Source organism: Streptomyces sp. GS7 (genome assembly GCF_009834125.1).
GTDB lineage: Bacteria > Actinomycetota > Actinomycetes > Streptomycetales > Streptomycetaceae > Streptomyces.
This window is the reverse complement of record NZ_CP047146.1, coordinates 4919174-5032929: the sequence shown is the minus strand read 5'-3', so window position 1 is coordinate 5032929 and position 113756 is coordinate 4919174. Positions and strand designations below refer to the sequence as shown.

101 protein-coding genes, 6 pseudogenes and 1 riboswitch (1 of these 108 cut by a window edge) are annotated in these 113756 nt (G+C 69.8%); of the genes and pseudogenes, 59 read left to right on the top strand and 48 right to left on the bottom strand.

Going from position 1 to position 113756, the window contains the following annotated elements; translation table 11 throughout:
• Positions 1-255: the 3' portion of an ATP-binding cassette domain-containing protein gene (locus GR130_RS22295; protein WP_159506328.1), read on the top strand. The gene continues 1593 nt to the left of window position 1, outside the view; the window shows 255 of its 1848 coding nt (coding positions 1594-1848); its start codon lies beyond the left edge, outside the window; the stop codon is at positions 253-255.
• A gap of 141 nt (positions 256-396) precedes the next feature.
• Here the strand turns inward: GR130_RS22295 and GR130_RS41640 are convergent.
• Positions 397-984, bottom strand: a pseudogene (locus tag GR130_RS41640) (transposase); the annotation flags it as partial.
• Between the two features lie 182 nt (positions 985-1166).
• Between GR130_RS41640 and GR130_RS22285 the strand changes: the two are divergent.
• The 3 genes from GR130_RS22285 (at position 1167) to GR130_RS40845 (ending at position 2719) form a co-directional block, all read left to right on the top strand.
• The gene (locus tag GR130_RS22285; RefSeq protein WP_201304967.1) at positions 1167-1478 is read left to right on the top strand and encodes a hypothetical protein; all 312 of its coding nucleotides are present in this window, start codon (positions 1167-1169) and stop codon (positions 1476-1478) included.
• A gap of 94 nt (positions 1479-1572) precedes the next feature.
• Positions 1573-1782: a hypothetical protein gene (locus GR130_RS22280; protein ID WP_159506326.1), complete on the top strand. Its 210-nt coding sequence runs from the start codon at positions 1573-1575 to the stop codon at positions 1780-1782.
• Positions 1783-2560: 778 nt separating this feature from the next.
• Positions 2561-2719 carry a hypothetical protein gene (locus tag GR130_RS40845; RefSeq protein WP_236573364.1) on the top strand — a complete coding sequence of 53 codons (159 nt, stop codon included), beginning with the start codon at positions 2561-2563 and terminating at the stop codon, positions 2717-2719.
• Between the two features lie 551 nt (positions 2720-3270).
• Here the strand turns inward: GR130_RS40845 and GR130_RS22270 are convergent.
• A complete protein-coding gene (locus tag GR130_RS22270) occupies positions 3271-4158 on the bottom strand; it encodes a COG4705 family protein (RefSeq protein WP_159506325.1) in 888 nt (295 codons plus the stop codon).
• Positions 4159-4752: 594 nt separating this feature from the next.
• Here GR130_RS22270 and GR130_RS22265 point away from each other — a divergent pair.
• Positions 4753-5040, top strand: coding sequence for a hypothetical protein (locus GR130_RS22265; RefSeq protein ID WP_201304966.1), 288 nt, complete (start codon positions 4753-4755; stop codon positions 5038-5040).
• 192 nt (positions 5041-5232) lie between these two features.
• Positions 5233-6041 (top strand): IS5 family transposase gene (locus GR130_RS22260; protein ID WP_443043644.1). Its coding sequence is split into 2 segments (ribosomal slippage): positions 5233-5581 and positions 5581-6041, totalling 810 coding nucleotides; the frame shifts between segments, so codons are not numbered across the junction.
• A gap of 327 nt (positions 6042-6368) precedes the next feature.
• Here the strand turns inward: GR130_RS22260 and GR130_RS22255 are convergent.
• Positions 6369-6803, bottom strand: coding sequence for a hypothetical protein (locus GR130_RS22255; protein ID WP_236573362.1), 435 nt, complete (start codon positions 6801-6803; stop codon positions 6369-6371).
• A 262-nt stretch (positions 6804-7065) separates the two neighbouring features.
• Here GR130_RS22255 and GR130_RS22250 point away from each other — a divergent pair, with 262 nt between their 5' ends.
• Together GR130_RS22250 and GR130_RS22245 are read left to right on the top strand one after the other, a co-directional pair.
• The gene (locus GR130_RS22250) at positions 7066-7662 is read left to right on the top strand and encodes a TetR/AcrR family transcriptional regulator (protein ID WP_159506323.1); all 597 of its coding nucleotides are present in this window, start codon (positions 7066-7068) and stop codon (positions 7660-7662) included.
• Positions 7663-7797: 135 nt separating this feature from the next.
• Positions 7798-9021, top strand: a complete 1224-nt coding sequence (locus tag GR130_RS22245) for an MFS transporter (RefSeq protein ID WP_159506322.1) — start codon at positions 7798-7800, stop codon at positions 9019-9021.
• A gap of 537 nt (positions 9022-9558) precedes the next feature.
• Here GR130_RS22245 and GR130_RS22240 read toward each other — a convergent pair.
• Positions 9559-10779 (bottom strand): metal-dependent hydrolase family protein, encoded by a 1221-nt coding sequence (locus GR130_RS22240; RefSeq protein WP_159506321.1) that lies wholly within the window; start codon positions 10777-10779, stop codon positions 9559-9561.
• A gap of 67 nt (positions 10780-10846) precedes the next feature.
• Here GR130_RS22240 and GR130_RS22235 point away from each other — a divergent pair, with 67 nt between their 5' ends.
• From GR130_RS22235 to GR130_RS22220, 4 genes and pseudogenes are all read left to right on the top strand, one after another.
• Entirely contained in the window at positions 10847-11467 is a 621-nt protein-coding gene (locus tag GR130_RS22235) for a TetR/AcrR family transcriptional regulator (RefSeq protein WP_159506320.1), read from the top strand.
• A gap of 899 nt (positions 11468-12366) precedes the next feature.
• Positions 12367-12681 (top strand): annotated as a pseudogene (locus tag GR130_RS22230) (transposase); the annotation flags it as partial.
• 178 nt (positions 12682-12859) lie between these two features.
• Entirely contained in the window at positions 12860-13636 is a 777-nt protein-coding gene (locus GR130_RS22225; RefSeq protein ID WP_159510142.1) for a MerR family transcriptional regulator, read from the top strand.
• A gap of 3 nt (positions 13637-13639) precedes the next feature.
• A complete protein-coding gene (locus tag GR130_RS22220) occupies positions 13640-14860 on the top strand; it encodes a glycosyltransferase (protein WP_159506319.1) in 1221 nt (406 codons plus the stop codon).
• 214 nt (positions 14861-15074) lie between these two features.
• On the opposite strand, the gene GR130_RS22215 is transcribed toward GR130_RS22220, so the two are convergent.
• On the bottom strand, positions 15075-15368 hold the full coding sequence (locus tag GR130_RS22215; RefSeq protein ID WP_201304965.1) for a hypothetical protein: 294 nt from the start codon (positions 15366-15368) through the stop codon (positions 15075-15077).
• A gap of 646 nt (positions 15369-16014) precedes the next feature.
• Between GR130_RS22215 and GR130_RS22210 the strand changes: the two genes are divergently transcribed.
• Positions 16015-17091, top strand: coding sequence for an oxygenase MpaB family protein (locus tag GR130_RS22210; protein ID WP_236573359.1), 1077 nt, complete (start codon positions 16015-16017; stop codon positions 17089-17091).
• Positions 17092-17363: 272 nt separating this feature from the next.
• On the opposite strand, the gene GR130_RS22205 is transcribed toward GR130_RS22210, so the two are convergent.
• Positions 17364-17807, bottom strand: coding sequence for an integrase core domain-containing protein (locus GR130_RS22205; RefSeq protein WP_159506318.1), 444 nt, complete (start codon positions 17805-17807; stop codon positions 17364-17366).
• A 314-nt stretch (positions 17808-18121) separates the two neighbouring features.
• Here GR130_RS22205 and GR130_RS22195 point away from each other — a divergent pair, with 314 nt between their 5' ends.
• Both GR130_RS22195 and GR130_RS22190 read left to right on the top strand, forming a co-directional pair.
• Positions 18122-18772, top strand: a complete 651-nt coding sequence (locus tag GR130_RS22195) for a hypothetical protein (RefSeq protein WP_159506317.1) — start codon at positions 18122-18124, stop codon at positions 18770-18772.
• Positions 18773-20393: 1621 nt separating this feature from the next.
• Positions 20394-21323 carry a cytochrome P450 gene (locus GR130_RS22190; protein WP_236573351.1) on the top strand — a complete coding sequence of 310 codons (930 nt, stop codon included), beginning with the start codon at positions 20394-20396 and terminating at the stop codon, positions 21321-21323.
• Between the two features lie 139 nt (positions 21324-21462).
• On the opposite strand, the gene GR130_RS22185 is transcribed toward GR130_RS22190, so the two are convergent.
• Together GR130_RS22185 and GR130_RS22180 are read right to left on the bottom strand one after the other, a co-directional pair.
• Positions 21463-22494: an amidohydrolase family protein gene (locus tag GR130_RS22185; RefSeq protein ID WP_159506315.1), complete on the bottom strand. Its 1032-nt coding sequence runs from the start codon at positions 22492-22494 to the stop codon at positions 21463-21465.
• 150 nt (positions 22495-22644) lie between these two features.
• Positions 22645-23361, bottom strand: a complete 717-nt coding sequence (locus GR130_RS22180; RefSeq protein ID WP_159506314.1) for an SDR family NAD(P)-dependent oxidoreductase — start codon at positions 23359-23361, stop codon at positions 22645-22647.
• Between the two features lie 185 nt (positions 23362-23546).
• On the opposite strand from GR130_RS22180, the gene GR130_RS22175 reads away from it, so the two are divergent.
• A complete protein-coding gene (locus GR130_RS22175) occupies positions 23547-24578 on the top strand; it encodes an Lrp/AsnC family transcriptional regulator (protein ID WP_159506313.1) in 1032 nt (343 codons plus the stop codon).
• Here the strand turns inward: GR130_RS22175 and GR130_RS42005 are convergent.
• Together GR130_RS42005 and GR130_RS22165 are read right to left on the bottom strand one after the other, a co-directional pair.
• Positions 24510-24734 carry a winged helix-turn-helix domain-containing protein gene (locus GR130_RS42005; protein WP_159510140.1) on the bottom strand — a complete coding sequence of 75 codons (225 nt, stop codon included), beginning with the start codon at positions 24732-24734 and terminating at the stop codon, positions 24510-24512. The genes GR130_RS22175 and GR130_RS42005 overlap by 69 nt on opposite strands.
• Positions 24735-25156: 422 nt before the next feature.
• A pseudogene (locus GR130_RS22165) lies at positions 25157-26281 on the bottom strand (hypothetical protein); the annotation flags it as partial.
• A 660-nt stretch (positions 26282-26941) separates the two neighbouring features.
• Between GR130_RS22165 and GR130_RS22160 the strand changes: the two are divergent.
• Positions 26942-28219: pseudogene (locus tag GR130_RS22160) on the top strand (glycoside hydrolase family 27 protein); the annotation flags it as partial.
• 250 nt (positions 28220-28469) lie between these two features.
• On the opposite strand, the gene GR130_RS22155 reads toward GR130_RS22160, so the two are convergent.
• Entirely contained in the window at positions 28470-28709 is a 240-nt protein-coding gene (locus GR130_RS22155; protein WP_443043643.1) for a hypothetical protein, read from the bottom strand.
• Between the two features lie 144 nt (positions 28710-28853).
• On the opposite strand from GR130_RS22155, the gene GR130_RS22150 reads away from it, so the two are divergent.
• The gene (locus GR130_RS22150) at positions 28854-29051 is read left to right on the top strand and encodes a recombinase family protein (RefSeq protein ID WP_159510139.1); all 198 of its coding nucleotides are present in this window, start codon (positions 28854-28856) and stop codon (positions 29049-29051) included.
• Between the two features lie 288 nt (positions 29052-29339).
• The gene (locus GR130_RS22145; RefSeq protein ID WP_159506311.1) at positions 29340-29780 is read left to right on the top strand and encodes a VOC family protein; all 441 of its coding nucleotides are present in this window, start codon (positions 29340-29342) and stop codon (positions 29778-29780) included.
• Positions 29781-30103: 323 nt separating this feature from the next.
• Here the strand turns inward: GR130_RS22145 and GR130_RS22140 are convergent.
• A pseudogene (locus GR130_RS22140) lies at positions 30104-30549 on the bottom strand (protein kinase domain-containing protein); the annotation flags it as partial.
• Positions 30550-30727: 178 nt separating this feature from the next.
• Between GR130_RS22140 and GR130_RS22135 the strand changes: the two are divergent.
• On the top strand, positions 30728-30982 hold the full coding sequence (locus tag GR130_RS22135; RefSeq protein WP_159506310.1) for a hypothetical protein: 255 nt from the start codon (positions 30728-30730) through the stop codon (positions 30980-30982).
• 309 nt (positions 30983-31291) lie between these two features.
• On the opposite strand, the gene GR130_RS22130 is transcribed toward GR130_RS22135, so the two are convergent.
• Both GR130_RS22130 and GR130_RS22125 read right to left on the bottom strand, forming a co-directional pair.
• Positions 31292-31936 (bottom strand): dihydrofolate reductase family protein, encoded by a 645-nt coding sequence (locus GR130_RS22130; protein WP_159506309.1) that lies wholly within the window; start codon positions 31934-31936, stop codon positions 31292-31294.
• A gap of 249 nt (positions 31937-32185) precedes the next feature.
• Positions 32186-32614 (bottom strand): hypothetical protein, encoded by a 429-nt coding sequence (locus GR130_RS22125; protein WP_328707597.1) that lies wholly within the window; start codon positions 32612-32614, stop codon positions 32186-32188.
• A 37-nt stretch (positions 32615-32651) separates the two neighbouring features.
• On the opposite strand from GR130_RS22125, the gene GR130_RS22120 reads away from it, so the two are divergent.
• Positions 32652-32873 carry an FCD domain-containing protein gene (locus GR130_RS22120; protein ID WP_268977932.1) on the top strand — a complete coding sequence of 74 codons (222 nt, stop codon included), beginning with the start codon at positions 32652-32654 and terminating at the stop codon, positions 32871-32873.
• A 208-nt stretch (positions 32874-33081) separates the two neighbouring features.
• Positions 33082-33969, top strand: a complete 888-nt coding sequence (locus tag GR130_RS22115; RefSeq protein WP_159506308.1) for a DUF4190 domain-containing protein — start codon at positions 33082-33084, stop codon at positions 33967-33969.
• 137 nt (positions 33970-34106) lie between these two features.
• Here GR130_RS22115 and GR130_RS41390 read toward each other — a convergent pair whose 3' ends face one another.
• Complete coding sequence (locus GR130_RS41390; RefSeq protein ID WP_268977931.1) at positions 34107-34241, bottom strand: hypothetical protein; 135 nt, start codon at positions 34239-34241, stop codon at positions 34107-34109.
• Positions 34242-34429: 188 nt separating this feature from the next.
• Here GR130_RS41390 and GR130_RS22110 point away from each other — a divergent pair, with 188 nt between their 5' ends.
• The 3 genes from GR130_RS22110 to GR130_RS22100 all read left to right on the top strand — a co-directional run bounded on the left by GR130_RS22110 (position 34430) and on the right by GR130_RS22100 (position 36138).
• Positions 34430-34975, top strand: coding sequence for a helix-turn-helix domain-containing protein (locus GR130_RS22110; RefSeq protein WP_159506307.1), 546 nt, complete (start codon positions 34430-34432; stop codon positions 34973-34975).
• Between the two features lie 162 nt (positions 34976-35137).
• A complete protein-coding gene (locus GR130_RS22105; RefSeq protein ID WP_159506306.1) occupies positions 35138-35671 on the top strand; it encodes a hypothetical protein in 534 nt (177 codons plus the stop codon).
• A complete protein-coding gene (locus GR130_RS22100; protein ID WP_159506305.1) occupies positions 35668-36138 on the top strand; it encodes a GNAT family N-acetyltransferase in 471 nt (156 codons plus the stop codon). The genes GR130_RS22105 and GR130_RS22100 overlap by 4 nt, the downstream gene beginning before the upstream one ends.
• 260 nt (positions 36139-36398) lie before the next feature.
• Here GR130_RS22100 and GR130_RS22095 read toward each other — a convergent pair whose 3' ends face one another.
• Positions 36399-36977, bottom strand: coding sequence for a TetR/AcrR family transcriptional regulator (locus tag GR130_RS22095; RefSeq protein ID WP_159506304.1), 579 nt, complete (start codon positions 36975-36977; stop codon positions 36399-36401).
• 91 nt (positions 36978-37068) lie between these two features.
• Between GR130_RS22095 and GR130_RS22090 the strand changes: the two genes are divergently transcribed.
• Together GR130_RS22090 and GR130_RS22085 are read left to right on the top strand one after the other, a co-directional pair.
• On the top strand, positions 37069-37515 hold the full coding sequence (locus GR130_RS22090) for a DUF1772 domain-containing protein (RefSeq protein ID WP_159506303.1): 447 nt from the start codon (positions 37069-37071) through the stop codon (positions 37513-37515).
• Positions 37516-37708: 193 nt separating this feature from the next.
• Positions 37709-38095, top strand: coding sequence for a VOC family protein (locus GR130_RS22085; protein WP_159506302.1), 387 nt, complete (start codon positions 37709-37711; stop codon positions 38093-38095).
• A gap of 183 nt (positions 38096-38278) precedes the next feature.
• On the opposite strand, the gene GR130_RS39965 is transcribed toward GR130_RS22085, so the two are convergent.
• The 7 genes from GR130_RS39965 to GR130_RS22050 all read right to left on the bottom strand — a co-directional run bounded on the left by GR130_RS39965 (position 38279) and on the right by GR130_RS22050 (position 46005).
• Positions 38279-38731 (bottom strand): hypothetical protein, encoded by a 453-nt coding sequence (locus GR130_RS39965; protein ID WP_201304964.1) that lies wholly within the window; start codon positions 38729-38731, stop codon positions 38279-38281.
• 248 nt (positions 38732-38979) lie between these two features.
• Entirely contained in the window at positions 38980-39405 is a 426-nt protein-coding gene (locus GR130_RS22075) for a pyridoxamine 5'-phosphate oxidase family protein (protein WP_159506301.1), read from the bottom strand.
• Between the two features lie 105 nt (positions 39406-39510).
• Positions 39511-40386, bottom strand: coding sequence for a geranyl diphosphate 2-C-methyltransferase (locus GR130_RS22070; RefSeq protein WP_159506300.1), 876 nt, complete (start codon positions 40384-40386; stop codon positions 39511-39513).
• A gap of 33 nt (positions 40387-40419) precedes the next feature.
• Positions 40420-41478 (bottom strand): family 2 encapsulin nanocompartment cargo protein terpene cyclase, encoded by a 1059-nt coding sequence (locus GR130_RS22065; RefSeq protein WP_159506299.1) that lies wholly within the window; start codon positions 41476-41478, stop codon positions 40420-40422.
• Positions 41479-41497: 19 nt separating this feature from the next.
• Positions 41498-42937 carry a family 2B encapsulin nanocompartment shell protein gene (locus GR130_RS22060; protein WP_159506298.1) on the bottom strand — a complete coding sequence of 480 codons (1440 nt, stop codon included), beginning with the start codon at positions 42935-42937 and terminating at the stop codon, positions 41498-41500.
• Positions 42938-43284: 347 nt separating this feature from the next.
• Positions 43285-44274 carry a class I SAM-dependent methyltransferase gene (locus tag GR130_RS22055; protein ID WP_236573349.1) on the bottom strand — a complete coding sequence of 330 codons (990 nt, stop codon included), beginning with the start codon at positions 44272-44274 and terminating at the stop codon, positions 43285-43287.
• Between the two features lie 111 nt (positions 44275-44385).
• Positions 44386-46005 carry an amidohydrolase gene (locus tag GR130_RS22050; protein WP_159506297.1) on the bottom strand — a complete coding sequence of 540 codons (1620 nt, stop codon included), beginning with the start codon at positions 46003-46005 and terminating at the stop codon, positions 44386-44388.
• 194 nt (positions 46006-46199) lie between these two features.
• Between GR130_RS22050 and GR130_RS22045 the strand changes: the two genes are divergently transcribed.
• Positions 46200-47159 carry an Lrp/AsnC family transcriptional regulator gene (locus GR130_RS22045; RefSeq protein WP_159506296.1) on the top strand — a complete coding sequence of 320 codons (960 nt, stop codon included), beginning with the start codon at positions 46200-46202 and terminating at the stop codon, positions 47157-47159.
• 165 nt (positions 47160-47324) lie between these two features.
• Here the strand turns inward: GR130_RS22045 and GR130_RS22040 are convergent, their stop codons facing one another.
• The 6 genes from GR130_RS22040 to GR130_RS22015 form a co-directional block, all read right to left on the bottom strand.
• A complete protein-coding gene (locus GR130_RS22040) occupies positions 47325-47855 on the bottom strand; it encodes a universal stress protein (RefSeq protein ID WP_159506295.1) in 531 nt (176 codons plus the stop codon).
• Between the two features lie 284 nt (positions 47856-48139).
• Positions 48140-49267: a substrate-binding domain-containing protein gene (locus tag GR130_RS22035; RefSeq protein ID WP_159510134.1), complete on the bottom strand. Its 1128-nt coding sequence runs from the start codon at positions 49265-49267 to the stop codon at positions 48140-48142.
• A gap of 62 nt (positions 49268-49329) precedes the next feature.
• Positions 49330-50370: an ABC transporter permease gene (locus GR130_RS22030; RefSeq protein WP_159506294.1), complete on the bottom strand. Its 1041-nt coding sequence runs from the start codon at positions 50368-50370 to the stop codon at positions 49330-49332.
• Positions 50367-51905 carry a sugar ABC transporter ATP-binding protein gene (locus GR130_RS22025; protein WP_159506293.1) on the bottom strand — a complete coding sequence of 513 codons (1539 nt, stop codon included), beginning with the start codon at positions 51903-51905 and terminating at the stop codon, positions 50367-50369. Before GR130_RS22025 ends, GR130_RS22030 begins: the two co-directional genes overlap by 4 nt.
• 170 nt (positions 51906-52075) lie before the next feature.
• Positions 52076-54907, bottom strand: a complete 2832-nt coding sequence (locus tag GR130_RS22020; protein WP_159506292.1) for a SpoIIE family protein phosphatase — start codon at positions 54905-54907, stop codon at positions 52076-52078.
• A gap of 259 nt (positions 54908-55166) precedes the next feature.
• Complete coding sequence (locus GR130_RS22015; protein ID WP_159506291.1) at positions 55167-56135, bottom strand: cyclase family protein; 969 nt, start codon at positions 56133-56135, stop codon at positions 55167-55169.
• Between the two features lie 500 nt (positions 56136-56635).
• Between GR130_RS22015 and GR130_RS22010 the strand changes: the two genes are divergently transcribed.
• Complete coding sequence (locus tag GR130_RS22010) at positions 56636-58270, top strand: APC family permease (RefSeq protein ID WP_159506290.1); 1635 nt, start codon at positions 56636-56638, stop codon at positions 58268-58270.
• A 336-nt stretch (positions 58271-58606) separates the two neighbouring features.
• Here the strand turns inward: GR130_RS22010 and GR130_RS22005 are convergent, their stop codons facing one another.
• Together GR130_RS22005 and GR130_RS22000 are read right to left on the bottom strand one after the other, a co-directional pair.
• A complete protein-coding gene (locus GR130_RS22005; protein ID WP_159510133.1) occupies positions 58607-60793 on the bottom strand; it encodes an FUSC family protein in 2187 nt (728 codons plus the stop codon).
• Between the two features lie 524 nt (positions 60794-61317).
• Positions 61318-62277: a helix-turn-helix transcriptional regulator gene (locus GR130_RS22000; protein ID WP_159506289.1), complete on the bottom strand. Its 960-nt coding sequence runs from the start codon at positions 62275-62277 to the stop codon at positions 61318-61320.
• Positions 62278-62369: 92 nt separating this feature from the next.
• Here GR130_RS22000 and GR130_RS21995 point away from each other — a divergent pair, with 92 nt between their 5' ends.
• Genes GR130_RS21995 through GR130_RS21985 form a run of 3 tightly spaced genes read left to right on the top strand, consistent with a single transcriptional unit; the run spans position 62370 to position 64686 of the window.
• Complete coding sequence (locus GR130_RS21995; RefSeq protein ID WP_159506288.1) at positions 62370-63083, top strand: NADPH-dependent F420 reductase; 714 nt, start codon at positions 62370-62372, stop codon at positions 63081-63083.
• 2 nt (positions 63084-63085) lie between these two features.
• On the top strand, positions 63086-63481 hold the full coding sequence (locus tag GR130_RS21990) for a VOC family protein (protein WP_159506287.1): 396 nt from the start codon (positions 63086-63088) through the stop codon (positions 63479-63481).
• Between the two features lie 14 nt (positions 63482-63495).
• Complete coding sequence (locus GR130_RS21985; protein WP_159506286.1) at positions 63496-64686, top strand: winged helix DNA-binding domain-containing protein; 1191 nt, start codon at positions 63496-63498, stop codon at positions 64684-64686.
• Between the two features lie 166 nt (positions 64687-64852).
• Here the strand turns inward: GR130_RS21985 and argG are convergent, their stop codons facing one another.
• Positions 64853-66298: an argininosuccinate synthase gene (argG, locus tag GR130_RS21980; protein ID WP_159506285.1), complete on the bottom strand. Its 1446-nt coding sequence runs from the start codon at positions 66296-66298 to the stop codon at positions 64853-64855.
• A 211-nt stretch (positions 66299-66509) separates the two neighbouring features.
• Between argG and GR130_RS42000 the strand changes: the two are divergent.
• Positions 66510-66719, top strand: a pseudogene (locus tag GR130_RS42000) (short-chain fatty acyl-CoA regulator family protein); the annotation flags it as partial.
• A 69-nt stretch (positions 66720-66788) separates the two neighbouring features.
• On the opposite strand, the gene GR130_RS21970 reads toward GR130_RS42000, so the two are convergent.
• The gene (locus GR130_RS21970) at positions 66789-67163 is read right to left on the bottom strand and encodes an ArsR/SmtB family transcription factor (protein ID WP_159506284.1); all 375 of its coding nucleotides are present in this window, start codon (positions 67161-67163) and stop codon (positions 66789-66791) included.
• 83 nt (positions 67164-67246) lie between these two features.
• Positions 67247-67456, top strand: a riboswitch (cobalamin riboswitch).
• A gap of 31 nt (positions 67457-67487) precedes the next feature.
• On the opposite strand from GR130_RS21970, the gene GR130_RS21965 reads away from it, so the two are divergent.
• Positions 67488-68615 carry a HoxN/HupN/NixA family nickel/cobalt transporter gene (locus GR130_RS21965; protein WP_159506283.1) on the top strand — a complete coding sequence of 376 codons (1128 nt, stop codon included), beginning with the start codon at positions 67488-67490 and terminating at the stop codon, positions 68613-68615.
• A 417-nt stretch (positions 68616-69032) separates the two neighbouring features.
• On the opposite strand, the gene GR130_RS21960 is transcribed toward GR130_RS21965, so the two are convergent.
• Positions 69033-69794, bottom strand: a complete 762-nt coding sequence (locus tag GR130_RS21960) for an SDR family oxidoreductase (RefSeq protein WP_159506282.1) — start codon at positions 69792-69794, stop codon at positions 69033-69035.
• 150 nt (positions 69795-69944) lie between these two features.
• Between GR130_RS21960 and GR130_RS21955 the strand changes: the two genes are divergently transcribed.
• Positions 69945-70811, top strand: a complete 867-nt coding sequence (locus GR130_RS21955) for a helix-turn-helix transcriptional regulator (protein ID WP_236573345.1) — start codon at positions 69945-69947, stop codon at positions 70809-70811.
• Between the two features lie 169 nt (positions 70812-70980).
• Here GR130_RS21955 and GR130_RS21950 read toward each other — a convergent pair whose 3' ends face one another.
• Together GR130_RS21950 and GR130_RS21945 are read right to left on the bottom strand one after the other, a co-directional pair.
• Entirely contained in the window at positions 70981-72222 is a 1242-nt protein-coding gene (locus tag GR130_RS21950) for an FAD-dependent oxidoreductase (protein WP_159506281.1), read from the bottom strand.
• Between the two features lie 499 nt (positions 72223-72721).
• Positions 72722-73132 (bottom strand): Fur family transcriptional regulator, encoded by a 411-nt coding sequence (locus tag GR130_RS21945; RefSeq protein WP_159506280.1) that lies wholly within the window; start codon positions 73130-73132, stop codon positions 72722-72724.
• A 579-nt stretch (positions 73133-73711) separates the two neighbouring features.
• On the opposite strand from GR130_RS21945, the gene katG reads away from it, so the two are divergent.
• From katG to GR130_RS21930, 3 genes are all read left to right on the top strand, one after another.
• Positions 73712-75928, top strand: coding sequence for a catalase/peroxidase HPI (gene katG / locus GR130_RS21940; protein ID WP_159506279.1), 2217 nt, complete (start codon positions 73712-73714; stop codon positions 75926-75928).
• 72 nt (positions 75929-76000) lie between these two features.
• Positions 76001-77350, top strand: coding sequence for a cytochrome P450 (locus GR130_RS21935; RefSeq protein WP_159506278.1), 1350 nt, complete (start codon positions 76001-76003; stop codon positions 77348-77350).
• 177 nt (positions 77351-77527) lie between these two features.
• A complete protein-coding gene (locus GR130_RS21930) occupies positions 77528-78505 on the top strand; it encodes a phosphatase domain-containing putative toxin (RefSeq protein WP_159506277.1) in 978 nt (325 codons plus the stop codon).
• A gap of 31 nt (positions 78506-78536) precedes the next feature.
• Here GR130_RS21930 and GR130_RS21925 read toward each other — a convergent pair whose 3' ends face one another.
• Complete coding sequence (locus tag GR130_RS21925) at positions 78537-80336, bottom strand: coagulation factor 5/8 type domain-containing protein (RefSeq protein ID WP_159506276.1); 1800 nt, start codon at positions 80334-80336, stop codon at positions 78537-78539.
• A gap of 357 nt (positions 80337-80693) precedes the next feature.
• Between GR130_RS21925 and GR130_RS21920 the strand changes: the two genes are divergently transcribed.
• From GR130_RS21920 to GR130_RS21910, 3 genes are read left to right on the top strand one after another with little or no spacing between them, the layout of a single operon-like run.
• Complete coding sequence (locus GR130_RS21920; RefSeq protein ID WP_159506275.1) at positions 80694-81278, top strand: DUF6230 family protein; 585 nt, start codon at positions 80694-80696, stop codon at positions 81276-81278.
• Complete coding sequence (locus tag GR130_RS21915; RefSeq protein ID WP_159506274.1) at positions 81278-81637, top strand: DUF6114 domain-containing protein; 360 nt, start codon at positions 81278-81280, stop codon at positions 81635-81637. The genes GR130_RS21920 and GR130_RS21915 overlap by 1 nt, the downstream gene beginning before the upstream one ends.
• Positions 81634-82107, top strand: coding sequence for a hypothetical protein (locus GR130_RS21910; RefSeq protein WP_159506273.1), 474 nt, complete (start codon positions 81634-81636; stop codon positions 82105-82107). The genes GR130_RS21915 and GR130_RS21910 overlap by 4 nt, the downstream gene beginning before the upstream one ends.
• An 87-nt stretch (positions 82108-82194) precedes the next feature.
• Here GR130_RS21910 and uppS read toward each other — a convergent pair whose 3' ends face one another.
• Positions 82195-83010, bottom strand: coding sequence for a polyprenyl diphosphate synthase (uppS, locus tag GR130_RS21905; protein ID WP_236573343.1), 816 nt, complete (start codon positions 83008-83010; stop codon positions 82195-82197).
• 138 nt (positions 83011-83148) lie between these two features.
• On the opposite strand from uppS, the gene GR130_RS21900 reads away from it, so the two are divergent.
• Entirely contained in the window at positions 83149-83700 is a 552-nt protein-coding gene (locus GR130_RS21900; protein ID WP_159506272.1) for a hypothetical protein, read from the top strand.
• Positions 83701-83882: 182 nt separating this feature from the next.
• Here GR130_RS21900 and GR130_RS21895 read toward each other — a convergent pair whose 3' ends face one another.
• Positions 83883-84521: a TetR/AcrR family transcriptional regulator gene (locus GR130_RS21895; protein ID WP_159506271.1), complete on the bottom strand. Its 639-nt coding sequence runs from the start codon at positions 84519-84521 to the stop codon at positions 83883-83885.
• Positions 84522-84903: 382 nt separating this feature from the next.
• Between GR130_RS21895 and GR130_RS21890 the strand changes: the two genes are divergently transcribed.
• Positions 84904-85881, top strand: coding sequence for a helix-turn-helix domain-containing protein (locus tag GR130_RS21890; protein ID WP_159506270.1), 978 nt, complete (start codon positions 84904-84906; stop codon positions 85879-85881).
• 124 nt (positions 85882-86005) lie between these two features.
• On the opposite strand, the gene GR130_RS21885 is transcribed toward GR130_RS21890, so the two are convergent.
• Positions 86006-86347, bottom strand: coding sequence for an SH3 domain-containing protein (locus GR130_RS21885; RefSeq protein ID WP_159506269.1), 342 nt, complete (start codon positions 86345-86347; stop codon positions 86006-86008).
• 559 nt (positions 86348-86906) lie between these two features.
• Between GR130_RS21885 and GR130_RS21880 the strand changes: the two genes are divergently transcribed.
• From GR130_RS21880 to GR130_RS21855, 6 genes are all read left to right on the top strand, one after another.
• Positions 86907-87896: a phospholipase D-like domain-containing protein gene (locus GR130_RS21880; protein ID WP_236573340.1), complete on the top strand. Its 990-nt coding sequence runs from the start codon at positions 86907-86909 to the stop codon at positions 87894-87896.
• 319 nt (positions 87897-88215) lie between these two features.
• On the top strand, positions 88216-88482 hold the full coding sequence (locus tag GR130_RS21875; protein WP_159510129.1) for a hypothetical protein: 267 nt from the start codon (positions 88216-88218) through the stop codon (positions 88480-88482).
• A 7-nt stretch (positions 88483-88489) separates the two neighbouring features.
• Positions 88490-89680 (top strand): glutathionylspermidine synthase family protein, encoded by a 1191-nt coding sequence (locus GR130_RS21870; RefSeq protein ID WP_159506268.1) that lies wholly within the window; start codon positions 88490-88492, stop codon positions 89678-89680.
• 358 nt (positions 89681-90038) lie between these two features.
• The gene (locus GR130_RS21865; RefSeq protein ID WP_159506267.1) at positions 90039-90218 is read left to right on the top strand and encodes a CopG family transcriptional regulator; all 180 of its coding nucleotides are present in this window, start codon (positions 90039-90041) and stop codon (positions 90216-90218) included.
• Position 90219: 1 nt separating this feature from the next.
• A complete protein-coding gene (locus tag GR130_RS21860) occupies positions 90220-90564 on the top strand; it encodes a VOC family protein (protein WP_159506266.1) in 345 nt (114 codons plus the stop codon).
• A 21-nt stretch (positions 90565-90585) separates the two neighbouring features.
• Positions 90586-91443 carry a class I SAM-dependent methyltransferase gene (locus GR130_RS21855; protein ID WP_159506265.1) on the top strand — a complete coding sequence of 286 codons (858 nt, stop codon included), beginning with the start codon at positions 90586-90588 and terminating at the stop codon, positions 91441-91443.
• Between the two features lie 111 nt (positions 91444-91554).
• On the opposite strand, the gene GR130_RS21850 is transcribed toward GR130_RS21855, so the two are convergent.
• Positions 91555-92166, bottom strand: coding sequence for a methyltransferase family protein (locus GR130_RS21850; protein WP_159506264.1), 612 nt, complete (start codon positions 92164-92166; stop codon positions 91555-91557).
• Between the two features lie 279 nt (positions 92167-92445).
• Here GR130_RS21850 and GR130_RS21845 point away from each other — a divergent pair, with 279 nt between their 5' ends.
• Positions 92446-93492 carry an alpha/beta hydrolase gene (locus GR130_RS21845; protein WP_236573337.1) on the top strand — a complete coding sequence of 349 codons (1047 nt, stop codon included), beginning with the start codon at positions 92446-92448 and terminating at the stop codon, positions 93490-93492.
• Positions 93493-93729: 237 nt separating this feature from the next.
• On the opposite strand, the gene GR130_RS21840 is transcribed toward GR130_RS21845, so the two are convergent.
• The 3 genes from GR130_RS21840 to GR130_RS21830 form a co-directional block, all read right to left on the bottom strand.
• On the bottom strand, positions 93730-94413 hold the full coding sequence (locus GR130_RS21840) for a VC0807 family protein (RefSeq protein WP_236573335.1): 684 nt from the start codon (positions 94411-94413) through the stop codon (positions 93730-93732).
• A gap of 26 nt (positions 94414-94439) precedes the next feature.
• Positions 94440-95084: a TetR/AcrR family transcriptional regulator gene (locus GR130_RS21835; protein ID WP_159506262.1), complete on the bottom strand. Its 645-nt coding sequence runs from the start codon at positions 95082-95084 to the stop codon at positions 94440-94442.
• Positions 95085-95229: 145 nt separating this feature from the next.
• Positions 95230-96063, bottom strand: coding sequence for an SDR family NAD(P)-dependent oxidoreductase (locus tag GR130_RS21830; protein WP_159506261.1), 834 nt, complete (start codon positions 96061-96063; stop codon positions 95230-95232).
• Positions 96064-96108: 45 nt separating this feature from the next.
• On the opposite strand from GR130_RS21830, the gene GR130_RS21825 reads away from it, so the two are divergent.
• Entirely contained in the window at positions 96109-96717 is a 609-nt protein-coding gene (locus tag GR130_RS21825; protein WP_159506260.1) for a TetR/AcrR family transcriptional regulator, read from the top strand.
• A gap of 280 nt (positions 96718-96997) precedes the next feature.
• Here the strand turns inward: GR130_RS21825 and GR130_RS21820 are convergent, their stop codons facing one another.
• Entirely contained in the window at positions 96998-97429 is a 432-nt protein-coding gene (locus GR130_RS21820; RefSeq protein ID WP_159506259.1) for a nuclear transport factor 2 family protein, read from the bottom strand.
• A gap of 122 nt (positions 97430-97551) precedes the next feature.
• On the opposite strand from GR130_RS21820, the gene GR130_RS21815 reads away from it, so the two are divergent.
• The 7 genes from GR130_RS21815 (at position 97552) to GR130_RS21780 (ending at position 106744) form a co-directional block, all read left to right on the top strand.
• On the top strand, positions 97552-98121 hold the full coding sequence (locus tag GR130_RS21815) for a PadR family transcriptional regulator (protein ID WP_159506258.1): 570 nt from the start codon (positions 97552-97554) through the stop codon (positions 98119-98121).
• Positions 98108-98929: an SGNH/GDSL hydrolase family protein gene (locus tag GR130_RS21810; protein ID WP_159506257.1), complete on the top strand. Its 822-nt coding sequence runs from the start codon at positions 98108-98110 to the stop codon at positions 98927-98929. Before GR130_RS21815 ends, GR130_RS21810 begins: the two co-directional genes overlap by 14 nt.
• A 430-nt stretch (positions 98930-99359) precedes the next feature.
• Positions 99360-100745: a (2,3-dihydroxybenzoyl)adenylate synthase gene (locus GR130_RS21805; RefSeq protein WP_236573334.1), complete on the top strand. Its 1386-nt coding sequence runs from the start codon at positions 99360-99362 to the stop codon at positions 100743-100745.
• Positions 100746-101560: 815 nt separating this feature from the next.
• Positions 101561-101701 carry a hypothetical protein gene (locus tag GR130_RS39960; protein ID WP_201305279.1) on the top strand — a complete coding sequence of 47 codons (141 nt, stop codon included), beginning with the start codon at positions 101561-101563 and terminating at the stop codon, positions 101699-101701.
• Positions 101702-101964: 263 nt separating this feature from the next.
• Positions 101965-102534 carry a cysteine hydrolase family protein gene (locus tag GR130_RS21790; protein ID WP_159506256.1) on the top strand — a complete coding sequence of 190 codons (570 nt, stop codon included), beginning with the start codon at positions 101965-101967 and terminating at the stop codon, positions 102532-102534.
• A gap of 224 nt (positions 102535-102758) precedes the next feature.
• A complete protein-coding gene (locus tag GR130_RS21785; RefSeq protein ID WP_159506255.1) occupies positions 102759-103682 on the top strand; it encodes an LLM class F420-dependent oxidoreductase in 924 nt (307 codons plus the stop codon).
• A gap of 386 nt (positions 103683-104068) precedes the next feature.
• Positions 104069-106744, top strand: coding sequence for a glycosyl hydrolase (locus tag GR130_RS21780; protein WP_159506254.1), 2676 nt, complete (start codon positions 104069-104071; stop codon positions 106742-106744).
• Between the two features lie 76 nt (positions 106745-106820).
• Here the strand turns inward: GR130_RS21780 and GR130_RS21775 are convergent, their stop codons facing one another.
• Together GR130_RS21775 and GR130_RS21770 are read right to left on the bottom strand one after the other, a co-directional pair.
• A complete protein-coding gene (locus GR130_RS21775) occupies positions 106821-106967 on the bottom strand; it encodes a hypothetical protein (RefSeq protein ID WP_159506253.1) in 147 nt (48 codons plus the stop codon).
• An 834-nt stretch (positions 106968-107801) separates the two neighbouring features.
• Positions 107802-109136 carry an alpha/beta fold hydrolase gene (locus tag GR130_RS21770; protein WP_159506252.1) on the bottom strand — a complete coding sequence of 445 codons (1335 nt, stop codon included), beginning with the start codon at positions 109134-109136 and terminating at the stop codon, positions 107802-107804.
• A 67-nt stretch (positions 109137-109203) separates the two neighbouring features.
• Between GR130_RS21770 and GR130_RS21765 the strand changes: the two genes are divergently transcribed.
• The gene (locus GR130_RS21765) at positions 109204-109836 is read left to right on the top strand and encodes a TetR/AcrR family transcriptional regulator (RefSeq protein ID WP_159510126.1); all 633 of its coding nucleotides are present in this window, start codon (positions 109204-109206) and stop codon (positions 109834-109836) included.
• 528 nt (positions 109837-110364) lie between these two features.
• On the opposite strand, the gene helR is transcribed toward GR130_RS21765, so the two are convergent.
• Positions 110365-112515 (bottom strand): RNA polymerase recycling motor ATPase HelR, encoded by a 2151-nt coding sequence (helR, locus tag GR130_RS21760; RefSeq protein WP_159506251.1) that lies wholly within the window; start codon positions 112513-112515, stop codon positions 110365-110367.
• Positions 112516-113756: the final 1241 nt, after the last annotated feature.

The following is a 113756-nucleotide window of genomic DNA, read 5'->3' as shown; positions in this document are numbered from 1 at the left end:
CCGGGCCTGGCCCAGATGTCCTGGCTAGCCCCCTCCCGCTGGGCCGTCGCGGCGCAGGCCGCCACCATCAACCTCTCCCACATCGGCCCACCGGCGGTCGCCAAGCACCCGCACCTCACGGACTCACTGTGGACACACACTGCGGCCCAATGGGGTCGGGACGTGGGCGTGTTGGCCGGCCTCGCCGTGATCGGTGTCCTCGTCGTCACCCTGCTGCTGCGCCGCCACGAACCAGCGGTCATGCGCCGGCGCTGACGGATCGAACTCCCGTCGTTCACGTCGCAGCCGAGGGGCCTGGCAGCCGAGGGGCCTGCGGGAGCGTCACCCCACACGCTCCCCGCCACTCACCTGCGGACGAGCCCTCTGCGGGGACGTCCCGTTCGGATGTGTGTTAGTTCATGGATTGTGGCAGGTTGTGGTTGTTTCACCGGTTGCTCGTTTGGCGAGGTCGGAGATCGCTGAGAGGCGGGTCATGCTCTCGGAGTGTTCGGGTTTGGTTTCGTAGTCGCGGGCCAGGCGGCGGTGCATCATGAGCCGGCCGAAGCTTCGCTCCACCACCCAGCGTCGTGGTAGCGCTGAGAAGCCTTTGACTTGTGTGTTTCGCTGTACGAGATCGACGTCGATGCCGAGTTGGGCGCCATGTTCGATGGCCTGGGTCTTGTAGCCGGTATCGACCATGCCTGGTGACGGTGGGGTGGCTGGCGGCGAGTTGAGTGAGGAGTTGCTTGCCTGCCTGGTTGTCGGAGACGCTGGCCGCGGTGACCATGACCAGCAGTAACAGGCCGAGGGTGTCTGTGACGCTGCGTTTGCGGCCACGATTTTCTTGTCGGCGTCGGTACCTTGGGTGCTGGTGGGCACACTGGGAGCGGTTTTCACGCTCTGGGCGTCGATGACACAGGCGGTTGGTTCTGCGGTGCGTCCTTCCTGTTCTCGGACGAGCTGGCGCAGGTGGGCGCCGAGCTTCTCGATGGTCCCATCGGCGGAGCCATGAGGGCTGATCACGGTGATGCGCCAGCTCGATGAGGCCGGACACCTCGAAGGGGCACGAAGCCCCTTTTCGGACTGTGCCGACGCGCGCCCGGCGAGCGGCGGTAGTCGGCCTTGGCGAGCTGAGGGTTGCCCACCAGAACTCTCCGCCAAGTTCGACGTCAGCGGTGGCTGACAGCATGGCGATCACGAGCCGAATCATCTCGTTCAACAGCGCCGACAAGGCCGACGTCGTGGCCGTTCTCGGGGCCGCCGGGAACCTCAGGATGGACGACGGTTTCACCCATGACATCCAGGTCCTCATCGAGAAGCTGGACGCCGAGCATGAATCGTGGGAGTACGGCACGAAGGCGGGCGGACCGGACGCGGTATCCGCCCGATCCTGCCCACCCTGCCCGGTCCCCCCACGCGCCCCCGCGAGAATTCAGCACCGCAGCCTGCGCCACGTCGATACACGCACCATGCCCACCAGCGATTTCATCGCCATTTGATCGGCCATGGTTAGCGTCAGCACCGTCCGGGGGTTCCCGCTGCAGTGCACCACGCATTGCGACCCACCACTACTGAGGAAGGACGCTCAACATCATGAGCAACACGTCCCGTATTGAGACCCGTGAGATAGCCGACGACGACCTCGACAGCGTCGCGGGTGGTCTCTCCGTCAGTGGCTCCGTGGACGGCCTGACCGCCACGTTCGCTCCGGGCCCCAATGGCATCCCTGTCCTGACCGGCGGCTCCGTGAAGTCCGTCAGCCTCACGGTCTCCGACATCCCCCTGGGCCCGATCCACGGCTGAGGTACAGCTTGTAGCACGGTGCTCATCCACCGGGCCCCGGAACCACCCCCGGCCGTCGTGGGGTAATTCAGGGTCCTGTGTGACGTCGGCCTTCAAGACCTGGTTGTGGTCGTGGAGGCCGACATTGCCGTGTGCGGCGGCTGACGATGTCTGTGCGGCGAAGGGGAGCCTGGCGATCCCGGACCGGACGAGCAGGGACGGTCGCTCGCCGACCGACGAGGAGTTCGTGGACTTGTCCCCGCCGCGGGGCGAGCCGCAGCGGTCCCACAGCCCGTTGTCGCGGACCGCTGGAAGCGGATGACGTCTGAACCGTGCCACGGACGCGGCGGACACCATGGACATGGCGTCCATGCTGATCGCCGTGTGCCGAGGCGGTACCGGCGTCCGGGGACGAGCCACAGAAGCTGTTCACCGATGCGTGCCCTTGCGGGCTGCTGCGGGCCCGGCTGTGCGGCGATGCAGACGCCTTGGACAGTTATCTGCCGCCCTGCATTGCGGAGTTGGCGCGCCGGGTCGCCGACGCGCTCGAAGTGCCACAGCCTGTCACCGTGTGACGCCGTCCGAGGACCCGCTTACCCCGAAGAGGCCGAGTTCCGTGAACGCCTCCAGGCCCAGCCCCACCCACCCGAACGCCGGAGGCACTCCCCGTGGGTCACCTCGCGACCGTTCGCGCGCAGGAATACGGGCACGTGCTCGACCAACTCCTCAGTGGCGCTGCCCGGTTGACATGCTGCGGCGCCTGGAGCGCGGCAGCGTGGCCCCCCACGCAACTGCGGCCATGCATATGGTCCGGTTCGCCGCCGTCATCCTGTGGCCCACCGTCCCGAACACCCCGCCGCCCGACTTCCGAGACGACACCGAGCGCATGCTCCAGCTCGCCGCCAACTGGCGCGAGGTGGCTCTGGAACCCGGCGACTTCGCTCCCGGGTCGCCGTAAAGCCACGATGAGCGAGACGAAGATGATGTACGCCCTTCTCAAACGCCAAGACACACCGGTCGCTGAGTTCCACGCTGCACGAAGGTTCTGCCGTACACGGGGCCGTCGGTGTGCGAGCACGAGGAATTCTCGCTCCTCTTTGCCGGTAGTGCTGGCCGCGCTGAGTTGCTCGGCCCATGTGGCCGGGATCGGCCTGAGGGGCCCAGGTTGGGGTTGAGGCTGGCGCGGGCGAGGAAGCCCAGTCCCGGGCTGGGTGCGCTCAGCGCTGCGGGGTCGGTGGTGGTCTGGTCGCGGGTAGACGTCGCCGGCGCGTGTGGCCTTTTCCTCTCCTGGGGGATCTGCCAGTGGGGTGTCTCGGGGCCTGGGGCAGCACGGTGGCGCCCCGCACACGCATGGCGTCACAGTCGATGAGGAAGCACTCGGGCTGAGGGGCTGTGCCGAAGAGCACGTTCTTGGGGGAGAGGTCTCCGGCCGTGATGCCGATGCGGTGCAGCCGGGTGAGGGGGCCGCCAAGTCGGCCAGGATATCGGGCCGGTCGCGTTCGCTGATCGTCAGGCCGAACCCTGCGACGTAGGCGTCGTCGTTGAGCAGGGGATGGCGGTCTTGCCTTCCTGGACGTGGGCGTAGGCCATCAGGCCGAACAGGATCGCGAGCAGCACGGCGGATGAACCGGCAGTGCCGAGGTCCAAGCCGCCCTTGGTGACGGGCTTGGTGAGGAAGTCGCCGGCAGTGGCGCCGAGCGGGCGGGTGAGGACGAAGGCGATCCAGAACAGCAGCACGTTCGGAACGGCGGGCATCTTCATCAGTACGACGAGGACCGCGAGCGCGCCGGTCACGAGAAGGGCACCGCCGGCGTAGCCGAGGCCGGAGCTATCGGACAGGAAGTCGCCCATGGAGGTGCCGAGGGTGTTGGAGACGAGGATCGCCGACCAGAACAGGGCCTCGCCGCGGAAGGTGACGATGTCCCGGATCTGGAACGTCATCCCGGACAGTTTCCACACCAGGAAGATCGCCAGGAGGATCGAGATCAGGATCGCTGCGCCGGCGGGATAGCCAAGGCCAAGACCCTGCGGACCCCACCCGAGCGAAGTGGAGCCGTTCGAAAGGAACTTGGCGCTGGCATCGCGGTTCATGAAGTCGGAGATCGTGGTGCCGGCCATGCTGGTCGACAGGATCACGGTCCAGTAGAAAAACGGGTTGTAGCTGGAGGAGCGGAGCTGGACGACCAGCGTCACCACGAAGATCAGAAACAGGGCCATCGTGGTGAGGAAGTAGCCGAGCCCGAGTGTCTGGGCGAACAGGTCGCCGGCCGTCTCACCCAGGGTCGTCGCGGCGATTTTCATGATCCAGAAGGTCAGAGTGACCTCGGGTAGCTTCTTCATCACCGACTTCGTCGTGCTGGCGACACCAAGATCGGTGAGGAGTTCCGTTTTCTCCAAGGTGGGGGGCTCCTGTTCAGAGACACGGCAGGGCGCTCATCCCCGAGGCAAGCGCGCCCTGTTGAGCCGGTACGGCTGCAGTATGCAACCGTGAACTCCGACTCTGGCGACCGCAACGTAAAACTTCCTGAACGGCTGCCTGAGCCCCGATCCCCGTCCGCGAAAACCTCGGCCGCGATGCGTTTTCCCCGATGAAAACGTCAGTGATCGCGGATAGTGGCCATGAGTTCCGCCATCAGGTGCGAGCTGCTCCAGCCCTGATCGGCGGTGGACTATGAGATTCGTCACGGAAGGGCCAGAGGAGGCTTCCTCGGTGCGGTCGATGAGCGTGTGAGCCCTGTCGCGGATGCGGTCGAGGCCGGAGTCGAGCGAATCTGGCGCGGACGTCGTGAACGCGCCTTCGGCCCACCTGTGCCTGGCCCGGGACTGCGAGGCCAGCCCGGCTCGACCGGAGACCATGATCCGATGGGTGATGATCGGCATCATTGTCCGGCGTCTCACCCGCGGCCGTCGGGCAACGCGCCCCGCTCCACGGCCGCTGACCACGGCCACCACTTGACGTGCCAATCCGTCCAATTCTGATGGGACGCCGTCATGAGCGCGGGCATTCACCTGGAATCCGGTCTGACGAAGAACACCTGGAGCGACGCCGACTTCGACACGATGGGATGGCACGACGTCGCCATCCACGGACTGTGCGTGCAGCCGGGCGCCTCCGACGGCTCGCTGCCGCGACTGCTGCTGGACATCGACTACGTCGTTCGTCGGGTGCATCCGGTCGCGCCGCGGAAGCACTTCAACTTCTGGATCGCCCCTCCACGCTCGTGTTCGAGGATGTCTGGGACATCGAGGGCGACCTCGGCTTCAAGACGATGGCCCTGAGTCTCGAAATCGACCACCTCCGGTGCTTGATCCCGGAGGACAGCCGCGGTCGCCCGCAGTGGCACATCGAAGGCTACTTCTTCGATCTCACGTTCCGGGCCACCGGATTCCACCAGTACCTTACTGATCATTTCAGAATGAGTTTGTGTTGGGGGCTTGGCAGTTGGGGTGAGAGACGGCAGTGTTCTGCGGGTGTCGGTCGATCTTGTGCCTGATGACCTGTGGGGACGTGTCGTGCCGTTGCTTCCTCCTCGGCCTCCGCGGCGCCGGCGGTATCCGGGCCGGTTGCCGGCGGATGATCGTGCTGCCCTGCGAGGCGTCGTGTACGTGCTGTGCAAGGGCGTGAGCTGGGTGGATGTGCCTGCGGAGAGGGTCGGTTGCAGCGGGGTGACTGCTTGGCGGCGGCTTCGGGACTGGGCCAAGGCTGGTGTCTGGCCTCGTCTGCACGAGGTCCTTCTGTCGGAGTTGCGGGCGGCCGGTCTGCTGGACATGGAGGACGCGGCAGTGGACGGCTCGCACGTCAGGGCTCTCAAAGGGGGGCTCGCACTGGACTTTCGCCAGTCGACCGCGCGCGTCCGGGCAGCAAGCACCATCTGATCACCGACCGGCACGGAACACCGTTGGCGATCTCACTGACCGGCGGAAACCGTCATGACGTCACCCGGCTGATGCCACTGCTGGACGCGATACCCCGCATGTGCGGAGTCCGGGGTCGTCCGCGTCACCGGCCAGGCCGGCCGTTCGCCGACCACGGCTACGACTACGACAAGTACCGCCGCCTTCTCCGGGCCCGCGGCATCACACCGAAGATCGCCCGCAAAGGCACACCCCACGGCTCCGGCCCGGGCAAGACCCGCTGGGCCGTCGAGCGCACCTTCGCCCGGCTCCACCAGTTCAAACGCCCGCGGATCCGCTACGAGATACGCACCGACCTCCACCTCCGCCTGCTCCAACTCGCCTGCAGCGTCATCTGCTTGAGGAGACTCCGGACCTCATTCTGAAATGATCAGTAAGGCGCGCGGCGTAGTAGGCGGCGATACGTGCGATCTCTTCGGGCTCGGCGTCCTGGAGCCTGTGCTGGTCCTCTACGCACTGCTGGCGCTGCACTGTCAGCTCTTCCAGGCGTTGCTGGTCGCCGGAGCTGCCGGCTGTACCAGGCCAGGACAGCACCCACGACCTGGTGCGCCTTCGCGGACCCGACGCGGTCTCACCGCCCGCGGCCGACTCCGACGAGGATCGGGGATCGGGGATCGGAGTGTCAAGGCTTGCTCGTACAACCAAGGAAGGGCCGTCCCGGTGAATCCGGTGGGCTTCCGGACGCTGCCAGGTCAGGGCCAGGGGAGGAGGAGCAGCTTGGAGATGTTGTTGTTGCTGCCCGACTCGGAACCGCTCGCGGAGTTGAGGGTGTTGGTGGAGCCGGCCGCGTTGTGGGGGTTGCCGCTGCTCACCGGGTTTCCATGGTTGAGGAAATTGTTGCTGTTCATGGTGTTGCCGCTCTTGACCGGCCCGCCGATGCACGGATGAGGCGACTTGATCTTGGGCGACTTGTAATAGAAGTCGGGCAGGTGGTTGTTGCACAGCACGCCGGAAAGCATTGCCGTGAGGGAGCCGAGATTGCCACCTGTCGCGGCGTTAAGGAGGGATCCTTCCGGGTCGGCCGGTGGGGTCTGGGCCTGCGTGATTCCGGTGCCGAACAGCACCAGACCGCATGCCCCGGCGAGGGTTCCCGCTTGCACCAGTCCCGCCTGCACTAGTCTTTTCACGACGCTCCTTGACTGATCGGCCTGTTGATCGAGACGTATCTTTCTGCGGCCGTCCGCGCAGACTGCCGACAACCCGCAGGAAGCCAACGCTCGCGGGCCATATTCAGTCGCTTGGCCCAACCGCCCGCGTCGATGGGCAGGACCGGCCGGGGACGAAGACCGCCGAGTTCTGGAGACGGAAGACCGCATCTCCGCCCTCGCAGCCGTCGAGGGCCGGGGGCTCGTATTGCATCGAACGTTCCAAAACGGTTACGGTGCATCCATGGCCCGACCGCGGATGTTCGACGAGGAGCGGGCCCTGGACGCGGCGATGCGCGCCTTCTGGGCGAACGGCTACGAGGCCACTTCGACCCAGGATCTGTGCGAGGCCACGGGCCTGGGCCGCAGCAGCATCTACAACACGTTCAGCAGCAAGCATGATCTGTTCAAGCGTGCGCTGGCCCGCTATATCGACATGATGACCTCTGCCCAAATCGCTGTCCTGGAGGATGCGGAGCGGCCGGCGGTGGAGCGCATCCGCGCGATGTTCGCCATGGTCATCGACGGTGAGTTCGAGGCGCGGCGCGACGGTCGCAGCGTCGGCTGCCTGACCGTGAATACCACGGTGGAGCTCGCCCGGCGGGATGGGGAGGCGGCCGCCATCTTGGAGCGCGACCTCGTGCGCCGACTCGACTCCTGGCGCGCGGTGCTGGCGAGCGGGCAGCGCGACGGAAGCATCACCGCCGCACGGGACGCGGGTGAACTCGCCCGCTTCGTCAACGCCGTCATCGGCGGCATGCGGATCTCCGCCCAAGGCGGTGCGGACCGCGCCGTGCTGGAGTCCATCGCGGCAACGGCGGTGGACGCGCTGACCTCTTGAGGTCGAACCGTTGAGCCCCGCCTGATCGACGCTGCCGTACGGCAGGGTGCGCCGCCTTCGTATGGGCAAGTTTTGCACTGATCGATCTAAAACAATTCCGGCAACCCCGACCACATCTCACCCCGGAGTACCTGTATGCCTCGTGCTGTCTACGTCCTGGCCATGGGCATCTTCGCCATGGTGACCAGCGAATTCGTCGTCGCCGGGCTGATGCCCCAGATGGCGCAAGGGCTGAACGCCACCATCCCGCAGATCGGCTACCTTATCACCGCCTTCGCCGTCGCCATGGCAGCGGGCGGGCCGTTCCTGACCGTGGCGGTGATGAGGATGCGTCAGAAGCAGGCTCTGATCCTGTTGTTCGCGATCTTCCTGGCGGGCAATCTCCTTGCCGCCACCGCCACCACGTACGGGGTGATGCTGGTGGCCCGGATCGTCACCGGCATCGCCTCGCAGGCGTTCTTCGGCGTCGCCATCTCCCTGTGCGCCCAGCTGACCCGTCCGGAGGTGCGCGGCCGCGCGGTGGCGGTGGCGCTGAACGGGCTCATGCTGGGCACACTGCTCGGCCTGCCGCTGTCCACCGTGATCGGTGAACGGCTGGGCTGGCGGGCCGCGTTCTGGACTGTCGCCATCCTGACGGTCATCGCCGCACTGTGCACTGCGGCCGGCGTGCCCCAACTGGAGCGAGCCACCGCCGACGGCGGCGGCTTCCGCCAAGAATTGGACGTCTTCAAGAAGCCGAGGCTGTGGGTGACCCTCTCCACCAGCACCTGCGTCATCGGCGCAACCTTCTCCGCCTTCAGCTACCTCAACCCGATCCTCACCCGGATCACCGGGTTCGCCGGCGGCACGGTTCCCCTGCTGCTGATCGGCTACGGCGCCGCCACCGTGGTCGGCAACACCATCGTCGGACGGCTCGCCGACCGGCACACCGTCAGCGTGCTGCTGTGCGGGCTCGCGCTGAACCTGGCCTTCCTCGTCGGATTCGCGCTGCTGGCCCACCTCAGCCTTCCGGCCGTGGTGTGCATGCTGGGCATCGGCCTGGTCGGCGTGACGATGAACCCCGCGCTGGTCACCCGCGTTCAGCGCACCGGCAACGCCCGTCCGCTCGTCAACACCGTCCACTCCTCCTTCATCACCCTGGGCATCATCATCGCCACGTCGTTCGGAGGCGTGGGCATCGACGCCTTCGGCCTGCGCGCGCCGCTGTGGATCGGCGCGGGCCTGGCCGTCCTGGGACTCGGCACGCTGCTGCCCGAACTCAGCAAGCGGCGTACGAAGAAGGCCGAACCGGCATCCGCCCCGGCGCCCGCGCCGACCGTCACCGTCGGATCAGGAAACGCACAGGGACGTACGGAATAGTCCTGCACACGGGAACCGGCCGCCGGAAGCGGAAGCGGAAGCGGAAGCGGACGGCGGACCGGGCCCGGCTGGCGACGCGCTGCCACCTCGATGCCGTCCGCATCCGCCACGGCCATACGGCCGACAAGGCCGCTTCCCAAGACGCCTTGGAAAAAGTTACGGGCCACTGTCTCGCCGCACGGCCAGCCGGTGAGCGGCTGGGGCCGGGGCCGGCATGTAGGTGTCGGGGCTGGGCTCGTAGCCCTTTTCGCAGGGGTCGCAGTGGCCCTGGGCGCGCAGCGGGAGACAGAAGTAGTACCGGCGCTGCCGTGCGAGGCTGCCTGGGAGGGGGCACAAGAGGGTGTCCGTCCCGTCCTGGTGCCCCGCCACCACGTCCCTGGCCGCCCAATGGACCGGGGAGCAACCGATGAACGTCCTCAGCCCGGAGTCCCGCGACGGTCAGCGTGCCGCCCGCTACGAGGACCAGGCCGACCGGGAGACGGACGCCCGGTCCGGAACCGACTGCTCAGGCCCACCGGCCGGTGCGCGGAAGCCTTCTCAGAGGACGGCTCCGGCTTTGACCACGTGCCGCAGGTGCCGGTCGGGACGGGTGAGGACGGCCAGGTCCGCCAGCGGGTCGCCGTCCACGACGAGCAGGTCGGCGTGCGCGCCTGGTGCGAGGGTGCCGATCTCGCCCTCCATCCGCAGCAGGCGGGCCGCCGTGCTCGTGGCGGAACGGATCACATCCGCAGCGGGCTGGACCTCGGCGCGCAGGGTGAACTCCTCCAACTGGGCCGAGTGCAGCGGCCCGAGCAGGTCACTGCCGTAGACCAGGTTGACGCCCGCACGATGGGCCTTCTCCAGGGCGGCCAGCCCGTGGTCGCGGACCTGGGTGAGCTTGCGGTAGGACGACTCCGGCAGGCCGGACTGCCGGCTGAGCTTCGCCGTCTGCTCGTAGGCGACCAGGGTGGGCACCAGGAAGGCGTCCCGCTCCAGCAGCAGGTTGATGGTCGTGTCGTCGATCAGGTTGCCGTGTTCGACGCAGCGCACGCCGGCCCGCAGGGCCCGATCGATGGCGCGCGGGTGGTAGGCGTGCGCGGTGACGTACCGGTTGTGGTTCTCCGCCTCCTCCACGGCGGCGCGTATCTCCTCCTCGCTGTACTGGACGGCGGCGATCTCGTCGTGCGGTGAGGCCACGCCGCCGGAGAGCAGCACCTTCAGATGGGCGGCGCCCTTGCGGAACTCGTCCCGGGCCGCCGCGCGGACGGCGTCGACGCCGTCCGCGATCCGGGCGAAGTGGGGGCGGCTCTCGCAGCAGGGCACCGAGTCGTCACCGAGCGGGCGCAGGTCGCCGTGGCCGCCGGTCTGGGAGAGCGCCTTTCCGCCGTGGACGAGCCGCGGGCCGAGCGCCAGCCCTTCGGCCAGGGCCCGGGCCATGCCGTGGTCGGCGCCGCCGACGTCGCGGACGGTGGTGAAGCCGCGGCGCAGCATCCGTTCGGCTTCCGCGAGAGCCCGGACGGTCAGGTATCCGGGGGTCCAGGAGGCGATGGCGGAGAGGTCGAGGGAGGTGACCATCAGGTGGACGTGGGCGTCGATCAGGCCGGGCAGCACGGTGGCGCCGGCCGCGTTGAGCACCCGTACGTCCTGTGCGGTGCCGGGCGGGCGGCCGGTGCCGGTGGCGGCGATCCGGCCGTCGGCGACCTCGATCCAGGCCGGGTCGGTTCGGTTACCGGTCTCGGGGTGGAGCAGGTGGGCGTCGGTGATCAGCAGTCGGCTCATGGCGGTGGTCCTCTCACAACCTCGTTTCAATACGACCCATATTAAATACAGCATGTATCGTGATGGCGTGAATCCCTCCCCGGTCGACCCCTCCGCGCCCCGGCCCCCGCGGCGCCGCGTCCACACCAGAGCCCGCATCCTGTCGGCGGCGGGCGAGTTGTTCCTGTCCGCGGGATATGCGCGGACGAGCATCGAGGACATCTGCACCGCCGCCGGCTACACCCGCGGGGCCTTCTACTCGAACTTCGCCACCAAGGAGGACCTGCTGCTGGCGCTCTTCGACGAACAGGCGGCCGAGCGGATGACCGAGCTGGAGCACCTGGCGGCCGCGGCCGAGCAGTTGGGGCCCGAGGAGCGGGCGCGGCGGCTGGTCGAGGCCCTGCTGCGGGTCGAGGCCGCCGAAACCGGGTGGATTCTGCTCTTCCTGGAGTTCCGCCTGTTGGCCGCCCGTACATCCGAACTCGCCGAGCGGGTCGCCGTGCACGACCGCGCGGTGACGGCGGCGCTGGCGGCCCTGCTGGAGCGGGTCCTGCCGGAACTGGTACCGCCCGGGGCCTCCGCCGAGCAGGCCGCCGAGGTCATCCTGGCCGCCCGCGAGGGCCTGCTGGCCCGCACCGCCGCGGGCGGCCCGACCTCCGAGCAGTTGCTGAACGCGACCACGGCGGTGCTGGCCGGGCTGCTGGGCTGACGCGGCGAAAGGCGCGGCCCCGTCACGTACGGACGCCGCCCGTCCACCCGATCCGGAACCCGGTTCGATCAGGCAACCCGCCCGACCGGTGAGCGGAAGGCTTCTGGGGCCTGTCCGATGGGTCAGGGTCGGACAGGCCCGGTCAGGAGGCGCCTGACGTGGTCTGTGGCGGTTGAGAAGTGAGCTTCGGGGCTTGTGCTGGTGGTTGCGGGCGGTCGGTGTGGCGTGAGTGCTGTGTGCTGCCGGTGGGTTTGTTCGAGTTTCCGGGGAGTGCTGCGCGCCGCCGAGGTGAACTCCCCGCCTTGCCGAACTCGGGGTCGCTCCAGAGGACCGGGACGGATACGAGGAAGTCGGGCTTGGCGGCGCTGGGACCGTAGCGGACGCGCGCGAGCCGTCGCTGACAGCGGAAGGGCAGCCGGCCGCCGGCAATCCGCAGGAATCCATTCGGGCTCGTGTCGAGCAACGCTACGCCCGCGTGGCTCAGTTCCCTCAGATCGGCAATGTGACACCCGGTGCGCATCGCACCGCCGCGTGCCGTGATGTCGTCGGCCAGCGCCTGGGCAATACGGATGCTGCCGCCCTGCGGTATCGGCCATCCCGTACCGTGTGCGAGGTGTCCCAGCAGCAGGACGACCTGACCGGAGGCAAGGCCGGGGAGCCTCGCTACAGCATGCGCGGCAACGCCCGTCAACAGCGACCGTTCCCGCTCAGTGCGGAACAGCCCAGGGCCAGTGGGCTGCCCAGGGCGAGAACCCCGGGTGCCAGCAGAAGGGAAGTGGCGCAGCCGCGGCGGACGCCGTGCCGCCCAGAGAGGATCAAGCCGACAACGTCGGTGCTGTGCCGGAGCAGTGGCCCCATCAATGCCTGCCACCGTGCACCGGCCGGGGCCGAGATGCTGCCTCTACCCTCCCGAGATCCGCATCGCCATCGTGCTCGACATTTTCTCTCCGCACTTGACCACGCAGAAGGACACCGCGGTCGGCGACCGGGCCGCGGCCGGCAACGTCGAGTTCGCCTACACGCCGACCACCAGCTCCTGGCTCAACCGCATCGAGGCCCAGTTCACCGCCCTGCGTTACTCCACACTCGACGGCACCGCCCGTGCCAGCCACAAAGAGCAGAGCAGTATGACCCGCCGCTACCTCGTCCGGCGGAACAACCACGCCGCCGACGAACGCCTTTGCGGGGTCGTGAACAGGGCCAACGTTGCCTGATGCGGCACTACAGTAGTACTCCAGTCGCGGCCTGCCGCGCGTCGCCGGGGCCCGCTCACCCATTCGCCGTGCCCAGGGCTCCTCGCGGTTCTGACCCGGTCCCGGCTTGACCCTCTCCTCACGTCAGGCTTCAGCATGGAGGCGATCGGGAGGGAGATCGGGCATGGCTGAGCAGGGCATGAGCTACTCCGTGGGACAGGTCGCCGGATTCGCCGGGGTAACCGTGCGCACGCTGCACTACTACGACCGGGCGGGGTTGCTGTCACCAAGCGAGCGCAGCACGGCCGGGTACCGGCTCTACAACGACGCCGACCTGGCCAGACTTCAGCAGATCCTCTTCTACCGGGAGCTCGGCTTCCCGCTCGAGGAGATCCCCGGCATCCTGGCGGATCCGCGGGCAAGTGCGCTCGACCGCCTCAGCGAGCGCCACGGGCAGCTCAAGGAGCAGATCACGAAGCTGCAGAAGCTGGTCGAGGTAGCCGAGCGGGCCATCGAGGTGGAGCGGACCGGGGTCCGGCTGACCCCCGAGGAGCGGTTCGACATCTTCGGCGCGGTCGATTGGGACCTCAGCTATGCGACCGACGCCCAGCTCAAGTGGGGTGACAGCGCGGGGCATCGGGAGTCGATGGCCCGGGCGGCCAAGCACACCAAGGAGGACTGGCGGCGGCTGATGGCCGAGTTGGCGGCCTGGCGGCGGGAGCTGATCGCCGCATTCGAGGACGGCCAACCGACCGACGGCGAGCGGGCGATGGACCTGGCCGAGCAGCACCGGGCCCATGTCGAGCGGTGGTTCACCCCGTGCCCGCCGGATGCGCACCGCAGGATCGCGGACCATTACCTGGCCGATCCCCGGGCCTTCGCGATGCTCGTCCCGCCGTCCGAGCAACTGCCCGGCCTGGCGCACTTCCTGCACGGCGCGGTCCACGCCAACGCCGAGCGCACGGTGGAGGGCTGAGGGATGCGCATTCTGATCACCGCGGCGGGTTCCCACGGCGACGTGGCGCCGTACACCGGGCTCGGCGTACGGCTGTCAGGGACAGGGCACGAGGTCGCGCTGGCGACGCACAGGAGTTATGCCTCAATGGTGGAGCAGTGCGGACTGGAGTACCGGCCGCTCCCGGGGGATCCGCGGGCGGACGGGGCGGCGGCGCAAGGGAAGGGCGGGCTGATCCGCAAGGCGAAGGCGTTCGTCGGGGAGCTGGGGCGAGGGATCACCGAGGTGGCCGATCCGCAGGTGGATGTGTTGCTGCTCTCCACCACGACCGCGCCGCTGGGCTGGCATGTGGCGGAGGCCGTGGGGGCGGCGAGCGTCGGGGTGTATCTGCAACCGGTGGAGCCCACCGGGGAGTTCGCGCCGGTGGTCGGGGGCGCCCGCTCGCTCGGCCGGTGGGGGAACCGGGCGGCGGGGCGGGTCGCGCTCGGGGTGGTGGATCGGATCCACCGCGACGCCGTACGGGAGTTGCGGAGGCGGCTCGGTCTGCCACCGCTTTCCGGCCAAGCGATGCGCCGCAGGCTGGAACGGGAGCAGTGGCCCGTGCTCCACGGGTTCAGCGCCGCGGTGGTGGGGCGCCCAGTGGACTGGCGGCCAGGGCTGGAGGTGGTGGGCAACTGGTGGCCCGCCGGGCCGGAAGCTCTTCCCAGGGAGGTGGAGGAATTCCTGGCGGCCGGTACTGCGCCGGTGTTCATCGGCTTCGGGAGCATGGGCTCCGGACAGGGTGAGCGGCTGAGCCGGATCGCGGTGGAGGCGCTGCGGTCGGCGGGGCTGCGGGGCGTGCTCCAGAGCGGATGGGCCGGGTTGGCCGCCGACTCGGACGACGTGCTGACGGTGGGGTCGATCGGGCATGCCGCGCTGTTCCCGAGGATGGCGGCCGTCGTCCACCACGCGGGTGCCGGGACGGCGGCGGCGGGGCTCCGGGCCGGAGTGCCGTCCGTTCCTGTGCCTGTGACGGCGGATCAGCCGTTCTGGGCCGGGCGGCTGGCGGCGATCGGGGTGGCGGTCGAGCCGATCCCGTTCGGCGAGCTCACCGCGGAGCGGCTCGCCGGGGCGATCCGGCAGGCCGTCGCACAGCCGTCCTACCGCAAGCGGGCAGCGGCGTCCGCTCGGCGGATGGCGAAGGAGGACGGCGCGGGGAGCGTGGTGAAACTGGTGGCCGACCTGGCGCGGCGCGCGGGCTCCTGAGTCATTCCGGCCGTCCCGCTGGAGGGCGCCGACGTGATCAAATCATGGCTGGACGATGTCAGCCTGCAGGGAGCCCGCTTGCGCGACGCCCCGAAAGGCTGCTGTGGCGGGGACGCCTCTGTTTTATGCGGACTTGCGCGGTGCTCGTCGAGCGGGAGTCTCGACCGGGTGGTCGTTGCCGGTGCCGGACATCGGAACAGGGCCTCGGCTCAGATCACCCGCCTGCGGTAGGAGGTGCCGAAGACGGTGTTGCACTCTTGGTGACTGTGGTGGTGCGGAGCTGCCTTGTGGTTGGCATGTTGTAGACGAGCCGCCAGTCGGTCACCTGCGACATGTCCTGGGTCTTGGCGCCGGGCGAGCTGCCGTCGGCCACCATGAGCGTGGCGTTCGGGAACGTCATGTGGACCTCGTCCGCGGCCGCGGCGAGGAGTTGCTGCAGGGACAGTTGGTCCGCCGCCTTCATCCCGTGGCTGACCGACACGGAGGCCGGCGTGGCAGCCTGTGCCACACCGGTTCCCGCTACGCCGGTCACCGCGAGTCCACACGCGACGCCGACGGCCGCGACACCGTTCCTGAGCACACCGCCATGCCAGCCGCCGGGCCAGGCATGACACCACAGGAGTCGGCGGCCGTCTCCACCAGCAGCAGGCCCGCCCCGACTCGACCTCCCCGGGCCATGTACCCACGGCGGGCGCACGCCCTGCGCACGCATCAACGACCTCGACACGCAGCATGCCGGCCTCGGAATCGAGGGCCGGAAGCCGCGACTCTGCACCCGCCCGTCGGCCATGGCGGGGCCGCGAGTTCCGGGGCGTGCGCCCTGATGCGCGCGGGCGTACCCCCTGATACCTCGATTGAGGGATCGTCGGTCAGTTCGTCCGTGGGAAAGATTGCGGCCGGAGATCTTGCCCAGAACTGCTCTGCCCTCTGGTGAGGCCCCAAAGCGCGGTTTTTGTACGGCTGTGCGTGAGCCGTGCACCCCGGGCCCTGCGGTGGTCGGAGCCGGCTGGCGTCGAGATCGAGCTACGCCTGTCTGAGGCGTATTCCCTTGACCACGATGAACGGAGCTTTACACGGTGGCTTTGACGGTTGAAACGGTCGCGACGGAGTTGGAAGCAGCGAACAAGGCAGGTGACCCACTTGCCGATGCCTTGGTGTCCGACCTGATCGACAACAAGGAGGTCGATGGCATCAACGGTTTGTTCCGCACGATCGGGACGCTGAAGCCGGGCCAGGACAACTCGCACCTGCCGCAGCGGTTGCGCGAGTTCCTGGACACGGCCGCGGCCGAGCCGCCAGGCTGGAGCCAGCAAGACGTCAAGGCCGCTGAGGGTTTCTTTGCCCATCACCACGGCGAGGCGTCCATGCTCCAGGGCACCGTCGGTCTCATCGGCACCTACCTTTCCCCCACCGGCGCCTTCACCCTCCGCTCGACCGGCCGCCTCGGCGGTGTGGAAGGCCCCGGCCGGCGGCTGTCGCAGTCCTCCCGCCTCTTCCTGGACATGGGCAACAAGGGCGCGCTGCGGGACGGGTCGCTGGCCGCGACCGTCACCAAGGTCCGCCTGGTCCACGCCTCGGTCCGGCAGCTACACAAGAAGAGCGGCGAGTGGGACTACGAGAAGTGGGGCGAGCCGGTCTCGCAGAAGTACACCACCGGCGCCTCCTTCGTCTTCAGCACCCAGATCCTCCAGGCAATGAAACACCTCGGCATCGATGTCTCCCGCGACGACGCTCACGGCTTCATCTGCGCCTGGCACTACGTCAACCACTACCTCGGCACCCCGGAGAAGTGGCTGCTGCCCAAGGACGCCGACGAGGTCGAGCGGCTGTGGAACTCCCAGCGGGACACCGAGTGGCAGAAGACCGACGACGGAGTCTTCATGACCAAGCAAGCCGTCGACTTCTACCGGAAGTTCCTGCCGCCGGGGGCGCACGACGCCTACGTGGCCATGGTTCGCGTGGCGCTGACCGACAAGTATGCCGACATGGCGGGCCTCCCACGCAGTGTCCTCGACCTGGCCGGTAAGCCGCTCGCCGCCGGCCACGACGTCCTCAGCGGCATCGGCGGCGGCCTCCTCGGAGGCGCCGCCAAGGACACCGTCGGCGTCAACCCCTACAAGGAGATCCTCGGCGCCGCGTCCAAGGCGTTCAACGACGTCGAACGCTACGCCCTCACCCACGACCAGGACGACCAGCCGCAGATGCACCAGGAACTCCACGACAACCGCTGACGGAACTGCGAGGGGGTGCCGCGGATCCGCTGTAGGATCCGCGACCGCCCGTGCTGGTCTGAAACGACTGGAGTGTGTTGCCCGAACATGCGGCCGCCCCAGAAGCCACTGGTGCTGGGACGGCCGCCCTCTTCTCGCACCGGCGATGTGCGGACGCGGCTCGACGGACTGAGCCCTCGCAGAAGGCCCTGCTTGACTTGCTTGCCCCAAGCTCTGCACCTGTACCGTGCCAAAACCCGTATCTAGCCTATGAGCTGGGGTGATTACGCGTTTCATGCCGCTCGGTGGTACTCGTTGATCAGTCCGCCGAGGACTTGGTGCCGCTTGATCGCGGTATCCAGCGGAATCACGGTGGCCGGGTCGTGGTCGGGCGGGAGGTGATCGCGGCCCTGGTGCGGCCGGTGGGTGTTGGGGTGCCGGACGTCTGCCTCCAGGACGGTGACGGCATGGTGCTGCCCGTAGATCAGGAGTCGGTCGGTGCACTCTTCGCGGACGCTGCGCATGAACCGCTCGGCGTGGCAATTTGCTGCGGGTAGCCGCAGCGGGATCTTCACCACTTCTCTGTCTTCGGTGGTGAAGACGGCGTCGACGGCAGGCGTGAACTTCGCATCCCGGTCCCTGATCAGGTGCCGGAAGGATCCGATCCGGCTGCCGAGGTTGGCGAGGAGATTTCCGTGCCTGCTGGGTGATCCACTCGGCGGTGGGGACAGGCCCATCCCTGGGCGATCAGGCGACGATGCCAGCGCAGCAGTGTCCCCGGAGTGACCAGACGTACTCGGCGCAGCTCCTGCGGCAGCAGTCGGGCCAGGGACGGTGAGTACGGCGCGGTCCTTCGCTGCGCGGGGCGGTGATCCAGGGCCGTTCCCAGGCGCTCGGTGCGTGGGCGACGCGGCCTGTGGATGGGGCGGTGACACCGAGCGAAAAGGGGGGCGCGGTCTTCCATAGGCGCCAGGAAATCCCTTGGCCGGGGCGGACCGTACGTAAGGGTGTGCAGAGGTTGCAGCATATGGCGCATTACAGGAGGCCACCAATGAACGCGCCAGTACTTCGGCGCGGTGCCGCCACCCTAATGGCCACCGCCATCGCCAGCACCGCCGGCGTCACCCTTGCTGGTCCTGCCAGCGCGACCACGTCCTACGGTCACCCGCACCAGAAAGTCATCGTGATCGTTGTGAACGATTCGCGCCATTGCAGGGACTTCCGTGTCGTCAAGGCCGTCGTCGTCAAGAAGGATCGCAAGGTCATCATCATCAAGAAGTTCGTGAGTTGCGACTTCCGGAGGCACTACGATTTCTTCGCCAAGCCATTTTTCTTCAAGCGCGAATTCCGCACACCGCACATAGTGCACGCGATCAACGCACCGGCCCGCGGGACAGTCCCGCTCACTCCTGCAAAGGTCCCGGTCAGCACCAACCCGACCCGCGTCTCGATCAACGAGCCGGGGACCCCGATGAACCTCACCTCCCCGTCCTCGCTCGGCAGCCTCACCCCCAGGCAAGTCAACGTGTCGCCCAGCGGCATCACCGCTGGATCCGGTGCAGCCGGTGCCAGCCTGGGCGCCGGAGGCATTACAGCCGGCTCCGGTGCGGCGAGTGCGAGCCTGGGCGCCGGCGGTGTCAGCGCCGGCTCCGGTGCGGCCGGTGTGAGCATGGGTACCGGCGGCATGGCAGGGATGCGGTGAGTCTGCAGGCGGACGGGCAAGGCGGGCAATTAGACCGATCGATCGGTTGCCGTGGGACGGGCCCGGAAGCAGGGGCTCGTCGCACAGCTTCCTGCGGCAAGTGGCGCGGCCGGATTCTCCAGGATCGGTGGACGCGGGCAGCTGGCTGGCCCCTGTCGTCAACTCCCGCCTGCCTCACGGCCTCAAGGGCGCCTCCCATGCGGCAGCGACTGAACCTCCTTGCCTCCTCTGCTCCTTGACGCCCTTCTCGTGGCATTGGCGTCGCGTTTCGGCAGCGTTCCGTGCGTCTGTACTCCTCGCCCGGCCCCGGCTCCCGGCCCCGGAACGCCTCCGCAGTGGGAACCGTGCAGCAGCCCCGACGGCCGACGCCAGTCGGCTTGCGGGGGCGAACACTCCGGGGCTGACGATCATGAACCATTCACCGGGTGCGTTACGTACCTCGGACGGAACTGTCCTGGCGAGCTCCAGGCGGCCGCGATGTCTGCTCGCCTGGCTGATGTCTCGCTGAGGGAACCGCGGCCGTCAGCGCGCTCCTCGGCACGGTGGCTCATCTCCTCATCGTCCCTGAACGTCTCAAGGAGGTGGCGTGCACAGGAGTTCTGTTCGCCGTCGGCGGTGGCGCCCTGCTCTTCGTTGCCGCGGGTGTCGCGCGGCGGAACCCCGTACCGGCCTGGCTGCTGGGCGTAGTAGTCAGCAGCGGCATGGTTCTCGGCTTTGCGCTGTCCCGCACCGTTGGACCGCCGGGCTACCGAGAGGAAGGCTGGGACCGCCGTACGGAATTCTGTCCATGGTCGCCGGAGCGGTATTCATCGGCGCCTTCATCACCTGGTACGGCGCCGGGAAGACACGTACGCCGGCCGCTTCGGTCACCCGCTCCACTCCGCCCGTGCACGTTCGGTAGCCACCGAGCTGAGTGGGCAGCAATCCAAGACCACCCCGTTCGCGTATACCAGATATGGGCGTATGCGGCAAAATGGGAGGTGTGGCATTTGGTACTGCCGGAACTTCTTTGCTGAACCCTCGACTGGGAAAGCCCAGACAGGCGAGAGGAGTGCATCATGATCGCCAAGCTGCTCGGCAAGCTGTCCTTCACCCGCCACTACGGTGCGTACGGGGTCGGATGGGATGCGTACACCGGGGATGACCGGGTGTGATTCGACTGTCGGCGGGCGCCCTCGGGTGCCTGCCGACTACTCCCTGCCACGCTGCCGACGATATCGGCCTGGCCGGGTAGGAGAGTCGGGACGATCTCATGGGCCGGACGAATGAGCCGCCGCGGTTGCCCGGAGGCAGCTTCGCGGCGTGGAGCCGCGACCGGCTGGCATGGGCGCGCCGTGGTGCTGAGGAGTGCGGGGAGGTCTGGCAGCTGGAGCCGGGTGTCTATGTGACCGCTACGGCCGGGCCGTGTGAAGAGGTTCTGCGGCGCGGGCAGGATTTCCGTCAGGCGTCCTCGGCTCTCTTCCCGCCGTTGAAGCGGTCTGTCGCGCCGACGCGTGAAGAGCGTGCGCATGCGCACGCCGCCCGTATGCGTGGTCTGCGCCCGCAGGCGGTTGCGGCGCGGATCGGTGAGATTGCGCCCGGGGCCGCTCGTTTTGCCGACCGGTGGCCGACAGGCCAGGACGTGGAGGTTGTGCCGCTGGTGCGGGACGCCCTGGCGGAGATCGGCGTGCGCTACCTCTTCTCCCAAGACGCTGCCACCCTGCTGCCCTTTGCCTCACGGCTCTTCTGGGCCCGGGAGGTGCTCGAACGCCCCTCGCGGTGGGTATGGCCGCGCTGGATCCCCACACCGGCACGGCACTTCCGCACACGGCAGCAAGTCGCCTTCACCGACGCGTTGCGGCCCATCGTCCGCCGGCGCCGTTCATCGGGCCGGCTCGGTGACGACATGCTGGGGCAGATGCTCCAGCCCTCCTCCCGCTACGGCCTCCTGTCGGAAGAGGCCGTCCTGGACACCCTTCCCGGGATCACCGTCGCCACCTTCGAGACACCTTCCCGGGCAGCCGGTTGGATCCTGCTCGACCTGGCCCGGCACCCCCAGGCAGCCGACCGCGTGGCCGCCGAAGCAGCCCTGCTCCCCACAGACCCCGCCACCACGACCAGCACCCACCTCGACAGTCTGCACTACACCCAGGCACTGGTACGCGAAGTGCTCCGACTACACCCCCCGAGCTGGCTACTGGTCCGGCGCGCCACGCGACCGACTCAGCTCGCCGACTACACCATCGACGCCGGATCCACCGTTCTCGTCTGCCCCTACACCGCCCACCGCGACGCACGCGAACACCGCGAGCCCGACCAATTCCAGCCCGAGCGCTGGCTCGAAGACCCGGGCTCGCCGACGAAACCCGGGGCCTTCCTCTCCTTCGGAACCGGGCCCCACGGCTGCGAGGGAGCCGCTCTGGCCATGACGATGCTCACCCTCCTGACCGCACACACCGCCCACCGCTACCACCTGAGCGAACCGCCCGGACCCCAACCCAGCTACCAAGTCACCACCTTCGGAGGCCTCGCAACCACCGGCCTGCACCTGCGCGCCACCCCGCGCAACTGAGGCCGTCGAAGCTCCGGACGGCCTGGCCGGGGCCCGCACGAGCGTCCGCTGCATGATTCGCGCGGGGAATTCACCGGTGTAGCAGAGCGCCGAGCTACGGGCGCCGAAAATCAGGACTGCTGACCCGGCAGAGCTCGTATTACGGCTTCCGCGAAGGAGTTGGCGACGCCCCTGCATCTCCTTCTGCGGTGTTCTCAGGCGAGATCGAGGTCTTGAGGTCGATGCCGTACAAGGATGCCGCGTTGGCCGAGGAGAACTGTTGACGTTCCGCGTCTGTTGCGAAGTGGTGCAGGAAGGAATCGATTTCTTCTCTGGTTGGCCGTTGGAAGGGGTAGTCGGTGGAGAAAATCAATCGATCGACGGCGGTGACGGACAGGGCATGCTGCAGGTGTGCCGGGTTGAGCATGCCGGAGGTGGTGATAGAGAAATTCGACCGGATGCAGTCCGCTACTGATCGCTGCAGGCCGGCGATGTGGGAAAGGCTGTCGGCTCGGTCCAGCCAGAACAGCAGCATCTCCCCCCAGTGGCCGAGCACGACCTGAAGGTCGGGGTGACGGTCGAACGTACCTCGCAGGATCAGCCGCAGTGCCGCTGTTCCGGCGTCCATGTGCCACCCCCACCCGAATGTGGCGAGGGCGAGATCCGTCATGGGGTCGAATCCGCGATAGGAGGCGTCCCGGACTGCAGTCGAGGGCAGTTGGGGGTGGATGAACACTGGCTGGCCGAGTTCCGACGCGGCGGAGAAGAAGCCGTCGTAGGCGAGGTCGTCGAGGAACAGGTCTCCTGACCGGCCGTAGACCATGGTGCCTACGTGACCCATGGCCGCGGCTCTTTCAAGCTCGCCCGCAACGTCCTTTGGTGACGACATGGGCAGCGTGGACAACGATCGAAAACGGTCCGGATTCCGGGCGACGGCCGCCGCGGCCGCGTCGTTCGCGGCACGGCTCAGCGCCAGGGCCTCCTTGGGCAGCAGCTGCTGGGCTCCCGGCGGCGTCAGGGCGAGGATCGACATGTCGATGCCCTGAGCGTCCATGGCTGCGATGCGGCCGGCTCCGAGGTCCTCCAGACGTTCCTGATGGTCGCCCATCTTGTTGAAGACAAGGGTTTCGTCGAGAAGGGCGGACGTCGAGTCCGGCATGATCCAGTGTTCTTCGATAGCGATGAGAGGCATAGTCCTCGTCCTTGCGGTCTTCTGCGGAGCCGGTCACGTCAGGCGAGATGAGGGGACGAGTAGCGAGGAGGGTCGGGGCATTTCGAGTGACAGGGCCGCCGACGGCCTCCGATGGTCGTCAGGCCGTCCCCAATGGTCGGTTGGCAGGGCTTACCAAGGCACTATCTGGCCCGAGCGGTCCAGATACGCCAGACCGGGCGTGCCGAGCTTGGACAGCAGGACGTCGACCAACAGTGGGACGCTTTCCTCGATGGTGAACGGCGCGTCCGGCCCCCCGAGTGCGGTGCGAATCCAGCCTGGTGCCATGAGGACGAAGGCGCGCTGTGTCTCGGCCTGCCGGGTCGCGAAGCTGCGCATGAACATGTTCAGGGCCGCTTTGCTTCCGCGGTAGACCTCGCGGCCTGCGGTCGTGTTGTTCGTGATGCTGCCTTGCCCGGACGACATGGCTCCGATGAGTCCGGTGGGGGATACGAGGTCTTCGAGCGCTTCGATGACGCGCATGGGGCTGAGAGCGTTGGTGATCATCACCTCGACGAAATCAGCTGTCGGAACCGCGCCGATCGGTGTCTGCTCATTGTTCGTGGTGCCTGCGTTGACGAAGAGCAGGTCGAGCCGGCGTTGCGCGAGACGCTCGTGCAGCGGCGCCAGGTGGTTGGGCTCGTTGATGTCGAGATGCTCGATGGTGACGCGCCCGTCGGCTCGGTCTGCGAGACCGTGCAGGGGCGTTCGGGCGCCGGCGTCGCGGACGGTGCCGATAACGTTCCAACTCCTGCCGAGGAATTCGGCCGCCATCGCGTGGCCGAGGCCGCGTGAGGCCCCGATGATGAGAGCGGTTGGCGTGTGCTGGCCTGTGACAGTCGATGACATCCGGCGTCATCTCCGTTCTTCACGTGATTCTTTGCGTGGTGAGTTCACTTCGTGCGTCCGTCACCGAGACCCCGGGGCGGCGTCGGTCGGTGGTGCTGCGGTGGCTCTTCATCTGTGCGTGGAAAGTCTGTCCGCCGTGCTGTCGCCGGGGCGAGTCGAGGGGGCTTGTTTGTAGGATTTCCCCCATGACAGGCGCATCAATGTCCGAGTCCGTCGATGTTCAGCCCGATGACGTGCGAATCATTCGTGCACTGCAGATCGCTCCGCGAGCCTCTTTCGCCTCGATAGCGGTCGCGCTCGGCCTCACCGAACGCGCCGTCAACCGCCGGTATCGGCGCATGCGAGCCGAAGGGGTCATCCGCGTCGCCGGCGTGGTCAACCCGGGGGCTCTGGCACAGAGCAGGTGGCTGGTGCGAATCCGCTGCCGCCCCGGCAGCGTCGCAGCGATCGCCGACGCACTCGCCAGGCGGGACGATGTCAACTGGGTAGCCCTGAGCGCAGCGGGCTACGAAATCACCTGCGCGACTCAGTCACGGACTCGAGAACAGCGCGAAGAGCTGCTCGGTCGACGACTTCCGCGCACCGCGGCGGTGCTCGACATCAACGCCTTCGCCATGCTGCGTCAGTTCATGGGAGGCCGCGGCCACTATTGGGCCGCCCTGCAAGGCGTGCTGTCCCCGGAGCAGGAAACCATGCTCGGGAGCGACGGTTGCCCTTTCACTGAATCCCCGGTCGTCACTCGCGAACCCGTGCACCTCACCGCTGAGGACGAGAAGATCCTCGACGTTCTTGCTGCGGACGGTCGCGCCAGTCTCGTCGACCTCGCCGCAGCGGCGGACTCCACTCCGGGGCGTGTTTCACGCCGCCTTCACGCCTTGCTCCTGCGCCGCGTCGTCCACATCGACGTCGAGATCGCCGCAGCCGCTTTGGGCTATCACGCTCGGGCGAACCTGTGGCTGCGCGTGCATCCGTCGGCGGTGAAGAATGTCGGACGCACGCTTGCGCAGGAGCCCGAGATCGCCTTCGCCGCGGCCGTTTCCGGGCCCTACAACATCCACGCGGTCGCACACTGCCGAGACCTCGACGAGCTATTCGAATTCACTTCGGATCGCATCGGGTCCCTGGCCGGCCTGCAGAGTATGGAGGTCTCACCTGTACTGCGGCACGTCAAGCAGGCCGGCACACTGCTGTCGGGCGATCGCCTCGTCGAGCCCTGAGCGCCGCCGCGCCGCTTCCACCAGCGGCCACACACCCTTCTTCCACAGCTGTATCGCATCCTCGTCCCGCTTCAGAGCCCGGCGCCAGGGGGCCTGCCAGGACCATCCCGTGTCGCTTCGGCAGCCGCCGCACCCCGACGATCGAGCAGGCCAGATGGAAACGCCGACCGGTCACGACCTTGCCCCTGGCCAACGCCCATCGCTGGTCGCCCAGCCATGCACCGCACTCTGACCAACTCCCGTGCCACCGCGCCGAACTGCATGGCAGTCAGCTTCGGATCTCCCGGCGAAGCGTGAGAGGCGAGTCCACCCCCTCTCTGCTCACCGTCCCGCTGGTTGCCCTTTTCGCCGAGACAGCCTTGACGTCGGCTTACGGTGAGGGTTCCAGCGCCAGACGAACGCCCCCACGTGCGTGCGCGGCGGACGGCCCTGGGCGTCGCACCGTGCCATAGGCGGGCGCGCCTGCCCGTGCCGCAGCCGCGCCCGTCTGCCCGCGTCATCCCGTATTCGACTCCGGTCAGGCTCAGTTGTCCGGCAGCTCGTCACTGCGAATGGGCTTACCGGGGTCGTGCGGTCGGTCAGCCGTGCGCGATGCGCAGGACGCCGCTGATGGTGCCTTCGTAGACGATGCCGCCGGGTGCGATGGTGCCGACCTGCTGGAGGGTGTCGTAAGGCGCACCCGCTCCCAGGGGGAGGGCCCGGGTGACCTTGCCGGTGCAGGGGTCGATCTGGGCGTGGGTGAACCGGTCTCGCTGCGAGGGAGTGTTCGAGCCCGGCGTGGCCGGCTCGCGCAGCACGGTGTGGATGCGGTGGTCGGCGAGGGAGAGCAGGGGCACGGTGGCGGAGCGGACCGTGGTGTCCCACTTCAGGTCGCAGCCTTTCCCGTCGCGCCGGACGCCGACCCGGGTCATGCCGCCGGTGAAGTCGGCCGACGGCGACACGCTGGGCTCTGCGCCCGGGGGCAGGGCGGGGTAGGGGCAGCCGTAGGTGCTGGCCACGTACACCGAACGCCCCACATCGATGGGCGAGTTCTCGCTGCCGCTGCCTCCTGCCTTCAGCACCGGTACCTTGCAGACCTGTTGGCCGTCGCCGGTGCGGTAGACGAGGAGGTTCACGGTGGGGCCGGCGATGTCGACGAGGGTGACATGGTCGGTGCCGGTGCGCGGGCCGAAGGAGGTAGGGGCGGAGCCGGTGCCCCAGCTCAGCTGGCCCGGCTTGCGGCCCGGTCCCTGGTCGTACGCCTGCCGCCAACGGATCTGCGGGGCGCCGTCGGCGGAAGCGGCCAGCAGGTAGGTCGCGTATGTGGTGGGGACCAGGGTGCCCTGTGGGGTGGTGGAGATGCCGTTGGTGATGCGCTCACCGGCGGGCAGCGCGAGGGCCATGACCGTCCCGGTGCGGTCGTCGGCAGTCCCGACGACGCCGCCTGCGGTGGCGAACCACACCCGCTCCCGCCAGTCCGGGGACAGGCCCACCACCGCGTCTCCCACCGGTACCGCCTGTGCCAGGGAGAGCGAGTGGTCCACGTACAGCTGCCATGTGCCGTCCGCGGGCTTCCGGTGGGCGACGCGCAGCAGCTCGCGGTTGCCGTCGACGACCACCAAGCGGTCGCGGATGTCGAGATGGGCGTAGACGCTGCCGAGCAACGATCCTTTGACAAGGGGGAGTTGGGTCGGCGATTCACCGGTGTGCGGGCCCAGGAGGTGACCTGCAAGAACACCTTCGGCCACCACCCTTTGACGGGGTTCATCGACCACGGACGGGGCGGGGGAACCGGCGGTAGGACTGCCGCGGCCGGGAAATGCGGGCTCCAACATCGCCAGGGGAAGCCCCACACCCCTGCCCCCCCCGGTACGTCGCCGGACCGCGAGGACATCAGCACCATCGGCCGGTACGGCAGTTGGGACGAGGCGCTGCAAGCGGTGTCCACCCTCCGCCACGAGGCCGGCGAAGACGGAGAAACTGATGTGAAAGCCAGTCCGTATCGCGATGGCGGCCCTATGGGAGTCGTACACCGTCATGGAGTCGGCATCCTGCCGCTACCCGCTACCCGCTACCCGCTACCCGCTACCCGCTACCCGCTACCCGCTACCCGCTACCCGCTACCCGGTACGCGGTTGAGTCGCCGTGGGTTGACGGGATGCTGCCCCGTCCTTGCCCTGCTGTCCTCAGTCGCGAAAGCCGACAGGACAGAACACCTCTAGCGTGCCGCATCCCGAACAGCCCGGTATGCCCTGCGGTTTGACGGGAGGGAAAGAACCGCGCCGCACCCCCTTCCAACAGACTTCAACAAGTTCTACCGTAAGCACCCATCAGTGACAGGTGCACGTCCCCACCCCCTCTCACGAAGACGGAGGACGCGAACCATGCGCGTTCACATACACACCATCCGCCGGCGGAACCACCCAAGAATCGTCGGAGCGCTGTCCGCCGCACTGCTGTGTACGGCCGGGGTGACCGCCCTGCCCGCCTTGGCGAGCACACCCCACGTCCCGGGTGCCGCCGGCCCCGTTCCCATCAGCGGCACCGTGGACGCTGGCCGCGCACCCCGGCTCCCCGACGGGCTCGCCAAGACGCCCCCGATGGGCTTCAACAACTGGAACTCCACGCACTGCCGGGCCGAGTTCAACGAGGACATGGTCAAGGGCGTCGCCGATCTGTTCGTGTCCAAGGGACTCAAGGAGGCCGGCTACCGGTACGTCAATCTCGACGACTGCTGGGCGCGGCCCGCGCGCGACGGGAACGGCAAGCTCGTACCGGATCCGCGGCGCTTCCCGCATGGCATCAAGGCGGTCGCCGACTATGTGCACGCCAAGGGCCTGAAATTCGGCATCTACACCAGCGCCGGCACCAAGACCTGCGACCCGGACGGCTTCCCCGGCGGTCTCGGCCATGAGCGTTCCGACGCCCGGCAGTTCGCCGACTGGGGCGTGGACTACCTCAAGTATGACAACTGCAACAACCAGGGCGTGGACGCCCAGCAGCGGTACCGCACCATGGGGGCCGCCCTGAAGGCCACAGGGCGGCCCATCGTCTACAGCATCTGCGAATGGGGCGAGAACAAGCCCTGGGAGTGGGCGTCGGACACAGGACATCTGTGGCGTACCACCGGGGACATCAGTGACTCCTGGTCGAGCATGCTCGGTATCGCCAAGCAGAACCTGCCGCTGGCGCGGTACGCCGGCCCCGGGCACTGGAATGACCCGGACATGCTGGAGGTCGGCAACGGAGGGATGACCGACGCCGAGTACCGCAGCCACTTCACCCTGTGGTCAATGATGTCCGCGCCGCTCCTGATCGGCTCCGACCTGCGCAAGGCCACCCCGGAGACCTTCGAGATCCTGACCAACAAGGACGTCATCGCGCTCGACCAGGACCGCCTGGGCAAGCAGGCCACCGTGCTACGGTCCGACTCCGGCCGCTGGACGCTGGTCAAGCAACTGGCCGACGGCGCCCGTGCGGTGGCGCTTTTCAACGAGACCGACGAGCCGCAGCAGATCTCCACCACCGCCCAGGACGTGGGCCTCCCGCAGGCCGACGACTACCGGCTGCGCGACCTGTGGCAGCACCACGACACGCACACCACCGGCACCATATCCGCGACCGTGCCCGCTCATGGCACCGCCGTCTACCGAGTCACCGCTCTCAAGGGCGGCAGCTGAGCCACACCGGAGTGCCTGGCGGGTGTGCGGGCCCGCCAGGCACCGGGCTGTCGGGAACCGTGCTCAGCAGATGGGTAGTTCGGGGAGGGGCTTGTCCCCGCCCACCTCGACCGGGCCGACGTTAGCCAGGACAGTCTTGGACCGCTTGCCGTTGCGTGAGTCGCGGCCGTTCCACTGTGCGCCTGGCTGAAGGGATGCTTGTGGGGCATGTTCTTCGAGGCCGCCCCGAGGGTCAGTTCCCCGCCGCACATGTGCTGCGCCAGGCCGCAGCGGTGGCCCCGGTCAGCCGGCGCAGTATCACCGCGGTCATCGCCCAGTACACCGGCGACTCCGAACTGCGCGGCAGATGCTCGTAGTCGCGTACCAGCCTGCGGTGCAGCATCAAGATCCCGTAGGCACGCTCCACGATCCACCGCTTTGGGAACGGCACGAACCCGGTCAGGGCCGGGTTGCGCTCGACGAGCTCCACCAACGGAACATCGAATCCCCCTCGATAGGCAACAGTTGGGCCGGTTCGACCACATCGATCCGTCAACGCAGAAGAGGGGGGCAGAGGCGCGCATCAGGTTGCGAGGGAGCGCAGTTCATGATGTGAGGCCGCCACCGCGCCCGAGGGCTGACACCGCCCTGGAAGGCCCTCGGCTACTTCCGCGAAGGCGACACCCTCGTCGTCCCCTCCCCGGACCGGCTCGGCCGCTCCATCCAGGACGTCAACGCCATCGTCGCCGGAATCCGCAAGCGCGGCAGGGGTGTGGTGCGGCGAGGGCGAGCGGCACGGGGAACTCCACCCGCCAAGGGTGACCCGGAACCGTGAATTGATTGGGGAGGCGCATGCTCAAGCGCGCACGCTGCGAATCGCCGAGGAAGCATGGAAAAGCGGGGACGGCACGCTGCGGCTGCTCGTCTGCATGGGAGCAGCCACCTGTGCCGCACTCACCCTCGGTGGTGGCGCCTGGCTCGTGGGTCTGCTGTAGCGGTGCTGATGCGCGATCCAGATTTTTCGGAGTTCGGCGGTCTGCGGATGTCGAGAACGTGCCACCGGCTCCGTCCCAAGGACATCAGCGGCCACCACCGGCCGCAGGAGGAAGAAGGAGAAGCCAGCATGGCGATTCAGCGGATGGACAACGTCGGCATCGTCGTCGAGGACATGGATGCCGCCATCGCGTTCTTCGTGGAACTCGGTATGGAGCTGGAGGGCAGGGCGGAGGTCGAGGGCCTCTTCGCCGACCAGTGCACCGGACTCGACGGCGTCCGCTGTGACATCGCGATGGTCCGGACCCCGGACGGTCACAGCCGGATCGAGCTGGCGAAGTACCGCAGCCCCGCGGTGATCAGCGCCGGGCCGCGCAACCGGCCGCACAACATTCTGGGCACGCACCGCGTCATGTTCGCCGTCGACGACATTGAGGAGACCGTTGCCCGCCTGCGCCCTCACGGCGCCGAACTCGTCGGCGAGATCGCCCGGTTCGAGGACAGCTATCTGCTCTGCTACCTCCGCGGACCGGAGGGCATCATCGTCGGACTGGCCGAGCAACTGCGCTGAGATGGAGGAACCGAACCATGCAGCCGAACGAGCTCACCGAGGTTCTCTGAACCGCCCGATCAGCCAGGAGTTGCTGGCCCGTGACGTGACCCGCCTGGCCTACGTCGCCAAGGACGGAACCCCGCGCAACGTACCGATCGCCTACACCTGGAACGGGTCGCACACCGTCAGGTGTACGACGAAGATCGCGCCCAAACTCCCGTGGCCAGCACGGCCAGGGCTACAGCCTGCGTGTCACCGCCACACCCACGGTCCACCGCCGGCTTCTCGACCGCTGCCAGCCGCTCGACGGCGCCGCATCGGTCCCGGCCCAGTGCAAGGCCCGCCACGAGGACGGCGCCAAGGGCGAACACATCGGCGCCGCCTGTCACTTCCCGGCCCTCCGCCTGCTCGGGCGCGAGACAGCCGCGGTGCCGAAGGCGTGACCGGTCGTCGTCAGCCGGGTGGACTCGACAGCCCGGGCGATCCCGAAGTCCACGACCCGTGGACCGTCCGGCGCCCTGATGATGTTGCCCGGCTTCAGATCGCGATGCACAAGCCCGCACCCGTGCACTGCCTCCAGTGCCTCCGCCAGCGCCGCGCCGAGCTGTCTCAACTCGGCCTTGGCCATGGGCTCTTCGGTGGCGATCAAGTGGGCGAGCGTCGGGCCCGGCACATACGCCGTGGCCAGCCAGGGCGGCTCTCCGTCCGGTTCGGCGTCCACCACCTGCGCGGTGTGGAACCCACCGACCTTGCCCGCCGCGTCCACCTCGGCGCGGAACCGGGCCCGCTCGCGTTCACGCTGTCGTTCCGCTTCCCGACGGCAGATGGCTGAGCAGTAGACCTGGCGGAGGCAGGGATCGGCCATGAACGTGCCCTCGCAGACGGACACGTGTGCGGCTGGGGCTCGGGCCGCCGGGGGAGCGCAGCGACCGGGGTAGCCACAGCTCTCGTCCGCGGGAAGCAGTGTGCTGGCCGTGGTTCTCGCCCTGGCCAACCAGATGCTCCACGCCCACGCCGTACTGATGGCCACCGGATCGATCACGCTGTTCCTCGTGGTCTTCGCCACCGGCACACTGCTGATGCTGCACGGAGGAGCCGTCGGGAAGTCCCCGCAGGCCCCCGCCGCTGGAGACCGCCCGGCCTCAAGCAGCAGGCGCACGCGCTACCGCCGCCAGCTCCGGCTCCGGCCACACCGCCCCGAATCGCATCGCTCCGGCTGATGCCCCGTCCCTCACGGCCCTGCGCGAGGGACCCATCGCCTGTGGAGGGGCTCCGACCGCCCGGCTCCCGAGCCCCTCAGCCCGGCCCTGGTTCGGCATGACGAGCCCGGCCTGGCCAGCTGGAATCTCCGCCTGAGCCACCAGAGTTCACCACACACCGGCCTCGGCCGCCGCCCTTTCCCCGTGGCGCAGCATCCGGGGCCGACTCGTGCGCTCGGGTGCCGGGCGGAGAGTGTGACGGCCCTGCCCGGCACCCCGTCTGCTTCCGGCCGACCCGCCGGAAGTGAACTCAAGTGGGCCTCGCGTCACTCACCTTCGCCAGAACAGGTGGTGCGTCACGCCGCTCGGGCTGGGCACCACCTCCAGGTGGAACCGGTCGAGCAGCTCATCGGGAGACTCCCAGAGTCGTAGTCCGGACCCGAGCTTGACCGGCGAGACCGCCACATGCATGGTGTCGACGAGGTCGGCATCAAGGAACTGCCGGATGATGGTGACCCCGCCGCCGAGTCGGACGTCCTTGCCCTGTGCCGCTTCCCGCGCCCGTTCCAGGATCGTGGCCGGGGAGCCGTCGACGAAGTGGAACGTGGTGTCGCAGAGCGTGAACGACGGACGCTGGTGGTGGGTCATGACGAACACCGGAGTGTGGAACGGGGGCTCCTCCCCCCACCAGCCGCGCCACTCATGGTCCTGCCAGGGCCCGCGCTGGGGCCCGAACTTGTTGCGGCCCATGATCTCGGCACCGATGTTGCGTGTGAAGTCTCGCGTGAAGTAGTCGTCGAGGCCCCGGCTTCCCCCGGGATCCGTGCGCATGGGCCAGCTCGCCGTCGCTCCGGCCCAGGCGAACAGCCTCTCGGGATGATCGTGCCCGAACGGCCGCTGGAGACTCTGGTGCTCACCGGCACCGATTCCGTCACGCGAGACGTTGAAGTTCATGATTCTCAGCAGTTGATCCACGTGTTTCCTCGTCAGGTCCTGTCGCGTCATCGTGGGGCGAGGCGCCGCACATCATGACGTCGAACGGGACGTGGCCGGATCGACAGCGACCCGCAACTTTTCCCCCAGCGCATCAGGAAGCAGCCCCGTTGGCGGTGTGGCTCCGGCCAACTGATCGTCTTGGCACACGGGGCGGACGAAGGCCGAGTCGACGTTGTCGGGCGAGGAACGGGCTGCGCTGGAGGGCGCCGAGGCGGCACCGGCACCGGATCAAAGCTCCATGTGCACTGCACCCAGGTGCCGGCCCTCCACTAGCTCCCGCAGAGCGCGCGGTGCCTGGTCGAGCCCGGTCAGCACGGTGCGGGGGAAGGTGAGCGTGCCGTCGCGCAGTGCGCGTGCGAAGAAGTCGGTCCACTCGGGGATGATGTCGAGGTAGTCGTAGAGCGCTGCGCCCCGCAAGGCGATGCTGCCTGCGATGAGGGCATGGGGGTCGATTTCCGTGGTGGCCGAGTCGCCGAGCTGCCCGGCCAGTGTGCCGATCAACGCGATGCGCGCCCCGCGCCGGGCCAACCCGATCGCTGCCTTCGGCTGCTCGCCACCCACGTTGTCGACGACCACGTCGAGGCCGTCCGGCGCGGCGGCCCGCGGTTGTTCGTCGATGGGGCCCGCTTTGCGCAGTACCTCGGCGTCATAGCCCAGTTCCTTCTGCAGGACGTCGGCCTCGCGCGGTGAGCTGGTGGAGCCGATCGCCGCAGCGATCTACCTGCGCTGGTCCGGCCCCGTCGGACAGGACTACGACCGCGACGTGGCCCGCGAACACCAAGCACTACTCGACGCGGTTCTCGCCCGTGACCCCCGCGCCGCGGCCGACCTCCTGGCCCAGCACATCGACCGCACATCCGCCTCCCTGCGCGCGGTGATCCAGGGCAAGGCCGAACCGGTTCGTGTGCGGCCGTGACGGTGGAGTGCGCATCGCCGCCGCAGGTGGGCACATGTCCGCAGCGCAGCGTTCGCTGCGCCAACTACAAGTCCGCTCCTGGGTGCCTGGGTGCCTGGGTGCCTGGGTGCCTGGGTGGTGTGCCGGCCCCACCCGTGAGGGGTAATGAAAAGGTAAAACCCCTGGTATTGTCGGAAATTCACCGAGTGTTCTGGCTGAAGGATTCTGCATGACCACGCCCGTCTCTCCCGACGGCCCCACGACCGGGGATCCACTGCCCCGGCACCGCGACCCGTGGGCTGCGCCGCCCGCTGAGAGCGACGCGTACCGGGCGCCGTGCCCGCCGCCGGCCTGGACCCCGCAGCCCAGCAACGGCATGGGCATCACGGCGCTGGTACTCGCTCTTGTCGGCCTCGTCCTAGGCGCGTTCATCTTCCTGTTCTGGCTGTCCTGGCTGCCGGCATTGTTGGCCGTGATCTTCGGCGGTATCGGGCTGAGCCGGGTGCGCACGGGTCGGGCCACCAACAAGGCCATGGCGTTCAGCGGTGTCGTTCTGGGCATCCTGGGTCTGGTCGCGGCGGCGGGCGGCGCGGCGTTCACCGTCGTGTTGGTCAAGGGGGTGGTCGACCGCGACCGTGCGCACGTGAAGGAGGTCGACGCCGATGCGCGCGCCAAGGCCGAGGCGGCCAGGGAGTCGGCGGCTGCCGCCGAGAAGGCCCGGCACTTGTCCTTCGGTAAGTCGTACACCTTCGGCGACGGTCTGAAAGTCACGGTCGGCAAGCCGGTGCCGTTCAGCCCGGACGGTTACGTCCTCGGTCACGCCAAGGGGAACAAGGCCGTCCAGGTCACGGTCGCGGTGGTGAACACCGGTGGCCGGCGGGTCGCCGTAGAGACCGGGCTGCCCAGCGTCAACGACGCTGACGGGGCGTCGACGGAGCTGGTGATCGACGGAAGCGGGCGGCAGAAGGTCCTCACCGGCTATGTCCTCCCCGGCAAGGAAGCCGTGGGCAAGTACGCCTTCTCCCTGCCGCCGGGTGCCGCCGACCGGATCGAGGTCGAGTTCAGCCCCGACGCGAAGCGGTGGGAGGACGCCTACTGGAGCGGTCCCACCACCTGACGGCATACCGGTCGGCGTACCGGTCGGCATACCGCCACGGCTCCACGGCGGACGTCAACTACGCGCGCGGCAGTGGTCGGTCGCCGCCCCGTTACCGCCGCAGGGATGTCGGCGTACGAGTCCGTTCGTCCCGGTTCTCAGTCGGTCCCGCGCCCGGGAACGGGGACCTTCGCGATACGGCCGGAGGCTTCGGAGACGAACAGGGCGTGCAGCGTGCCGTGCACACCGAAGCCGCGGGCCCGGTCGGCCACTTGCTCGTGTGCGGCCCGCACGGTGGCTCATGCGGCCTGAGCGGGCATCGGGTCAGGGGGCTCATGCCGACTTCCCGTGACGGAACGGCTCAGGGGCCCGTTTCGGGCCCGCCTCGCGCCGGGCTCGGGGCGGTTGCCAGGTGATGGCTCACCCCTTCCTGTTGCTTTCCCGACTTCGGGGGCGGTAGCGGATGTGGGATCGTATCCGGGTGGACAAGCTCGACCTGCTCCTGCATCCCGTGCGCCTGCGCATCGTGCACGCCATGTCGGGTGGGCGCACGCGCACCACCTCCGACCTGTGCGCGAGCCTTCCCGACGTCCCCAAGACCACCGTGTACCGGCACGTCGGACTGCTGGCCGACGCCGGGGTGTTGGAAGTCACCGACGAGCAGCGGGTGCACGGCGCCGTCGAACGCCACTACCGACTGCGCCGCGAGCGTGCGGTGATCGACGCCGACGAGGCCGCGGCCATGTCCCGGGACGACCACCGGCAGGGCTTCACCGCGGCGCTGGCCGGCCTGCATGCCGACTTCAACGCCTACCTCGACCGGGACGACACCGACCCGATCGCCGACTCGGTGGGCTACACCCAGATTCCGCTCTGGCTCGACCGGGACGAACTCGCCGAGCTGATCGACGAACTCCTCAGCGCCATCAGGTCCAAGAGACACAACAAGCCCGCGCCGGGCCGCAGCCTCCACCTGCTGAGCCCGATCCTCTTCCCGCTTGAGCGGCTGCCGCACCAAGACGGCTAGGGCGCGTATCGAATCGTGATCACTGGGCGGCCTGGGTGAGGTCTTTGATCCAGATCATCGAGGCGCGGGTGGAGGCCGGGCAGGTGGGTGTGACAGGTGGCTGCCTGGCCGGCGGATCGTGTGCCCCTGTGGGCGCATGGCGTAGGCGTGCATGATGGTCGGATGAGAGATCTTGCGGAATCCCAACTCGGCGAATCTTTGGCTGCTGTCGATTCGGATGCGTTGCTGGCGCTGGCTGATGACTACCACGCCCGCGCGGTGCGACCACTGGGCAGCCGTGCAGTTGCCGGGCACCTGGTGAAGTCCTATGCGATCGAGGCGCCCGGACGGAGTGTGACGGACCAGGACGTTCAGAACGCGGTGCGGATCGCCGCCGATTACCTGTCGTCGGCACAGTCGCGGGGTTCTCTTGGGCTCTCCGTGCTGCTCATCCATGCCGGTGGCGACGGCGACTACATCCTGGTGCACACCTGGATCGAGGGCTATATGTCTGACCTCGCCATCTTCACCGGCCCGGCCGGCGACGCCACTCAACTCCGGCCTGGCCGGGTGGGCCTCGCCCCGTGCGTGTGGGAGGCGGCCGTCCTGGCGCACGAACGCGATGCCCTCACCCGTCACGTGCTGGACAGCCACGGTGCGGTGGCCGAACGGCTCGTGGCCTGGCGCGGGGATGTGCTCGAGGGCGAGGTCCGGTGACCGGCGCCGGAGCGGCCCGGGTGCGACGCGCACGCGCGGCCGATCTTCCTCAGGTCGTCCACCTGGTGGCCGACCATGCCGCCTACGAGAAAGCGCCGCCTCCACCGACGGACCTGGCTCGGCGCCTGGAGGTACTGCTGTTCAGTACGGAGACCCCGCGATTGCGGTGCTTTGTCGCCGAGTTGAACGACGGGGAGATCATCGGGTACGCGTCGTGCGCCCCGGAGATCTCCACGTGGGACGGGGCCGAGTACCTCCATATGGATTGTCTGTTTCTGCGCGACGGTCACCGGGGCCTGAAGGTCGGCTCCCTGCTGGTGGAGGCTGTGGTGGCCGAAGCGCATGCACTGGGGCTCGGACAAGTCCAGTGGCAGACTCCGCCCTGGAACACGGATGCGATCAGGTTCTACAACCGGCTGGGGGCCCAGGCGAAGGAGAAACTTCGATACCAGCTGCCAGTCAGCTGAACCCGGCCCGCCACCGACTGGTGAGAACGGAAGAACCAGGGATGCGGGCCAGGGACAGGGGGAAGTCCTCCCACTCGACCAGGGCGCGAATCGGGTCGTGATCAATGAGCACCGCGGCTTCCGGGGCGGGCGCCCGTCTGGGGTACGGGGCCCGGCGGTCTGCGGCTGCGCCGTGTGGGCGCGAGTGACCGGAAGCGTTGCCGCAGGCAGGCAGTGGCGGGGTCCGAGGGCCCCGGCTGCGTGCTCGCCGGGACGGTGTGTCAGACCACGGCGAGCCGGTCCACCAGCAGCTCCACTCTGCGCTCGGTGTCCTCCGGCGGGAGCCGTCGCGCCCGGGTCAGGGTGGCCAGTCCGTGCAGGGCCGCCCAGAACACCTCGGTGAACAGCCCCGGGTGGACGCCGTCCCCGGTGACCTCGCCGAGGCTCTCCAGCAGCGCGGCGAAGGCGTCCTTGAGAGGTTCCGGGGTGTCCTCGTGCGCGAACGCCAGGCCGCCGTCGAGCTGGAAGATGGCGTCGTAGACCGCCGGGTTGCGTGCGGCGAAGTCGAGGTAGGTGCGGGCGAGGGCGGCGACCCGCTCGCGCGGGCTGTTCGCTCTGGAGGCTGCGGCACGCACCGCCGCGGCCATCTCGGTGGCGCCTTGGAGGGCGACGGCGCCGATGATCTCGCGTTTGCCGCGGAAGTGGCTGTAGAGGACGGGCTGGCTGTATTCGATGCGCTCGGCGAGCCGGCGGGTGGTGACCGCGTCCCAGCCCTGCTGCTCGGCGAGTTCGCGGGCTGTCGCCACGATGAGGCGTTCGCGCTCCGCCCGTTCGCGCTGCTTGCGTTCCTGTACCGACATGATTCGATCCTAGCATCGCTAGACAATCAAGCGGCAGTAGTACTAGCGTTGCCTCATCAGTTAGCGGCGCTAGATCCCAGGAGGGGTCATCATGCTCAACGCACTCGAGGTCTTCACCACCGTGGTCCTCGGCCTGATGGTGGGGGTGGAGTTCTCCGTTCTCTTCGTCCTCAACCCGATCCTCAACGCCCTCCCCGAGGACAGCGGCCAACTCGGCCACGCCCACGGGGGCCGGATGCTCGGCGCCGTGATGCCGGTCTGGTACATCACCTCGCTCGTCCTCGTCGCGGTCTGGGCCATCGCCGGATGGCACCACCACGGCACCGGCCTCGTCGTCACCGCCGGCGCGCTGCTGATCCTCAGCGTGATCATGTCGCTCCTGCTGCTCGTCCCGATCAACAACCGGAACAAGACGTGGACCCCCGAGAACCGCCCCGAGGACTGGAAGGAGCAGATGAACCGCTGGGCCCGCTACCACTACGTCCGCGTCGCCGTCATCATCGCCGCCTTCGCCCTGCTCGTCGCCGCCCTCACCTGACCCCGCGAGCCGACACCGCACTGGTGGCGCACGATCCCCACTCCCCGGGCGGCAGCGGGCCACCGAAATCCCGACATCCGGGAATGCGGCTGCCGATGGGTCGGAGCACCGGCGTGTACCGTTGCGCCCGGCCGGGGAGCGGATGAAGGGAAAACCGCGCGACAACTCCCCTGCGATGGGGGAGGGTTGGCGCATGCTAGATCATATCGCCATCCAGGTGCGCGACCTCGCTGCCAGCGCTGCTTTCTACGATGCCGTACTTGCTCCGTTAGGTGGCGAGCGTAGGAAACAGTTCGGCGAGAACATCGGCTTCGGGGTCACGGGCCACCCGCTGTGGCTGGTCCCCGCGACGGATCCCGCGCCGGCACGCGAGCTGCACATCGCATTCGCCGCAGCCGACCGCGCCGCCGTGGACGGCTTCTACGCAGCGGCCCTTGCGGTGGGTGCCGAGGTCCTGCACGCGCCCCGGCTCTGGCCGGACTACCACGAGTCCTACTACGGAGCCTTTGTTCGCGATCCCGATGGGAACAACGTCGAGGCCGTCTGCCATCGACCCGATGGACTGGGCGGCAGTCGCTGACGCAGCCACAGCCGGATCGGTGTGACGGTGACCGTGCCGTGGAAGACGAAGGCCCGTGCGGTCCGGCGGCCATACCGCCCAACGAATACCGCCACCGCACCGGCCCTGCCCAGCAGCCCCCCTCGGCCCCTGACAGGAGGATTCCCGTCAGCGGTAGTGACAAGGGAGGCGATGTCGGCTACGTCACCAGCGGTCGATGCCCATGGTGCGCGCCGCGTCGTGGATCGCCTGGTAGTGAGCCGGCGACATGCCCGACTTCTTGTCCGGAACGTTGCGGTCCTTGGACCGGAACTCGTCCCGCGAGCCGGCCAGCAGGCTGGTGCCGTACCTGACCGGCACGTCGCCCGTGCCGTGGACGGGGTGCGACTTGGCCGCGCTGTCGCTGCCGGCCTTCGCCAGGATGCTCCGGGCCTGGTTGTACGCGGCGGCCTTGATCGTGGTCGGGTTCGCGGCCAGGCGGGCGCCCATCGCGTGATCGCCGGCGGCGACCGGCGCGACAGCGCTCGTGGTCGCCCAGTTCGGTTCATTCGCCGCCTGGTCGCTCCTGGCGGTGGCGGCACCGGCGGTCGGGGCGAGCGCCGCGAAGGCAGAGGCCGCTATCGCGACGACCAGTCCGGTACGAATGGCTAACTTCATTGCTGCAAGTCCCTTCTGTGCATTGCTGTCCGTCGACGCTATACCCGATGTCGTCTCCGCTGTCGACGAAATGCCGTGGCTGACAACGGAGTTGTGGATGGCGGGTAACGCATGCCGGGCCGTGCGTGCCGGGGGCGGGGCGGGATGGGATGCCGCGCTCGGCTCGTACCGGGGAGCCGGGCGCTCGGTGGCGGGAGTGAAGTGAGTGGGCGCGGCGCGGTTGCGTGGGGGCTTGCGCGCTCGTGTGGTCAGAGGGATCCCATGTCGGCGGACAGCCAGTGTTCCGGCCGCATGTAGACGGCGATGTGCTCACCGAGCCGGGTGCGGTCGTATTCCACGAAGTCGGCGACCTTGTCCTGGGGGAGGTACCGCGCGGCCATCTCCCAGGACCGCTCGCGGCTGTCCGGTTCGGTCCTGGTCACCGGTCCTTCCACCGACACGTAGCGCACCGTCGGCTCGGTCCGCTGCACCATCAGGCTGAAACGCCCTGCGGACCGGATCGCCCGCGCCTTCCGGGAGTCGGGCCCGGTACGTACCCACAGTTCGCCACCGGGTGTGTACTGATACCAGATGGGAACCGTCAGCGGTGCGCGGTCAGGCCGCTCGATGACCGACAGCGCACCGATGTGGGGTTCCGCCAGAAAAAGCTCTCGTTCCCGCATCGACAGTGTCATGGGACGGACCATAGCCCGCGTGACAGCTCCGACGGGTCAGCGGGGCGCCGGCTGCCGGGTGCCGCAACAGGGGGCCGCGCCGCGAGCGGCGCGGCCCCGGGGTGTTCACACGCGTTCGGCGGCGATCAGCAGGTACTGGAAGCTGCCGTTGCGGTAGGCGTTGAGGAAGGTCTCCTCGATGCCGGTGACCAAGTGGTCGGCCTGCCGGCGCAGTTCCCAGTAGGGCAGCGCGGCCTCCGTCAGGTCCTGGACGTGTACGGGGACGAGCCGGTTGTGGGCCATGGCGTTGAAGTACGCCGAGCGGGGGTGGATGTCGCAGATGTAGTGGGCGTTGATGAGGGAGACCTCGCGGGAGGCGCGGCCGTAGGCGTCGTTGTAGCAGCCGGTGATCGTGACGTAGCGTCCACCGCGCCGCAGCAGGCGTGCGTGCTCCGCGAACAGCAGCTCCAGTTCGACGTACATGGTCGACTCGTTGTTCCAGGACGCCGCGTACGCGCCGGAGGTGAAGCCGGTGTCGAGCATGTTGCGGTGGTGGTAGCGCACCTTGTCGTCGATGCCGCGTTTGCGGGCCTGCTCGTTGGCGAAGTCGGCCTGCTTGGCGGAGATGGTGGCGCCGTCGGCGTGGCAGCCGTAGCGCAGGTGCGCCACCACGCTGCCGCCCCCGCGTCCGCACCCGGCGTCGAAGACGCGGTCGGTGGGGGAGAGGTCCCCGAGGTGGGAGGCGAGGAGTTCGGCCTGGGCGTGTTCCAGGCGGTGCAGTTCGCCGGTGACCTGCTCGCGGCGCAGGTCGGGGTCCGGCTCGTCCAGTACCGACCAGTCGGCGTCCCCGATGCCGTAGTGGTGGTGGTACAGGTCGTCGATCTTTCCGAGTTCGAGGTTGACCGGGTTTTCCTCGGCGTTCCAGTAGTCCGCGACGCGGGACTGGTACGTGGACTGGGTCGGCACCGGCGTGCGGACGGTGTCGGCGTGTGCGATGGTCAACGGTCGCTCCTTGCGGTGGTGCACGGGATCGGTCTACCAGTAGTTGGGCAGGTGGTAGCGGTCGGTGTTGGTGGCGTGCCACTCGTGGTTGCCGGCGACCCAGGCGGACAGGCCCCGGACGTACCGTTCGAGGAGCGGCGAGGCGGCAGCCAGCGGGGCCGACTCCGCCTCGAACGCCTCGAAGACCTCGTTGTGGATCTCGACGCTCTTCAGGTAGGCGGCCTTCAGACCGCGTTTGTCGTTGGCGGCCACCACCTGCGGCAGGTTCAGGTGGTTGGGGTCACTGGCCAGCTCCTTGGTGAAGGAATACAGGTCGTTCACGATGGTCGTGGCGTTGCAGGCCAGGGCGGTGACCCGCTGGACCTCGGGGCGGGCGTAGAGCGCTTCGGGCAGTTCGTAGCCGTCCACGGCGTCCACGAGCGACAGGCAGGGGCGGAAGTTGTTGAACTGCCGCATCACCAGGTACTCCCAGACATGCGGCATGTGCCGCGTCTGTGACCAGGACGCCTCGGCGAGATAGCCGAGGTGCAGCCGGGCCATGTCATGGACGAACCGGCCCGTCTGACTGGGGGTGGCGAAGGCCGCGTAGTCCTGCATGGCCCAGTGGTACGAGCGCAGCGGGCCGTCGGCCTGCATGCCACGGCGCCACTCCTCCTCCAGTGCGGGCGTGCCGTGGAACGGGTCGAGGGCCGACTGGCCGAGGATCAGACGACCGCCCAGGCTGCGGCGTGAGGCACCGCGGCCCTCGTCCTCCTCGCAGTAGCAGCTGTCGACGATGTTCTCGGCCAGCAGGAACTCGCCCGCGACGGTGAGGCGTTCGAGATCGGCCGCACCGGGATGCTGCAGGACGACTGCCCGGCCGACCTGGAACTGCGCGAAGTCCCCGGTCCACTGCGCGGGGAAGAGATCCAGCCGGCGGGCCCAGGACTCCAGCCTGCGGTCGATCTCCCCGGCCTTCTCCGGGTCGGCGGGGACGGCGGGCCGGTACTTCAGCCCGGGGACGGCTCCGCCACGTCGGGCCCGCAGGGTGCGGGCGAGGTTCGGCGGGCCGGGCAGCGAATACCCGGCCGCGGTGTCGGGGGGCGTGCTCATGGTTGGGTACTCCACCCGGTCAGTCGGCGCTCCGGCCGATCTGGACGTTCTCCAGGATTCCGGCCGCGTCGGGCACGAGGATCGCCATCGAGTAGTAGGCGGTGACGAGGTACTTGATGATCGCGGCGTTGTCGATGCCCATGAAGCGGACGTTCAGGCCGGGCTGGAACTCCTCGGGGAGGCCGGTCTGGTGCAGGCCGACGACCCCCTGGTCCGCCTCCCCGGTACGCAGCGCGATGATGCTGCTGGTGTGCTCGCCGCTGACCGGGATCTTGCCGCACGGGAAGATCGGGACGCCGCGCCAGGCGGGAACCTCGTGCCCGTCGACGTTCGCCGTGCCCGGTACCAGACCGCGTTTGTTGCACTGCCGGAAGAAGGCGGCGATCGCCTTGGGGTGGGCCAGGAACAGCCGTGTCTTGCGGCGCATGGACAACAGCTCGTCCATGTCGTCGGGGGTGGGCGGGCCCGAGTAGGTGCTGATGCGCTGGCCGTAGTCGGTGTTGTGCAGCAGCCCGAACTCGCGGTTGTTGACCAGCTCCCACTCCTGGCGCTCACGGATCTCCTCGACGGTGAGCCGCAGCTGCTGCTGCGTCTGGTCCATGGGCTCGTTGTAGAGATCGGCGACCCGGCTGTGCACCCGCAACACGGTCTGGGTCAGGGAGAGTTCGTACTCGCGCGGGGTGAGGTCGTAGTCGACGAAGCCGCCGGACAGCGTCGGCTCGCCCACGTGTCCCGCCGCCACCGGCACTTCCGCCTCGCCCTTGCGGTTCACGGGGCGCTGCTGCTGCTCCGCGTAGGCCGCCAGGTGCGCCGCCAGGGACGGTACGCGGTCGGTGAACTCCTGGACCACGTCCCAGGGCAGCACCAGCAGCACGCCCGCCGTCTGGGCGCGTACCGAGGTCTGCCAGCGCGGTTCGGCCAGGCCGATCGCCTCGTCCCCCATCTGGTCGCCGTCCGTGACGACGCCGATGACCTCCTCCTCGCCGTACTTGCCGGCCGCGTAGCGCGCGAACCGGCCGTGGACGACGAGGTACGCCTCGGTGGCGGGCTGCCCCGCCTCGAAGAGGACCTGGCCGGCCCGGACCTCCCGGACGCGGAACCGGCCGGCGACCTCCTTGAGGACGTCGATATCGGGGTAACCGCGCAGGACGGGAAGTTCGGTGAGGGTCTGCGGGATCACCTTGATGTCGTCCGCGCCGTTCTGCTCGAACTGGACACGGCCCCGGCCGACACGGAGTTGCAGACGCCGGTTGACCCGGTAGGTGCCACCTTTGACGTCCACCCACGGCAGCGCCTTCAGCAGCCATCGCGAGGTGATGGCCTGCATCTGGGGCACGGACTTGGTGGTGGTGGCCAGTTGGCGCGCGGCCTGTGTACTGAGACTGGTGAGCGCGGTGTCTGCGGGATCGAGTGCGGGCTCTTCGGTAGCGGAACCGGTGACGCTGTCCGGTGTGGACACATTCCCTCCCGGGACGTGAACAGACGTGAGCAAAACGGCCGGTGGCGCGCAGGGTGGCCGTGCGCAGGATCAAGCGAAACAGGCGGGAGATCATCTCGGTACGGCGTGAAAGGGGGCGGCCTCGCATTCAGGAGGCACAAACCCCGGCATGGTGCGGCCGGAGCCCGACAGTGCTTCCGCGCGCCCTCCGCCGGCCGGGTATTCCAGGAATACAAGCGGCGGGACCGGGGCCGATAACCCTTCTCACCAGTCGGTTCGCAGGGTGTGGAGGGCATGCGCGGGCGGGGTCGTGGCATCCGGACGGGCCGGGCCGTGCGTAGTCGCCCGGGCGGGATTGCTGTTGCGCGTCAGGCCAGGGTCTGGGTGATGCGCCACAGACGGCGGGGCAGTTCGCCTTCTTCGAAGCCGTGGACCTCGTCAAGGCGCCAGCCCCCGGCGAGGCCGTCGACCAGCCGGCGTGGGAAGAAGTGGACGGCGAAGCCGCCGTGTTCGTAGATGTCGTCGCCGCGGGAGGTACCGGCGGCGTAGTGAGCGTCGCCGGTGTGCCGGACGGTGTAGACGAAGACACCGCCCGGGCGCAGCACCCGGCGGACCTCGGCGACCAGGGCGTGGATCTCGCGGGTGGTCAGCGCCATGCACAGCAGCATGTGCGCGAAGACGGCGTCCACCGAGTCGTCGGGAAACGGCAGAGGACTGCGGACATCGTGGACGGTGGTGGCGATCCGGTCGGCCAGCCCCTGGGCGCGGGAGGCTTCGCGCAGCTGATCGAGTCCGGTGGAACTGAAGTCGGTTGCGTGGACGGCGAAGCCCTCCCGGGCGAAGTACAGGGCGTCGCGGCCGTGCCCGGCACCGAGTTCCAGTACGCGTTCGGCGCCCGCGGCCCGGAAGACGCCGGCCGCGTGCACGGCCGGGGCGGAGGGCTCGGCGCCATACATGCCGGGGTGCGCGGCGTAGGTGTCCTGCCAGTGCCGCCGCTGCTCCCTCGCCTGCTGCGCCTCGCCACCCGCCCCCGCCGGAGCGCCGCCGGCCGGGCAGGCGGAGGTCAGCGCCTGCCGCAACCGGTCGCGGGTGGGCAGGCCGGCGGGCCCTTGCGGCGTCGGGTACATCCGGCAGGTCAGTCCGGGGGCGCGACCGGGCTCGGCGAACGGGTCGCGTCCGTCGATCAGAAAGGTCGGGGACCCCGCGAAGCCGATCCGCTCGGCCGCGTCCTGATCGGCCACCACCCGCCTGTCCCAGGTGACGTCCGTCAGCCCGGCGTCGTCCAGCGCGTGGCGCAGCAGCTCGACCGCCGCCTTCTCGTGGGGGCAGTCCGGCACGACCAGAACCTCGATCCTCATGGTTCCAGGATGACGCAGGGGGAGACCGTGACGCGTGGGGTGGTCACCACCCCTGTCGCCGTGCCCGGGGCTGGTCTGCGGGGCCCTGGCTGTGGGCAGGGGCGGCGTGGCTCACTGCGCGGTGGTGGAGGAGACCAGGAGGCCACCGACGAAGGTGTGGCTGGCGCTGAGGTCGCGCAGAGTCTCGCCGGCGCAGTGTGCGGGGTCCTGGTCCCAGACGCTGAGGTCGGCCAGGCGGCCGGGGGTGAGGGTGCCGCGCAGGTTCTCCTCTCCACACAGGCGGGCGGCGTTGGTGGTGTGCAGGGCGAGGGCCTCGTCGTAGGTGATGGCGTGCTCGGCGCCCTTGACGCCGATGACGGTCTGCCGGGTGGTCATGCCCCAGACGGAGCGCATGGCGCCGAACTGGCCGACGGGGAAGTCCGATCCAGCGCTGACCTGGGCACCCTGGTCGAGCCAGCCCCTGGCGGGGAAGAGCCGGGCGACGCGTTCCGGTCCCCAGAAGCCCTCCTCCACCTCGGCGGTGTCGTGCAGCAGCGGCTGCTGGATGGTGACGGGGATGCCCAGGGCCGCGGCTCGGGCACGCTGTCCGGGGCCGGCCAGGCCGCCGTGCTCCATCACCAGCGTGCCGGCAGGCAGCCCGGGGTTGCGGTCGAGGACGCGTTCGTAGACGTCCAGGAGGATGCGGACCGCGCGGTCGCCGTAGGAGTGGGTGCCGACCCGCCAGCCACGCCGCACCACGGCCTCGACCGCCTCGACCAGTGCGTCGGGCTCCCAGGTCAGCATTCCGGAGAAGGCGTGGTCGCAGGCGTACGGCTCCTCGGTGGCCCCGGCCTCCAGGCCGCCGTCGAGGCCGAACTTCACTCCCCACACCCCGAGTCGGGGATCGGAGTTGTAGCGCCAGTCCTCCATGACGTCGAGCAGGTCCTCCACCTGCGCCCTGCCGGTCATGCCGAGTGCCGAGACCAGGGCCCGCACCCGGATGCTCAGCGCCCCCGCCTCGCGGGCAGCCAGGAGCACCGCATAGTCCTCCGGGGAGACCGCGCAGTCGCGCACGGTGCCGATGCCGGTGGCGGCATACCAGCCGCTGGCCAGGTGCAGTGCGTCGATGCGCCGGGCCCGGTCCTGGGCCGGGACCAGCCGCTCCACCAGCGGCAGGGCGTTGTCGATGAGCCGACCGTTGAGGCTGCCGTCGGCGTCGCGGCCGATGACACCGCCCGGCGGTACCGGGGTGTCCTCGGTGACCCCCGCCAGGCGCAGCGCGTAGGTGTTGACGACGTCGTTGTGGCCGCCGCGCTTGACCAGGACCGGGTGCCGGTCCGTGGCCTGGTCGAGTTCCGCCGCGGTGGGCATCCGCCGTTCGGCCAGGTTGAGTTCCTGCCAGTTGGTGGTGGTACGGATCCACTCGCCCTCGGGGGTGGTCCTGGCCCGTTGCCGGATCAGGCCCAGGAATTCGGGGATGGTGCGCGCCCGGTGCACGGGCACGTCGTGCGCACCGTGGGCGGCGAAGATCAGGTGGGTGTGGGTGTCGTCGAACGCGGGCAGCACCGTGGCTCCGGGCAGGTCGTGGACCGTGGTGCGCGCGCTCACCAGGTGGTCGAGGCCGTTCGGGTCGGGGGAGAGGGCCATGATGCGGTCACCCCGCACGGCCAGCGCCCGCCGCGGGGCCTGACCGGGCACCAGCGTGTGCACCGCACCGGCCCGGATCACCAGGTCGGCTCCGTGATCGGTCATCGTCTTCTCCAGGCTGTCTCGACGTCGTTCGGACCGTGTCAGGGGCGCCACTAGTTGCCGCGACCGTGCTCAGCAGTCCGGTCGCCGGCCACGTCCGCTGACCAGACAGATGTACGCGCGGCCAGCCGATACATGAACATTCAGCAGCCCATGACACAGGAAATACGCCACAGCAGCGACCTATGATGCAGATCATGCGCCACACGCTCGACGAGACGGACCGCCGGATCGCGGCTTCCCTCCTCGCCTCGCCACGTGCCTCCTGGCGCGAGGTGGCACGCTGCCTGGGCCTGTCCGAGCGCACCGTCGTACGCCGCGCCGCACCCCTCTACGCCGACGGCACCCTGCGCACGACGGCCGTCCGCAACCCGGCGTGCTTCCCGCACCTGATCCCCATCGCCCTGCGCATCCGCTGTCGCCCGAACAAGATCCGTCAGGTCGCCCACGCACTGGCACGCCGCACCGACACGGTCTGGGTCGACATCCTCGGCGGCGGCGACGAGATCTCCACGGTCTTCTTCCTCGACGGCCCCGACGCCCGCAACGCCCTGCTGCTGCGTGACCTGCCCGCCACCGAAGCCGTCGACTCCTGGACCGCTCACACACTGCTCCGCGTCTTTCCCACCGCGTTCCGCTGGACCGCGGGTCTCCTCTCACCCCAAGAGGTGGCCCAGCTCATCCCCGACCCCACACCCCCGACGGCGCCTGCTTTGCCTCTGGCCGTGGACACCGCGCTGATCGCGGCGCTGACCGAGGACGGCCGGACCACCTACACCGAACTCGCCCGCCGGGCCGGCACCACCGCGCTCGCCGCCCGCCGACGACTCGACGCGCTGGTTCGCGGCCAGGCCGTGCGCCTGGCGACCGAGGTCGACCTCGCCCTGCTCGGCGCGCACACCGAAGCCCTGCTGTGGATCGCGGTCCGGCCCGGCGCGCTCGGGGAGGCCGCCCGGACCCTCAGCGTCCACCCGCACGTCCGCTTCTGCGCCGCCACCACTGGCCCGGCCAACCTCGTCGTCGCTCTGGCCACGGCGGACCTCGACACCCTGTACGCCTTCCTCACCGACGCCGTCGGCCTCCTCGACGGGATCACGGCCATCGACACCACTCCGCTGCTGGCGACAGTCAAACGCACCGGCCTGATCCGCCACTGACGAGACCTCACTCCGCCCAACGAGGGATTCCGAACCCCGCCGAACGAGGAGTGGGACGCCTTCCTCGCCGCCGGCGCCCCTTCCTCCGTGGCTGCTCCACGACGTCCGCGAGGTTTCGTGCACGCCTGCCGCGTGCGTCGTAGCCCGGTGCGTTCGATCGCGGTGTCAGCGCCGCTCGGCCAACCCCTGGGTTTTGAGGGGGAGTTTCCACGTGTTGCGGCGGTGCATGGTGTGGAATGTGCGGTGGAGGGGGGAGGGCGGGACGGCGAGGACCGGGCAGCCGGCGCGTGCGAGGCAGTAGCGGGCCACGGAGGGCTGCAGCGCCCGGCGCATCCGGCCGCGGGCTCCGGCTCCGACCACCAGCAGGTCATCGGGCCGATCGGCGACCGACAGCAGGACCTTGGCCGGTTTGCCGAGTACCACCAGCCGCTCCAGTGGTACCCCGGGTCCGGTGCCGCCGAATGCGGTGCCGAGCGCGTCGGTGAGACGGTCGACTGCCATGCGGCGCCACGCGGCCAGCGGCTCAGGGCAGGGGCCGCCGCGATGGGCGATGTCGCCGCCCGGTGGTTCCCAGGCCAGCACGGCCCACAGTGTGGCGCCGGTGGCGCGCGCTTCGGAGGCGGCCCGGTGCAGCGCGGTCAGACTTTCCAGCGAACCGCTCACCCCGGCCACAACGCGGTAGCCCGGCTTGTTCATGGGGTCTGCTCCTCGCCCTGTGCCACGTTCACACGCCCCATGGAAATCGACCCGATAGCGCGATCGCGAGGTGTTGGTGTTTTCTTTGCGCCGGGAGGGGTTGCCTTGACGGGTTCCTGACGCCATCGGGCCGGAATCCGATGCGGGGCAGCCTGCCGACACACGGGTACGGGCGGAGCGGGTGGTGGCGCGGTCCGGCCGGGCAGGGCCACTCGGTGCGTTCCTCGGCGGTGACGGTCACTCACCTCGACGCGGACAGCGCGCGGTTTCCCGGGCGTACCCGCCTACCGGCCCCAGATCTTGCGGTACGCGGCGCGGTAGCCGGGCGGGTCCCAGGTCGTGGCCCCGGCGCTGTTGGCGGCCGTGGCGATGTGCACGGGGGCGACGTATCCGCTGGCGGGCCGGCCGGAGAAGGCGCGGTTGAACTCGTCGAGGATCTGCCAGCCCTGCTGGGCGAACGGCTCGGGAACGGTGGCCGCCTGGAACTGCCTGCTGTTGACGCGTTGGAAGGCGGAAGGGTCGCCGTCGCCCGCGCCGATGTTGAACGGGGCGGCGGCACCCTTCTTGCGTGCGGCGCGCAGGGCCGGGGCGGCGTCGGCGAAGTACACGTCGTTGATGGCGGCGGAGTGGGTCCAGGCGTCCCGGAATCGGGAGAGAAGTGCGGAGACCTCCTGGGGAGTTCGGCTGCTGGAGTCCGAGATCGGGATGTTGTCCTCCGCCAGCAGCTTGACGCCGGAGCAGGAGGCCAGTTCCTTCCTGATCAGTTCGGACTTGGTTCTGGCGAAGGGGATCGAGGCGTCGGTGAACAGGACGACACCGGCGTGGCCGTGGGAGTGCGCGATGATCCATTCCGCGCTGGTCCTCGCGACGTCCTCGACCCTGGTGGTGATGTTGGTGAAGAGCGCGGGGTGCCTGCTCGGGCCGGGGGAGCCGACCGCGTGCCAGCCGACGAGCGGGATGCGTTCGGCGGTGGCCTGCGCGACCTGTTGCGACGTGAGGTCGGGGTCGAAGCCGCCGATGACGATGCCCGAGGGCCGCAGGGTGATGGCCTGACCGAACGCCGCCTGGATCCCGGCGGGGGTGCCCCGGCCGTCGATCACCCGCAGGTCCCAGCCGATGGTCCGGGCGGCTTCCGCAACGCCGTTGGCGGCGCCGGCGACGCCGGGGTTGGTCATGGTCTGTGCGACATAGACGACGGTTTTGCCGGTGGTCGCCCTGGGGCCGCTGGTGGGGCCGGTCGTCGCCGGGTTGGTCTTCTCGGCCTGCTGAACGGCCGCCGCGGCGCGGGCCAGGACGGTGGGGCAGCCGGGCTTCGCGGGGCTCGGCGGCAAAGGGCCGCCGCCGACCGACGTACCGCGCTCGCAGCCGAGGAGGGCCGTACCGGCGGTGAGGACGGCAGCCGCCACCGTCATCACGACCGCCCCGGGGGCGCGGGTGCCGCGCAACGGGATGGCGTGGTGATGGCGGGCGGAGGTCATGGGGTGGTCCGGGGCGGGTCGGGGAGAGTGCGGGGAGGTTCGGTCCGTTGTCGGCGCAGCTGCCGGCGGGCGGCGTAGCCGGCCATGCCGACGGCGAGGAGCAGGGTGGCGCCGTTGAACAGCGGGGTGACCCAGAACTGTGCGCCGAGCTGACCGATGCCGGCCAGGCCGACCGCGAGGACGACGACGGCGACCAGGGTGCCCAGGGCGTTCGCCCGGCCGGGTCTGATGGCGGTGGAGCCGAGCAGTGCGCCGACGAAGGCGGGCAGCAGGTAGTCCAGGCCGACGCTGGGGTTGCCGATGCGCTGCTGGGCGGCGAGCAGGACACCCGCGATGCCGACGACCAGGCCCGATCCGGCGAAGGCGTGGATGACGTAGCGCCGGGTGGGGATGCCCACCAGCTCGGCGGCGCGGGGGTTGGAGCCGATGACGTACAGGTACCGGCCGAGGGGCAGTCGTTCCAGGACCAGCCAGAGGACGGCGGTGAGTGCGAGGACGTAGAAGGCGGATACCGGCAGGCCGAGGAACCTGGAGTCGTAGAGGTCGGTGAAGGCGGTGGGCAGGCCGTGCGGGCCGGGGACGATCCGGGCACCGTTGGTGATCCAGCCGGTGACGGCGTACAGGATGCTGCCGGTGCCGAGCGTGGCGATGAAGGAGTTGATCCGCGCGAATTCGACGACCGCGCCGTTGAGGATGCCGACCAGTGTCCCGCCGAGGACCACCAGGAGGCAGGCGAGCGGCCAGGGCCAGGCTTCGTGGGCGATGAGCTGCATGGTCATGACGTGCGCGAGGCCGAGGCCGTAGCCGATGGACAGGTCGAACTTGGCGGTGACGATGGGGATCGTCGCGCCGAGCGCGAGGATGGCGGGGATCGACTGGTTGGACAGGACCTCGGAGATGTTGTCCAGGGTGGGAAAGGTGTCCGGCAGGGCGAGGGAGAACGCCAGGAACAGCAGGGCGCCCAGGGCCAGGAGGCCGTACGCGCCGGTGAGGTGCCCGAACCGGCTGCCTGGTGGGCGACGTGGAGAGTGGGTCATGGCCCCGTCGTCCCGGTGAGTGCGGGCATGGCCGAGGAGGCGCGGGCGAGCCCGGCGACGGTGAGGGCCTCGCCGCTCAGCTCCGTCGTCACCGCCCCGCGGACGAATACCAGGGCACGGTGGCACACGTTGGCGACCTCCTCGAAGTCGGTGGAGAGGAGCAGGACGGCGAGGCCGTCGGCCAGCGCGTCCTGGAGCATGCGGTAGATCGCCGACTTGGCGCCGACGTCCACCCCGGCGGTCGGCTCTTCGAGGATCAGCAGCTTGCGGCTGATCCGGAGCCACCGGCCGACCATGACCTTCTGCTGGTTGCCCCCGGACAGGGCGGAGAGAGGTGCTTCGCTGTCCCGCGGGCGCACCGCGACCCGGTCGATCAGGGCGGTGGCCTTGGCCCGCTCGCGCCGGGGGCTGATCCAGTGGAGGGCCGGGAGGCCGTCGGCCCGGGGGTTGGCCAGGATGTTCTCCCGTACGGTCAGTTCGGCGGCGCAGCCCTCCTCCTGACGGTTGCCGGTCACCAGGCCGACGCCGGAGGCGACCGCGGCGGCCACCGTGCGCGGTGCGTATGGCCGTCCGTCGAGCAGGGCCCGTCCACCGAGGAGGGGCCGGGCACCGGCGAGGGCGCGGCCCAGTTCCAGGTGTCCGGCGCCGGTGAGCCCCACCATCCCGAGGATCTCGCCGGCGTGCAGTTCCAGGCTGACCGGTGCCGTGTTGCCGGTCCGTACGCGGTCCAGACACAGGACGGGGCGGCCCGCGGCGGGGGCGGGCCGGTACCGGCCGGGTTCGTGGCCCACGATGTCGCGGACCAGTCGGGCGGGGCTGCGGTCGGCGAGCGGGCCCTGGCTGATGAGGCGGCCGTCGCGCAGGACGGCGAAGGCGTCGGCGACCTGGTAGACCTCGTCGAGCCGGTGGGTGACGTAGACGATGGCGCGGCCCTGGTCGCGCAGGGTGTGCAGGACGCCGAAGAGCCGGGCGCAGTCGGCGGCCGGAAGACTGGCGGTCGGCTCGTCGAGGACGATGAGTTCGGCCCGTGTGGACAGCGCGCGGGCGATGGCTACCAGGGAGCGTTCGGCTCGCGGCAGGCCGGCGAGGGTGGCGCGCGGGTCGAGGTGCGCGGCGACGATGCCCAGGGCCTCGGCGCCCTGCTGCCGGGTCAACCGCCAGGACAGCAGCCCGGCCCGGCGTGGATAGCCGGTGCCCAGGGCGATGTTCTCGGCTACCGTCATCCACTCCACGAGTCCCAGGTCCTGGTGGATGAAGGACATGGCGCGGGCGGCTGCTTCGGTGCCGAGCCGATGGCCGCGGACCGTCACCTCGCCCCCGTCCGCGTGATGGACGCCTGCGAGCACCTTGATGAGGGTGGACTTTCCGGCGCCGTTGGGACCGAGCAGGGCGAGGATGCTGCCGGAGTGGATGTCGAGGTCGACCGCGTCCAGCGCGAGTGTGCCGCCGAACCGCTTGCTGAGGCCGCGGATGCGGACGAGAGGCCGGGGGCCGCGGTGCGCGGGAGGGGGGTGGTCGGAAGCGTCGTCGTGCACGGACTTCTCCGGGGGTCGGCCTCTCGTTCTTCCCGGCTGACGGGCGGTGCCGCCGAGCGCTGCGCGGGGGGACGGCGCCGTGCGGTGCGGCCTCGCGGCGTACTGCCGGTTTCTGCTACCGCATTTCCGTCATGCTACGACCCCTTTTGCCGACACTGTCTGATGAACCCTCAGATAGCGGGAATTTCGTCGAAATCCGGTAGGGCGATGACGGGGTTTCCTCCGGAGAGTTCCAGGGCGCACTCGGCCCAGATGGCTTTCCCGTTGCCGGTGTAGCGGGTGCCCCATGCCTGGGACAGCTGGGCGACGAGGAACAGTCCGCGACCGCCCTCGTCGGTGGTGGCCGCATGGCGCAGGTGCGGGGCGGTGCTGCTGGCGTCGGAGACCTCGCAGGTCAGTGTGCGGTCGTAGAGCAGGCGTACCTGGATGGGGGCGGTGCCGTAGCGGATGGCATTGGTGACCAGCTCGCTGAGCAGCAGTTCGGTGGCGAAGGCGGCCTCCTCCAGCCCCCATACGGCCAGTTGACGGGCGACGGAGGCGCGGACGCCGGAGACCAGCGCCGGGTCGGCGGGCAGCTCCCAGGTGGCGACCCGGTGTTCGTCCAGCGCGTGGGTACGGGCGACGAGCAGCGCGATGTCGTCGGTGGGGTGGTCGGGCACCACGGTACGGAGGACTTCCTCGCAGGTGTCCTCGGGCGGTCGGTTCGGGTGTGCCAGGGCCCGGTGGAACCGGTCGAGGGCCGTGTCGACGTCGCGGCGGCGGTCTCCGATGAGGCCGTCGGTGTAGAGGATCAGCTGGCTGCCTTCGGGCAGATGGAATTCGGCGGTCTCGAAGGGCAGGCCGCCCAGGCCCAGGGGCGGTCCGGCGGGCAGATCCGGGAAGGCGACGGTGCCGTCGGGGTGGACCAGTGCCGGTGGGGGGTGGCCGGCGCGGGCCATGACGCACTGCTGCGACGTGGGGTCGTAGACGGCGTACAGACAGGTGGCGCCGATGATGCCGGTGTTGCCGGCGGAGGGTTCCTCGCCGCCCTCGTCCCGGTCGAGGCGCGCCACGAGGTTGTCGAGGCAGGTGAGGACTTCGTCGGGGGCGAGGTCGAGTTCGGCGAAGTTGCGGGCGGCGGTGCGCAGTCGGCCCATGGTGGCGGCGGCGTGCAGCCCGTGCCCGACGACATCGCCGACGACGAGGGCGACGCGGCTGCTGGACAGGGGGATGACGTCGAACCAGTCTCCGCCGACTCCCGATTCGGCCGGCAGGTAGCGGTAGGCGACCTCGACGGCGTTCTGGTCGGGGAAGCTGTGCGGCAGCAGGCTGTGCTGCAGGGCCAGCACCATGCTGTGCTCGCGGGTGTAGCGGCGGGCGTTGTCGATGCAGATGGCGGCGCGGGTGGCGAGTTCCTGGGCCAGGGCACGGTCGTCGTCCCCGAAGGGGGCGGGGTCCCGCGAGCGGTAGAAGCTCGCCACGCCCAGGGCGATGCCGCGGGCGACGAGGGGGACGGCGATGAGGGAGTGGACGTTGTGGTCGAGGAGGTCCTGGGCGTGCGCGGGATCCTGGGCGATCCAGCCCGCGGCGGTACGCAGGTCGGGTTCGAGCACCGGCTCCCCGGCGGCCAGGCAACGGAGTTGGGGCGTGCTGGGGCGCAGGTCGACCGGCTCGCCGGCAGGGTAGAAGGGGCAGTCCTCGCGGTAGCCGTGGACCACGGTGCGGTGCAGGCCGGTGCGCGGATCGGCCGGTTCCTCGCCGCGCAGTACGGCCCCGGGAAGGTCGATGGTGACGAAGTCGGCCAGGCGCGGGACGGCCATCTCGGCGAGTTCCTCGGCGGTGCGGCTCACGTCCAGGGTGGTGCCGATGCGGGTGCTGGCCTCGGACAGCAGCTCCAGGCGGCGCCGGGCCGCCACGGCGTACGTGCCCACTCCCGGCTCGCCCACCAGCACCAGCCCGCTGGTCGACCGGTCCGCGGCAGGCTCGGCGGCGCCGGGTGCGCGTGCTGTCGTGGCCGCTCGTCCGGGGACGGTCTCCGGTGGGTGCCTGAGGGGTGGGACGCCGGGGTCGAGGACCTGCCCGGCCAGGGGGCTGACCGAGGGGCCGGCCGCGGCCGGGACGGCGAGGCGCTGGTCCCGCGCCGGGAAGACCGCTTCGATGACGATGCCCTCCACCCCGGACTCGCTCGTCACCGGGCGGCTGAGCAGGGTTACCCGTCGGCCGCTCGGGAGGGGAACCTCTATGGCGGCGCGCTGGGCCAGGGAGATCAGATCGGCGGCCCGCTCCTTGAGGATCATCTGGTCCCGCCAGTCCAGTCCGCTCTCGGCCAGCTCGCCGAGCCGTCCGTCGCCGGCCGGCGTGCGGCGCCTGGTGTCCAGATACGCCTCCAGCAGGGCGCGCTCCCGTGACGAACTCTGCTCCAGCAGCCGCCGTTCGATGGCCCCGGCCGCTCTGCGGATCACGGTGTTCAGCGCCGCGTCCACGTCGGTGAGCGGATAGCCGAAGCAGAGGATGCCCTCGATGCGCCCGCTGAGCAGGTCCCGGACGGGTATGGCCGAGCAGGCGTTGGACTGGGAGCGTTCGGCGAAGTGCTCGGCGCCGTACACGTTGACCAGTTGACGCTCCGCGAGCGCCAGACCGATGCCGTTGGTCCCGCCGAACCGCTCGGCGAACACGAAGCCCGGCACGCTCTGGATCGCGGCCAGCCGCCTGACCTGGGAGGTCTCGCCGAAGCGGCGTTGCAGGACGGCTCCGTGCCCATCAGCCAGGGACACGTTCATGTTCCGGCCCGCGAACAGGGCCTCCAGTCGGTCCAGTACGGGCCCGGCGGCGTGCACGAGCCGGCCGTCCCGGTCGATGTCACGGCGGTAGGGCAGCTCGCATCCGTCCGGGGCGAGCCCCAGTGAGAGGGAACGCTGCCAGGAGTCCAGGATCGGGCCGCGCACGGCGCCCTCGACAGACTCGCCGCGAAGGAACTGGTCACGGGCACGTGCGGGGCCGATGTCAACTCCCACGAGCCCCATGCCAACCACTTCCCTTTCGGTACCTGCCGCTGTGGCCGCCCCTGTGCCGGAACAGCTGTACCGTTTGATCCGATTGTAGGGCTTTGCCTGGATGGTGGTAGGTGACGGCACGGGCCTCCCGCACCGCGGGCAGAGGGTCGCCGCACGCCGTGGACGAGCCGTCGCCGCCGGGTACACCGCAGCAGGATCCAGCACCCGCCCCCGCTCCCGGGGTGGCCTCTGCCCCGGGCTCGCCTCCGGCAGCCGCGCGGCCTGGCGGTCACAGCACCGCGACCGGATTGACGGGTGAGCCGGTGCCGCCGGGGATGTTCAGCGGAGCCACGACGAGCAGGAACGCGTAGCGGCCGGTGTCGGCGCAGGCGGCGGAGAGCGCTTCGAGGTCGAGGTTGTCCAGGAGCGGTACCCCCATCGCGACGATCGCCAGTGCGTGGACCGGAGAGTGCAGACCGTCGACCGGCGAGGGCCGTACGTCGCTGTCGCCGTCGCCGCCGAGCAGCGCGATACCGCGCCCGGCCAGCAGGGGCATGGCGTCCACATGGAAGCCCGCGCTCGCGGCGTCGGGGTTCCAGGCGCCCCGTTCCCGGCGGCGGCGGACGCTGCCGGTCCGCAGCAGTACCGCGTCGCCCTCGCCGATCGTGACGCCGAGTGCGCTCTCCGCCGCGACCACGTCCGCGGCGTGTACGGCGCGTCCGGGCTCCAGCCACCCGCTCCCCGAAACGGTGGGCAGATCGAGGAGCACGCCCCGGGCCACCAGGGGGCCGAGCGCGGACACGGCACCGAATCGGGCACCTCGGGAGTCGACCAGCTCGCGCGCGGGGCGGCCGTCGTGGAGCTGCCCGCGGTAGGCGACGTGGCACAGCGCGTCCAGGTGGCTGACGGCCTTGCCGTGGTAGTCGACGGCGATGAAGTCCTTGTGCGTGGCGGGTTCGGCCGTCTCGGTATCGCCGAGGTCGGACATGAAGTGCAGCGCGGGCTTGCCGTTGTCCGGGCCGGCTGCGGTGTTCCACGGGCGCGCCATCGGGACGACCGTCCCGGACCGGACCAGAGCGGCGGCCCGCCGCACGTGGTCCGGGGTGACCCGATTCCAGGCGCCGCGGTCGGCGGGCGTCCAGCGGCCCCACGCGCGGACCGTGGCGAAGAGCGCGTCGAACTCCGCGCGGGAGACGGCGGGCCCGTTGCCGGCGCCGGGTGGCGGGGGAGTGGGGGCGTCGCTGGGGTTGCTGGTCATCTGCTGCTCCCCGGCCGAGCCGGGATCCGCTCCCGGCCTTGCGGCCCACCTCCCCAGCATGTCCCCGTCGCGAGGGGGCGCGCATGCCGTGCGGCGGCGACCGCCTGGCTGCCCCGGTGGCGGGGCGTTCCCACGGTTTCGACGGCTACGGCTTCGAGGGTTCCGCGCCGCGATGATGCAGTTCCGCATTCGCAGACAGAGGGCGGAAGACCTTAGGCGCCGAAAAGTAATGCCACCGGCACGTAGGCTCAAAGATTTCACCAAATTGAATTCAGCTATTTGGTGCGCTGTACAGGTATTTGGCTGCGTCCATTCCGATATCCGGACGGGGCGGGTGGTTCAGGTGGGGGCATTCCGCCCTATGTTGCCTGCAGTGTCCGCTGAGACTGCCGTGAATATTCCTTCGAATGTAACTATTCAGCCAACGGCTCTTTGCAGGGCTCCGAATGCTCCCTACGCTGAGGCAACTTTTCGGCCAGCTCTGTCTTGAAAGGCCCCCCATGGCAAGCGTTGACGAGATCACGCCCATGACGACACGCACATCGACACTCCGGAGGGACGTAGGACTGATCGGCCTGATGTGGGCCTCGGTCGGCTCCATCATCGGATCCGGATGGCTGTACGGCGCCCAGAAGGCCGTCGTGGTGGCAGGTCCGGCCGCGATGATCTCCTGGGGCATCGGCGCGGTCGCGATCGTGCTCCTGGCACTGGTGCATGCCGAGCTCGGTGGCCTCTTCCCGGTGGCCGGTGGCACGGCCCGCTATCCGCACTACGCCTTCGGTGGCCTTGCGGGTATGTCCTTCGGCTGGTTCTCCTGGCTGCAGGCGGCGACGGTGGCGCCGATCGAGGTCGAGGCCATGATCGGCTATGCCGGACACTGGTCCTGGGCCAAGTCGCTGCAGCACGCGAACGGCACTCTCTCCGCAACCGGCTTCATCGTCGCGGTCGTCCTGATGGCGATCTTCGTGGCGGTGAACTTCCTGGGCGTGAAGGTGCTCACACACACCAACAGCGCCGCCACGTGGTGGAAGATCGCCGTACCCCTCGGGGCGATCTTCGTCATCGCGGCGACCAACTTCCACCCGCACAACTTCACCTCGCACGGTTTCGCTCCGTTCGGTGCCAAGGGTGTGCTGAGTGCCATCAGCACCAGCGGCATCATCTTCGCGCTGCTCGGGTTCGAGCAGGCGATCCAGCTGGCGGGCGAGAGCCGTAACCCCAAGCGGGACCTGCCGCGTGCCACGATCGGCTCGGTCGTGATCGGCGCGGTGATCTACACCGCGCTCCAGGTCGTCTACATCGGCGCCCTGCCGCTGGCCTCCATCGCCCACGGCTGGGCCAAGCTCAACTACGTCGGCATCGAGGGCCCTTGGGCCGGTCTTGCCACGGTGGTCGGTCTGGGCTGGCTGGGCTGGGTCCTGTACGCGGACGCCATCATCTCCCCCGGTGGTACCGGTCTGATCTACACCACCTCCACCTCGCGTATCTCCTACGGCCTGAGCAAGAACGGCTACGCGCCGAGGCTGTTCGAGAAGACCGATGCCCGCGGTGTGCCGTGGTTCGGCCTGATCATCTCCTTCGTGACCGGCGTGATCTGCTTCCTGCCCTTCCCCAGCTGGCAGCAGCTCGTCTCCTTCATCACCTCCGCCAGCGTCCTGATGTACGCCGGCGCGCCGCTGGCCTTCGGCGTCTTCCGTCAGCGGCTGGCCAACCACGAACGTCCCTACCGCCTGCCCGGCGGCAACGTCCTGTCCCCGCTGTCCTTCGTCGTGGCGAGCCTGATCATCTACTGGGCCGGCTGGGACACCCTGCAGCGACTGGGCTGGGCGATCATCATCGGCTACGTCCTGCTCGGCGGCTACGCCCTGTACGCGACGAAGAAGCGGCTGCCGAACGCTCCCCGACTGGACTGGAAGGCCGCGCAGTGGCTCCCGGTCTACCTGATCGGCATGGGCGTCATCTCCTGGCAGGGCGGCTTCGGCGGCAAGAGCCACATCCCGCTGTGGTGGGACATGGCGATCGTCACGGTGTTCTCCGTCGGCATCTACTACTGGGCCCGGGCCACCGCCGTCCCGGCCGAGGCGATCGAGCAGAACATCGAGGAGGTCGCCGTCGTGGACGAGGGCGGTCACTGACAGCCCCCGACCTCACGGTCGAGCATGCCGATGAGTTCCGCCGGTCTTCCGGCGGAACTCATCGGCTTCTGCTTTTGCGTATTCGGCTGCCCGGCCACGCGTGCCATGACGGCATTCGCATCGACCGCAAGTGCGAACCCAGCCCGGCATTACCGCAGTTGACCCGGATCGACCGACGGGAATTTCGGCACAGGGAAGGCGAGGGAGGTGAATTGGCCTGCCGTGTAAACGAGTTGATCGGGGACGGTCATTTCCCGCGGCCGGGACGGGCCCGCTCCGCGGCGAGGGCCGATCGCCGGGGGCGGGCCCCGGCGATCACGGCATTCCCGTCGCGGCTCAGCCGTTCTTGCTCCCGCTGCGCCCCGACACCGGTACGTCGAGGGAGCGGGCGATGCCCACCACGCCCTCGTCGAGGCGCTGGAGATGCCGCAGCACGCGGAAGGTGACGGTGCCCGACCGCAGTACCGGGGAGTCGTCCGCTTCCAGCATCGACGCGATGCTGGCCCCGGATTCGACCTCGCCCTCGGCGTGCTCGTCCGCCACCCGCGCGACGATGAGATCGATGTTGCGCGCGATGCGCAGGCCGGCGCGGTCGAGCCGCGGATCGGCCGCGACGGTCTTGCTGAACGGCACGAGTTCGGCCGTCGCAGCCAGGGAGCGCGCGTGATACGCGCAGGTGTCCAGGAGCGCCACCAGATAGCGCGCGGTCTGCCGGCGCACCCGCAGCGGAGTGATGGGATGCATCAACGGCTGGGTGGAGCCCCGCAGATCGTCCAGGGCGGCGTCCAGATCGCGCGCCCGGCTCAGCAGGTCCACGGCGGGCCCGCCGCTGAGCTGCTCCACCGCCGCGGACACCACCTCGCGCAACCGGACCAGGACCGTGCCCAGATGCTCGTCCGTACGGCGGTCCGTGTGCACCGGCAGCACCAGGACGGCGGCGATGATCCCGCACGCGGCGCCCAGCGCCGTCTCCTCGATACGCAGCACCAGGGTGGCGAAGCTGTACGTGTTGAGGAGCGTGTAGAGCAGACCGAGCATCGCCGTGACGAAGAAGGACATCAGCGCGTACGACAACGGGGCGGTGAAGAACATCCCGAAGACGCAGAGCAGCACGAGGACGAACGCGGTCCAGGTGTGGTTGCCGACCAGACCGGCAAGGCCGACACCGGCGATCACGCCGAGCACCGTGCCCAGCAGCCGGCGATAGCCCTTGACCAGGATCTCGCCCGTCGAGGCGGTGTTGAGGAACACCACCCAGCAGGTCAGCACCGCCCAGTACCAGCGTTGGGTGGACAGGAACTCACCGCCGACGATGGCCAGCGCGGAGCCCACCGCGACCTGGCACGCGGCCCGGGTGGTGGGCCGCTGGAGCCCGGTGCGCTCGTCCTCGCCCTCCGTGCGCTCCTCGGCCCCGACGATCGCGAGGTCCTCGGCATCGAACTCCTCACGCGAGCGCGTGGTGGCCGGAGAGTCGTCGGACTCGTCCTGCGGCCCGTCCAGCGCCAGCCGCAGGCCCAGTACGGCACGCGCGGCCTCACCCAGACCGCGGAAGGCGTCCTGGACGGCCGGTGTGCCGGGCGGCAGGTTGTCCTCGTCGCGGTAGCCCAGCAACCTGTTCCGCACATGAGCCAGCGCCGTGCCGCGGTCGTCGGGCGCCCGCCGTGCGACCAGCAGATGCAGCGCTTCGAGGTCCCGGCGCAGCGTGCCGACGGCGTCGCCCTCGGCCTGCACACGGTTCGTCATGGCCGGCACCGGGGCATCGGGCAGGTGCAGGGTGAGCGTGTCCGTGCGCTCCGCGCTGCGCGCGTTGAGCAGCATCACCCCCAGCCGTTCGGCCGCGATCTCGGCATCCGCGACCCGTCGCTGCAGCAGTCCCGCGACGGCGGCGTCACGGGTTCCCTCCTCCAGGCGGCCCTGAATCATCAGCGCCGCCTCGTGCAGCCGGGAGGTGTGCCGCCGCAGGTCGTCCAGGACGCCGTCCAGCTGCTTGGGACCGGCGTCAACCAGCTCGATGTGGGTGGCCACCAGTTGAGCCAGGCGTGCCCGGAAAGCCTCGCGCAGCCGGCGCAGGGTGCGTTCCGGAGTTTCGGGAACGACCGCGAAGCGCACGACCGCACTGCAGGCGAACGCGACGCCCAGCGTCAGATACAGCTCCGGCAGGGTCGGCAGGGTGGCATGGACGAACAGCGAGACGAAGTAGACCTGGAAGCCGATCAGCCCCAGGGCCATGCCGCGGTCACCGAAGCGGCGGGCGTAGACGGCCCCGAAGATCAGCGCGATGAAGAACAGGTCGCCGGCGATGATCTGGTTGTGGAGCAGCGCCGCCAGCGTCATGGCGGCCAGCGCGACGGGCAGACCGAGCGCGACCGTGATCGCCTGGCCGCGTACCTCCTTCTCCCTGATGGCGAACGTCGCGGCCATGGCGGCCATGGCGCCCGCGACCATCAACGTGACGCTGGTGTGGAGCAGTGCCAGCACGACGAGAGTGAGCACGATCGCCGCCACGGTGCGCAGCCCGGCCATCAATCGCAGCAGCCCGGGGTCGGATGCCGAGAAGCGGTCCCAGGTGCCCCGCCCCGTCCGTCGTATCGCTGCCTTCACGCTGCCGCACGCTCCCCGATCTTGCCATCGGCCGAGGTCATGTGCGCCGTCGGCCGGGTGGATCAAGCATGGCACGACACCTGTCGGGGACCGCCGCCGAAGGCCCGAGGGGGTGCAGAACGGCTTCGCTCCGCTCCCGTACTCCGGCTGCCGCCCCTGCCGGACCGGCTCGCTACCGCGCTCCGGAGGCACCGGATCGCGGTGCCGTACCGGCTGGTGCCTCGGGGAAGTCGGTGCGGAACCCACACGTAGCGGACGATGCTCTCGCCTTCGTCGGTCACGGCGGTTCGGTTCGGCCGTGAGAGCCGTCCGCGGACAGGTGCGGTACCCGCACACCCGCCCGCGACCTCCCCTCGGCTGACGCCCGCCCACGCCACCAACACGCTCCGTGGAAGCGCGACTTCACGCCCGTGCGGACGTCTGCTCGCGCCCGTACCGCAGGGGTGTCAGGCGGTGGCGCGCAGGGCGCGGCGGGCGGCGGTGCGGAGGTGGGCGAGGACGTCCGGGTCGGCGTCGAGGGTGTAGTCGGCGTCGAGGCCGGCGAGGGTCTGGGCGATACGGGGCAGGTGGTCGTCCGAGGCGTCGACGCGGCAGGTGGCATCGTCGAGGGGCCGGATGCGGGTGGCCAGGCCCCGGGTGCGGGCGCGGACGCGGTCGGCGGAGGCGTGGACGGTGGCGACGGCGCGGTAGCGGGTGGGGGCGGAAGAGAGCCGGCCGGCGACGAAGCCGGCGGGGTCGTTGCCGGGGACCGCGCGGGCTGGGACGCGGTGGCCGGTGGGTGTGGCGCCGGTGATCCGGTCGAGGCGGAAGAGGCGCCAGTCGTCCTTGGCGGTGTCGTGGGCGAGGAGGTACCACAGGCCGCCGGAGTCGACCAGGTGGCACGGTTCTGCCCGGCGGGACGTGGTGGCGCCGCGGCGGGTGGTGTAGTCGAAGGTGACGATCTCGTGGTCGCGGCAGGCGACGGCGAGGGTGGCCAGCAGGGTCGGGTCGGCACGGGGCCCCCGGTCCTCCCAGGCGATGCCGTCCAGGGAGGTCTGCAGCGCGGTGACCTGTCCGCGCAGGCGGCGGGGGAGGACCTGTTCGAGCTTGGCCAGGGCCCGCAGTGCGGTCTCCTCGATACCCGTGAGGCCGCCGGCGGCGGTGCGCAGGGCGACGGCGATCGCGACGGCTTCGTCGTCGTCGAGGAGCAGGGGCGGGAGGTCGGTGCCGGGGGCGAGGCGGTAGCCGCCGGCGTGCCCGCGGGCGCTGTCGACGGGGTAGCCGAGTTCGCGCAGTCGGTCGATGTCGCGGCGGACGGTGCGGACGGTGACCGCCAGGCGTTCGGCGAGGTCGGCGCCGGACCACTCCCGCCGGGTCTGCAGCAGGGAGAGCAGTCGCAGCATGCGGGCCGTCATGTCGCTGGTCATGGAATCCATGATGCCGATGTCAAAGGACACCTCTTGTCCTGAAATGACTCTACGGTGGAGCTGTTCGCACGGAGCAAATCAGGAGATTCCCCATGAAAATCGCTGTTCTCGGTACGGGTGGCGGCGCTCGCGCCCACATCGCCAAGCTCGCCGAACTCGGTCACGAGGTCCACGTCGGCACCCGTGACCCGCAGGCCACGCTGGCCCGCACGGATCCCGACATGATGGGCAACCCGCCCTTCAAGCAGTTCCTCGCCGACCACCCGGGCGTCGAACTGCACACCTTCGGCGACGCCGCGGCCGCCGCCGACGGCCTGGTGATCAACGGCATCGACGGCCACAACGCCGTGGCGGCCCTGTCCGCCATCGCCGACCGGCTCACCGGCAAGACCCTGGTCGACTACGCCGTGCCGTACATCTACGACCCGGACATCGAGCGCCCCTGGCCTACCCCATGGGGCGTCAACCCGGTCCTCGACCCCTGCGACAGTGACAGCCTGGGCGAGCAGATCCAGCGAGCCCTGCCGCAGACGAAGATCGTCAAGGCGTTCGTCACCCAGGAGCAGGCCACCGTCGTCGACCCGCAGGCCGTCGGCGGCGGCGACCACACGATGTTCGTCGCGGGCGAGGACACCAACGCCAAGCAGCAGGTCACCGACCTGCTGAGGGCTTACGGCTGGACCGACGTCCTCGACCTCGGTCCGCTGGTCGCCGCCCGCGGCATGGAGATGTACGCCCACATGCACGGCGCCATCGGCATCGCCCTCGGCTTCGGCACCCACTTCGGCGTCAAGGTCGTGCGCTGACCATGACCACGAAGAACGACGCGCCCCTGAACGGCAAGATCGTCTGCCAGGCGATATGGGCCCGCGACGGACGGGCGCTGGCCGACTTCTACGCCACCGCCCTGGGCACCACGGTGACCCGGACCTACCCCGACGAGCAGGGCAACGAGGCCGCCCACGCCTTCTTCGTGAACGGCGCGATGTACCTCTTCTTCACGTCCGAGTCCTTCACCGCGCCCACCTGGCCCGAGGAGCAACTGCCCTTCCACATGGACCTCTCCTTCCCCGACGTCGCGGCGGCGGAGCAGCGGCTGCTGGAGATGGGCGCCACCAAGCCCGACCACCAGCCCGGCGGCCGGTACTGGACCGTCCTGCTGGACCCCTCCGGCCAGCCCTTCTGCATCCACGGCACCCAGTGACACCGCATCACACCATGACCGTCCTGCCCCGTGTCACCGCCGCCCAGCGCCGCGCCCGCCTCGTCCGCCGTCACCTTCTCGCGCCGTCCGTGCGCGAGAGGTCGGCCGAGGCGGTGGCGCTGGCCCTGGTCGGCCTGCACGCCACCGACCCCGCCACCGTCTTCCTCGCCGCGGCGGCCCGCATGCACGCCCCGACCGCCGCCGCCATCGACCACTCCCTCTACGACGTCCCCAACGGCGCCCCGGCGCTGGAGCGCATACGGTGCATGCGCCGCACCATGTTCGTCGTCCCGGCCCGCCTGGCCCCGGCCGTACGGTCGGCGACCGTACGCGACCCGCAGCGCCACCGTGCCGAGACCCTCACGCACCTGCGCCAGGCGCTCGGCTGGGACGCACCCCGCTACCAGGCAGTGGAGCGAGCCGCGCTGGCGGCGATCACGGCCCGGGGGCGGGCCACCGCCGTTCAACTCGCCGCCGACGTACCGGAATTGAGTGAGCGGATCGTCACCTTCCCCGGCAAGCCCTACGAGTCCCGGCAGCGTGCCGGCACATCGGTCCTGGGCGTACTCGCCGCCGAGGGACGCATCCGCCGGGACCGCCCGGCCGGCTCGTGGACGTCCGCGCAGTTCCACAGGGCGCCGGCCCGCCCCCTGCCGCACATGCCCACCACCCAGGCGAAGACCGCACTGGCCCGTCACTACCTCTCTGCGTTCGGCCCCGTCACCGTGGACGATCTGAAGTGGTGGACCGGCTGGAACCTCACCGACACCCGCAAGGCCCTCGCCGCCACCGGTGCCCAGGCCGTCGACCTCGACGAAGGCACCGGCTACCTCCTGCCCGAAGACCTCGACACCACCCGCGTCGAGCCCGAGCCCGAGCCCGCGGCAGCCCTGCTGCCCGGCCTCGACCCCACGCCCATGGGCTGGCGGCACCGCGACTGGTACCTCGACCCGGACCACACCAAGGCCCTCTTCGACCGCAACGGCAACATCGGCCCCACCATCTGGTGGCACGGCCGGGTCGTCGGCGCCTGGGCCCAACACCCCGACGGGCACATCAACCACCATCTCCTCACCGACCCCGGATCCGAGGCCCGCGCAGCCGTGGAGTCGGAGATCGGCCGTCTGACCGCGTTCCTCGACGGCACCCGCATCACGCCCTGCTACCGCACCCCCCTCGAACGCCGGCTCGCCACCCACCGCTGACCGCGGCCCAGGCGGTTCCGACCGGGATGGTTCCGACCGGGCCCCTGTCACGGAACACGGAACACGGAACACGGAACAGGCCGGCCGGACGCCCTCGGCGCCCAACCGGCCTGTTCCGGTGGTGCATCCCTCCCCGGGTGCCGAGCCCTCAGCTCGACGGGGTGGGTCAGTCCGTGCCGAACTCCATCGCGGCGCGGTCCAGCATCTCCTCGTCGGCGGAGACCTTGCCGCGGGAGGCGATGGCCTCGGCGCCGCCCTCCGGCATGCTGCCGATCAGCCCGGTCGCCGCCGCCTGGGCGGCACCGATGGCGGGGTTGGCGGTGCCGATCAGGCCGAGGCCGGCGTACTGCTCCAGCTTGGCGCGCGAGTCGGCGATGTCGAGGTTGCGCATGGTGAGCTGGCCGATCCGGTCCACCGGGCCGAACGCCGAGTCCTCGGTGCGCTCCATGGACAGCTTGTCCGGGTGGTAGCTGAACGCCGGGCCCGTGGTGTCGAGGATCGAGTAGTCCTCACCGCGCCGCAGCCGCAGCGTCACCTCGCCGGTGACGGCCGCGCCGACCCAGCGCTGCAGCGACTCGCGCACCATCAGCGCCTGCGGGTCCAGCCAGCGGCCCTCGTACATCAGCCGGCCCAGGCGCCGGCCCTCGTTGTGGTACTGGGCGAGGGTGTCCTCGTTGTGGATCGCGTTGACCAGGCGCTCGTACGCCGCGTGCAGCAGGGCCATCCCGGGCGCCTCGTAGATGCCGCGGCTCTTGGCCTCGATGATCCGGTTCTCGATCTGGTCCGACATGCCCATGCCGTGTCGCCCGCCGACGGCGTTGGCCTCCATCACCAGGTCGACGGGGGAGTCGAACTCCTTGCCGTTGATCGTCACCGGCCGGCCCTGGTCGAAGCCGATGGTGACGTCCTCGGTGAGGATCTCGACCTCGGGGTCCCAGAACCGCACGCCCATGATCGGCTCCACGGTCTCCACGCCGTTGTCCAGGTGCTCCAGGGTCTTGGCCTCGTGAGTGGCGCCCCAGATGTTGGCGTCGGTGGAGTACGCCTTCTCCGTGCTGTCGCGGTAGGGCAGGTCGTGGGCGAGCAGCCACTCCGACATTTCCTTGCGGCCGCCGAGCTCGGTCACGAAGTCCGCGTCCAGCCAGGGCTTGTAGATCCGCAGCTGCGGGTTGGCGAGCAGGCCGTAGCGGTAGAACCGCTCGATGTCGTTGCCCTTGAAGGTCGAGCCGTCGCCCCAGATCTGCACGTCGTCCTCGAGCATCGCCCGTACCAGGAGGGTGCCCGTGACGGCGCGGCCGAGCGGCGTGGTGTTGAAGTAGGCACGCCCGCCCGAGCGGATGTGGAACGCCCCGCAGGTGAGCGCGGCCAGGCCCTCCTCGACCAGCGCCGCACGGCAGTCGACCAGGCGCGCGATCTCGGCGCCGTAGGTCTTCGCGCGGCCGGGCACCGAGGCGATGTCGGGCTCGTCGTACTGGCCGATGTCGGCGGTGTAGGTGCACGGGATGGCGCCCTTGTCGCGCATCCACGCGACCGCGACGGAGGTGTCGAGGCCGCCCGAGAAGGCGATGCCGACGCGCTCGCCGGCGGGAAGGGAGGTGAGGACCTTAGACATGGGAAGAGTATGCACGATTCCACATGACTATGCAATGGGGTTCGGTGGTGAGAGCGGGGCGGCCTTCGCCGGGTCCGCCCCGCCGGGGCCGTTCGGCATCCGTGCCGACGAGGGGAACCAGGTGCCCGGCGCTCCTCGGCATCCATCACGGAGCCGGCGGCGCCCCGGCCCCTCGGGGGTCTGCCGGTCAGGACGCGGGCAGCTCGCCGCGGACGGTGCGGGCCGCGGCGACCAGGTGGAACCCCCGACCGGCTTCCCCTTCTCGCGGGCGGGCGGTACCTGCCCCCTCTGGAACGTCTACGGGGCGTTCACCGCCCCCGGCCGCATCCACGTCCAGATCGCCGAAATTCCCCACGCGCAGCGCTACTTGTGGACGGCCCACGTGGCGACCCGGCAGCGTGGTGGCTGGGGCGCGAGGGGATGGCCGTTGACTCGTCTTCCGTTGACACGGCCTGACGCACCGGCGGAATCGCGGGCGGGGCCGGCTTCGTCAGGCGGGTGGGGGCGCCGTGGCGGCCGTGGGCATGGCATCGAGGAGGCGTGCGATCTCGGGGTCGCACAGGCTGTACCGGACGATGCGGCCGTCCTTGGCCGCGTGGACCGCGCCGGACGCGCGGAGCAACCGCAGTGCCTGGGAGACCGCGGTGTCCCGGATGCCGGTGGCGAGCGCCAGGTCGGAGACCGCGATGGGGCCGGCCCGGTGCACGGCGAGGAGCAGCGAGAGGCGGCCGGGATCCGCGAGCAGGGCGAAGCGCTCGGACCAGGTGCATACCTGGCCGCGGTCGCCGATGCCTTCGATGGCATCGCACACGGTGTGGTGGTCAATGGCGCGTTGATGTGCGCGGTCCGGCGGAACCAAGTGCATGCGCCCCATTCTTGCCGCACTTCACCCTCGTAACCAAGACACCTGCGTATCTGTGCAGGCTTGTAGCCACAGTGGCCGAACCTCTACGGTGGTCCCGCCGTGGTGCTCGGGAAGACCGGTGACAGCCCTGACAGGGGCTGGAGTCCGGAGCGGCCCTCGCCACTGTGATCGGGGAGTCGACATACCTCCGCCGGAAGGCGGACGCCACTGGGGACCTTCGGGTTCCTGGGAAGGCCGGGTACGCCGGCGTTCGACCCGTCAGCCAGGAGACCGGCCACGGCACCGTACGTCCCCGTCCACGAGGTGCTGGAGAGGCTCCCTGAGATGACCCTGTCTGAAAACTCCGCCATGTCCACCGCAGAAGCGGTGATTCCGACCACACCGCTGATGCGGTGGGAGCGCAAGGACTGGATACGCACCGGCGGACTCCTGGCGGCGATAGCCGCGCTGCATGTCGTCGCCTTCGCGATCCTGGTGATGCTGGTCGCGCCGCACCACTACACCGTCGGCAAGCAGGTCTTCGGCCTCGGCCTGGGCGTCACCGCCTACACCCTGGGCATGCGGCACGCCTTCGACGCCGACCACATCGCGGCCATCGACAACACCACCCGCAAGCTGATGGCCGACGGCAAGCGTCCCCTCTCGGTGGGATTCTGGTTCGCCCTGGGGCACTCCTCCATCGTGCTCCTGCTCGCCGGAGGCATCGCCGCCGGAGCGCATGTCGTCACCACCTTGACCGACGACAACTCCAGTGCCCGACAGACCCTCGGCCTGGTCGGTACCAGCGTCTCCGGCGGCTTCCTCTATCTGATCGCCGCCCTCAACCTCCTCTCCCTGGCCGGCATCTACCGGGTCTTCAAGGCGATGCGCGCAGGCCAGTTCGACGAGCACGAACTGGAGAAGCACCTGGACTCCCGCGGCTTCATGAACCGCATCCTGGGCCGACTCACCAAGTCCATCACCCGCCCCGGCCAGATGTTCCCGCTCGGCTTCCTCTTCGGGATCGGCTTCGACACCGCCACCGAGGTCACCTTGATGGTGATGGCGGGCTCAGGCGCCGCCGCCGGGCTGCCCTGGTACGCGATCCTGTGCCTGCCGCTGCTGTTCGCCGCGGGCATGAGCCTGTTCGACACCCTCGACGGCACCTTCATGAACTTCGCCTACCACTGGGCGTTCTCCAACCCGGTGCGCAAGGTCTACTACAACCTCACCATCACCGGCCTGTCCATCGCGGTCGCCTTCCTCATCGGCACCATCGAACTGGTCGGCGTCCTCCACGAGCAACTCGGCCTCGACGACGCCGTCACCAACTGGATCTCCGGCATCGACCTGAACAACGTGGGCTTCATCATCGTCGGCCTGTTCGTGGCGGTCTGGGCCTGCGCACTGGCCTACTGGCGGTTGGCCAAGGTCGAACACCGCTGGAAGCCCAAGGCCGCGGAACCGAACTGACGCATCGGCCGGCCGCTCGGCAGCCCCGGTCCGCCGACGGGCCGGGGCTCGTCGCCGAGCGTCACAGCTCTCCGCCGCGCTCCTTCCGGGTACTCGGGGGCCGGCGGGGCGCAGGTGATCTTCAGGCGCCGGGTTTTCAGGGCTGACCGGCCTTGTGAAGGAGGGACGTCAGACGCGCCAACCCCGCTGGCCCGCAGCCGTCCGCGACAGCCTGGTCGACGATGCTTTTCGCCGCGGTGAGCATCCCCACATCGATTCCGTGGCTGATCGACGCCCTGATCGCCGCTCGCGACATCCTCGACTCCCTCATCGGACTCCCGCCGCACGGCCAGGCCGTCCCTTCGCGCTGAAGGCGAAGGACCCGGTTCACGACACGTCGTTGCCGCTCTGGCCACCCGCTTCTCCGGCGCGCCGACGTCATGCCTGGCGCGTCGGCAGCACGATCGCCTGGCGCAGGTTCACATGGCGGGCGCGGCTCGTCGTGTAGGCGATCAGGTCCGCGATGTCGTCCGCCGACAGGCCGATCAGCGCGTCGAACATGCCGTCCAGCTGGCCGGACAGCTCCGCGTTGTCGATGTGGCCGCCCAACTCCGTGTCCGTGAGCCCGGGTTCGATGTTGGTGACACGGACGTCGCGCGGGCCCAGCTCGGTGCGCAGGGACTGCGAGAGGTAGGTCAGAGCGGCCTTCGTCGCCCCGTACACCGCGTAGTTGGGGAACGGGACGTGGGCTCCGATCGACGAGATGTTCACCAGGTCCGCCGTCCGGCCCGCGGCCGCCACCGCGATCAGGTCCGGGGTGAACGCGCGGATGACGCGCAGGGCGCCGGCCACGTTCGTGTCCAGCATGCGCTGCCACTCGTCGGCGCGGCCGTCGGTGACGGGGTTCGGCAGCATCACGCCTGCCGCATTGACCACCAGGTCGACCTCGCCGTACGCGGCGTGCACCCGCTCCACCGCCGCATCCACGGAGTCCGCGTCCGTGACGTCGGTGGCCACCGCGAGAGCCTGCCCGCCGTCCGCCTCGATCCCGGTGGCCAGCTCGGTGAGCCGATCGGCGCGGCGGGCCAGCAGCGCCACCCGCACGCCGTGCGAGGCGAGCAACCGGGCGGTGGCCTCGCCCATGCCACTGGCGGCTCCGGTGACGACGGCGGTGCGGCCGGTGAGGGTGTCGTACGACATGGGAACTCCTGGTTCGGTGGGTGTCGTCGCCGGCGTCTCCCGGCGACGACACCCATCCTGGGCCCGGCCGCCGTGCTTACCCAGGGCTGCCGTTTTCCTGGGTCCGGCAGTACCAGGAACACGACGGTCCCGGGGCCTATGATCGCCGGCATGGACATATCCATCGGCCCGGAAATCGGCGACTTCCTGCGCTCGCGGCGCGCCCGCATCCAGCCCGAGGAGGTCGGCCTGCCGGGGCACGGCAGGCGGCGGGTGCCGGGCCTGCGCCGCGAGGAGGTCGCCCAGCTCGCGGGCGTCAGCGTCGACTACTACATCCGCCTCGAACAGGGCCGCGGCCCCTCGGTGTCGGACGCCGTACTCGACGCCATCGGGCGCGTCCTGCGCCTCGACGACACCGAGCAGGAATACCTGCGCAGGGTGGCCAGGCCCACCACCCGCCGCCCCTCGGCCACGCGCGGCACGCCCGCCGGAGGGCACGCTCCCCAGAAGGTCCGCCGCGGCCTGCGCCTCCTGCTGGACACCATCGACAAGGCCCCGGCGTTCGTGCTCGGCCGACGTATGGACGTGCTCGCCTGGAACGCCCTGGGCGACGCCCTCGTCGGCTTCTCGCAGATGGCCCCCAAGGACCGCAACATGCCACGCCAGGTGTTCCTCAACCCGCGGGCGCATGAGCTGTACCCGGACTGGCCGGCGGTGGCCGCGGAGACGGTCGCCCATCTGCGCCTGGACGCGGGAAACCATCCGCAGGACGCGCAACTGGCCACGCTGGTGGGCGAGTTGTCATTGGCGAGCGAGGACTTCCGTCGACTGTGGGCGGACCACCAGGTCAAGGAGAAGACCTACGGGGCGAAGCGCATGACGCACCCCGTCGTCGGCGAACTCACCATGCCCTACGAGACGTTGACGGTGACGGGGGAGCCCGACCAGATGCTGGTGGTCTACCCGCCGGAGCCTGGGTCGCAGACGGAGGAGCGCCTGAAGCTGCTGGCCAGTTGGGCGGCGACACCGGCGGTGTGACCGGAGCGCGGCCCCGAAACGGACCGGACGGTGCGGCCCCGGGCAGGGAGAGGGGGCGGTGACCATGTGGGCGAGGGTGATCCAGACGGGGTCGAAGAGAACGGCCGGCAGCATGGCCGAGCGGCCCACCTGTCGGCTGATGCCCGTCGCCGCACCTCCTGTCGTGCCGTCAGTAGTCCGGCAGGTCGAAGGCCGTGGCGGCGAGGAAGGCCGCCATGGTCTCGGGGGCGGGCTCCTCGAAGCCCGCCGCGCCGGCGGGGTCGGAGTCGGCCCCGCCATCCGTGCCCGAGCCCGCGTCCCCGGTGGCGGTCAGGGCTCTGCCCGCGTCGAGCAGTGCCTGATTGGCGGCCACGTGGTCGCGTAGCCGCTCCTCGTAGGCGGGGTAGGCGGCCCGGTGATCGCCGTCGGCCGCGTGCAGTTCCCCGGCGAGCACGTAGGCCGCGGTCAGCGCCACACTCGTGCCCTGCCCGGTGAGCGGCGAGGGGCAGTACCCGGCGTCGCCGAGCAACGCGACACGGCCGCGTGACCAATGGTCCATCCGGATCTGCGCGACCACGTCGTAGTGGAAGGCGTCCGTCTCCCACATGGCCTTGAGGAAGCGCGGCACTTCCCACCGCAGCCCGGCGCAGCGCTCCGCGATCAGCCGCTTCTGCTCCGTGGTGTCGCGTGGCAGCAGCCGCTCGGTCGGCTCGTCGGAATGGAAGCCGACGAAGACGCGCAGCTCGGCGTTGTCCCGTACGGTCATGGCCATGCATCCCCACACGCCGTCGCCACAGGGGCCGTGGAAGACCTCCCAGCGGTCCAGGCCGAGGTGGTTGGGGGCGCTCCACGCGGCGATGTAGGTGCCTATCGGGTGCAGGTAGTCGGATTCGGGGCCGAAGACCAGGCGGCGGGTGGCCGAATGGAGGCCGTCGGCGCCCACGACGAGGTCGAAGGAACGCTCGGCGCCGCTGGTGAAGTGGACCTGGACGCCGTCCTCGTGCTGAACGAGGCTGCGCATCGAGTCGCCGAAGAGGTACTCGACGCCGGGTCCGGCGGCCCGCCGCAGCAGGGTGCACAGCTCGTCGCGGAGGATCTCCACGTCGGGGCTGTCGACGGGGCCGCCGCTGAGCGTCCGCTCGGTGGTGCGGCGCAGCTCGCGGCCGTCCGCATCGACCTGGGACATGCCCCGCAGGCCGGTCTTGCGCGCCTGGACGTCCTGGAGCAGGCCCATCCGTTCGACGACGTGGAGGGCGCTGCCGCGCACGTCCACCGCCTGCCCGCCGGCGCGCGGCTCCGGAGCGCGCTCGACGACCGTGACGCGGAAGCCGTAGCGCTCCAGCCAGTAGGCCAGGGCGGTTCCGGCGATGCCTGCGCCGGAGATCAGGACCGAGGTCGTGTGCGAGTGGTGTGGTCGGACGCTGTCCGTCATGGTGAACCTTTCGGGATCGGTGCCGTTCGACCATCCTTGACGGGGGCGCCGACGGCCCGCCGACAGGACGCCGACACCGCTCCGACACCCCCGTGACCGCACCCCCGCCGGTGCCGCCCACATCGCTGACTGTCACTCACCGGGCGGGTCCGCACCTGGCGATCGCGCATGCCGGGTCGGTGGGCCGGAGGAAGGGGAAAGGCCAGCGGTCGAGCTGGGCCGCGACTCCGTCGCGGATGAGGTGCGGACCATGGGGGAACCAGGCGTCGAAGTCGCTGTTCCCCAGCTGCGTATGCCGGGCGGGGGTGGGGTGGAGCTCCGCCCGCGCTTCGACGAACTCCCTTGCAGTGCGGCGTAGTTCGGTCCTGTCGGCCTCGCGTCGCAGCCGGTCGCGCCAGGTGTTCGTGCTCGCTACACAGCCTGGAGGACCTTTACGGCGACGTCCTTCACGGTCTCCTGGGCGCCCGCCGCGCGCGGGAGGTCCGGGGGCGGGCGCGGCTCAGGTGCAGTCGGGGCACAGGCCCCGGTAGGTCATCTCGACGCCGGAGACGGTGAAGCCGAACCGCTCGGAAGGGGGCAGATCGGCCAGGGGGTCGCCGTCGGGGTGGACGTCGCGGATGGCGCCGCAGCGCGAGCACACCAGGTGGTGGTGCGGACGGTGTGCGTTCGGGTCGTAGCGCTTGGCGCGGCCGTCGGTGGCCACCTCGACCACCTCGCCGAGCGAGACCAGTTCACCGAGGGTGTTGTAGACCGTCGCGCGGGAGATCTCCGGTAGCCGGGCGGTGGCGCGCGCGAGCACCTCGTCCGCGGTCAGGTGGACGTGCTCGCCGTCGAGAACCTCGGCGACGACCCGGCGTTGGGCGGTCATCCGCCAGCCACGTCCGCGAAGCCGTTCCAGCAGGTCACTCATGGTCACCAGCCTCACAGTGCATCGTCCGGCGAATGAATCCGTATGGATCTGGTTGCCGTATTGACTTGGACCTCGTCCATCGTAGGATCTGTTCCGGCGATAGCCAAGGGACGAGACAATCGCAGGGAAAAGCACGTGACGGTTCACCAGACGGGTCCGCTCACCACCACATCCTGTTGCGTCGGTTGCGGACGGCCACAGCAGCGAGCAGGCGAGCGCCGGCGGCTCCGTGCCCGGCGTCCCTGCGTGCGGCGCCGGCGCCCGGCGGGTGACCACCTCGTGGACGGTGACCACCTCGGCGTCGAGGCGACAGCCCCCGGGGCATGCGGTCGCGTAAGCCATGCAGGCCATGCAGGCCATGTGGGTCATGTCTCCTTTCACACCGTTCACGGGCCCGCTCCGCGGTCGTCGCGGCGCGACCCGCAGGCCGTGTCGACGGGGCCTTCCGTCCGACCGCGTCCGACGACACCGGCCTCCCGGCCCACGAAGCCGGGGCCGTCCAACCGGGGCCTGCGCCCCGCCCGTTCCACTGCTGATGGTTGCTGAGCACTGTGATCCGCCTCATCCGGAAGGATTCCCATGTCTGAGATCCATGACGCACAGGCCGAAGGCGCGACGACCGAGGGCGCGGGCGGCTGTCCGGTCGCTCACGGGCGCGCCGCGCACCCGACCCAGGGCGGCGGAAACCGCCAGTGGTGGCCGGAGCGGCTCAACCTGAAGATCCTCGCCAAGAACCCCGCCGTGGCGAACCCCCTCGGCGAGGAGTTCGACTACGCCGAGGCGTTCACCGGCCTGGACCTCGCGGCCGTCAAACGGGACATCGCCGAGGTGCTGACCACCTCGCAGGACTGGTGGCCCGCCGACTTCGGCAACTACGGCCCGCTCATGATCCGGATGGCCTGGCACAGCGCCGGTACGTACCGCATCAGCGACGGCCGCGGTGGCGCCGGTGCCGGCCAGCAGCGCTTCGCGCCACTCAACAGCTGGCCGGACAACGCCAGCCTCGACAAGGCCCGCCGTCTGCTGTGGCCGGTCAAGAAGAAGTACGGCAAGAGCATCTCGTGGGCCGACCTGCTGGTCCTCACCGGCAACGTCGCGCTGGAGTCGATGGGCTTCGAGACCTTCGGCTTCGCCGGCGGCCGCGAGGACGTGTGGGAGGCCGAGGAGGACGTCTACTGGGGCCCCGAGACCACCTGGCTCGGCGACGAGCGCTACACCGGTGACCGGGAGCTGGAGAACCCGCTCGGCGCGGTCCAGATGGGCCTGATCTACGTCAACCCCGAGGGGCCCAACGGCAACCCGGACCCGATCGCCGCGGCCCGCGACATCCGTGAGACGTTCCGGCGCATGGCGATGAACGACGAGGAGACCGTCGCCCTGATCGCCGGTGGCCACACCTTCGGCAAGACCCACGGCGCCGGCCCGGCCGACCACGTCGGCCCGGACCCCGAGGGCGCCCCGATGGAGCAGATGGGCCTCGGCTGGCAGAGCACGTACGGCACCGGTGCCGGCCCCGACGCGATCACCAGCGGCCTCGAGGTCACCTGGACCACCACCCCGACCCAGTGGAGCAACGGGTTCTTCAAGAACCTCTTCGAGTACGACTACGAGCTGACCCAGAGCCCGGCCGGCGCCAACCAGTGGGTGGCCAAGGACGCCGAGGCGATCATCCCCGACGCGCACGACGCGTCGAAGAAGCGCCTCCCGACGATGCTCACCACCGACCTCTCGCTGCGCTTCGACCCGATCTACGAGCCGATCTCGCGCCGCTTCTACGAGAACCCGGCGGAGTTCGCGGACGCCTTCGCCCGTGCCTGGTACAAGCTGACGCACCGTGACATGGGCCCGGTCGCACGCTACTTGGGCCCCGAGGTCCCCTCCGAGGTGCTGCTGTGGCAGGACCCGCTGCCGCAGCGCACCGGCGAGCCGATCGACGCCGCGGACATCGCCTCCCTCAAGGAGCAGGTCCTCGGCTCCGGCCTCACGGTCTCCCAGCTGGTCTCGGCCGCCTGGGCCTCGGCCTCCTCCTTCCGCGGCAGCGACAAGCGCGGCGGTGCCAACGGCGCCCGCATCCGCCTGGAGCCGCAGCGCAACTGGGAGGTCAACAACCCGGACGAGCTGGCGCAGGTGCTGCGCACGCTGGAGGGCATCCAGGGGTCCTTCAACTCCGCGGGCGGCAAGCAGCTCTCGCTGGCCGACCTGATCGTGCTCGCGGGCGGCGCGGCGATCGAGAAGGCGGCCAAGGACGGCGGCTTCGACATCGAGGTGCCCTTCACGCCGGGCCGGGTGGACGCCGCCCAGGACCAGACGGACGTCGAGTCGTTCGACGCGCTGGAGCCGGCCGCGGACGGCTTCCGCAACTACGTCGGCAAGGGCAACCGCCTGCCGGCCGAGTACCTGCTGCTCGACAAGGCGAACCTGCTGACGCTGAGCGCGCCCGAGATGACCGTCCTCGTCGGCGGTCTGCGCGTCCTGGGCGCCAACCACGGGCAGGCGAAGCACGGCGTCCTCACCGACAAGCCGGGCGCGCTGACCAACGACTTCTTCGTCAACCTGCTCGACCTGGGCACGACGTGGAAGTCGACGTCCTCGGCGCAGGACGCGTTCGAGGGCCGTGACGCGAGCGGTGCGGTCAAGTGGACCGGCACCCGTGCCGACCTGGTCTTCGGCTCGAACTCCGAGCTGCGTGCCGTCGCGGAGGTCTACGCGAGCGACGACGCGAAGGAGAAGTTCGTGACGGACTTCGTCGCCGCGTGGGACAAGGTCATGAACCTGGACCGGTTCGACCTCGCCTGATCACCGGTCACGTCCAGGTCGGCCCGCACCGGCCGGCCTGGACGTCTCCGTTCCGAGCCAGGAGGAGTGGTCATGGACATCCCAGGTCCCGAGCCGCGGGCGGACGGAGGGGTCGGCGCCATCGCGGCAGCGGGCGGACTGCACCACTACCAGCTGCGGCTGCACGCCGAGTACGGGCCCGTCGTACGGTTCCAGCTTCCGGGCGTGGAGACGGCGGTTTCGGTCGCCGACCCCGTACTGCTGGAGGCCACGGCGCACCTCGATGAGCGGCCGGAGCGGCTGTTCGCGTTCCTGGACCCGCTGTTCGAGGCGGGTAACCTCCAGGTGATTCCGGCCGAGGAGCACACCCCCTGGCGGCGCGTGCTGCTCTCGGTACTGGCCGGACGCCCTTCCCATGAGCGGCACTTCGCGCGGTTCACCGAGCTGGCGACCGCACTCGCGGACCGTTGGGCAGAGCAGGCAGAGCAGGCAGAGCAGGCAGAGCGAGCCGACCGCGCATCCGTCGTGCTGCAGAAGGACCTCACCGCGCTGTCGCTGCGGATGATCTGCGCGTACGCGCTGGGGGGCGAGGCCGCGGACCCGGACGGCGTGGTCGCCGCGTTCGAGGAGGTGCTCACCGAACACCTGGGACGGCTCTACCAGGTGCCTGACGTGGGCAGCCGGCAGGAGCGTGCCGAGCGGGCGGAGGCGGCCCTCGGCCGGCTGCGCACGATGGTCGACCAGGTGGTCGCGGCGCACCGTTCCGACGCCCGCACGGACCGGAGCGATCTGATCGGGGCACTCGTCGGGGCGGGGGAGCGGCCCGCGCGCGTCCGCGACACCGTCATGGTGATGATGCTGGCCGCCCACCACACGACCGGGGTGGCCGTCTCCTGGACACTGCACCTGCTGGGACGGCACCCCGAGGCCGCCGCACGCGTCGCCGACGAGCTGGACCGCGTGCTCGGCGACCGTGCGGCGCCCGACTACGCCGACCTGCGACGGCTCACGTATCTGGAGATGGTCCTCAAGGAAGCCATGAGGCTCTTCCCGCCTGGTCCGTACGGCGCGCGCGAGACGGCCGAACCCCTCGCCCTGGGCGACTACGAGATCCCCGCCGGGGCGACGATCTTCTACCCCTTCTGGGCCGTCCACATGAACCCCGACCACTGGCCCGAGCCCGAGAAGTTCGTTCCCGAACGCTTCACCCCGGAAGAGACGGCCAAGCGGCCGCGGCTGGCCTACCTCCCCTTCGGGCTCGGTCCGCGCAGCTGCGAGGGGGCCGGCCTGGCGATGGTCGAGGCCGAGCTGGTCCTGGCCGTACTCCTCAAACGCTTCCGCTTCCGGCCCGTACCGGGCCATGAGGTGACCCCGATCGAACGCTTCGTGCTCTGGGCGGCCGAGGACATCCGCATGACGGTGAGCCCCCGGATCCCGGGGTAGGCGCGGCGGTACCGCCCGTTTGCAACGTGGTCGTCCGCTCTCCCGCCGGCGATCAACAGCCGTGCAGGACAGGCCATTGCGGGCTCCGATCGCCGTCCGGGACGAACCTCCCGGCCCCCATGGTCGTCTTCACCACCGGCCCGGCGGCCGGACGGCCCGGGGGAAGGGGAGACACACATGACAGGACATCCACGGCGCTGCCGTCAACGCCGGCTGCGGACCCGCGCGTTGGCGGCCCTGCTGACCGCGCTCGCCGCACTGCCGACCGTGGCGGGCTGTGCGAACGGCGGCCCGGCGGCCCGCGGTTCCACGGCCCCACGGCAGGTCCGACAGATCATCGACATCGCCGACACCCCTGCACTGCCCAAGAACTTCCGTGTGGCCGGCGCCGTGGCCAAGCCCGAGCCGGGCAGCAAGGCCCCGTCGTTGGAGGGACTGGCCACCCTGCACGCTTCGGGGAGCGGTGTCTTCTCCACGGCCGGTCTGCGGACGGTCAACGACCACCTGCCCGCCGGACACGGCCCCGTGGTCGATGTGGACCTGCGCCAGGAATCACACCTGTACGTCAACGGGATGCCGGTCAGCTGGTTCGGGGACAAGGACGACGCCAACATCGGGCTGAGCCACGGCCGGGTACTGGCCGACGAACAACGCCGACAGGAGCAGCTGGAGCGGACCGGCCCGGTGAGCTTCGACTGGATACCGGGCAAGTCGGTGAAACCCGACGGCCCGGTGCGCGATCCCAAGACGGTCCGCACCGAGGCCGATGTGGTCGAGCAGGCGGGCTGGCGCTACGTCCGGCTCACCGTGCCCGACCATCACCGGCCGCAGAACGACGAGGTGGATCGTTTCGTCGCCTTCGTCCGCAGCCTGCCGCAGGGCACCTGGCTGCACTTCCACTGCCGTGCGGGAGTGGGGCGCACCACCACCTTCATGGCGATGTACGACATGATGCGCAACGCCCGACGGGTCTCCCTCGACGACATCCTGCGGCGCCAGGCACTGATCGGCGGCAAGGACCTGACCTCGGAAGCGCACTCCGACAAGCCCGAGGCCCGTGAACGGGCGGCCTTCCTGCGTGCCTTCTACGCCTACGCCCAGAAGGACACGGACGGGTTCAAGACCCCGTACTCCCGCTGGGCGGCCGGGCGCTGAGGCGACGGCCGGCCGCCCGGTCCCACTCGGGTCAGGGGTAGGTGACGACAGTCGACGGCGTGGTGGACGCGCCTGAAGTGGGGGCGCCGGTGGCGTTGATGACGTGCTCGTACTGGCCCTTGCCGCCGAGCGAGACGACCAGCAGGTCGTGGAACCTCACGCCGGGAGCGTCCGGCGCCGCGAAGCCGTGGTCCTGGCGGATGCCGGGGTCGGCGGTGTAGTAGCAGTAGCTGCCAAGCCCCCATGCCTCGTGGGTCGTTACGGAGTCGCCGACCTTGTAGGCGGCGTAGCCCCGGACGGTGCCGTCCTGGATCGCGGCCTGGTCGGGGGCGTCGTACGCCTTCTCGTTCTGGAAGAAGACGGTGCGCCCGCGCTGGCCGTACCACTGGACGTCGTACTTGTTGAAGTGCTCGACGAACAGGCCGGTCGCGAAGACGTCGTCGCCGTTGACGCGGATGCCGTAGTCGGCACGGTTGACGTCCCAGCCGACGCCGCTGCCGTGGTCGGCGCGCCAGACCCAGGTGTGGTCGATGACCGTGTGGCGGCTGTTGACCTCGATGCTCGTGGTGGCCTTGCCGGGGCCCGCGCCGCCTATCCGCACGAACACGTCCTGCACGGTGGTCGGGTTGGCGGAGTGGTCGGTGGCGGCCCCCTGCGGACCGATCCGGAGGAGGACGGGAGAGTTGACCGGGCCGGCCTCGATGAGGAACCCGGCCAGCCGGACCCCGTCGACGTCGGCGACCGTCACGGCGATGACACCGTTGTCAGGGATGAGTGTGGCGTAACCGAGGCCGAGGACCACGGTGTTGGCGCGGTTGACCTCCAGTGCGCGGTCGAGGTGGTAGATGCCGGGGGTGAGGAGCAGGTGGAGGCCCTGGGCCAGGGCGGCGTTGAGCGTGGCCGCCGTGACACCGGGCTTGGCGACGTAGAACTGGCCGAGCGGCAGCGAGGTGCCCCGCGGTGTGCCGCTGCCCCAGGTGGGGCCACTGGCGTCGGTGCGCTTCTCGGGCAGGAACACCCGGTATTCACTGCCGGAGAGATAGAGGAAGGGCTTCTCCCGGGAGACGGCGGTGGTGGCCAGCGTGGTGTACGGCGGGTTGGGAAAACCCTGCGGGGGAGCGCCCTGTACACCGGAGAACACCATGTTCCAGACGCCGTTGGTCCAGCCGCCCACCGCGCTGTCGCGGGTGTACCACTGCTGCTGGGAGTACGGGCTGACCGTGCCGTCGATGCGGCTGTCGGCGATGTAGCCGCCGCTGGCCCAGCCGTAGCCGCTGGGCGCGAGGGTGAGTCCGCCCCTGACGTGCATGCGTCTGAAGGGGGCGGCCTGGGCGACGGCCCAGCGGTTGGTGCCGTTGGCGGGGTTGAGCGCCAGGTTCTCCGCCGAACGCCAGAAGTTCTGTGTGGCGTTTCCGTTGAACCAGCCCGCGTCGACGGTCACATCACCGTTGATGGTCGTGTCGTCGGGGGACAGGCCGAGACCGGCGATGGACGTGTAGAAGCCGAGCTGGGCGTTGAGCCCGCTGTAGGTACCGGGCTTGAACAGCAGCGCGTAGCGGCCGGTGCCGAACTGCGCGGATTCCTGCTGCCGGAAGACCTGGTCCAGTTGTGCCTGGATACCGGGCGTGGACGGATCGAAGACCAGTACGTTCGGGCCGAGGTCGCCGCCGCCCGGCAGTGGCTGCGCGGCGCCCGGCAGGGCGGACGCGGTGGAGGCGAGGGCGAGTGCGGCCGGTGCCGCGGTGGCGGCCGCCATGGCGCCGAGGAGGGTGCGGCGGGTGGGGGTGGGGGTTTTGGGGGATGCCGCGGCTTGGGTGGGGGGTGTGGGCATGAGGGGACTCTCCGAGTTCAGGAATTGAACGATAAAGGCGGAGGGAGCGCTCTGTTGCCCGGGAATGCTTCATCTAAGTGAAGGGTGCGTCAAGAGTTTTCGCCAAGGTCGCGGTGTCCTTGGGGCAACTGAGCGCTCTGTGACCGCTCTCTGATGCCGAACGCTTCAACTTCTGCCGATCGCCGCGCTGTTCGCGGAATCCGCCGGTGCGGCACTGCCTTCGGTACGGTGCGGAGAAACCTTGGCCAGGCTTCACGCACTTCGCGCGCCCCTGTGCGCTCCGAGCAGCCCGCGTGGGCCTCCACGCGCCGGGCTGCCAGGGGCAACCGGGGCTGCCTTCGGTAGTTCAATGAGGCTGTGGTGGAAGATGCGCGCAGTGTGGGAAGGGCGGACCACCGGCTCAACCGGCGGCGGCTGGCCGCGGCCTCGGTCATAGCGCTGGCCGGTGCGGGCGGGTTGCTGCTGTGCATGGCTCACGGGGTGTTGGCGGTGTCCGTGGCGGGGTCGGGCGGTGCCTTCAAGGTGTCCGGCGAGCAACTGGACGGCGACGGGGTCACGGAGGTGACCGATTCCGTGGTGGAGCAGGACGGGACCCATCACCCGGTGGCGGTGGTGAGCACGGAACGGGCGTCGGTCCGGGGGCTGTGCGCCAGCCTGCTGGTGCCCACGCCGTTCGGCCCCTTCACCCTGCGGGGAGCTGCGGGACGCACCGCCCCCGTCCAGGCGACGGGGCTGATGGTCGACACCGATCACGTCAACGGCACCGACGCCACCTTCACCGGCCTGCGCGTGGGGCTTCTGCCGAAGGGCGGCATCGGTGTCCGGGCCGGGCATACGGCCGTGTCCCGGACCCGGTTCACCTCCTCGCTCGCCACGGTGGGCAGCTTCCGGGTGCACGATCTGGACGTCACCGTCAAGCCCGGCCGGGCGGAATGCTACTGATGCGGCTGGGTGATCGGGCGTGGCGGCGCGGCCGCCCGTGGGGCGCCGCCGTGCTGGCCGTGCTGGGGTCGGCGGAGATGCTGCTGCTGCCGTTCTCCGGCGGCCCGGCGACGGTGACCGTGGCCGGGATCGTCGGCGGCGCGGGGTTCTCCACCAGCGTGCCCCTGCTGGCGGCCTCCCTGATGCTGATCACGCACCCGCACTTCCACACGCCGCTGGGGCTGGTGGTGCTGGCGCTCGCGCTGGTCGCCCTGGTGACCTGCAACGCGGGGGGCCTGCTGGTGGGCAGCGGCCTGGCCGCCGTCGGCGGCGTATGGGGATTCGCCTGGCTGCCGCCCGCTGCCGCGGAGCGCACGTGAAGCGGATCGGGTGGGCGGCGACGGTCCTGCTCAGCACCGCAGTCGTGTCGGGTCCCGGGCCGGTCCCGGCTGTCGGCCGGGCCCCGTCCCCGGCGTTCGCGCCGCTGACGGTGCGTGCCCGGACCGTCAGCGCCGGGCCCACCCACTGCGTCCTGCGGGCGGACGGCCGGCACCCGTTGCTGCACTGCCGGTTCACCCGCCTCGCACTCACCGGGGTGCAGGTCACCGCTCGCACCCCTGACGGCGATGTCACGGTGGAGTGCGACCGTGCCGAACTCCCCGGTGCCGCCGAGGTGGATCTCACGGCCGTCGGCGGCCGGCTCTTCGGCGTGCTGCCGGTGCACTGGGACGCCACGCTGCCGCTGCCGGCCGCCGTCGCTCCGTCACTGGCGCTGACCGATGTGGCCGCCACCGTCGACGGCTTCTCCGTACAGGGCGGCCGACTCCGGGAAGTCGTACAGCACCGGTGACCGTGAACGCGTACAGCACGGGTGCCCGGGAAGCCATATAGCGCCGGAGACCGTGGCGTCGCACCGCACCGATGACCGTCACCGTGTCTAGGGAACCGCGCCGAAACGTCGCTTACGGGCGGCGAACGCCCGGATGAGGAGCCGGAGTTGGTCACCGGTGAAGTCGGGCCAGAGGGTTTCCACGAAGAAGAACTCCGCATAGGCCGACTGCCACAGGAGGAAGTTGGAGATCCGCTGCTCTCCCGAGGTACGGACGAGCATGTCCACATCGGGCAGGTCGGGCAGCAGCAGGTAGCGGGCGAAGACCTGCTCGTCGATGGCATCCGGTTCCAGCCGCCCGGCCAGCGTGGAGCGGGCCATGGCCGCGGCCGCGCTCGTGATCTCGGCGCGGCCACCGTAGTTGAGGCAGAAGACGACGGTCATCGACCGGCCGTTCCGGGTCCGCAGCTCCGCCTCGCCCAGTGCTTCGACCAACTCGGGAGCCAGCCCTGCCTGTATCCCGCACCACCTCAGGCGAAGGCCGCGCTCGGCGTAGTCCAGGTGGTCGGCGGCCCACCGGATGCCGTCGGCGGCCAGCCGCATCAGGGCGACCACCTCGGCTTTGGGCCGGCGCCAGTTCTCGGTGGAGAAGACGAAGAACGACAGATGGCCGACGCCCTCGTCGAGTGCCGCGTCCAGCACGGACCGGACCGCATGCGCGCCCGCCTCGTGGCCCTTGATCCGGGGCAGCCCTCGGGCGGTCGCCCACCGCCCGTTGCCGTCCATGATGATGGCGATATGGAGGGGGCGGCCGTTCCCTGCCGGGGGCCGCGGCGGGATCCCCACCGCTCCCTCGGCCCGCGCGTCCGCGCCGCGGAGCAGCCATGTCGCCATGGATATCCGCCATTTCGAGAGTCTGTCCATCAGCTACCCCCTGAGCGCGCTCCCGTGTGAAGCGTTACCTGGAAGGCGGACGTCACATGCCCCAAACCATCCGGTCGGGCGAATCGTTGGTGAGTTGTGGTGGAGAAGCGCACGCGCAGCGGTAACGCGCCGGATCGGATGGCCCTTTGGACGGGCAGGCTGTTCGCGCCCCCCGTGCTTCCGGTGGCCGCCGGGTGCGCACTCAGCTGGCGGGCGGCCCTGCTCGCGTGGGGAATCACCGCAGCCGGCTGCGCGGCGCTGGGGGTGACGGTCATCGCCCTGGGGGTACGCCGGGGCTGGTGGTCGGACTGGGAGTTGAGCCGCCGGGCCGAACGCCCGGTGCCGCTCGCCTGTGCAACGGCCGGTGCCCTGGTCGTGTGGCTGGCCTGCTGGTGGCTCGGTGCCCCGCGTGAACTGCTGGTGCCGGCGTCGCTCGCCCCGCTCGGCGGCGCGGCGTTCCTGGTGTGCACCCGCCGGGGCAAGGTGTCGCTGCACACCAGCGCTGCCGCGGGCGGGGTCGCCCTGCTCTCGTTCGAGGTGAGCGGGTGGTGTGCGGTGGTCGGGGTTCCCCTGCTGGCGCTCATCGGCTGGTCGCGGGTGCGGATCGGAGCGCATACGGCGCGTCAGGTGTGGGCGGGCTGTTTGCTGGGCGCCGGGCTCACTGCCGCGGTGCTGTGGCTGGCCGGCTGAGCCGGGGCGCGCAGCCATGGCGGAACGGGCGCCCGGGCCGCCAAGCGGCGAGCCCTTCCTCGGCGGCCCGGACCGCGAACTGCACCTGCCCCGCGAGCCGGTGGGGGGGCAGGAGGCCACTCGTTCCGGCAGTCGTCATCCGCCTCGGTTCCGGCCGTCACGGTCCCGGACCACGTCGCGCGTCACCTCCCGCCGCCGCCCTCCCCGTCCCCCTCACGCTGCTCGTCTCCGGTGAACAGCCTGTCCAGGTGCTGCTCGACGGCGGTGAGTGCCTCCTGAGGCGTGACCACGTCCAGTTCGATGAGGGTGGTGAAGCCGGTGAGGGCGAGGAGCAGATGGGTCTCGGCCACCGGGTCGCGGTCGGGGCCGATGTGCCCGTCGGCGATCGCCTGGCGGATCAACTGCTCGAAGACCAGGCGCCCTTGGGTGATGCCGTCGCGTGCCTGGGCGTGGATCGTCTCGTTGTGCAGCGCCTCCAGGACGTAGGCGGCGCTCATCCGGCTGGCCGCGCGGGCGTCGGAGTGCAGCGGGAGCAGCTCCGTGAGCATCACCCGGAGCACGTCGCGGGGGTGCGGCCGGTCACCGAGTTCCTTGAGGCCCTGGCTGACACGCAGCGACTTCTGCTCGTAGGCGAGGTCCATGGCGAAGGAGAGCATCGCCTCCCGGGAGGCGAAGTAGTGCTGCAGCGCCCCGTGGGAGATGCCTGCCTCCTTCGCGACCTCGCGCAGGGACAGATGCGAGACGCCGTGCTGCTCGACCACCCGCCACAGCGCTCGCGCGATCACTTCGCGGCGTTCGTGGTGATCCACCTGCTTCGGCATCGTCGGCTTCTCCGTTGCTCCCCTGTCAATACGCTTGACATAATACACCTGGCAGATAACGCTGGAATCCTGACATCCAAGGCAGTGACATACCTGAACGGCCAACGGTGCGTGCTGCGAAGGGTGTGATCGGGGGCGGTCGGCGGCGGGGGAGACGCGGTGTTCCGAAGCCTCCCCGCGCCCAACCGCCCACGGGAACCCCGCTCTTCGTCGCATCGTCTCTCCTCGGGCCCGGGACGGGACGCGGGGAGAGAAGGAGTCCGGAGCCGTGATGTCACGGCCCGTCGCGGCTCATCCGAGTCGGGTCCGGGTGGCGTGTGGGATGACGTGGGGTGCCGGGGCAAGCACGTGGGAAGCGTGGGAAGAGACGGGGTGTTGGCGCATGTTGCCGGAGAGCGTCTTTCGGAGTGAGGATTTCCCTGCGGGGGATCGGTTCGAAGTCTGGCGTGATCTCATTGGCCGGACTCACGCGCCCGTGGAGCTCAGCTGTGATGTCGAGGCGGACCACCGGGCGCATCAACGTGTCCTGGAACTGGGTGCGATTCGGGTGTGGCCGGCGACGACGTACCGATTGTTGGGGTACCACCGGACGCTGAAGATGGTCCGCCGGTCCGACCCCGAGCAGTATCACCTCGCGCTTCCCCTCATGGGCGTCAACCGGCTGTCCTGGGACGACCGGAAAGCCGAGTTCGGTCCCTACGAGTTGCATCTCTACGACAGTTCACAGGTCTTCGACGCCTATACCGTCAATGACCACGGGTGCTACTCGGGGGTGGGAGTCGAAGTCCCCAAGGCGCTGCTGCCGTTACCGCCGGGCCGGGTGGATCGATTATTCGGACGGGCAATGCCGGGGCGCCAGGGGGTCGGAGCCCTCCTGACCCAGTTCCTGCTCCAGGTCGTCAACGACAGCGGTTCGTACCAGCCATGCGACGGGCCACGACTGGAACCGATCCTGACCGATCTGATCGCGGCGCTGTTCGCCCACACTCTCGACGCCGACAACCATCTGACGCCGGAATCCCGTCGGAGGACCCTGGCCTTACGCATCCAGGCGTTCATCCGGCAGCGGCTGGGCGATCCCGGGCTGACGCCCCGGACCGTCGCCGCCGCGCACCATATCTCCGTCAGTTACCTGCACCGTCTCTTCGAAGGGGAACACGAGACGGTGGCCGCCATGATCCGTCGCCTCCGTCTGGAACGTGCTCGCCGGGACCTGGCCGACAGGGCGTTGAGTGACACACCGATCCACGCCGTCGCGACGCGCTGGGGCTTTCCCCGTGCCGCAGAGTTCAGTCGTGTGTTCCGTGCCGCCTACGACGTGGCTCCCAGGGACTACCGGGAGCAGGCACGGCAACGCTGATCAGCCGCCGCCGGTCATGAACTCCTGTCGCATGAGGGCATGTCGGCCCAGTTCCCTCCGAAGGTTTCGGCACCCTCCGAAGAGGTTCCTGACCGGCGACGCCGGCGCACCGCAACGGGGCTTGCTAGTAGCAGGACTTGGGCGGGTGTACCGGCGAGGCGAAGTGGCCTGACCAGACCCACGTTTCGTCAGGTTGCACATCGGCTACCCGGTACCAGAGGTAGCCCGAAGGCGTCTCGGTGGTTTCGCAGTCGATCCTGATGGGCGTGCCTGCCGGCGCCACGTCATAGCGGTGGGACGAGGAGTCGGGTTTGGCGTACTCGGGCGTGGCGTCGAGGGCGGTCATGAACACGTAGGACTGCGGCGAAGCGGGGCCCGAAGCCTGCGCCGGAGTCGACAGGGCCGTGAATCCGGCCAGGGCTACGGCGATGATCGCCGAATTCCTGAGTATGCGAGAGGTGGCCATTTTTCTCCTGTTTCCCTTTCTTTCGTCTTCCTGGGGATTTCCTTGATCTGGCGGTGAGTTTGCGCCGTGCCGCAGTGGCAACGCCGTCGAGCGCGTCCCTGGACCTCGGCGCTCATCGACTGTCGTCGGTGTGTCACCTGCACCGTCTGGCCTTCATCTTTGCCGGAAGTCGCCGGGACGTCGTTGGCGCACAGTCCACAGCTGTTGGCAATGAGTGCACTCGGGATGACCGGATGCTGCGGTCGGCCTGGCGAGCGGCTCGTCCCGAGCGGCACTCCGGCTCGGATCGTCGGCCAGGCCGTTTGCCCGGGCGGGCTGCGGCGGCGTCGGTCCGGCGACGCAGGTCAAGTCTCCGGATGGTCGATCTCATGGCCTGTCGAGTTCCTAACTACGCCAATTCCAGGGACAGTTGATCCACGAGGGGGCGCCGGGGCTGCTTTGCACAACGCTGCCCTTCTGTTCACTCAACTGAGCTTCAGCAGGCACCGGCACTGTGTCTTACTGGGGTGCGCTACGCGCGTTGAGCGCACCCCCCTCCCACTACGTCAGGAGAGTTCCGGTGACCCCCACCCGCCGTCTCATACCCACCCTGGCCGTAGGCGCGTTGGCCGCGGCGGCTGCCGTCGTGCCGGCCACCGCCCACGCCGCCAGCCCCTTCTCCCTGGTGATCCTGCCGGACCAGAAGGAGGGCGCGATCTACGACTTCGTCAACTCGGCGAAGAAGTCGGTCGACGTGACGATCTACGAGCTGCGCGACACCACCCTGGTCAACGACCTGGTGAAGAAGCAGAAGGCGGGCGTGAAGGTCCGCGTGGTCTTCGACTCCCAGCACGCGTCCATCGACGGTGCCGCCTACAAGGCGCTGTCCGCGGCCGGCGCCGGGGTGACGTACTCGTCCTCGGCGTACGTGTACACCCACCAGAAGACGATCACTGTCGACGGGGCCAAGTCGTACATCAGCACCGGCAACTTCGACACGAAGTACTACGCGACCTCGCGCGACTACGGTGTCTTCGACAACGACAAGGCCGATGTCGCGGCGATAGAGAAGGTCTTCAACGCCGACTTCGCGAAGACCTCCGTCACCCCGTCCGACGGCACCGACCTGGTCTGGTCGCCCACCGACTCGCAGAGCCACCTGCTGGCCCTGATCAAGGGAGCCAAGCACAGCCTCGACATCCAGCAGGAGGAGTTCGGCGACGCCGCGCTGGTGAATGCGATCATCGCGGACGCCAAGCGCGGCGTCACCGTTCGCGTCGTCGCCGAAAACCAGCACGCGAAGTACAACAAGCAGCTCAAGAAGGTCACCGCCGCTGGCGGCAAGGTGGCCACCTACACGAGTTCCACCGGCTACTACATCCACGCCAAGGCGATCGTCGCCGACTACGGCACGTCCGCCGCGAAGGTGTTCGCCGGCTCGGAGAACTTCTCCAGCAACTCGCTCAACCACAACCGCGAACTGGGCCTCATCGTCTCCGACTCCGCGGTCGTCAAGGGCATCGAGAAGGCGTTCACCGCCGACTTCCAGAAGGGCTCCCACAGGGCCTGACGTGCCACTGCGGACGCGTCCGGCGCTCTCCGGTCCCCACGCACTCCCGTTCCCCGGACCGTGACCGCCCACCCGGCCGCCAGCTCCCTGGATCGCCGCCTGAACGCATCGGGCGGCGATCCACGGCCGGGGTGCCGTTGTGCCGGCCCGTCCCCCGCGGGGCGCCGCCCGACCTCCCGCTGCGTCCCCCGGCGGGACGGCGTCGTAGGGTGGGTGGGCGCAGTTGTTCGTATACAGATCGACGGGGGTTGCAGTGGCGCGGAAGACGGATTCGGACACGGCGCGGCGGCTGCGCTCCGGTGCCGTGATCCTCGGTGGGATGGGGGTGCTGGCCGCGGCCCTCACCTCCTGCGGGAGCGAACCGGACAAGCGGTGCGTAGACCCTAAAAGTCACGACAAGGCCCAGGGGTACCGCGTGCTCAGCCCCTCGCAGTGCGAGGGCAAGGGAACGCACGGCGGCCCGGTCGGCCAGTGGTACTACGGCTCCGGCGGCTCCGGTCGGTACGTGAAGGGCGGCAGCTTCAGCAAGAGTGCGGTGGTGGAGCGCGGGGGCTTCGGCTCCGGGCGCGGCTCCTCGGGCGGCTGACCGCACCATGCACCGCCACACCATCGAGCCCCGCCCCGACTGGCAGACCATCGTCGAGGCCCAGGGCCTGATCTATCCCCTCACCCGCTACCCCGACGACTCCCTGCGCCCCTACTGGGACGAGAGCGCGTACTACTCCTTCTCGGCCGCCGAGATCGAGTCGCTGGAGGAAGTCGTCGAGGAACTGCACGGCATGTGCCTGGCCGCCGCCGAGCACATCGTCACCCACGAGCGGTTCGCCGACCTCGGCATCACCGATCCGCGCCTGGCCGCCAGGGTCGCCGAGGCATGGCGCCGCCGCGCCGAACTCCCCTCCCTCTACGGACGTTTCGACCTCCGCTACGACGGCACCGGCCCGGCCAAGATGCTGGAGTACAACGCCGACACCCCCACCTCCCTGGTGGAGGCCGCAAGCCCGCAGTGGTTCTGGATGGAGGACCGGTTCCCGGCCGCCGACCAGTGGAACTCGCTGCACGAGCGGCTGGTCGACGCCTGGAAGCGGCAGGCGGCCCTGCTGCCGCCCGGCGCCCCGCTGCACTTCGCGCACTCGGCCGCCGACGAGCTGGGCGAGGACCTGATGACGGTCGCCTACCTGCGCGAGACGGCCGAGCAGGCGGGCCTGACGACCGAGGCGATCTCCGTGGAGGAGATCGGCTGGGACCGGCTCTCCGGCCGCTTCGTCGACCAGCGGCTGCGCTTCGTCCGGGCCTGCTTCAAGCTCTACCCCTGGGAGTGGCTGGCCGCCGACGCGTTCGGCCCGTACGTCCTGGACACCCTCGACAACGGCGGCGCCACCGGCACCACCCTGTGGATCGAGCCCGCCTGGAAGATGCTGCTCTCCAACAAGGCCCTGCTGGCCATTCTCTGGGAGCTCTTCCCCGGCCATCCCCACCTTCTGCCCGCCTACCTGGACGGCCCCCGCCAGCTGGCCGCCCCGGACGGTCCCGGCTATGTCGCCAAGCCCCTGCTGGGCCGGGAGGGTGCGGGCGTCACCGTCCACCCGCCGGGATCCGCCCCCGCGCAGCCCGAAGAGCCCTGCTGCTACCAGGAGTTGGCGCCGCTGCCCGACTTCGACGGAAACCGCGTGGTGCTCGGCGCCTGGGTCGTCGAAGAGGAGGCCGCCGGACTCGGCATCCGCGAATCAGCGGGTCTGGTCACCGACGGGTACGCACGTTTCCTGCCGCACCTCATCCGCTGAGAGCGCGCTGCGACGGCGCGCCCCCTCGGCGGCTCGCCGCGCGGACACCTCCATCAGGACCCGCAACGGGCACACGGTGCCGGAGCGAGCGGGGGAGTCCCGCCGGCCTCAAGCACCGCGACGCCGCAGGCGACGCGTTCCGGCGGCGCTGTCCTACGCGGGGCCGCAGATCACCCATGCCTGAGCCTCGCCGTGCCTGCGCCGGCGACCCCCTGCCTACGCGCCCACGACCCCCCGCGCCTAGTCCGGCGACGCCGCGCCTGGGGGCGACGAGTGCCGACGCCGACGCCCTGAGCCTCCTGGACCGGTTCGCCGTATCGACGGGCGAATAGCTTGCTAGGATGCTAGCATCGCGCTCGTGGGTGATGAGGAAGTCAAGCAGTTCAACGTGTACCTGCCGATCGGGCTGATCAAGCAGGTCAAGTACCGCGCCATTGAGTCGGGCATGTCGTTGTCGGCATTGGTTGCCGACGCCCTGCGTGCCTACCTCGACGACGCCCAAGGCCAGACAGGTCAATCGACCGGGAAGGAGACCTGACATGGCGACCGAAGGAATCGAGGCCGTGTTCCTGACGACCCACAACTGGGGCAGGGCGGCGAAGTTCTTCCAGGGGCTGGGCTACGAGTTGGAGTTCTCGACCGACCACAACTCCGGCCGGCTCCGCAACGGCGACGGGCCGTACGTCTTCATCGCCGAGGTGCCCGAGGACCAGGAGCCCCGGACGCAGGTCGTGTTGAAGGTTCCGGACGCGGACGCGTTCCGCCCCGATCCTGCCGTCGAGGTGGTGACGCCGTTCGAGGACACCCATTACGGAACCAGGGAGATGACCGTCCGCGACCCCGACGGGCGTCTGTGGAGCCTCCAGGCCCCCGCCGGTAACTGACCGAGGCGAAAGGGGAACACCATGGCAGACGAGCAGATCGGGGAGCCGGACAACACCGCGGTGCGGACCGCCCTGTGGCGGGCATTGCACGTCCAGCTCGACCCGCCGCCGCACGTGCTCAGGGACGAGACCGGCCTGGAGCTGGCGGCCCCCGACGACGACTGGCGCCACCGCCCCGACATGGACCCGCAGGCCACCGTGGGGTTCCGGGCGGCCATCGTGGCCCGCGCCCGTTTCGTCGAGGACCTGATCGAGGAGCAGGCCGACCGCGGCGTGACCCAGTACGTCATCCTGGGAGCCGGCCTGGACACCTTCGCCCAGCGCAGGCCGGAGGTCGCCTCCCGCCTACGGGTCTTCGAGGTCGACCAGCCGGGCACCCAGGCATGGAAGCGCCGCCGCCTGGCCGAACTCGGCTACGGCATCCCCGACTGGCTGCACCTGGTGCCGGTCGACTTCGAGGCGAGCGAAGACTGGCTGGAGAAGCTGGCCGCCGCCGGCTTCGACTCCGGTCGGCCGGCGGTCATCGTCTCGACCGGCGTCACCATGTACCTCACCAAAGACGCCACGGCGACCACACTGCGCCAGGTCGCCGGGCTCGCCCCCGGCTCGACGCTCGCCATGACCTTCCTGCTGCCGACCGAACTGCTCGACGACGCCGACCGCCCCGGCCTCCGGAGGAGCGAGAAGGGCGCGCAGGCATCCGGAACGCCGTTCATCAGCTTCTACACCCCGCCCGAGATGCTGGCAGTGGCCCGCGACGCCGGCTTCGCGGACGTCCGGCACGTGTCGGGGGAGGCACTCGCCGAGCGCTACTTCGCCGACCGCACCGACGGACTCCGCCCGTCGAGCGGAGAGGACGTGCTGCTGGCCACCACCTGACCCCTGGTGGTGCCGCTCCGGCCTCTTCGCGAGGCCGGAACCCGGCAGGCGCCCTGCCGGATGGGACTCCGGCAGGCGTGTCGGGGTGGCGACCGTCGGTGGGAGGGGCGCTTACCGACGGGCGGGGCGAGTCCACGGTATCAACGCCGGCACGCGCGTGCGGTAGAGCGCGTAGGCGGGACCGAACTGGCGGGCCATGAGGCCGTCTTCGACCCGGACCCGACGGAGCAGCCAGGGGACGGCGATCACGAGGAAGGCAATCCAGACACCGAAGCCGCAGGCCAGCATGCCGCCGACGACCAGGCCGAGGAAGCCGGTGTAGATGGGATGGCGCACCAGCCGGTAGGGGCCGTCGGTACGCAGCTCGTGGTGCTCCTTGACCATGGGGATGCTGGCCCACATGGTGCCCAGAACCCATCGCGCCCACAGCAGCAACGCGGTGGAGGCGACGGCGAGCAGGGCACCCAGCAGAGCCAGCTCGGGCTGCCAGTACTGGAGGTGATGCCACACCTGTGGGGTGTGTCTCACCAGCTCGGAGAACGCATAGGCGCCCGCGATCAGCAGGACCCTGCGCGGCAGGGTGCGACGCATACCGCGCACCCAGCCGCCCGGGCCGGCCTGGCTCCTCACGCCGAAATAGACACCACCCACGACCCAGGCCCCGGTGAAGATCAGGACACAGGCGCCGGTGAGAGCGACAAGTGCGGAGTGCAGTGAGTGCATGGGTCAAGGTTGCGCCTCGCGCGGAGCCGATGGCGACCACCCAGGGGTTGATATGGAGGGTTCCACCCACGGGTGGAGACTCGGCAGCCGACGGTGCAGGACAACCGCCCCCGCCCCCGACCAGTACGAGTACCCGGCCCACCACCCACACCGGCCCCCAGGTGATTGACTATGCCGCATGGACCTCACGCGCGCCTTCCCCACACGCCCGGACACGCTGACGAGCCGTTGCGGTCGGGACGCCGGCCGGTTTCCCCTCGCCCGACGGGAGGGCCTGGCATGAGTGCCGGTGGCATGCCGCCGGAGCCCGGCCCGGTCTCGACGGCCGGGGACGCGCCCCCGTTCGACCCCGAACTGAGGGTGGCGCTGGCGGCTTTGGGGGACGAGGCGAGGGAGCCGATCACCCTGGAGAACCTTGCGGCCCGGCAGCAGCGGGATGCCGCGGCCCGGCCCAGGCCGACGGTCCGGGATCTCCGGGCCGACGGCCGCTTCGAGGTGACCGAGCTGCGTGTACCGGGAGCGTCGGGCGGGCAGGACGTCACGCTGGTGAGCGCACGGCCCGCCGGGATCGCCGGGCCGTTGCCCCTGCTGTACTACATGCACGGCGGAGGGATGATCGCGGGCAACGCGTGGTCGGTTCTTCCGCGACTGCTGCGCGAGTGGGCTCTCACAATGGAGTTGGCCGTCGTCTCCGTCGAGTACCGGTTGGCGCCGCAGGCGCAGTATCCGGCACCGGTGGAGGACTGTTACGCCGGATTCGTCTGGGTGGCCGGGCAAGCGGCCCAACTGGGCATCGACGCGGGCCGGATCATCGTGGGAGGAAAGAGTGCCGGTGGCGGACTCGCCGCGGCGCTCGCCCTGCTCACCCGTGACCGAGGCGGGCCCACACCGATCGGACAGCTGCTTCTGTCCCCGATGCTCGACGACCGCAACGACACCTTCTCCAGTCACCAGATGGCCGGCATCGACACCTGGGACCGATCCTCCAACACCACTGCGTGGCAGGCGCTGCTGGGCGACCGGTACGGCGCAGCGGACCTGCCGCCCTACGCCGCTCCCGGCCGCGCCACGGATCTGTCCGGGCTCCCTGCGGCCTACATCGAGGTCGGGTCGGCCGAGACCTTCCGGGACGAGGACGTGGCCTATGCCCAGGCGATCTGGCAGGCCGGTGGCCAGGCCGAACTGCACGTGTGGCCCGGAGCGTTCCATGGCTTCGACACCTTCGCCCCACAGGCAGTCCTCAGCCAGGACGCCGGCAACGCCCGTTCCCGCTGGCTTCGGCGCATCCTCACCCAGTCCGCTCCGAGCAGCGGATCTGCCCGCTGAGCCCGTGGCCGGACGCGGCAACCGAGCGGTTCCGCTCCCCGACTACGGGCCTCGAACGCAGGTGGTTGCGAAGGCTCTCCACGACCGCCGTCCAACGGCTTGAGGCCCTGCCGCACCCAGGCCGACGGACAACAGCAACCCATCCCTGCGAGCAACGGACAGACGAGGGCCGGCGGCCCTCGCGCGATGAGCACCTCCACGGGATGAGCCCCCCGACGTCGGTGCCCGTGGCTCCCCCTACAGCTTGAGGCCGTGCCGCGTGATGTACCAGTTGTGGAACGTGAGCAGCCCGCCGAGCAGCACCAGCCAGAGCACGGTGCTGGTCAGCGGGAAGGCGTCCACCGGGATCGTGTACGCCAGCACCACCCGCAGCACCGCGTCGAGGAGGAAGACCGCGCCCCACACCGCCGTGACCAGTCGCAGGTGGTGACGGAACATCGGTTCCACGTCCCACCGCGCCTCCCATGCGACCAGTCCGGCCTCGCCGACCTTGGCGATGACGATGCCGCGCGAGGTCGTCATGATGAACGGACGCCGGGTGAGCAGTGTGCCGAGCACCCAGAGTCCGATCGCGGCGGTCAGCCAGCTGTCCCTGATCATGAGCACCCGTGGGCTGCCGGTGATCAGGGACAGCAGCGTTCCGACCACCACCAGGCTCAGCGTGAACACCGCCATCGCCTCCACCCGCCGCTGCCGCACGATGCCGTAACCGATCCACGGCAGCAACAGCAGGCCGCCTACGGCCATCGAGAGCCACTGGCCGGCGCCGGCCGCGCGCAGCCCGTAATAGGAGCCGAGCGGGATGACGAGTTCGAAGAGCAGCTGCGCGGCGAGTCGACGGCGCAGCGCCGCGGTGCGGCGTCGGGCGGGCGCTGCGGCGGCCCCGTCGGTGTCGGTCTGCGGTGCCTGCTGTGTTGCCATGGCGTGTTCCCCCGTTTTCGCTGTGGTCATGACGTGCTTCTGGTGGCCCGGTCGAACAGGTCGGCCAACTCCCGGCCGGCGGCCCGTACATCGAGATCGGGATCGCGGGTGGCGCGGCGTACCACGTCATCGATGGCGGCGCGGATCGCGCGCATCATCACCCACGGGTCGAAGTCGCAGAACTCGCCCGCGCGTTGCCCCTTGCGGATCTGCTCCACCTGGACGGTGAGGTTCGCCTCCGTGGTGTCGAGGAAGGCCGCCATGCCGGGGGAGCCGCCGGGGAGGTTGGTGAGGATCTCGGTGATCGCCGCGAGGTGGTTCGGGTACTCGGCGCACAGATCCAGGTTGCCCTCGATGGAGGCGCGCAGGCGGGCCGCGTAGCTCTCGTGGGCCTCGATGCGGGGGCGGAGGTGTCCCTCCGCGATCCGCAGTACCTCGGCGACGACCTCGCGCATCAGGTCGTCCCGCCCGTCGAAGTGGTAGGAGATCATCCCCGTGCTCCTCAGCCCGGCGCGCTCGGCGATCTTCGCGAACGAGGCCCGGTGGTAACCGACTTCGGCGATGACGTCGATCGCCGCGGTGACGATCTGGGCGCGACGGCCCGTCTCCGTGAAGGAGCGCTTGGCCTTGCCTCCCGCGTTTTGCTTGGACGAGCCATTTCTTGCTTGCATGAGCAAGACGGTAGCGCGGTTTGCTCGCCCAAGCAATACGGTGTACGGGCGCGGTCGGGACGGCACGGCCCTACCGGTCCGCGAGCCGGCCGGACTTACCGGACCGGACCGGACTGGATCGGTCGGGATCGGGCAGCCCGCCGGGTCAGGACCTGGGGTAGTCGGTCACCGCGGCGGTCGGCTCCAGAGCGTCGAGTTCGGACAGCCGTGCCGTGTAGTGGGCGCGGAGCACGCCGAAGGCGTCCGGGCCAAGCGGTAGTCGTCGCGGGGGCCGCGGCGACAGGACCGCGTCGAGGATGGCCTGGGCGGCGCGCTCGGGGTTGCCCCGCTGGGTGCCGTGGTGGGCGAGGAACGCGTCGCGGGGTGGCCCGACGATCGACCGGTACGCGGGAAGCTGGTCGGTCAGGCGCAGCGACCGCCCGCCGAAGTCCGTGCGGAACGCGCCGGGTTCGACGATCGTGAGGTGGATGCCGAACGGTGCGACCTCGGCCGCGATCGAGTCCGACACGGCTTCGAGGGCCGCCTTGGGGCCTGCATACCCCGCGCCGCCGAGCCCGGAGGTGACACCGACGATCGACGACATCTGCACGATGCGCCCCCAGCTCCGCTCGCGCATGCCGGGCAGGAGGGCCCGGGTCAGTTCGAGGCCGCCGAAGAGGTTGACCTCGAATGCCTCACGCAGTTGCCCATCGGTGGCCTCCTCGAAGGCGCCTATGAGCCCGTAGCCGGCGTTGTTCACCAGAACGTCGATCCCCGTCCGTGCGATGTCGGCGATCGCCGCCCGTGCTCCCGCCGGGTCGGCCAGGTCCAGCTCGACCACACGCACCCGGTCGGCGGCTCGGCCGACGAGACGGTCCAGCCGTGCCGCGTCGCGAGCGGTCGCGATGATCTCGTCCCCACGCGCGATCGCAGCTTCGGCAACTGCCGCTCCCAGGCCCGAACTGGCGCCTGTCACCAGCCAGCGCAACTGTCCATCCATGGCTCCGCCTTTCAAGATTCTTACCATGCTGGTAAACTTTCTACCATGGTAGGTATTCGTGAGCGCAAGCGAGCGGAGACGCGACAGCGGATCTCCGACTGTGCGACCCGACTGTTCGAGCGGCGAGGGTTCGAGTCGGTGACGCTCGCCGACGTCGCTGCCGCCGCTGACGTGTCGGTCAAGACGGTCGTCAACTACTTCGGCGCGAAGGAGGAGTTGTTCTTCGATGCCGAGCCGGCTGTTCTGGAGCAGCTGGTGGCAACGGTCGCCGATCGCGGGACCACCTCCGCGACCACTGCGATCCGCCCCCTGGTGGTGAGCGGCCCCATCCTCGCCGGCCCGTGCTCATGGGGAGCGGTCGACGAAACGATATGGGCCGCCATGCGCACCTTCGCACAGTGCGAACGGGACTCACCGACACTGACCGCCCGACGGGCTTCCCTCCTCCAGTCGTGGCTCACACCGCTGGCGGAGGCGAGCGGATCGACGGCGTGGGCCGCGGCGGCGACGGGTGTGCTCATCCTGCGGCACTCGGTCGTCCAGGACGGGCTCCTCGCGGGACGCTCGCCGGTCGGTGTCCGGCGGCGACTCAACGCCACGGTGGGCGCAGCGCTCGATGCCCTCGAACGAGGTTTCGCCGAGGGTCGGTCCTGATCGGGCGGCAGGCATCGGCCGGCGGCACCGGTACTCGGCCCAGCGGGGGGTGACGAACCCCGGGCGTGAGGAGAGACGCCACGCGTGCCCTACCGCAATGCCCGGTCGTCCGTGGCTGGTTGCCTGGAGGGGTGAGGCAGCGGCGCGAGACGTACGACGGTATCGACACCGGGAGCTGCCGGTGCCCTCCGAGATTTCCGTTGTGCCGTGCCCCGGTTGTGCCCGCCATCGTGGCCGCAACGACGACCGCTCTCCGGCGGGCGAACCAGGGGCACCCTCGTCACTGATCGGCGGGTGCCGGGACCAGACCGTCATCGATCAGCCCGGCGAGAACCGCCTCGCCCAGGGCTTGGACGGCGGACTGCGGCCGGACCATGACGGTGAATTCCTTGATCCGGCCGTCGCCGTCGAAGTGCAGCAGGTCGATGCCGTGGATCTGCTTGCCGCCCACGGTGGTGCGGAAGAGCAGGGCCGCCGACGGGGAAGCGGTGCCGTCGGCGCTCGTCTCGGCGGTGCCGGCGAACCGGCCGATGTAGCGGAAGTTCTCGAAGGTCCGGAGCAGGACCCCGAAGAGGCCCAGCACCATCGGCTTGCCCTCGAAGGGCTGGAACTTCACGGGGCTGTAGAGGCGGATGTCGTCGGTGAACAGGTCCTCCATCGCTGCGAGGTCGCGGCGGTCGACGGCGGCGCGGAAGCGTTCTGCTGCGTCCATGACTTCCCCTCATGTTCACGAATAAGATTAATCAGATCCATGAGTATCATGGCAAGCGGAACCCTGGACAGGGCCAAGCAGGGCGAACAACACGAAGAAGACGAAGAAGCGGAGGCGATCCGATGGCCTTGCGCCATGCCGTGCTGGCGGCGCTGCTCGACGAGGAGCTGAGTGGATACCAGCTGACCAAGGCGTTCGACCTCGGGGTGGCCAACTTCTGGCACGCACAGCCGCAGCAGTTGTACGCCGAGCTGACCCGGCTGGAGAAGGACGGGCTGGTCACGGGCCGGGAAGTCGTCCAGGACAACCGGCCCAACAAGCGCCTGTTCCAGGTCACCGACGCCGGCCTGGCCGAATTGGAGCGCTTCACCGCCACGGCCGGCAAGCCCTCCTTCATCCGCGACGACCTGCTGGTCAAGGTCCAGGCCGCCGACCACGTCGACATCGGGGACCTGACGGAGCGGCTCACCGAGCGCGCCGCCTTCGCCCAGGCCAGGATCGACCTGTTCGGCAAGCTGCTGCACACCATGCGCGGCGACCGTACCGAAGCGGAGTTCCTACGCCACAGCGAGCGCATCGGCCCCTACCTGACCTGCCTTCGTGGGCTCGCCTTCGAGCAGGGCAACCGTGACTGGTGCGAGCGCACCATCACGGTCCTGCAGGAAAGGCAGGCGGCCCGTGCCCGGTTCTGATCCGCGATACGCGCGCTACGTCGCCCTCGGCGACAGCCAGACCGAGGGACTCGGCGACGGCGACGACACAGCGGGGCTGCGCGGCTGGGCCGACCGGCTCGCCGAACACCTCGCACCGCACAACCCCGGTCTGCAGTACGCCAACCTGGCCGTACGAGGACGCCTGGCCCGCCACGTCCACACCGAGCAACTTGCCCCTGCCCTCGCACTGCGGCCCGACCTGGCCACTGTGGTCGCCGGGGTCAACGACCTGCTGCGGCCGCGGTTCGACGCCGACGAGGTCGCCGGCCACCTGGAGGCGATGTTCGCCGCACTCACCGCCCAAGGCGCTCGCGTCGCCACTCTCACCTTCCCCGACATCGCACGCATCACCCCGCTCGCCCGGCCGCTCAGTCGCCGCGTCACCACCCTCAACGACCGCATCCGCCAGGCAGCCCGACGCCACGGGGTCGCCGTCGCCGAGACCAGCCACCACCCCGTGGTCACCGACCCCCGCCTGTGGAGCCCGGACCGCCTCCACGCCAGCCCACTCGGCCACCAGCGGATCGCCGCCGCCGTCGCCCACGCCCTCGCACTGCCCGGCAGCGACGACACCTGGACACACCCCCTGCCCCCTCTCGCAACGCCCGCACCCACCGGATGGAACGCCGCCGCCGCCGAACTGCGCTGGGTCGCCGCCTTCCTCGGACCCTGGCTGGGCAGACGCCTGCGTGGCCGCTCAAGCGGCGACGGCCACACCGCAAAACGCCCACAGCTCCTCGCCGTACAGACTCCTCCCGGCCCAGGCCGCAATGAGGAGCGAAGCTGAACAGGCCCGGAGACCGCACGAGCAGGCGGTGGGGACGGCCAAGGCTCTGGCCGGCACCGGCGGATCCGCGCCCCCGGCCGGCATCGCCGGCATCGTGGGTCGGGGTCGGGCCCCAGGTCTGATCGATGAGCCGTGAGCGGTGCTCGAACCCCGACCATTCCTCCTGGCCAGCGGCGCTCATTGGACTTTCTGCTGAGGGAGTTCCGGGTCCATGGTCGGGAAAGCGCATTGCGTAGAGGGGTGTTGAGAGATTGGGTGGTCAAGGTCAAGAGGGAAGGGATCGCCCCCGGCGTTGAGGAGGGGTAGATGGGGGCGATGGGGGTGACGGAGGCCGGGCCCGCGGCCGTCGAGATCACCGCTACCGCGCGCCGTCACGGCGACACACGACCCGCACGGCTTCCGGTTCGGAAACCGGCGTAGGAGAAGGCGAATGTCATCCATGCTCGACGGCTGCACTCCCTGGCCCGAGGAGTTCGTCGACCGCTACTGGGCGGCCGGGCACTGGCGTGGCAATACGCTGGACAACCTGCTGCGGGGCTGGGCGCTGCAATACGGAGCGCGGACCGCCCTCGTACACGGAGGCACCCGCATCACGTACGCGAACCTGAACCGGCGCGTGGACCGCATGGCCGCCGGATTCCGGCTGCGCGGCCTCCGGCCCGGGCAACGGGTCGTCGTCCAGCTACCCAACGTTCCCGAGTTCGTCATCACCGTCTTCGCGCTGATGCGCGTCGGCGCGCTCCCCGTGTTCTGCCCGGTCTCGCACCGCACGCCCGAGGTGTCCCCCATCGTGCGGGTCACCGAGGCGACCGGCTACGTCGGTCCCTCGACGTACCAGGGCTTCGACCACACGGCGATGGCCGCGGACATCGCGGCGCAAGGGCCCTTTCTGCGACGGGTGTTCACCCATGAGCTGCCGGGCACCGCGTCCCCGTACGGCGGCCTTTCGGCCGACCGGTCGGGCTGCCACTACTTCCCCCTGGGCTCCATCGATGCCCCGCCCGCGCCGTCGCCTGCGCAGAGCGCCGACCAGGTGGCGTTCTTCCTTCTCTCCGGTGACACCACCGCGCCCAGGATCATTCCGCGCACCCACGACGACTACGCCTACCAGGCGCGGGCCGCCGCCGAGCTGGTGTCGCTCACCGAGAACGACGTGTATCTCGCCGCGCTGCCCGCCGAGTCCAACTTCGCCTTCGGCTGCCCCGGCATCGTCGGCACCCTCTCCGTCGGCGGCACCGTCGTCCTGGTCGAGAACCCGGATCCCGCCGAATGTCTTCCGGTCATCGGACGAGAGCGGGTCACCATCACATCGGTGGTGCCCGCCGCCGCCCGGCTCTGGCTCGACCTACTTCCCACGGCCCAGGCCGACTTGAGCAGTCTGCGTCTCGTGCAGATCGTTGGCGCGCCCTCGCACCGGGCGACCGCCGAACGGACAGGCCCCGCATGGGGCTGTTGTCTGCAGCAGGTCTTCGGCAGGGCTGAGGGGCTGCTCACCCTCACCGGGCCCGCTGATCCGGACGAGACCGTGCTCACCACGCAGGGCCGCCCGCTCTCGCCCGACGACGAGATCCGCATCGTCGATGTCGAGGGGAAGGACGTGCCCGACGGGGAGCCCGGGGAACTCCTCGCCCGCGGTCCGTATACCCTGCGGGGCTACTATCGGGCGCCCGACCACAACGCACGCTCCTTCACCACCGACGGCTACTTCCGTACCGGTGACCTCGCGCGGCGCACCCCGGACGGCAACCTGGTGGTGACCGGCCGTCTCAAGGACGCCCCGCGGCGGGCCGACCACGAAGATCCATCCAGCGTGTGATGGGCCGGGCCGGCCGCCGGCCTTCACGACCACCGCCGGGTACGTCGATGACTGAACCGGGTTCGTTCGAGCAGGTCATGGCCTGGACTGTGCGGGCCCGGTCGGCGGTCGTACGGGGACTGACGGCTCGGGCGTGCCCGACGGGTCCGCTGCTTGGCCGCTCTTCTTCCCCTGCGCTCGTTGGCCTGCTGCCTGGGCGACTGTTCGCGATCGAGCTTGACCTTTTCGGCGGCCCCAAGCGAGTGATAGTGGCGATCCACCCGTGTCTCCACGGCCGGACAGTCGTAGTCAGTTCCCAACGTTTCCTAAGTGAAGGGAAGTTCATGCGAGGCATCGCTACGGTCGCCCTCAGTGCCGCCGCACTCCTCGCTCTCGGCGCCCCCGCCGCCAACGCCGAAGGCGACCCGGCCAAGATTGAACCAGGTAAGAGTCTGACCAATGCGGTCGGCACACTGTTCGACCCAGGTACTCCCGGAGGCAAGGTGGACCAGGCCGTGGGATCGACCGCGAGTGGGTTGGGGGATGGGCTCAAGGGCCTGCTCAGCTCAAGCTGACGACTGTTCGACGGGTTATCGGCGGAGCCACAGCCGGATTGCCATGACGGTGACCGCTCCGTGAAAGACATCTGCCCTCTTGCCGTATCGGGTCGCTGTGGCCCGGATGCTTCCGAGAGCGTTGACGGCCCGTTCGACTTCGTTCCTGCGGGCGTTGCGCGCCCGGTCGAAGTCGGCGGGACGTCTGCCCCGGCCGACGTGCGGTGGGTGGTTGGCCCGCTGGTCCCGGCAGGGCGTGTCCGACGGGTCGTCTCTGTCAAAATGAGCCGCCGTGAGACCGCCTATCCCCAGCGCTCCCGCCACCCCATGGACGACGATCTGCTCAACCGCCTCTTCGCCCGCTACCACCGGCGCGAACTCGTCCGTCGACACCGCGCCGCCGCTGCCCCCAACCCGGTGTGACCGACCGCCCCCCCAGGCACGTAGCCTTTCGCTCCTGGTGCGGGGCAACTCAGCACCCCTGCAGGCAAGGGCGGCTGCCGCGCCACAACGGGTGGTCGGCGTCGTACGGTGACCGTGGAGTCCTTGCGGGGATCACGCCCGTGGCCGCGGTTTTCTCGGGCCGGCGGGGAACAGTCGTGGTCCTGCCGGACGTTCGTACACCGTGGAGCGGGGCACGCCGAACGGTTCGGCGACGTTCCCCGGAGAAGACAAGGACAGCGACCATGGCAAACAGCGCCCTCCTCGTGATGGACGTCCAACGGGACATCGTGGATATCGTGGACGACGGCTCGGGATATCCGGTGCGCCTGCGCAGGGCGATCGACGGTGCCCGGGCGGCCGGCATCCCCGTGATCTACGTGGTCATCGGGTTACGTCCGGTCAGTGCCGACGTCAGTACGCGTAACAGGGTGCTGTCCGCAGCGGTGCGGGAGGGCCGGTACGTCGAGGGGGACCCCGGTACGGAGATCCACCAGGACGTCGCACCCGAGGAGGGGGAGGTGGTGGTCACCAAGAGGCGGGCAAGCGCCTTCTCGGGCAGCGATCTCGACCTGGTGCTCAGGGCCCGTGGCATCGACAGTCTTGTTCTCGCCGGCATCGCCACCAGCGGTGTGGTGCTGTACACCCTGTGCCAGGCCAACGACATGGACTTCGGCCTCACCGTCCTGGCGGACGGCTGCCTGGACACCGACCCCGGGGTGCACCGGACCCTCACGGAAAAGCTGTTCCCGCAGTGGGCGGATGTGGTGACCATCGAGGACTGGCTGACAGCCATTGCACCACAGCAGGGGTGACGTGACGGAACACCCGCGCCCCTGAGTCCGCGGTCCGATCTCGTGACCCGGGGGCCTCGTGCGGTCGAAGCCGGCCCACCGTAACGCCCCCGAGGCCAAGGTGTGGCTGGGTGAACATCCGCTTCTTCAGGAGCAGTTCACCCAGCCCGACTCGTCATCCTGAACTCCCCGATCCGCTGCGAAAAAACCGGAATACCCGGCAGGCTCCGCCGGTTTGCAGGGGCATGGTGACAGGAGTAGCGCTCAACGCGATCGATGCCGACAACCAGATCGACGCCACCGTGCGGCTCGCGCACGAGGCCGCGGCCGCCGGACTGCGGTCGGCCTGGTTCGGGCAGACCTTCGGTGTGGACTCACCCCAGCTCGCGGCGGTCGTCGGGCGGGAAGTGCCCGGCCTGCACGTGGGTACGTCCGCCATTCCCGTCTTCGGCCGCCACCCGCTGGTGGTCTCCAGCCAGGCCCTGACGGCCCAGGCGGCCACGCACGGCCGCTACCACCTCGGACTGGCGCTCGGTACCAAGCTCCTGACCGAGGGGGGCTTCGGTGTCCCCTTCGAGCGGCCCATCGCGCGGCTGCGCGAATTCCTCACCGCGCTGCGGCAGTTGACCGAGACCGGTACCGCCGACTTCCACGGCGAACTGCTCACCGCGAGGACGCCGATCCCCGCCCGGGTGCCGGGCGCCGAGGCGGGCGTGCCGTTGCTCGTCGCCGCGATGGGGCCCCAGGCGCTACGCGTCAGCGGTGAGCTGGCGGATGGGATCCTGCCCTATCTGGCCGGGCCGCGCGCCCTGAGCGAGCACATCGTTCCGGCCGTCACGGCGGCCGCATCGGCAGCCGGCCGGCCCGCGCCCCGGATCGTCGCGCTGGTGCAGGGCGTGGTGACCGACGATGTGGACTCTGTGCGGGAGAAGGCCGTCGAGCAGCTCGCGTTCTACGAGCGGATCCCGTCCTATGCGCGGGTCATCGAACTCTCCGGCGGCCGACGGGCGGCCGATGTGGCGGTGATCGGCGACGAGAAGACGGTCGCCGCCGAGGTGCGGCGCTATCGGGACGCCGGGGCGACGGAGGTGGTGTTCTCCGGGACGGAGATCGCCGGAGACGCCGACCGGCGCCGTACTTGGGCACTGCTCGGGGGACTCGCCGGTTGAGCGCCGGTGGGTGGCGGGACCTGACGGCCGCGGGCTTTCCGGCACGTGCGTGAGTGATGCGTGAGGGGACGGGGGGAAGATAAGGAGCCGCAAGCGGCACCGGCGCCCCACCGGCACCGCAGCCCTACCGGCGCCGCCGTCCGCTCGCCAGCCGCTGTGCCGGACTCGCTCGGGTTGCCGGCGGCCGGTCCCGCCGACTCCGCGGGCACCGTGGGCAACATCAACTAGCAGTTGTCAACGGGAAGTTAGGGGAGTTTCGAGCCGAGCGGGCCGCAAACGTAAACTCCGCACCATTTTTCCTGCGGCCCCCTTCGCAGCGCTGTCGCGGGCACGCCAAGATCTCCTCCGCGTCGAGCCCCCCATACTCGGCGCAGGGAGGAGAGGGCATGGTGCCCCAACGGCATCGTCGGCGGTTCATCACCTGCGCCGCCGTAGCCGCCGCGTTCGGACTGGCGACCACCCAGTCGTTCGCGGCGTCAGGTGAGTCCAGACCCCGGCCCTGGAACGCGCGCCACCAGGCCGACATCGGTCGGCAGCACATCAAGGCGGCGCACGCCGGTCGGGGAAAGTCCGCTGCCGCCACCCCGGGCGGCTCGGAGGGCGACTCCGACGAGGCGGAGAACTCCGCCGAAGCCACTGCCCAGTTCACCGAGGCACGCACGGCCCCCGGTGTGGTCGCGCCGGGTGCCTACGGAGCCGCTTGGCAGCAGCTCCAGTCGATGCGCCACACGCCAGGCGACTGGGATCACGTCACCAAGAAGGCGTACAACGCCGACGACCCCCGCTACCGCGACGTGAACTCCAACTCCAGCGGCGGCTTCGGGAAGGTGACCGGTCGGATCACCGGGATCGCAGCCGACGACCAGGGGTATGTGTATGCGGGCGGCGCCAACGGCGGCGTCTTCCGGTCGAAGACCGGCGGCGGACGCTGGGAGCCGATCGCCGACAAACTCCCCTCGCTGTCCACGGGGACCCTGGCCCTGGACGGCAAGAAGCGCCTCTGGTACGCCACCGGCGAGTCGAACACGGGGGCAACCGCCTTCGTAGGTACCGGCGTCTACGTTCTGGGCGATCCGCGGCACGGGCAGTTCCGGCCCGGCAACCGGGTGGGCGGCGCCGAGCTGGAGAGCACCGTCATCCACGCGTTGCGGTTCGTGGGCGGCACGGTCTGGGCGGCGACCAGCCGCGGCGTGTGGTCGCACTCGACCACCACCCTGTCCGGTCCGTGGAAGCTGGAGTTCGCCCCCAACCCGGACTATCTGCCGGACGGTTCGAAGGCGTCCGACCCGAGCGCCCCGTACAAGAACATCGCCAATGACATCGCCGTCGACCCGAAGGACCCGTCCAAGGTCCTGCTCGCCGTCGGCTGGCGCGGCGGAGACACCTACAACGGGCTGTACGCCAAGCAGGACGGCGGCTGGAAGCCGGTCAGCGGGCTCGGCGACCTGCCGACCGGCAGTGCCGACGTCGGCAACATGACGTTCGCCGCCGCTGCCGACGGCTCGCGGCTGTACGCCATCGACCAGTCGCCGGCGCAGACCACCGCCAACCCGGACAGCGGCCTCAAGGGCGTGTACGTGTCGAAGAACGGCTCGCCGTTCGGGCCGTGGACGCAGGTCGCCGACTACACCAAGCTCAAGGCATCCGGGTCCGCGCTCCAGAGCGCGGGCTACCAGCCCGGCATCCAGTCCTGGTACAACCAGTTCCTCCAGGTCGACCCCGCCAATGCCGACCACGTGTACCTGGGCCTGGAAGAGGTCTTCGAGACCAAGAACGGCGGTACGAGCTGGACCACACCCGGCCCGTACTGGAACTTCCCCTTCCCCTGCTGGAGCATCGACCCGGCCAAGCAGACCGGCGACTGCTCGCAGACCACCCACTCCGATCAGCACGCGGTCGCGATCGGCAGCTACCACGGCAAGACCTGGGCGTACGTCGGCAACGACGGCGGCATCTACCGCCGTCCGCTCAACGGTGCGGTCGACTCGGGCGGCCACGCGAAGGACTGGCAGTCCCTCAACGACGGCACCCTCGACACCCTCCAGTACTACTCGGTGGGCGTCGGCAAGGACCTCGCCCACGGCGGCGTCTCCGTGACCGGCGGCCTCCAGGACAACGGCCAGTCGATCCTGCGCGGCCGGGACAAGGTCATGGGTTCCAACTTCGGCGGCGACGGCGCCGACACCATCGCCGACCCCGCCAACGGCTGCAACATCGCGGCGGAGTACGTCTACCTCGACATGTGGGTCACCCAGAACTGCGGTGTCAACGACGGCTCGTGGAACACGGACCCGACCAAGGCCACCGAGTACGAGGTCGCCCCGCCGGACAAGGACCTGGGCGGTGCCGGCGCCCGCTTCATCGCCCCGATCACCGCCGACACCAAGGACGGCAACACCTGGGTGGCCGGTGGCCGGCATGTATGGGTGCAGAACAAGGGCTTCGCGATCCGGTCCCGGACGGAGTGGAAGAACGCCTACGACCTCGGCGACGGCCACGTGGCCACCGCCGTGACGTCCTCGGGCGGCACCGTGTACGCCGGCTGGTGCGGCCCCTGCGACAGCAAGGGCTTCAGCCGGGGCATCGCGGTCGGCAACGCCGACGGCACCGGCTGGCACCAGCTCACCCTCCCGGTCGACGGCACCCTCCCCAACCGCTACCTCTCCGGCTTCGAGGTCGACCCGGCCAACGCCCGGCATGTGTATGTGGCCGTCAACGGCTTCTCCCGCAAGTGGACCGAAGGACCCGGCGCAGGCGTCGGCCACGTCTTCGAGTCGAAGAACGGCGGCACCGACTGGACGGACATCTCGGCGAACCTGCCCGACGTACCCGCCAACACGGTGAAGCTGCTCCCGAACGGCGGCCTCGCCCTCGGCACCGACCTGGCCACCTTCTACCGGCCCGCCGGTGCCACCCGGTGGCAGGTGGCAGGGCACGACCTCCCCACCGCGGCCGTGATGCAACTGCGACTCGGCCCGGACGGCAAGCTGTACGCCGCCACCCACGGTCGCGGCATATGGTCCCTCGACGTACGGCGCCTCGTGGCCACCCGTAACGACTGACCACGACGGATCACCGTCACCCGGCGGCCGGTGCGCACCCCACCTGCGGGACGCGCACCGGCCGTGCGCGTCCCGATCACTGCACCGGATACCCCGCCACGTTCAGCCGGAGGGCGAAGACAGGAGTGTCGTCCGGACCCCAGGTCACCGTCACCAGGCCGGTGCGCGCGGCCCGCACGGTGACCTGGGTGGCGCCGTTCCGGCCGGTGGCGGTCGAAGTCACCACGGCCAGCATGGGATTGCTGCTGTGCGGCCGCGGCCAGGCGCTCCCCGAGCGAGGCCCCAGAACCACGGTGACCGTCGCGCCGGCGCGCACACAGAGGTCCCGGACGGAGGCGTCCCCAGGGCCGTGGGTGACGGTGGCGGAGCCGCCGGCGACACAGTCCGGTGACGCGGAGGCCGTCCCGGGGGACGCCGAGGTTCCCGCCGGGGGAGACGGCGCCGGCGTCGCGGTGAGCGGATCGACGGAACGGCGCGACGGTGCGGAGCGCGTCCCCGAGCCGCTGCCGCCGCCTCCGCAGGCGGTCAGGACGCAGGAAACGGCAACCAGCGCAGCCCCGAACCAAGGCCAGGCCATCCCATGCGACGCACTGCGTCTCCCGTATTCCGCCGCCACTGCTCCTCCCTTCCACCACCGCACGCCACTGTGACGCGCTGACCTACGGTCCGGTTCCTGGCCGTTCCCCTTCGGATGGCGTGAGATGCGTTCCGGCGGATGCCGGAATGCCGGTGGATGCCGGACTGGCGCCGAGGTCCTGCCGCGAGCAGATGGTCGCGGCCTCGGTCGGGCCGAATTCACTGAACTGTGCAGCTATGCCATTGCTTCGCTGTCGCCGTGCCGTCCCTGGTGGCGAGCACGGCGCCGGCGGTGATGGCCGGGCCGTCGAGGCAGAGGAACGCCCAGGGCACTGCCGAACCGCCGTGCCTGCATCATCGGGCCGAAGGCCGGCCCGAACAAGGGGCGTCTCTTCTGGGGAGCACTCGGTGGCTGTACTGGAGGTGGGACCCATGCAGCTTCCATCGTTGACGCGCAGCTGCCGGGGACGGGCTGGGGGCGTCACTTGTGGTCGCGTAGGAAGGCGGGGATCTCGTCGCGGGTGGGGTAGTTCGGCAGGGGGGCCGGCTTGCCTTGAAGGAACGAGGTGATGACGGCGGCGGCTCGGTCGTTGTTGTCATCCAGACCGTTCCACATGTGATGCCCGACTTCCGGCATGTACTGCGTGCGTTGGACAGCGGGGTCGTTGGCAAGGATGGTGGTCTCCCATTGGCGAACCTGGGAAGAGCACTCGGCGATCATCAGCATGGCGGGCGTCTTGGAGCGCCTCAGTTGCGGGGCGCTGGAGGGTGAGTCCTTCACCGTCTGCTGGATGTGGAGGCTGGGAGCGGAGCTGAAGGAGAAGTTCTGTGCCGTGTCTTCGGTCGGGATGCGGTGCGCGTCGCGCGCGCAGTAGGCGGACGCGGTGTCGCTGCCGAGGTCTGCGGCGGTGAATGCGTTGTCGCCTTCAGCCTGTCCGATCAGTCCGGTGTCAGGGGTGAGGAGCCCGAGTCGCATGAGTCCGAATGCCACGGCGTACCGGGGGAGTTGCGTTGATCGTGGTCCGGTCATGCCCGGCGCGAGACCGCGTGCGGATGGGCGTCCCTGGTGCCCGGTGATCCTCGACGTGGAGCCGTCCATCGGGCCGGGCTCAGCGATGATCGCCCGGTGCAGATGTGCGGCGACGGAGGGGGCGGCCAGGGCACGTGTGACCACGACCGCGCCTGACGAGAAGCCGAGGACGTCGACCTTGCCCCTGTCCAGACGGCGGGTGAAGGCGTCGAGGTCACGGACTGATCTGGAGATCGTGTACTGGTCCATGGAGAGCAGGTCGCTGCGGCCGCCGCCGGCCTGTTCGTAGGCGTAGACGTCGTAGCCCTGGCGCGCCAGGAGTTGCAGGAACCGGTGGTCGAGTACCGATATGCCGCGGACTGGTCCACCGTTGAGGTACACGAGCGGGATGGGGTGTCGAGTTCTGGGTGCTGCGGGCGGGTAGTGGTACACCGCGACCTGGCTGCCTGTGGCCAGTTTCCAGTGCTGTGTGGCCACGAACGGCAGGGCGGGCGGGTACCGCCGGGTCGTGGGCACGGTAGGGATGCAGACCGACGCCGTCAGTGCCGCCGCGACAACCACCGGTAGGAACGGCACGAGTCGCGCCGCCCGGGTACGGCCGCGGCCCCGCCACAGTGCGGCGGCAGAAGCGAGTCCAAGGGTCGTGAGCCATGCGGCGAGTCCCGAGCCGGCCCCGTCCGTGAGGACGATCAGTACGAGAAAGACAACAACCAGCGTTGTGACGGCAGTCAGCGCCAGTAGTAAGCGTCCGGCGAAGCGGACAAGGCGCAGGGCGAATGTGGGCAAGATGGACCCCCGGAGTTTCGGAACGCCGTTTCAAAACGACGTTATCAGAGGAGGTAGGCTTCTCGTCGTGGGTAGGCCCAGGACGAACGACGAGACGGTCAAAGAGCGGCTTGTGGAGTGCGCGACCGAGCTGCTCGCCACGGGTCCGCGGGAGTCGGTCACAGTCCGCGCCGTGGCGGCTGCCGCCGGCGCGTCGACGACGGCGGTGTACTCCCTGTTCGGCGGTAAGGACGGGTTGATCGGGGCGGTGCGCGACCGAGCCGTCGCCAGCCTGTTCCAGGACCTGTCGGCGGTGCCGACTTCTCAGGACCCCCTCGCCGACATGTACGCACTGGCCGTCGCGTACCGGCGATGGGGATGCGGACACAGGCACCTGTACATGGTGCTGTTCGGAGGGGTGCAGTCCTTCGAGCCGTCGGGGGCGGTCGGCGCCCGTGACCCCATCCGGCCGCTCATCGCGGCGATCGACCGGGGTGTGGAAGGGTCCGTCCTCGCCGGCGAAGTGACGTCGATCGCCCTCTCGCTCTGGGTGACCCTGCACGGGCTCGTGACGCTCGAACTGGCTGGGGGCTTCGACGCCCACACGGCCGAGGCGGCATTCCGATCGACGATTCACGCCATGCTGCGCGGCTGGGCGACCCCCGCGGTGTTCCGCAGTCTTCGGCAGGCCGAACTCGGCTCACCGGGTCAGCGCTTGTAAGAGCCTCCGGCAATTGGTGTCGCCCGGCGTCGCACATCGACGCCGGCAGGCGGTGGACGGTGGTCTTGGGCAGGCCGGTGCCGCCCGGCCCGTGGCCGCATGTTCCCCATGGCCGGCCCGCTCGACACACGCTCCCGCGCGCGCGATGCGCGCCGATGCGTCGTCGCCGGTGATGACGCGGGACCGGGGTTGTCCGTGGGTGCGTGGTCCGCTGATGCCGCCGGTGTTCTGTTGGGTGGTTTGCCGTTCCACGCACTGGCGGCAGGGGCAGGACGGCTTCACGCGCCGTTCCCAGGCACCCTGCCCGGCCCGGGTAGGCCGCCGCATGGTGTCAATGGGCGGGTGTTCTGGGCGAGTTGGCGGCACAGAGGGGTGTCGCACCCGGGTCCGCGGGGGTGATGTCCGAGATGATCGGCCGTGGGACCCGGGAGCGCTACGAGGAACCGGTCAAGCCGGGGCGCCACGAGGAGCGGCGGCCCGGTGGCGGATCGGGGACGTGGCCCACAACGGGTCGACGTCAGGAGCCCGTCAGGAGCTCGTCAGGATGACGAGTTGCCGGGTCGCCCGGGTCATCGCGACATAGCGATCGACCGCTCCTTCGATGCCCTTGCCGAACTCCTCCGGGTCGACGACAACGACCAGGTCGAACTCCAGCCCCTTCGAAAGTTCCGGGGTCAGCGACCGCACACGGGACGTCGCCTGGAACGTGGGATCGCCGATGACGCAGGCGATCCCATCGGCATGCGCGGCGAGCCAGGCGCCGAGGATCGACTCCCGATCCGCAACGGATCCGTAGGTGACGGGTACACCGCCGCTGCGGATGGACGTCGGCACGTTGGCGTCGGGGAGCTCGGCCCGGATGAACGGCTCGGCCTCCGCCATGACCTCTTCCGGCGTACGGTAGTTGACGCTCAGGGAGGCCACCTCGATCCGGTCGAGCCCGATCCGCTTCAGCCGTTCCTGCCACGACTCCGTGAACCCGCGCCTGGCCTGGGCGCGGTCCCCGACGATGGTGAAGCTTCGGGACGGACAGCGCAGCAGCAGCATCTGCCACTCCGCGTCGGTCAGTTCCTGCGCCTCGTCCACGACGATGTGCGCGAACGGGCCGGCGAGCCGGTCCGGGTCGGCGCCGGGCACGGCGGTCCGGTCGATCAGCCTGTCCCGCAGATCCTGTCCGCGCAGCATCGTCACTGCGCCTTCACCGTCGTCATCGGCCGCCAGCACGTTGTCGATGACGTCGGCCATGCGGGCGCGTTCGGCGGCGACGGCGGCCTCCTGCCGGCGCTTGCGACGTGCCGCCTCCGGGTCGCCGAGCCGCTGCCGCGCCGCGTCCAGGAGCGGCAGGTCGGACACCGTCCATGCCTGGGGCGCCTCCTTGCGCTGCAGCCTGCGCACCTCATCGCGGCTGAGCCAGGGAGCGCACAGCCGCAGATACGCGGGGACCGACCACAGGTCTCCGACGAGGTCGGTCGCTTCGAGCAGGGGCCATGCGCGGTTGAGGGCGGTGACCAGCTCCTCGTCGTGCCGCAGCGAGCTGTGGAACACGTCGGGCGAGACATCGCCGTCGAGCTTGTCCAGCAGGATCGTGACCAGTTCCTCCCAGATCTGCTCGCGCGCCTCGTTGTGCTCAGTGCTGGGATCCGGCGCGTCGAACGCCTCGGCCCAGTCGTCCGCGCTCAGCCAGATGTCGGCCCAGTCGGTCGTGACCGTCATCCCCTCGGCCGGCGGCTCCTCGTAGAACCTGACGGCCGCCTCGATTGCCTTGACCATGTCCGCGGACGACTTCAGCAGGGCGACGTCCGGGTCGGCCTCGACCGCCGCTCCGGCCCCTTCGGCGACGAGGTCCCGTACGGTGCAGGTCTGCACGCCCTCCTCCCCGAGACTGGGCAGGACGTCCTCGACATAGGCCAGGTAGGGCTGGTGCGGACCGACGAACAGCACGCCGCCGTGACGGTGGCCGAGGCGAGGGTCGGAGTAGAGGAGGTGGGCGGTCCGATGCAGAGCGACCACGGTCTTGCCCGTACCCGGACCGCCGTCGACGACGAGAGCGCCCCGGGATCCCGCCCGGATGATGGCGTCCTGGTCGGCCTGGATGGTGGCCAGCACGTCGCGCATCCGGGACGACCGGGTGCTGCCCAGACTGGCGATGAACGCGGACTGGTCATCCAGTGCGGAATGCCCGTCCAGTCCGTCGGCGGTGAACACCTCGTCCCAGTAGTCGCTGATCCGGCCGCTCGTCCAGCGGTACCTGCGGCGGCTCGCCAGACCCATCGGGTTGGCGTGGGTCGCCGCGAAGAACGATGCGGCCGCGGGGGAGCGCCAGTCGACCAGCAGCCGACGTCCCGTGCTGTCGGTGAGGCCGAGCCGTCCGATGTACACGGGCTCGGGGTCGTCCGCGCCGACGACGCGCCCGAGGCACAGATCCCATCCGAAGCGACGCAGGGCGCGCAGGCGCCCGGTCAGTCGCTGGACCTCCGCGTCCCGGTCCATCGCCTGGCGGCCGATGCCGCCGGGCGCCCTCAGCTCGGCGTCGAGGCGGTCGGACAGTTCGGCGATCGACTGCTCAAGGCTCTCCGCGATGGCCGCGAAGTGCAGCTCGTCGCCGGCTATCAGTGTCGGGTCGGCCTTGGGGGAGAGGCGGTCGGGAAGGTCGAACACGCTGGTGCTCAGGGGATTCACGTCACCAGCTCCGATCCGAGGTCGCGCCCGCGAGGTCCAACGGCGCATCTGCGCGCACCTCGGCGCCGAGCGCCCGCGATCGCGGATGGAGTCCCAACGCCGGCTCGCCACCGCCACACGACCCACAGGCCGAGAACAACACATGCACTTGGAAAAGCCCCCATTACCGAAGGTTCTGGCTGAGGTCAGCGATTGTGCGGTATGACCGGGGCCTTGCCGCAAGGCCCCCAGTCCGCTATATGTTGAGAGTGGCAAGGAGTAGTGGGTACTGCCCTCTGCCGTGATCGTCCGCTCTGGACAGACAAGCCCTTCACGAGGCGCAACGCGCCGCACCCGGCGATTCACGCGCGCGGCGCCGCACCCGGTGATGCACGACGACCGGCAGCCCTCAGCCTGGCACGCCGGCACAGCATCCGGCCTGCCGGTCCGGCGCACTCCGTGCGAGGTTCCCGTTCCACCAAGTGAAGGAACGGGGATGCCCTGGCGCGACGGTGCCGCGCGGTCGGATCGGTGTGCCGTCCCGACCGGTCCGGCCGACCACCGCGTGCCCCTCGGCCGCCGTGCCCCAGTCATGTGGAAGCCCACGGCATCCAGTGGACGCCGCCGATCCCGGCGTCAACCTGCATAAGCGACAGGACTGTTGACCGTCTGCAGCAGCCCGGGGGACGTCATGCGACACCACCTCAACGGTCCCCACCCCGCCCTGTGTTGTGCATCACATCGACCTCATGTCACGGACGGGCGGTCAGCTTCCATCCGGTGGTCGTCAGCAGCGAGTGAGGGAGGGCGGAACGATGAGCGCACGGCAGGGCACCGGAACGGAGACCACGCACCGCGTAGTGATTCTGGTCCAGGCACGGCCCGCTCTGCCTCCCACCCCTGATGGGGCAGGCGCCAAGACGGACGAAGAGGCCACGGTGGCCCGGACTGCACCAGGGAAGACGCCGAGCGCCATCACCGTGGACAGCTCCCCGACCGTGCTCCACCTCTCCGCGGAGCGGGCGGGGTCCGGCCCCCTGGCTACGGAGCGAGCAGCCGGGAAAGGCCACGCCTCCGCTGGGAAGGACGGCCTACGGATCGTCGCGGCGAGCACCAAGCCGTACGGCGCCCCCGTCCCTCAGCAGCGAAGCGGATGGATGCGGGTACGCGAGATGGCGGAGCGCGGCGCGGCACAGTGGCGATCAGGCGCTGGCTCAACGCATTCCCCCCGGATCACGAGCTGCGCCGTCCGGAGCTGGCTC

What these genes read in the sequence shown, in the direction of transcription:
- GR130_RS22285 (WP_201304967.1), top strand. Translation starts at nt 1,167, where the DNA reads ATGGCGATCACGAGCCGAATCATCTCGTTCAACAGCGCCGACAAGGCC.
- GR130_RS22280 (WP_159506326.1), top strand. Translation starts at nt 1,573, where the DNA reads ATGAGCAACACGTCCCGTATTGAGACCCGTGAGATAGCCGACGACGAC.
- GR130_RS40845 (WP_236573364.1), top strand. Translation starts at nt 2,561, where the DNA reads ATGCATATGGTCCGGTTCGCCGCCGTCATCCTGTGGCCCACCGTCCCG.
- GR130_RS22265 (WP_201304966.1), top strand. Translation starts at nt 4,753, where the DNA reads ATGAGCGCGGGCATTCACCTGGAATCCGGTCTGACGAAGAACACCTGG.
- GR130_RS22250 (WP_159506323.1), top strand. Translation starts at nt 7,066, where the DNA reads ATGGCCCGACCGCGGATGTTCGACGAGGAGCGGGCCCTGGACGCGGCG.
- GR130_RS22245 (WP_159506322.1), top strand. Translation starts at nt 7,798, where the DNA reads ATGCCTCGTGCTGTCTACGTCCTGGCCATGGGCATCTTCGCCATGGTG.
- GR130_RS22240 (WP_159506321.1), bottom strand. Translation starts at nt 10,779, where the DNA reads ATGAGCCGACTGCTGATCACCGACGCCCACCTGCTCCACCCCGAGACC.
- GR130_RS22225 (WP_159510142.1), top strand. Translation starts at nt 12,860, where the DNA reads ATGAGCTACTCCGTGGGACAGGTCGCCGGATTCGCCGGGGTAACCGTG.
- GR130_RS22220 (WP_159506319.1), top strand. Translation starts at nt 13,640, where the DNA reads ATGCGCATTCTGATCACCGCGGCGGGTTCCCACGGCGACGTGGCGCCG.
- GR130_RS22205 (WP_159506318.1), bottom strand. Translation starts at nt 17,807, where the DNA reads ATGGGCCTGTCCCCACCGCCGAGTGGATCACCCAGCAGGCACGGAAAT.
- GR130_RS22195 (WP_159506317.1), top strand. Translation starts at nt 18,122, where the DNA reads ATGAACGCGCCAGTACTTCGGCGCGGTGCCGCCACCCTAATGGCCACC.
- GR130_RS22185 (WP_159506315.1), bottom strand. Translation starts at nt 22,494, where the DNA reads ATGCCTCTCATCGCTATCGAAGAACACTGGATCATGCCGGACTCGACG.
- GR130_RS22180 (WP_159506314.1), bottom strand. Translation starts at nt 23,361, where the DNA reads ATGTCATCGACTGTCACAGGCCAGCACACGCCAACCGCTCTCATCATC.
- GR130_RS22175 (WP_159506313.1), top strand. Translation starts at nt 23,547, where the DNA reads ATGACAGGCGCATCAATGTCCGAGTCCGTCGATGTTCAGCCCGATGAC.
- GR130_RS22145 (WP_159506311.1), top strand. Translation starts at nt 29,340, where the DNA reads ATGGCGATTCAGCGGATGGACAACGTCGGCATCGTCGTCGAGGACATG.
- GR130_RS22115 (WP_159506308.1), top strand. Translation starts at nt 33,082, where the DNA reads ATGACCACGCCCGTCTCTCCCGACGGCCCCACGACCGGGGATCCACTG.
- GR130_RS22105 (WP_159506306.1), top strand. Translation starts at nt 35,138, where the DNA reads ATGAGAGATCTTGCGGAATCCCAACTCGGCGAATCTTTGGCTGCTGTC.
- GR130_RS22095 (WP_159506304.1), bottom strand. Translation starts at nt 36,977, where the DNA reads ATGTCGGTACAGGAACGCAAGCAGCGCGAACGGGCGGAGCGCGAACGC.
- GR130_RS22090 (WP_159506303.1), top strand. Translation starts at nt 37,069, where the DNA reads ATGCTCAACGCACTCGAGGTCTTCACCACCGTGGTCCTCGGCCTGATG.
- GR130_RS22085 (WP_159506302.1), top strand. Translation starts at nt 37,709, where the DNA reads ATGCTAGATCATATCGCCATCCAGGTGCGCGACCTCGCTGCCAGCGCT.
- GR130_RS39965 (WP_201304964.1), bottom strand. Translation starts at nt 38,731, where the DNA reads ATGAAGTTAGCCATTCGTACCGGACTGGTCGTCGCGATAGCGGCCTCT.
- GR130_RS22075 (WP_159506301.1), bottom strand. Translation starts at nt 39,405, where the DNA reads ATGACACTGTCGATGCGGGAACGAGAGCTTTTTCTGGCGGAACCCCAC.
- GR130_RS22065 (WP_159506299.1), bottom strand. Translation starts at nt 41,478, where the DNA reads ATGAGCACGCCCCCCGACACCGCGGCCGGGTATTCGCTGCCCGGCCCG.
- GR130_RS22055 (WP_236573349.1), bottom strand. Translation starts at nt 44,274, where the DNA reads ATGAGGATCGAGGTTCTGGTCGTGCCGGACTGCCCCCACGAGAAGGCG.
- GR130_RS22050 (WP_159506297.1), bottom strand. Translation starts at nt 46,005, where the DNA reads ATGACCGATCACGGAGCCGACCTGGTGATCCGGGCCGGTGCGGTGCAC.
- GR130_RS22045 (WP_159506296.1), top strand. Translation starts at nt 46,200, where the DNA reads ATGCGCCACACGCTCGACGAGACGGACCGCCGGATCGCGGCTTCCCTC.
- GR130_RS22040 (WP_159506295.1), bottom strand. Translation starts at nt 47,855, where the DNA reads ATGAACAAGCCGGGCTACCGCGTTGTGGCCGGGGTGAGCGGTTCGCTG.
- GR130_RS22035 (WP_159510134.1), bottom strand. Translation starts at nt 49,267, where the DNA reads ATGACGGTGGCGGCTGCCGTCCTCACCGCCGGTACGGCCCTCCTCGGC.
- GR130_RS22030 (WP_159506294.1), bottom strand. Translation starts at nt 50,370, where the DNA reads ATGACCCACTCTCCACGTCGCCCACCAGGCAGCCGGTTCGGGCACCTC.
- GR130_RS22020 (WP_159506292.1), bottom strand. Translation starts at nt 54,907, where the DNA reads ATGGGGCTCGTGGGAGTTGACATCGGCCCCGCACGTGCCCGTGACCAG.
- GR130_RS22015 (WP_159506291.1), bottom strand. Translation starts at nt 56,135, where the DNA reads ATGACCAGCAACCCCAGCGACGCCCCCACTCCCCCGCCACCCGGCGCC.
- GR130_RS22010 (WP_159506290.1), top strand. Translation starts at nt 56,636, where the DNA reads ATGGCAAGCGTTGACGAGATCACGCCCATGACGACACGCACATCGACA.
- GR130_RS22005 (WP_159510133.1), bottom strand. Translation starts at nt 60,793, where the DNA reads ATGGCCGGGCTGCGCACCGTGGCGGCGATCGTGCTCACTCTCGTCGTG.
- GR130_RS22000 (WP_159506289.1), bottom strand. Translation starts at nt 62,277, where the DNA reads ATGACCAGCGACATGACGGCCCGCATGCTGCGACTGCTCTCCCTGCTG.
- GR130_RS21995 (WP_159506288.1), top strand. Translation starts at nt 62,370, where the DNA reads ATGAAAATCGCTGTTCTCGGTACGGGTGGCGGCGCTCGCGCCCACATC.
- GR130_RS21990 (WP_159506287.1), top strand. Translation starts at nt 63,086, where the DNA reads ATGACCACGAAGAACGACGCGCCCCTGAACGGCAAGATCGTCTGCCAG.
- GR130_RS21985 (WP_159506286.1), top strand. Translation starts at nt 63,496, where the DNA reads ATGACCGTCCTGCCCCGTGTCACCGCCGCCCAGCGCCGCGCCCGCCTC.
- argG (WP_159506285.1), bottom strand. Translation starts at nt 66,298, where the DNA reads ATGTCTAAGGTCCTCACCTCCCTTCCCGCCGGCGAGCGCGTCGGCATC.
- GR130_RS21970 (WP_159506284.1), bottom strand. Translation starts at nt 67,163, where the DNA reads ATGCACTTGGTTCCGCCGGACCGCGCACATCAACGCGCCATTGACCAC.
- GR130_RS21965 (WP_159506283.1), top strand. Translation starts at nt 67,488, where the DNA reads ATGACCCTGTCTGAAAACTCCGCCATGTCCACCGCAGAAGCGGTGATT.
- GR130_RS21960 (WP_159506282.1), bottom strand. Translation starts at nt 69,794, where the DNA reads ATGTCGTACGACACCCTCACCGGCCGCACCGCCGTCGTCACCGGAGCC.
- GR130_RS21955 (WP_236573345.1), top strand. Translation starts at nt 69,945, where the DNA reads ATGGACATATCCATCGGCCCGGAAATCGGCGACTTCCTGCGCTCGCGG.
- GR130_RS21950 (WP_159506281.1), bottom strand. Translation starts at nt 72,222, where the DNA reads ATGACGGACAGCGTCCGACCACACCACTCGCACACGACCTCGGTCCTG.
- GR130_RS21945 (WP_159506280.1), bottom strand. Translation starts at nt 73,132, where the DNA reads ATGAGTGACCTGCTGGAACGGCTTCGCGGACGTGGCTGGCGGATGACC.
- katG (WP_159506279.1), top strand. Translation starts at nt 73,712, where the DNA reads ATGTCTGAGATCCATGACGCACAGGCCGAAGGCGCGACGACCGAGGGC.
- GR130_RS21935 (WP_159506278.1), top strand. Translation starts at nt 76,001, where the DNA reads ATGGACATCCCAGGTCCCGAGCCGCGGGCGGACGGAGGGGTCGGCGCC.
- GR130_RS21930 (WP_159506277.1), top strand. Translation starts at nt 77,528, where the DNA reads ATGACAGGACATCCACGGCGCTGCCGTCAACGCCGGCTGCGGACCCGC.
- GR130_RS21925 (WP_159506276.1), bottom strand. Translation starts at nt 80,336, where the DNA reads ATGCCCACACCCCCCACCCAAGCCGCGGCATCCCCCAAAACCCCCACC.
- GR130_RS21915 (WP_159506274.1), top strand. Translation starts at nt 81,278, where the DNA reads ATGCGGCTGGGTGATCGGGCGTGGCGGCGCGGCCGCCCGTGGGGCGCC.
- uppS (WP_236573343.1), bottom strand. Translation starts at nt 83,010, where the DNA reads ATGGACAGACTCTCGAAATGGCGGATATCCATGGCGACATGGCTGCTC.
- GR130_RS21900 (WP_159506272.1), top strand. Translation starts at nt 83,149, where the DNA reads ATGGCCCTTTGGACGGGCAGGCTGTTCGCGCCCCCCGTGCTTCCGGTG.
- GR130_RS21895 (WP_159506271.1), bottom strand. Translation starts at nt 84,521, where the DNA reads ATGCCGAAGCAGGTGGATCACCACGAACGCCGCGAAGTGATCGCGCGA.
- GR130_RS21890 (WP_159506270.1), top strand. Translation starts at nt 84,904, where the DNA reads ATGTTGCCGGAGAGCGTCTTTCGGAGTGAGGATTTCCCTGCGGGGGAT.
- GR130_RS21885 (WP_159506269.1), bottom strand. Translation starts at nt 86,347, where the DNA reads ATGGCCACCTCTCGCATACTCAGGAATTCGGCGATCATCGCCGTAGCC.
- GR130_RS21875 (WP_159510129.1), top strand. Translation starts at nt 88,216, where the DNA reads ATGGGGGTGCTGGCCGCGGCCCTCACCTCCTGCGGGAGCGAACCGGAC.
- GR130_RS21870 (WP_159506268.1), top strand. Translation starts at nt 88,490, where the DNA reads ATGCACCGCCACACCATCGAGCCCCGCCCCGACTGGCAGACCATCGTC.
- GR130_RS21860 (WP_159506266.1), top strand. Translation starts at nt 90,220, where the DNA reads ATGGCGACCGAAGGAATCGAGGCCGTGTTCCTGACGACCCACAACTGG.
- GR130_RS21855 (WP_159506265.1), top strand. Translation starts at nt 90,586, where the DNA reads ATGGCAGACGAGCAGATCGGGGAGCCGGACAACACCGCGGTGCGGACC.
- GR130_RS21850 (WP_159506264.1), bottom strand. Translation starts at nt 92,166, where the DNA reads ATGCACTCACTGCACTCCGCACTTGTCGCTCTCACCGGCGCCTGTGTC.
- GR130_RS21845 (WP_236573337.1), top strand. Translation starts at nt 92,446, where the DNA reads ATGAGTGCCGGTGGCATGCCGCCGGAGCCCGGCCCGGTCTCGACGGCC.
- GR130_RS21840 (WP_236573335.1), bottom strand. Translation starts at nt 94,413, where the DNA reads ATGGCAACACAGCAGGCACCGCAGACCGACACCGACGGGGCCGCCGCA.
- GR130_RS21835 (WP_159506262.1), bottom strand. Translation starts at nt 95,084, where the DNA reads ATGCAAGCAAGAAATGGCTCGTCCAAGCAAAACGCGGGAGGCAAGGCC.
- GR130_RS21830 (WP_159506261.1), bottom strand. Translation starts at nt 96,063, where the DNA reads ATGGATGGACAGTTGCGCTGGCTGGTGACAGGCGCCAGTTCGGGCCTG.
- GR130_RS21825 (WP_159506260.1), top strand. Translation starts at nt 96,109, where the DNA reads ATGGTAGGTATTCGTGAGCGCAAGCGAGCGGAGACGCGACAGCGGATC.
- GR130_RS21820 (WP_159506259.1), bottom strand. Translation starts at nt 97,429, where the DNA reads ATGGACGCAGCAGAACGCTTCCGCGCCGCCGTCGACCGCCGCGACCTC.
- GR130_RS21815 (WP_159506258.1), top strand. Translation starts at nt 97,552, where the DNA reads ATGGCCTTGCGCCATGCCGTGCTGGCGGCGCTGCTCGACGAGGAGCTG.
- GR130_RS21805 (WP_236573334.1), top strand. Translation starts at nt 99,360, where the DNA reads ATGTCATCCATGCTCGACGGCTGCACTCCCTGGCCCGAGGAGTTCGTC.
- GR130_RS39960 (WP_201305279.1), top strand. Translation starts at nt 101,561, where the DNA reads ATGAGCCGCCGTGAGACCGCCTATCCCCAGCGCTCCCGCCACCCCATG.
- GR130_RS21790 (WP_159506256.1), top strand. Translation starts at nt 101,965, where the DNA reads ATGGCAAACAGCGCCCTCCTCGTGATGGACGTCCAACGGGACATCGTG.
- GR130_RS21785 (WP_159506255.1), top strand. Translation starts at nt 102,759, where the DNA reads ATGGTGACAGGAGTAGCGCTCAACGCGATCGATGCCGACAACCAGATC.
- GR130_RS21780 (WP_159506254.1), top strand. Translation starts at nt 104,069, where the DNA reads ATGGTGCCCCAACGGCATCGTCGGCGGTTCATCACCTGCGCCGCCGTA.